At 62.8% G+C, this 114,352-nt stretch carries 100 protein-coding genes and 2 pseudogenes (1 of these 102 cut by a window edge); 49 read left to right on the forward strand and 53 right to left on the reverse strand.

Going from position 1 to position 114,352, the window contains the following annotated elements; translation table 11 throughout:
• Positions 1-171: 171 nt before the first annotated feature.
• On the reverse strand, positions 172-1,077 hold the full coding sequence (locus tag ACIP1G_RS03670) for a LysR family transcriptional regulator (protein WP_400733840.1): 906 nt from the start codon (positions 1,075-1,077) through the stop codon (positions 172-174).
• 152 nt (positions 1,078-1,229) lie between these two features.
• Positions 1,230-1,415, reverse strand: coding sequence for a hypothetical protein (locus tag ACIP1G_RS03675; protein WP_400733842.1), 186 nt, complete (start codon positions 1,413-1,415; stop codon positions 1,230-1,232).
• A 163-nt stretch (positions 1,416-1,578) separates the two neighbouring features.
• On the opposite strand from ACIP1G_RS03675, the gene ACIP1G_RS03680 reads away from it, so the two are divergent.
• Complete coding sequence (locus ACIP1G_RS03680; protein WP_400733844.1) at positions 1,579-1,965, forward strand: VOC family protein; 387 nt, start codon at positions 1,579-1,581, stop codon at positions 1,963-1,965.
• A 41-nt stretch (positions 1,966-2,006) separates the two neighbouring features.
• The gene (locus ACIP1G_RS03685) at positions 2,007-2,576 is read left to right on the forward strand and encodes a hypothetical protein (RefSeq protein ID WP_400733847.1); all 570 of its coding nucleotides are present in this window, start codon (positions 2,007-2,009) and stop codon (positions 2,574-2,576) included.
• 112 nt (positions 2,577-2,688) lie between these two features.
• Here ACIP1G_RS03685 and ACIP1G_RS03690 read toward each other — a convergent pair whose 3' ends face one another.
• Positions 2,689-4,368, reverse strand: coding sequence for an MFS transporter (locus tag ACIP1G_RS03690; RefSeq protein ID WP_400733848.1), 1,680 nt, complete (start codon positions 4,366-4,368; stop codon positions 2,689-2,691).
• Between the two features lie 193 nt (positions 4,369-4,561).
• On the opposite strand from ACIP1G_RS03690, the gene ACIP1G_RS03695 reads away from it, so the two are divergent.
• The gene (locus ACIP1G_RS03695; protein WP_400733851.1) at positions 4,562-5,248 is read left to right on the forward strand and encodes a helix-turn-helix domain-containing protein; all 687 of its coding nucleotides are present in this window, start codon (positions 4,562-4,564) and stop codon (positions 5,246-5,248) included.
• Here ACIP1G_RS03695 and ACIP1G_RS03700 read toward each other — a convergent pair.
• The 5 genes from ACIP1G_RS03700 to ACIP1G_RS03720 all read right to left on the reverse strand — a co-directional run bounded on the left by ACIP1G_RS03700 (position 5,231) and on the right by ACIP1G_RS03720 (position 11,418).
• On the reverse strand, positions 5,231-6,112 hold the full coding sequence (locus ACIP1G_RS03700) for a sterol desaturase family protein (RefSeq protein ID WP_400733852.1): 882 nt from the start codon (positions 6,110-6,112) through the stop codon (positions 5,231-5,233). The genes ACIP1G_RS03695 and ACIP1G_RS03700 overlap by 18 nt on opposite strands.
• Before the next feature lie 238 nt (positions 6,113-6,350).
• A complete protein-coding gene (locus ACIP1G_RS03705; protein WP_400733854.1) occupies positions 6,351-7,130 on the reverse strand; it encodes an alpha/beta fold hydrolase in 780 nt (259 codons plus the stop codon).
• Positions 7,127-7,552, reverse strand: coding sequence for a VOC family protein (locus tag ACIP1G_RS03710; protein WP_400733857.1), 426 nt, complete (start codon positions 7,550-7,552; stop codon positions 7,127-7,129). Before ACIP1G_RS03710 ends, ACIP1G_RS03705 begins: the two co-directional genes overlap by 4 nt.
• Before the next feature lie 236 nt (positions 7,553-7,788).
• Entirely contained in the window at positions 7,789-8,715 is a 927-nt protein-coding gene (locus ACIP1G_RS03715) for an alpha/beta fold hydrolase (protein WP_400733860.1), read from the reverse strand.
• Between the two features lie 186 nt (positions 8,716-8,901).
• Entirely contained in the window at positions 8,902-11,418 is a 2,517-nt protein-coding gene (locus ACIP1G_RS03720) for a UvrD-helicase domain-containing protein (protein WP_400733863.1), read from the reverse strand.
• 175 nt (positions 11,419-11,593) lie between these two features.
• On the opposite strand from ACIP1G_RS03720, the gene ACIP1G_RS03725 reads away from it, so the two are divergent.
• Positions 11,594-12,292 (forward strand): pirin family protein, encoded by a 699-nt coding sequence (locus ACIP1G_RS03725; protein ID WP_400733865.1) that lies wholly within the window; start codon positions 11,594-11,596, stop codon positions 12,290-12,292.
• Between the two features lie 166 nt (positions 12,293-12,458).
• On the opposite strand, the gene ACIP1G_RS03730 is transcribed toward ACIP1G_RS03725, so the two are convergent.
• The 7 genes from ACIP1G_RS03730 to ACIP1G_RS03760 all read right to left on the reverse strand — a co-directional run bounded on the left by ACIP1G_RS03730 (position 12,459) and on the right by ACIP1G_RS03760 (position 18,070).
• Positions 12,459-13,358 (reverse strand): transporter, encoded by a 900-nt coding sequence (locus ACIP1G_RS03730; RefSeq protein ID WP_400733868.1) that lies wholly within the window; start codon positions 13,356-13,358, stop codon positions 12,459-12,461.
• A 76-nt stretch (positions 13,359-13,434) separates the two neighbouring features.
• Entirely contained in the window at positions 13,435-14,496 is a 1,062-nt protein-coding gene (locus tag ACIP1G_RS03735) for an NADH:ubiquinone reductase (Na(+)-transporting) subunit F (RefSeq protein WP_400733871.1), read from the reverse strand.
• Between the two features lie 11 nt (positions 14,497-14,507).
• Entirely contained in the window at positions 14,508-14,867 is a 360-nt protein-coding gene (locus ACIP1G_RS03740) for a phenol hydroxylase subunit P4 (protein WP_400733874.1), read from the reverse strand.
• An 82-nt stretch (positions 14,868-14,949) separates the two neighbouring features.
• The gene (locus ACIP1G_RS03745) at positions 14,950-16,464 is read right to left on the reverse strand and encodes an aromatic/alkene/methane monooxygenase hydroxylase/oxygenase subunit alpha (protein ID WP_400733875.1); all 1,515 of its coding nucleotides are present in this window, start codon (positions 16,462-16,464) and stop codon (positions 14,950-14,952) included.
• 31 nt (positions 16,465-16,495) lie between these two features.
• Positions 16,496-16,765: an MmoB/DmpM family protein gene (locus tag ACIP1G_RS03750; protein ID WP_019097310.1), complete on the reverse strand. Its 270-nt coding sequence runs from the start codon at positions 16,763-16,765 to the stop codon at positions 16,496-16,498.
• Positions 16,762-17,757 (reverse strand): aromatic/alkene monooxygenase hydroxylase subunit beta, encoded by a 996-nt coding sequence (locus tag ACIP1G_RS03755; RefSeq protein ID WP_400733879.1) that lies wholly within the window; start codon positions 17,755-17,757, stop codon positions 16,762-16,764. Before ACIP1G_RS03755 ends, ACIP1G_RS03750 begins: the two co-directional genes overlap by 4 nt.
• Positions 17,758-17,812: 55 nt before the next feature.
• Positions 17,813-18,070: a phenol hydroxylase subunit gene (locus ACIP1G_RS03760; protein ID WP_400733882.1), complete on the reverse strand. Its 258-nt coding sequence runs from the start codon at positions 18,068-18,070 to the stop codon at positions 17,813-17,815.
• Positions 18,071-18,444: 374 nt separating this feature from the next.
• On the opposite strand from ACIP1G_RS03760, the gene ACIP1G_RS03765 reads away from it, so the two are divergent.
• The 5 genes from ACIP1G_RS03765 to ACIP1G_RS03785 all read left to right on the forward strand — a co-directional run bounded on the left by ACIP1G_RS03765 (position 18,445) and on the right by ACIP1G_RS03785 (position 25,442).
• A complete protein-coding gene (locus ACIP1G_RS03765) occupies positions 18,445-20,133 on the forward strand; it encodes a sigma 54-interacting transcriptional regulator (protein WP_400733885.1) in 1,689 nt (562 codons plus the stop codon).
• 167 nt (positions 20,134-20,300) lie between these two features.
• Positions 20,301-21,200 carry a catechol 1,2-dioxygenase gene (gene catA / locus ACIP1G_RS03770; RefSeq protein WP_400733888.1) on the forward strand — a complete coding sequence of 300 codons (900 nt, stop codon included), beginning with the start codon at positions 20,301-20,303 and terminating at the stop codon, positions 21,198-21,200.
• A 227-nt stretch (positions 21,201-21,427) separates the two neighbouring features.
• A complete protein-coding gene (locus ACIP1G_RS03775; RefSeq protein WP_400733891.1) occupies positions 21,428-21,958 on the forward strand; it encodes a sigma-70 family RNA polymerase sigma factor in 531 nt (176 codons plus the stop codon).
• Positions 21,955-22,908, forward strand: a complete 954-nt coding sequence (locus ACIP1G_RS03780; protein WP_400733894.1) for a FecR domain-containing protein — start codon at positions 21,955-21,957, stop codon at positions 22,906-22,908. The genes ACIP1G_RS03775 and ACIP1G_RS03780 overlap by 4 nt, the downstream gene beginning before the upstream one ends.
• A gap of 83 nt (positions 22,909-22,991) precedes the next feature.
• Complete coding sequence (locus ACIP1G_RS03785; protein WP_400733897.1) at positions 22,992-25,442, forward strand: TonB-dependent siderophore receptor; 2,451 nt, start codon at positions 22,992-22,994, stop codon at positions 25,440-25,442.
• A gap of 33 nt (positions 25,443-25,475) precedes the next feature.
• On the opposite strand, the pseudogene ACIP1G_RS03790 reads toward ACIP1G_RS03785, so the two are convergent.
• From ACIP1G_RS03790 to ACIP1G_RS03810, 5 genes and pseudogenes are all read right to left on the reverse strand, one after another.
• Positions 25,476-25,562 (reverse strand): annotated as a pseudogene (locus ACIP1G_RS03790) (hypothetical protein); the annotation flags it as partial.
• 284 nt (positions 25,563-25,846) lie between these two features.
• The gene (locus ACIP1G_RS03795) at positions 25,847-27,697 is read right to left on the reverse strand and encodes a DUF3857 domain-containing transglutaminase family protein (protein ID WP_400733900.1); all 1,851 of its coding nucleotides are present in this window, start codon (positions 27,695-27,697) and stop codon (positions 25,847-25,849) included.
• A 70-nt stretch (positions 27,698-27,767) separates the two neighbouring features.
• Positions 27,768-28,262 carry an isochorismatase family cysteine hydrolase gene (locus ACIP1G_RS03800; RefSeq protein ID WP_400733903.1) on the reverse strand — a complete coding sequence of 165 codons (495 nt, stop codon included), beginning with the start codon at positions 28,260-28,262 and terminating at the stop codon, positions 27,768-27,770.
• Positions 28,263-28,330: 68 nt separating this feature from the next.
• Positions 28,331-29,563, reverse strand: coding sequence for a type II toxin-antitoxin system HipA family toxin (locus ACIP1G_RS03805; RefSeq protein WP_400733905.1), 1,233 nt, complete (start codon positions 29,561-29,563; stop codon positions 28,331-28,333).
• Complete coding sequence (locus ACIP1G_RS03810; RefSeq protein WP_400733908.1) at positions 29,547-29,801, reverse strand: helix-turn-helix domain-containing protein; 255 nt, start codon at positions 29,799-29,801, stop codon at positions 29,547-29,549. The genes ACIP1G_RS03805 and ACIP1G_RS03810 overlap by 17 nt, the downstream gene beginning before the upstream one ends.
• 341 nt (positions 29,802-30,142) lie before the next feature.
• Here ACIP1G_RS03810 and ACIP1G_RS03815 point away from each other — a divergent pair, with 341 nt between their 5' ends.
• From ACIP1G_RS03815 to ACIP1G_RS03875, 13 genes are all read left to right on the forward strand, one after another.
• The gene (locus ACIP1G_RS03815; RefSeq protein ID WP_400733910.1) at positions 30,143-30,919 is read left to right on the forward strand and encodes an ABC transporter substrate-binding protein; all 777 of its coding nucleotides are present in this window, start codon (positions 30,143-30,145) and stop codon (positions 30,917-30,919) included.
• A 25-nt stretch (positions 30,920-30,944) separates the two neighbouring features.
• Positions 30,945-31,634 carry an ABC transporter permease gene (locus ACIP1G_RS03820; RefSeq protein WP_400733913.1) on the forward strand — a complete coding sequence of 230 codons (690 nt, stop codon included), beginning with the start codon at positions 30,945-30,947 and terminating at the stop codon, positions 31,632-31,634.
• A 16-nt stretch (positions 31,635-31,650) separates the two neighbouring features.
• Positions 31,651-32,346, forward strand: coding sequence for an ABC transporter permease (locus ACIP1G_RS03825; protein WP_400733916.1), 696 nt, complete (start codon positions 31,651-31,653; stop codon positions 32,344-32,346).
• 9 nt (positions 32,347-32,355) lie between these two features.
• Positions 32,356-33,468, forward strand: coding sequence for a succinylglutamate desuccinylase/aspartoacylase family protein (locus ACIP1G_RS03830; RefSeq protein WP_400733919.1), 1,113 nt, complete (start codon positions 32,356-32,358; stop codon positions 33,466-33,468).
• Positions 33,469-33,487: 19 nt separating this feature from the next.
• Positions 33,488-34,252, forward strand: a complete 765-nt coding sequence (locus ACIP1G_RS03835; RefSeq protein ID WP_400733921.1) for an ABC transporter ATP-binding protein — start codon at positions 33,488-33,490, stop codon at positions 34,250-34,252.
• Positions 34,253-34,329: 77 nt separating this feature from the next.
• Positions 34,330-35,235, forward strand: a complete 906-nt coding sequence (locus ACIP1G_RS03840; protein WP_400733923.1) for a MurR/RpiR family transcriptional regulator — start codon at positions 34,330-34,332, stop codon at positions 35,233-35,235.
• Between the two features lie 362 nt (positions 35,236-35,597).
• Positions 35,598-36,932: a dicarboxylate/amino acid:cation symporter gene (locus ACIP1G_RS03845; RefSeq protein WP_400733926.1), complete on the forward strand. Its 1,335-nt coding sequence runs from the start codon at positions 35,598-35,600 to the stop codon at positions 36,930-36,932.
• Between the two features lie 65 nt (positions 36,933-36,997).
• Positions 36,998-37,897 carry a L(+)-tartrate dehydratase subunit alpha gene (gene ttdA / locus ACIP1G_RS03850; RefSeq protein ID WP_400734505.1) on the forward strand — a complete coding sequence of 300 codons (900 nt, stop codon included), beginning with the start codon at positions 36,998-37,000 and terminating at the stop codon, positions 37,895-37,897.
• Positions 37,898-37,905: 8 nt separating this feature from the next.
• Positions 37,906-38,514 (forward strand): L(+)-tartrate dehydratase subunit beta, encoded by a 609-nt coding sequence (gene ttdB / locus ACIP1G_RS03855; RefSeq protein WP_400734507.1) that lies wholly within the window; start codon positions 37,906-37,908, stop codon positions 38,512-38,514.
• Positions 38,515-38,871: 357 nt separating this feature from the next.
• Positions 38,872-39,390 carry a sigma-70 family RNA polymerase sigma factor gene (locus ACIP1G_RS03860; protein WP_400733928.1) on the forward strand — a complete coding sequence of 173 codons (519 nt, stop codon included), beginning with the start codon at positions 38,872-38,874 and terminating at the stop codon, positions 39,388-39,390.
• Complete coding sequence (locus tag ACIP1G_RS03865) at positions 39,387-40,355, forward strand: FecR domain-containing protein (protein WP_400733931.1); 969 nt, start codon at positions 39,387-39,389, stop codon at positions 40,353-40,355. The genes ACIP1G_RS03860 and ACIP1G_RS03865 overlap by 4 nt, the downstream gene beginning before the upstream one ends.
• Before the next feature lie 96 nt (positions 40,356-40,451).
• Positions 40,452-42,869, forward strand: coding sequence for a TonB-dependent siderophore receptor (locus tag ACIP1G_RS03870; protein WP_400733933.1), 2,418 nt, complete (start codon positions 40,452-40,454; stop codon positions 42,867-42,869).
• Between the two features lie 53 nt (positions 42,870-42,922).
• A complete protein-coding gene (locus ACIP1G_RS03875; protein ID WP_400733936.1) occupies positions 42,923-43,219 on the forward strand; it encodes a chorismate mutase in 297 nt (98 codons plus the stop codon).
• A 111-nt stretch (positions 43,220-43,330) separates the two neighbouring features.
• Here the strand turns inward: ACIP1G_RS03875 and ACIP1G_RS03880 are convergent, their stop codons facing one another.
• Together ACIP1G_RS03880 and ACIP1G_RS03885 are read right to left on the reverse strand one after the other, a co-directional pair.
• Positions 43,331-43,957 (reverse strand): LysE family translocator, encoded by a 627-nt coding sequence (locus tag ACIP1G_RS03880; protein ID WP_400733939.1) that lies wholly within the window; start codon positions 43,955-43,957, stop codon positions 43,331-43,333.
• 161 nt (positions 43,958-44,118) lie between these two features.
• Entirely contained in the window at positions 44,119-54,885 is a 10,767-nt protein-coding gene (locus ACIP1G_RS03885) for a peroxidase family protein (RefSeq protein WP_400733942.1), read from the reverse strand.
• Between the two features lie 546 nt (positions 54,886-55,431).
• Here ACIP1G_RS03885 and ACIP1G_RS03890 point away from each other — a divergent pair.
• From ACIP1G_RS03890 to ACIP1G_RS03905, 4 genes are all read left to right on the forward strand, one after another.
• Complete coding sequence (locus ACIP1G_RS03890; RefSeq protein ID WP_400733944.1) at positions 55,432-57,168, forward strand: type I secretion system permease/ATPase; 1,737 nt, start codon at positions 55,432-55,434, stop codon at positions 57,166-57,168.
• A 6-nt stretch (positions 57,169-57,174) separates the two neighbouring features.
• The gene (locus ACIP1G_RS03895) at positions 57,175-58,515 is read left to right on the forward strand and encodes an HlyD family type I secretion periplasmic adaptor subunit (RefSeq protein WP_400733947.1); all 1,341 of its coding nucleotides are present in this window, start codon (positions 57,175-57,177) and stop codon (positions 58,513-58,515) included.
• Position 58,516: 1 nt separating this feature from the next.
• Positions 58,517-59,845 carry a TolC family outer membrane protein gene (locus tag ACIP1G_RS03900; RefSeq protein ID WP_400733950.1) on the forward strand — a complete coding sequence of 443 codons (1,329 nt, stop codon included), beginning with the start codon at positions 58,517-58,519 and terminating at the stop codon, positions 59,843-59,845.
• 561 nt (positions 59,846-60,406) lie between these two features.
• A complete protein-coding gene (locus ACIP1G_RS03905; RefSeq protein ID WP_400734508.1) occupies positions 60,407-61,075 on the forward strand; it encodes a class I SAM-dependent methyltransferase in 669 nt (222 codons plus the stop codon).
• Between the two features lie 146 nt (positions 61,076-61,221).
• Here the strand turns inward: ACIP1G_RS03905 and quiC are convergent, their stop codons facing one another.
• Positions 61,222-63,129: a 3-dehydroshikimate dehydratase QuiC gene (gene quiC / locus ACIP1G_RS03910; RefSeq protein ID WP_400733953.1), complete on the reverse strand. Its 1,908-nt coding sequence runs from the start codon at positions 63,127-63,129 to the stop codon at positions 61,222-61,224.
• Between the two features lie 287 nt (positions 63,130-63,416).
• Here quiC and ACIP1G_RS03915 point away from each other — a divergent pair, with 287 nt between their 5' ends.
• Complete coding sequence (locus tag ACIP1G_RS03915; protein ID WP_400733955.1) at positions 63,417-64,790, forward strand: MFS transporter; 1,374 nt, start codon at positions 63,417-63,419, stop codon at positions 64,788-64,790.
• 139 nt (positions 64,791-64,929) lie between these two features.
• Here ACIP1G_RS03915 and ACIP1G_RS03920 read toward each other — a convergent pair whose 3' ends face one another.
• From ACIP1G_RS03920 to ACIP1G_RS03940, 5 genes are all read right to left on the reverse strand, one after another.
• Positions 64,930-66,342: a DOPA decarboxylase gene (locus tag ACIP1G_RS03920; protein WP_400733958.1), complete on the reverse strand. Its 1,413-nt coding sequence runs from the start codon at positions 66,340-66,342 to the stop codon at positions 64,930-64,932.
• A gap of 203 nt (positions 66,343-66,545) precedes the next feature.
• On the reverse strand, positions 66,546-67,490 hold the full coding sequence (locus ACIP1G_RS03925; protein ID WP_400733961.1) for a LysR family transcriptional regulator: 945 nt from the start codon (positions 67,488-67,490) through the stop codon (positions 66,546-66,548).
• Between the two features lie 152 nt (positions 67,491-67,642).
• Positions 67,643-68,353 (reverse strand): YebC/PmpR family DNA-binding transcriptional regulator, encoded by a 711-nt coding sequence (locus ACIP1G_RS03930; protein WP_400733963.1) that lies wholly within the window; start codon positions 68,351-68,353, stop codon positions 67,643-67,645.
• Between the two features lie 97 nt (positions 68,354-68,450).
• Entirely contained in the window at positions 68,451-69,842 is a 1,392-nt protein-coding gene (locus ACIP1G_RS03935; RefSeq protein ID WP_400733966.1) for an FAD-dependent oxidoreductase, read from the reverse strand.
• 14 nt (positions 69,843-69,856) lie between these two features.
• Positions 69,857-71,173 (reverse strand): MFS transporter, encoded by a 1,317-nt coding sequence (locus ACIP1G_RS03940; protein ID WP_400733970.1) that lies wholly within the window; start codon positions 71,171-71,173, stop codon positions 69,857-69,859.
• A gap of 243 nt (positions 71,174-71,416) precedes the next feature.
• Between ACIP1G_RS03940 and ACIP1G_RS03945 the strand changes: the two genes are divergently transcribed.
• Together ACIP1G_RS03945 and ACIP1G_RS03950 are read left to right on the forward strand one after the other, a co-directional pair.
• Positions 71,417-72,286 (forward strand): LysR substrate-binding domain-containing protein, encoded by an 870-nt coding sequence (locus tag ACIP1G_RS03945; RefSeq protein ID WP_346646511.1) that lies wholly within the window; start codon positions 71,417-71,419, stop codon positions 72,284-72,286.
• 139 nt (positions 72,287-72,425) lie between these two features.
• Positions 72,426-72,797: a DUF2784 domain-containing protein gene (locus ACIP1G_RS03950; RefSeq protein WP_400733974.1), complete on the forward strand. Its 372-nt coding sequence runs from the start codon at positions 72,426-72,428 to the stop codon at positions 72,795-72,797.
• Here ACIP1G_RS03950 and tam read toward each other — a convergent pair.
• Positions 72,787-73,563 carry a trans-aconitate 2-methyltransferase gene (gene tam / locus ACIP1G_RS03955; protein ID WP_400733977.1) on the reverse strand — a complete coding sequence of 259 codons (777 nt, stop codon included), beginning with the start codon at positions 73,561-73,563 and terminating at the stop codon, positions 72,787-72,789. The two genes, ACIP1G_RS03950 and tam, sit on opposite strands and share 11 nt — an antisense overlap.
• A gap of 181 nt (positions 73,564-73,744) precedes the next feature.
• On the opposite strand from tam, the gene ACIP1G_RS03960 reads away from it, so the two are divergent.
• Positions 73,745-73,924, forward strand: coding sequence for a hypothetical protein (locus ACIP1G_RS03960; RefSeq protein WP_400734510.1), 180 nt, complete (start codon positions 73,745-73,747; stop codon positions 73,922-73,924).
• 3 nt (positions 73,925-73,927) lie between these two features.
• Here the strand turns inward: ACIP1G_RS03960 and ACIP1G_RS03965 are convergent, their stop codons facing one another.
• Positions 73,928-75,340 carry an amino acid permease gene (locus ACIP1G_RS03965; RefSeq protein WP_012271690.1) on the reverse strand — a complete coding sequence of 471 codons (1,413 nt, stop codon included), beginning with the start codon at positions 75,338-75,340 and terminating at the stop codon, positions 73,928-73,930.
• A 325-nt stretch (positions 75,341-75,665) separates the two neighbouring features.
• On the opposite strand from ACIP1G_RS03965, the gene ACIP1G_RS03970 reads away from it, so the two are divergent.
• From ACIP1G_RS03970 to ACIP1G_RS03985, 4 genes are all read left to right on the forward strand, one after another.
• On the forward strand, positions 75,666-77,090 hold the full coding sequence (locus ACIP1G_RS03970) for a PLP-dependent aminotransferase family protein (protein WP_400733980.1): 1,425 nt from the start codon (positions 75,666-75,668) through the stop codon (positions 77,088-77,090).
• An 844-nt stretch (positions 77,091-77,934) separates the two neighbouring features.
• On the forward strand, positions 77,935-78,258 hold the full coding sequence (locus ACIP1G_RS03975) for a hypothetical protein (RefSeq protein WP_400733983.1): 324 nt from the start codon (positions 77,935-77,937) through the stop codon (positions 78,256-78,258).
• 170 nt (positions 78,259-78,428) lie between these two features.
• Positions 78,429-79,682: an S-type pyocin domain-containing protein gene (locus tag ACIP1G_RS03980; RefSeq protein ID WP_400733985.1), complete on the forward strand. Its 1,254-nt coding sequence runs from the start codon at positions 78,429-78,431 to the stop codon at positions 79,680-79,682.
• Entirely contained in the window at positions 79,682-79,960 is a 279-nt protein-coding gene (locus tag ACIP1G_RS03985) for a hypothetical protein (protein WP_400733988.1), read from the forward strand. The genes ACIP1G_RS03980 and ACIP1G_RS03985 overlap by 1 nt, the downstream gene beginning before the upstream one ends.
• 536 nt (positions 79,961-80,496) lie before the next feature.
• Here ACIP1G_RS03985 and ACIP1G_RS03990 read toward each other — a convergent pair.
• From ACIP1G_RS03990 to ACIP1G_RS04000, 3 genes are read right to left on the reverse strand one after another with little or no spacing between them, the layout of a single operon-like run.
• On the reverse strand, positions 80,497-81,519 hold the full coding sequence (locus tag ACIP1G_RS03990) for a histone deacetylase family protein (protein ID WP_400733991.1): 1,023 nt from the start codon (positions 81,517-81,519) through the stop codon (positions 80,497-80,499).
• Positions 81,519-82,760, reverse strand: a complete 1,242-nt coding sequence (locus tag ACIP1G_RS03995; RefSeq protein WP_400733994.1) for a Zn-dependent hydrolase — start codon at positions 82,758-82,760, stop codon at positions 81,519-81,521. The genes ACIP1G_RS03990 and ACIP1G_RS03995 overlap by 1 nt, the downstream gene beginning before the upstream one ends.
• A gap of 30 nt (positions 82,761-82,790) precedes the next feature.
• Positions 82,791-84,095 carry an MFS transporter gene (locus ACIP1G_RS04000; protein ID WP_400733995.1) on the reverse strand — a complete coding sequence of 435 codons (1,305 nt, stop codon included), beginning with the start codon at positions 84,093-84,095 and terminating at the stop codon, positions 82,791-82,793.
• A gap of 272 nt (positions 84,096-84,367) precedes the next feature.
• Here ACIP1G_RS04000 and ACIP1G_RS04005 point away from each other — a divergent pair, with 272 nt between their 5' ends.
• Positions 84,368-85,276 (forward strand): LysR family transcriptional regulator, encoded by a 909-nt coding sequence (locus tag ACIP1G_RS04005; protein WP_400733998.1) that lies wholly within the window; start codon positions 84,368-84,370, stop codon positions 85,274-85,276.
• 107 nt (positions 85,277-85,383) lie between these two features.
• The gene (locus ACIP1G_RS04010) at positions 85,384-86,262 is read left to right on the forward strand and encodes an RHS repeat-associated core domain-containing protein (protein ID WP_400734001.1); all 879 of its coding nucleotides are present in this window, start codon (positions 85,384-85,386) and stop codon (positions 86,260-86,262) included.
• Positions 86,263-86,376: 114 nt separating this feature from the next.
• Here ACIP1G_RS04010 and ACIP1G_RS04015 read toward each other — a convergent pair whose 3' ends face one another.
• The 5 genes from ACIP1G_RS04015 to ACIP1G_RS04035 form a co-directional block, all read right to left on the reverse strand.
• Positions 86,377-86,658, reverse strand: coding sequence for a type II toxin-antitoxin system RelE/ParE family toxin (locus ACIP1G_RS04015; RefSeq protein WP_400734004.1), 282 nt, complete (start codon positions 86,656-86,658; stop codon positions 86,377-86,379).
• Positions 86,648-86,893: a type II toxin-antitoxin system Phd/YefM family antitoxin gene (locus tag ACIP1G_RS04020; RefSeq protein WP_400734007.1), complete on the reverse strand. Its 246-nt coding sequence runs from the start codon at positions 86,891-86,893 to the stop codon at positions 86,648-86,650. The genes ACIP1G_RS04015 and ACIP1G_RS04020 overlap by 11 nt, the downstream gene beginning before the upstream one ends.
• 250 nt (positions 86,894-87,143) lie before the next feature.
• Entirely contained in the window at positions 87,144-88,250 is a 1,107-nt protein-coding gene (locus tag ACIP1G_RS04025; RefSeq protein ID WP_400734010.1) for an alkene reductase, read from the reverse strand.
• 30 nt (positions 88,251-88,280) lie between these two features.
• Positions 88,281-89,474, reverse strand: a complete 1,194-nt coding sequence (locus tag ACIP1G_RS04030; protein WP_400734013.1) for an MFS transporter — start codon at positions 89,472-89,474, stop codon at positions 88,281-88,283.
• Between the two features lie 249 nt (positions 89,475-89,723).
• On the reverse strand, positions 89,724-90,734 hold the full coding sequence (locus ACIP1G_RS04035; protein ID WP_400734016.1) for an aldo/keto reductase: 1,011 nt from the start codon (positions 90,732-90,734) through the stop codon (positions 89,724-89,726).
• A gap of 118 nt (positions 90,735-90,852) precedes the next feature.
• On the opposite strand from ACIP1G_RS04035, the gene ACIP1G_RS04040 reads away from it, so the two are divergent.
• The 5 genes from ACIP1G_RS04040 (at position 90,853) to ACIP1G_RS04060 (ending at position 95,222) form a co-directional block, all read left to right on the forward strand.
• Entirely contained in the window at positions 90,853-91,776 is a 924-nt protein-coding gene (locus tag ACIP1G_RS04040) for a LysR family transcriptional regulator (RefSeq protein ID WP_400734019.1), read from the forward strand.
• Positions 91,777-91,862: 86 nt separating this feature from the next.
• Positions 91,863-92,660 (forward strand): SDR family NAD(P)-dependent oxidoreductase, encoded by a 798-nt coding sequence (locus ACIP1G_RS04045; RefSeq protein WP_400734022.1) that lies wholly within the window; start codon positions 91,863-91,865, stop codon positions 92,658-92,660.
• 21 nt (positions 92,661-92,681) lie between these two features.
• The gene (locus tag ACIP1G_RS04050) at positions 92,682-93,089 is read left to right on the forward strand and encodes an SRPBCC family protein (protein ID WP_400734025.1); all 408 of its coding nucleotides are present in this window, start codon (positions 92,682-92,684) and stop codon (positions 93,087-93,089) included.
• 556 nt (positions 93,090-93,645) lie between these two features.
• Entirely contained in the window at positions 93,646-94,188 is a 543-nt protein-coding gene (locus ACIP1G_RS04055) for a WYL domain-containing protein (RefSeq protein ID WP_400734028.1), read from the forward strand.
• A 98-nt stretch (positions 94,189-94,286) separates the two neighbouring features.
• Positions 94,287-95,222, forward strand: coding sequence for a cyclase family protein (locus tag ACIP1G_RS04060; RefSeq protein ID WP_400734031.1), 936 nt, complete (start codon positions 94,287-94,289; stop codon positions 95,220-95,222).
• Between the two features lie 139 nt (positions 95,223-95,361).
• Here ACIP1G_RS04060 and ACIP1G_RS04065 read toward each other — a convergent pair whose 3' ends face one another.
• The 3 genes from ACIP1G_RS04065 to ACIP1G_RS04075 are packed head-to-tail and all read right to left on the reverse strand — an operon-like array spanning position 95,362 to position 97,671.
• On the reverse strand, positions 95,362-96,138 hold the full coding sequence (locus tag ACIP1G_RS04065) for an SDR family oxidoreductase (protein WP_400734033.1): 777 nt from the start codon (positions 96,136-96,138) through the stop codon (positions 95,362-95,364).
• A gap of 33 nt (positions 96,139-96,171) precedes the next feature.
• Positions 96,172-96,486: an NIPSNAP family protein gene (locus ACIP1G_RS04070; protein WP_400734035.1), complete on the reverse strand. Its 315-nt coding sequence runs from the start codon at positions 96,484-96,486 to the stop codon at positions 96,172-96,174.
• Between the two features lie 21 nt (positions 96,487-96,507).
• Entirely contained in the window at positions 96,508-97,671 is a 1,164-nt protein-coding gene (locus tag ACIP1G_RS04075) for an iron-containing alcohol dehydrogenase (protein ID WP_400734037.1), read from the reverse strand.
• A gap of 266 nt (positions 97,672-97,937) precedes the next feature.
• On the opposite strand from ACIP1G_RS04075, the gene ACIP1G_RS04080 reads away from it, so the two are divergent.
• Positions 97,938-99,242, forward strand: coding sequence for an MFS transporter (locus ACIP1G_RS04080; RefSeq protein WP_400734039.1), 1,305 nt, complete (start codon positions 97,938-97,940; stop codon positions 99,240-99,242).
• 190 nt (positions 99,243-99,432) lie between these two features.
• On the opposite strand, the gene ACIP1G_RS04085 is transcribed toward ACIP1G_RS04080, so the two are convergent.
• A complete protein-coding gene (locus ACIP1G_RS04085) occupies positions 99,433-100,353 on the reverse strand; it encodes a LysR family transcriptional regulator (protein ID WP_400734041.1) in 921 nt (306 codons plus the stop codon).
• A gap of 313 nt (positions 100,354-100,666) precedes the next feature.
• On the opposite strand from ACIP1G_RS04085, the gene ACIP1G_RS04090 reads away from it, so the two are divergent.
• Positions 100,667-101,155 (forward strand): REP-associated tyrosine transposase, encoded by a 489-nt coding sequence (locus ACIP1G_RS04090; RefSeq protein ID WP_400734044.1) that lies wholly within the window; start codon positions 100,667-100,669, stop codon positions 101,153-101,155.
• Between the two features lie 84 nt (positions 101,156-101,239).
• Here ACIP1G_RS04090 and ACIP1G_RS04095 read toward each other — a convergent pair whose 3' ends face one another.
• A complete protein-coding gene (locus ACIP1G_RS04095; protein WP_400734045.1) occupies positions 101,240-101,977 on the reverse strand; it encodes a hypothetical protein in 738 nt (245 codons plus the stop codon).
• 79 nt (positions 101,978-102,056) lie between these two features.
• Positions 102,057-102,359 (reverse strand): DUF3077 domain-containing protein, encoded by a 303-nt coding sequence (locus ACIP1G_RS04100; RefSeq protein WP_400734047.1) that lies wholly within the window; start codon positions 102,357-102,359, stop codon positions 102,057-102,059.
• A 197-nt stretch (positions 102,360-102,556) separates the two neighbouring features.
• On the opposite strand from ACIP1G_RS04100, the gene ACIP1G_RS04105 reads away from it, so the two are divergent.
• Complete coding sequence (locus ACIP1G_RS04105; RefSeq protein ID WP_400734050.1) at positions 102,557-103,180, forward strand: glutathione S-transferase family protein; 624 nt, start codon at positions 102,557-102,559, stop codon at positions 103,178-103,180.
• 51 nt (positions 103,181-103,231) lie between these two features.
• On the opposite strand, the gene ACIP1G_RS04110 is transcribed toward ACIP1G_RS04105, so the two are convergent.
• The gene (locus ACIP1G_RS04110) at positions 103,232-104,407 is read right to left on the reverse strand and encodes an MFS transporter (protein WP_400734052.1); all 1,176 of its coding nucleotides are present in this window, start codon (positions 104,405-104,407) and stop codon (positions 103,232-103,234) included.
• Positions 104,408-104,501: 94 nt separating this feature from the next.
• Here ACIP1G_RS04110 and ACIP1G_RS04115 point away from each other — a divergent pair, with 94 nt between their 5' ends.
• Positions 104,502-105,413, forward strand: coding sequence for a LysR family transcriptional regulator (locus ACIP1G_RS04115; protein WP_400734055.1), 912 nt, complete (start codon positions 104,502-104,504; stop codon positions 105,411-105,413).
• A gap of 105 nt (positions 105,414-105,518) precedes the next feature.
• Here ACIP1G_RS04115 and ACIP1G_RS04120 read toward each other — a convergent pair whose 3' ends face one another.
• The 4 genes from ACIP1G_RS04120 to ACIP1G_RS04135 all read right to left on the reverse strand — a co-directional run bounded on the left by ACIP1G_RS04120 (position 105,519) and on the right by ACIP1G_RS04135 (position 108,913).
• Positions 105,519-106,055: a hypothetical protein gene (locus ACIP1G_RS04120; protein WP_400734512.1), complete on the reverse strand. Its 537-nt coding sequence runs from the start codon at positions 106,053-106,055 to the stop codon at positions 105,519-105,521.
• Positions 106,056-106,791: 736 nt separating this feature from the next.
• Positions 106,792-107,415: a hypothetical protein gene (locus ACIP1G_RS04125; RefSeq protein ID WP_400734057.1), complete on the reverse strand. Its 624-nt coding sequence runs from the start codon at positions 107,413-107,415 to the stop codon at positions 106,792-106,794.
• Positions 107,416-107,431: 16 nt separating this feature from the next.
• Entirely contained in the window at positions 107,432-107,953 is a 522-nt protein-coding gene (locus ACIP1G_RS04130) for a hypothetical protein (protein ID WP_400734059.1), read from the reverse strand.
• Positions 107,954-108,034: 81 nt separating this feature from the next.
• Complete coding sequence (locus tag ACIP1G_RS04135; protein ID WP_400734061.1) at positions 108,035-108,913, reverse strand: helix-turn-helix transcriptional regulator; 879 nt, start codon at positions 108,911-108,913, stop codon at positions 108,035-108,037.
• Between the two features lie 361 nt (positions 108,914-109,274).
• Between ACIP1G_RS04135 and ACIP1G_RS04140 the strand changes: the two genes are divergently transcribed.
• The 3 genes from ACIP1G_RS04140 to ACIP1G_RS04150 all read left to right on the forward strand — a co-directional run bounded on the left by ACIP1G_RS04140 (position 109,275) and on the right by ACIP1G_RS04150 (position 110,923).
• Positions 109,275-109,520, forward strand: a complete 246-nt coding sequence (locus ACIP1G_RS04140) for a hypothetical protein (protein WP_400734063.1) — start codon at positions 109,275-109,277, stop codon at positions 109,518-109,520.
• Positions 109,521-109,579: 59 nt separating this feature from the next.
• Positions 109,580-110,593, forward strand: a complete 1,014-nt coding sequence (locus tag ACIP1G_RS04145) for a 5'-nucleotidase (RefSeq protein WP_400734065.1) — start codon at positions 109,580-109,582, stop codon at positions 110,591-110,593.
• Positions 110,594-110,686: 93 nt separating this feature from the next.
• The gene (locus tag ACIP1G_RS04150) at positions 110,687-110,923 is read left to right on the forward strand and encodes a hypothetical protein (RefSeq protein ID WP_400734067.1); all 237 of its coding nucleotides are present in this window, start codon (positions 110,687-110,689) and stop codon (positions 110,921-110,923) included.
• A gap of 338 nt (positions 110,924-111,261) precedes the next feature.
• Here ACIP1G_RS04150 and ACIP1G_RS04155 read toward each other — a convergent pair whose 3' ends face one another.
• Both ACIP1G_RS04155 and ACIP1G_RS04160 read right to left on the reverse strand, forming a co-directional pair.
• Positions 111,262-111,735 (reverse strand): copper chaperone PCu(A)C, encoded by a 474-nt coding sequence (locus ACIP1G_RS04155; protein WP_400734069.1) that lies wholly within the window; start codon positions 111,733-111,735, stop codon positions 111,262-111,264.
• Positions 111,736-111,750: 15 nt separating this feature from the next.
• A pseudogene (locus tag ACIP1G_RS04160) lies at positions 111,751-112,050 on the reverse strand (electron transporter SenC); the annotation flags it as partial.
• Between the two features lie 447 nt (positions 112,051-112,497).
• Between ACIP1G_RS04160 and ACIP1G_RS04165 the strand changes: the two are divergent.
• A complete protein-coding gene (locus tag ACIP1G_RS04165; RefSeq protein WP_400734071.1) occupies positions 112,498-113,772 on the forward strand; it encodes a flavohemoglobin expression-modulating QEGLA motif protein in 1,275 nt (424 codons plus the stop codon).
• Positions 113,773-113,935: 163 nt separating this feature from the next.
• On the opposite strand, the gene ACIP1G_RS04170 is transcribed toward ACIP1G_RS04165, so the two are convergent.
• Together ACIP1G_RS04170 and ACIP1G_RS04175 are read right to left on the reverse strand one after the other, a co-directional pair.
• Complete coding sequence (locus tag ACIP1G_RS04170; RefSeq protein ID WP_400734074.1) at positions 113,936-114,103, reverse strand: hypothetical protein; 168 nt, start codon at positions 114,101-114,103, stop codon at positions 113,936-113,938.
• Positions 114,104-114,317: 214 nt separating this feature from the next.
• On the reverse strand, positions 114,318-114,352 hold the final stretch of the coding sequence (locus ACIP1G_RS04175; protein WP_400734077.1) for a DUF262 domain-containing protein. The gene runs 1,930 nt beyond the window's last position; only the last 35 of its 1,965 coding nucleotides appear in the window; the start codon falls outside the window, past its right edge; the stop codon is at positions 114,318-114,320.

The following is a 114,352-nucleotide window of genomic DNA, read 5'->3' on the forward strand; positions in this document are numbered from 1 at the left end:
CTGGCCTGAGAGGTATCTCTCGGTTATCTGAAAGTCTCAGTCAGAGATCAGCGCTGGCGGGCTGAACTCTGATTTTGAGTTTTCACACAGCCTGTGTAGGAGCAGCCCATCGCGACACAAGGCCGCTCCTCCAGGTTTTGTGCATGCCTTGAATGCGATGCAGGCCAGACTTCAGAACTTCGCCAGTTCTTCCCGGCAAAACTCCACGAACAACTGCGCCGGTTTGGTCAGTTGCACCCGCTTCAGCCACGCCGCGGCCAGCCCCGACAGTGCCACCGGCTCGGCTATGTCCAGCATGACCAGGCGCTGGCCGTCGTAGGTGTATTCCGAGTGCGGGCGCGTCACCAGCAACGAGAAGCCGAAACCCTGCCCAACCATGCCGCGCACCATCTCGATCGACGGCGAGCTGAAGACGATGTTCGGCGTCAGGCCCATTTCGTTGAACAGGCTGACGAAGTAGGTACGGCTGGGGGCCACATCCAGCAGGATCATCTGCTCCGGGCACAGGTCGCGCAGCGACACCTGGGCCTGGCCGGCAAAGCGGTGGTTCTCTGGCAGCAGCACATAGGGCTTTTGCGGCGGCATCAGCGGCTCGGCCTCGATGGTGCCATCCAGGTCGTGGTCGTAGAGAAAGGCGAGGTCGAAGGTGCCGGCGGTCAGACCCTGGATCAGCTCCTGCTGCTCGCCGTCGCGCAAGCGGATATCCACGCCCGGGTAGCGCTGGCGAAAGCCGGCGATCAAGCGCGGCAGGTACAGCGGTGCCACGGTTTCGAAACAGCCGATGTCGATCTGCCCGGCCACGGTATCGTTGTCGGCCAGGGCGTTCTGTTCGAACTCATGGGCCATTTGCAGCAGCGACTTGGTCTTGGCATAGAAACGCTTGCCGCTGGGCGTCAGCGACACGCCCTGGGCGTGGTGGCGGATGAACAGCTGCACACCGAAGCTTTCTTCCAGGCTTTTGATGGCCGTGGAAATGGACGGCTGGGCGATGTACAGCTGACGAGAAGCCTCGGCAACGCTGCCGGCCTCCACCGTAGTAACGAAGTACTTGAGTTGTCGCAAGGTATAGGCAGCCACGGGTACCTCTTTGACGCCGGCCTGGGCGCTCAGGGATCATGCCTGTCACTTTACCCTTGGCAGCCGAAAGGTGGGGGCTGGGTAATGAAGGATTTACCTATGGCTTGAGCAGGTTTTTTGTGGGGAGGCGTCTTGCGCCGCCTCCCCTCGGCTCACTCGAACAGTACATTAGCCATCACGCAATTTTCACCTACCAGCTTGTACCCTGGCTCGCATGGCATTCCCGCTACAGGGCCCACACCGCGCTTACGCCTGGAAAGTATCACCTGCGGTTTTACATTCTCCAGCTGATCCGGTTCGGTGGTCTCTGGCTGTTCATTCGTGGGTTGTTCTTGCATGGTATTCACTCCTGGTTTGAATTGGCTTGCCCGGAGCACGTTAATGCCGGCGCTTCCAACAACCCATTCGGAAACACCACCACCGCGGGCAGCAGCCCACTGGTCAAATATGCCCGAACGTCTTTACTGATAGTCATCGGCCCCAGGCATACGGTGTGCGCTTATGAAGATCGTGGTCACCAGCATCCTCGTCGACGACCAGGCCAAGGCCCTGGCGTTCTACCACTATGTACTCGGCTTCGAACCCAAGCACGATATCCCCATGGGCCGGCACCGCTGGTTGACCCTGACATCGCCCAGCGACCCCAATGGCGTCGAACTGCTGCTGGAGCCGGACGCGCACCCGGCGGCCAAGGTGTACAAGGCCGCGCTCAAACAGGACGGCATTCCCGCCACCTCGTTCGGCGTGCGTGACATCCAGGCCGAATACACCCGGCTGTGCGCGGCAGGTGTGCAGTTCACCCAACCACCTACCGACATGGGACCGGTCACGGTAGCGGTGTTCGATGACACCTGCGGCAACCTGATCCAGATCGTCCAAAAACATTAGCCGCTCGCCATTACCCCCACGCGCAACAACAAGGAAAACAAATGCGCCACGAATTCAGCGAAGTGCTCAACGACCTGGTCGACTACTTTTTGCTCGGCGATATCCAGTTGCTGGAACGCTTCAAGCAGGATCATGAATTGCCCGACGACCTGGCCTACGCGTTCACCCATGACGACAGCGGCGACCAGGCCGTGCGCGACGGCATCGTGCTGCCGCTGGCCGGGGTCGATAACCTGCCCTACCGTATTCTGTTCACCCTGGATAACCACACCCCGGCCCTGCGCGAGCCCGGCAGCCGCCTGAAGCACCGGCGCAATGGCTATGTGCTGCGGGTCGAGCACGGGGCACTGATGCTGTACACCTGGCGCATCCTGCAGCACTTCACGCCCAAGACGCTGGGTGACCTGCTGGCGCGCTACCAGGTGCCGGGGCGGCCGATCATCGAGCTGGACAATGGCTGGTATGACGTGGAAGTGCTGGCGGGTGCGCTGGTGCGTGACGGGTTGTACGAGCCGGCGTTCGAGTTTGTGTTGAAGAAGCGCTGGAGCCGGGGTGAGGCTGCGGGGGTGGATACTGGGTATGCCTTTGGGCTGCGTGGGTATTTTGATTGATGGGTTGCCTGTGCCGGCCTATTCGCGGGTAAACCCGCTCCTACAACGGGCAGCGATCCCGTTGTAGGAGCGGGTTTACCCGCGAATAGGCCGGCACAGGCAACCTCAACCCTCAGGTGTGATTGATATCCCGGTCCTTGGTCTCCGGCAGGAAGAAAATCCCAAGCACCGCCGTCATCACCGCAATCACGATCGGGTACCACAAGCCGTAGTAGATATCCCCGGTCGCCGCCACCATGGCAAACGCCACGGTCGGCAGGAAGCCGCCGAACCAGCCATTACCGATGTGGTAAGGCAATGACATCGAGGTGTAGCGGATACGCGCGGGGAACAGCTCCACCAGCCAGGCGGCAATCGGGCCGTAGACCATGGTCACGTAGATCACCAGGATGGTCAGCAGCAACAGCACCATCGGGTAGTGGATCTTCGCCGGGTCGGCCTTTTCCGGGTAGCCCGCTTCTTTCAATGCACCGCCCAAGGTTGCGGTAAAGGCGTCGTTCTGCGCCTTGAAGTCCGCCGCCGCCAGGCTGCTGCCGTCAAAGCTCGGCAGCACCCGCTCACCGATACGGATCTGCGTGACGCTGCCGGGTTCGGCCGCTTCGTTGGTATAGGGGATGGCGCGCTTGGCCAGCAGGCTCTTGGCGATGTCGCACGAGCTGGTGAATTTGGCCTTGCCCACCGGGTCGAACTGGAACGCGCACTGGCCAGGATCGGCCACCACCACTACCGGGTTTTGCTCCTGGGCGACGAACACGTCCGGGTTGCCGTACTCGGTCAGCGCCTTGAAGATCGGGAAGTAGGTCAGCGCAGCGATGATGCAGCCAGCCATGACGATCTTCTTGCGGCCAATGCGGTCGGACAGGCTGCCGAAGAAGATGAAGAACGGCGTGCCGATCAGCAATGACCCGGCAATCAGCAGGTTGGCGGTCTGCGGCTCGATCTTGAGCATCTGCAACAGGAAGAACAGCGCATAGAACTGCCCGGTGTACCACACCACCGCCTGCCCGGCGGTACCGCCCAGCAGCGACATGATCACCACCTTGAGGTTGTCCCAGCGCGCGAACGACTCGGTCAGCGGCGCCTTCGACGCCTTGCCCTCGGCCTTCATCTTCATGAACACCGGCGACTCGTTGAGCTGCAGGCGGATGTACACCGAAATTGCCAGCAGCAGGATCGACAGCAGGAACGGCACCCGCCAGCCCCAGGTCTCGAACACCTCGGTGCCCATGGCCGTGCGGCAGGCCATGATCACCAGCAGCGAAAGGAACAGGCCCAAGGTTGCCGTGGTCTGGATCCAGGCGGTGAAGAAACCGCGCCGGCCTTTCGGTGCATGTTCGGCCACGTAGGTGGCCGCGCCGCCGTACTCGCCACCCAGCGCCAGGCCCTGCAGCAGGCGCAAGGTGATCAGGATGATCGGTGCTGCCACGCCGATCGATGCATAGCTCGGCAGCAGGCCCACTACCGCAGTGGACAAGCCCATGATGATGATGGTGATGAGAAAGGTATGCTTGCGCCCGATCATGTCGCCCAGGCGGCCGAACACGATGGCGCCGAACGGCCGCACGGCAAAGCCGGCGGCAAAGGCCAACAAGGCGAAGATGAACGAGGTGGTTTCATTGACCCCGGCAAAGAAGTGCTTGGCGATGATCGCCGCCAGTGAGCCGTACAGGTAGAAGTCGTACCATTCGAATACCGTACCCAGGGACGAGGCAAAGATGACCTTGCGCTCCTCCTTGGTGATACCGCGTTGGGGCGCGCTACTGCCCGTGGATGCGCTGTCGAGAACCGCCATGGGTTGCCTCCGTCATGTCATCATGCAGGCCGGAGCACCTCACACCCATTTCACCGTCGCACCCAGGCCCTAGGGCTTGCTTTGGTTGCGCGAAGCACGACGAGGCGGGCCGCCTCGAATCGCAGCAAGGTAACTGAAGCATAATCGGCTTTGCCGGGATATCCACTGGCTGGGACACAGGCAAGAGGGCTGTATGAACGACGAGGTCTCACAGGGCTGGCGGGGTGACATCTGGCTGGCTGACGACCACTGCCTGCTGCTAGCTACGCTGGGCAGCACCGACAGCCACGTGCACTATGCGCATCAGGTGCTGATAGGCCTCGATGCCGATGTCGAGGTGCTGCTGGGCGAACAGCGTTACCGCGGCCCGCAGGTGTTGATCCCGTCGCGGCAGCCCCATGCCATTCTCAGCCACGGCGCGCCCTGCCTTACCCTGTTCGCCGAACCGCTGGCATTCGACCTGGCAGACCTCGCCCTGGCCTGCGAACAAGCCGGCAACAGCCCAGCGCAACTGGCCGAGCGACTGCGGCACTGGCCACGCCGCCGGCTCGACCCTCGCCTGGTGAAAGCACTTGAGCGTATCCGCTCGCTGGGCGAACAGGCCTTGCCAGCCCATGAGCTAGCCAGTACTGCGGCGCTGTCGATCAGCCAGCTGGAACGCCTGTTCAGCGACAAGCTGCTGCTGTCGGTGCGGCGCCTGGTGCTGTGGCAGCGCCTGCGCGTAGCCTTGCAACTGGCGCTGGATGGTGCCAGCCTGACCGAAGCCGCCCTGGCAGCAGGGTTTGCCGACTCGGCGCACTTCACGCGCAGCGTCCGCCGACAGTTTGGCTTGAGCCCCGGCAGCGCCTTGCGCCAGCTGCGCCTACGCACGCTCGGCTAGTGCCTGGCGCAATGCCGTCGGCAGCGTGGCAGGCCGGTGTGCGCCGCCGTTTACCCAAGGTTCCTGCAATTGCGCCACATAGGCCTGCGGGTAGTCGGGCCGGTCACCTATGCCCATGTCATCGTCCGCCAGTGCATAGCCAGGCAGGTGCAGCGCCGTGCCCAGCAAGCGGTCCCACACCGGGAAGAACAACGCGAAGTTGACGTCGCCGGTGGTGCCGTACTTCAGGTGGTGCAAGCGATGCACCGGTGCCCAGGCAAACACATGGCGCAAGCCGCCGATACGCATGTCCACATTGCTGTGCTGCAGCAACAGCTGGATCGACACACTGAACGCCAGCAGTGATGCCACCTCGACGGGCAAACCGAGCAGCAGCAACGGCAAGGTGCCGCCCAGGGTTTCAAGCAGTTGGTGCACGGGGTGCTTCATCAAGCCATTGAAGCCGTACAGGCGGGTGACGCTGTGGTGTACTGCATGCAACCGCCACAGCAATGGGCTGCGGTGGCTGGCGTAATGCACCAAGGTGATGCCCAGGTCGGCCATGGCGATGGCAAGCAGCAATTGCAGGGCCAGCGGCCAGTGCCCAGGCCACAGGCCGGTTGCCGGCAGCCAGCTGGCCAGCAACGGGATGGCTGCCACACTGCTGATGGTCAGGCACTCGTTGACCAGGGCATGGCACAAGTCGCGCCGGCCCTCGCCTTGGCTTCGGTTCCAGGCGACCTTGTAGGGGATGAGCCGTTCGCAGGTGAACGACAGCAGCACCGCGCTGGCCAGCAGCGGCAACAGCCATAGCGGGCTTACTGCCAGCGACAGTGCGGCGCTGATGAATCCAAAGAAGAACAGTGGGGCGTAGAGGGTGCGCATGGGCGACTCCAGGTAGACAGGAGCCGCCAGTGTTGGCGCAAGTGCCACATCGGCGCTTGAACGAACGGCGCATGAATGCGGGACGCGCTCCCCGTGTAGGAGCGGCCTTGTGTCGCGAAAGGGCCGCAAAGCGGCCCCGGCAATTTTGAGATGTTGCGAAGATCCCGGGGGCGCTTCGCCCCCCTTTCGCGACACAAGGCCGCTCCTACAGGGGGACCGCGTACAGTCAGAGAAACCTTTACTGCAGGAACTGCAGCACTTCTGCCAGCACCTGCTCGGCCTGCTCCCGGTGCGGCACATGCCCACAGCCTTGCAGCAAGCGCACCCTGCCCGGCCCGCCCGCCAGCGCCTGCAGCCGCTCGGGGTGCGCCGGCGAGCCGAACTCGTCGTTATCGCCATGCAGGCTCAACAGCGGGCAGCGCACCTGCGCCAACACGATATCCAGGTTCCAGCCGGCAAAATCCTCGGCCAACCAGTTGTCCACCCAGGCACGCAATACCCATTCGGCCTTGCTGCCGTGGTAACGCTGCAGCCGTTGCAACTGCCCCGGCTCGGCAAACTGCAGGTTGGCTGCGCGAATGCCCTCAAGGGTACGCGCTTCGACAAACGCCTGTGCCGACTCGGTGATCAGCCCCACACACTGGTTGGCGAACGCCGCCGCGCAGGCCACGGCCATGCCGCCGCCAACGCTGTGGCCGAAAATAATGAAATCGCCAAGGCCAAAATACTCGCGCAGCGCCGTGAACCCCTGCTGCGCCTCGTCCTCGACAAAGCCCAGGCGTAATACACCCGGGTGTGCGTCGGAACGGCCAAAGCCCAGGCGGTCGTAGGCGATTACTCGGTGCCCGGTGGTTTGCGCCAACTGCTGCGGAAAGTCGCGCCACAAGGCAACACAACCCAACGAATCATGCAGCAGGACGATGGGCGCCCCCTGCGCCTGTGGCGGCGCCCATTCCTGGGCGAACAGTTTGCCTTGCGCGGTATTGATCCAGTGCTCGTGGCTGTGCAGCTTGCTCATGGCGCCCCCACGGCAGGTACCGGCCCTTTGAGCTCGACCTGGTTGCCATCCGGGTCGTAGCAGTACAGCGACAGCCCTTCGCCTTCGGCGCCATAGCGCTTCTCGGCGGGTTCCACCGTCACCCCCGCAGCTTGCAGGTAGGCGGTCAATGCCGCTTCATCAAAGGGCTCGATGCGCAGGCAGAAATGATGCAGGTTGCGCCCTTCGGCCCCCGGTGCCGCACCACCGGGCTGGCCCAGCGGGCCGTCCAGGGTTACCAGGTCGATCATCGCCGTGCCTGTAGCCAGATGAACCATGCCCAGGTCTTCACGCACACGGCTGACCGTGCAGCCGAGCAGCTCGGTGTAGAAGGCGATGCTGCGCGGCAGGTCACTGACCCGCAGGACGAGGTGGTCGATATGCTTGATGGCGAACGGTCGCATGCCGGGGCTCCTTGTGGTCTGGCATTTTGGTAGAAAACGGCGTTCGCAAGCGATCCGCATACCCTGTGGGAGCGGGTTCACCCGCGAAGAATCCAACGCGGTGCATGGCACCGGCTGCGCCGGTGTTCGCGGCTAAAGCCGCTCCTACATCGATTGCGCAAGCAAATGGATTTTCAGCACGGCCGTTGTTCCCGCAGCCACCATAGCCCAGACGTGCATGGCCTGACCAGAATCAGCTACTCGTTCACCATCCGTTGCAGCACGCGCCCTTCATGGCGGGCCAGGATGCGCAGCAATTGATCGACCAGCGCCCGGTCTGGTGCATCCAGGTGGAAGTGGTGCCCGCCGGGGTGCCAGGAGATCTTCGCCTGGCTGGGCAAGGCCGCCTGGCGCCGGGTAAAGGCCTCGCCGGTAAATGCTCCCTGGCGACCGAACAGCAGGTACAGCGGGCAATAGACTTGGCTGAGCAGGTCGCAGGCTTCGCGTTCGGTCAGCGGCATGGGCTCGGGCAGCACCAGGCGCGGGTCGTGGCGCCAGCAGTAACCATCGCCCAGCTGCAGCAGGTCGCGCAGCGCCAGCAGCCGTGCCGCACTTTCCGACAGTTCGGTGTCCAGGCGCTCGCGGCGTTGCACCAAGGCTGTGTCGAGGTCATCGAAGCGGCCGACGTCCGGCTCGGCAAAGCCCGGCAACTGGCTACGTTGCACCATGCGTTTGAGCCGGTAGGCCCGCGCCAGGTGCTGCACGCGGTCGTCCTCGGCCACCGTGAACGGTGCGCCCATGCCGTCGAGGAAGGTCATGCTGGCGATACCGCTGGTCATGGCCGCCAGCAATGACGCCACCCCGGTGCCCATGCCGTGGGCCAGTACATGAAACTGCCCAAGGCCCAGGCTGTCGGCCACCGCCAGCATATCCTCGGCATGTTCCCACAGGTAATAGCCACTGTCGTGGCGGCGATGGTCGGAACGGCCGTGGCCAACCAGGTCGGGGGCGACCACGAAGCAGCCGTCGAGCATGGGTGCCAGGCGTTCGAAAGAGGCGGCATTGTCCAGCCAGCCATGCAGGGCCAGCACCGGGATGCCGTCTTGCGGCCCCCAGCAACGCACGGCAATTTCAATGCCGTTGAGGTCTAGCAGGTGATCCTTGGGTGTCGATGAAGAACGCATGGGTACGCTTCCTGACTTGAAGCCTGGTACGACCACACCAGGCCAGATACGCCGCCGGCCCCTTCGAATCCTGTCGCCAGCGACAACCCTTGCGCCGGGCCGCGCAGGGCTCCGACACGCTACCTTGGCGCAAGGCCAGGTACCCCACTGGCCCATCACCGACCGTGACTTAACCGTCACCGACCCTTACTGGCCGCGCAGGTCTTCGAAGAAGGCCTGCCGGCCATCCACCTGGCTCGAAGCCCGCGGGGCCGCCGCCGCGTCGCCGTTGGCCGCCTCCACATGCCAGTAGCAGTGCTGCACCGCACGGGTCACCGCCACGTAGGCCAGGCGCTGTACTTCTTCCTTCTGCGCTGTATCGAACGGCTGGGCATCACCGGCCTTGCCCAAACCGGCCTGGCGATACACTTGGTTCTTGTACGGCGAGCTGGTCAGGTACTGGCAGTCGCCCAGCATGAACACCGCGTCGGCCTGCAAGCCCTTGGCACTGTGATAGGTCAGCTGGCGCAGCCGGCGCTGCTCGGCCGGCAGGGCTGCCTCGGCGTGCAGCACGCTTTGCAGGTGCTCGTTCATCAACGCCCGGTCGCCGCCCTTGCGGTACAGCATCATCACCGTCTCGCCGCGCTGGTAGTGCTCGATCAGCGTTTCACCCAGGGCGGCTTCGTCACGGTCGAACACCTTGACCGGCGTGGCCGGCAATTCGGCCGCCGGGCCACTGGCGCGGGCTTTCTTGCCGGTAATTGCCGGGGTGCCCTTGACCAGGTGCTCGGCGGCGTCGATCACCTGCTGCTGGCAACGGTAGTTGTCGACCAGCATCACCCGCGTATTGGCCGGCGACGGGAAGGCCTTGGTGAACTCCATGAAGTACTTGGGCGAACTGCCGCGCCAGCCGTAGATCGACTGCCAGTCATCGCCCACGCACAGCAGCGACGAATGCTGGGCATGGCGCCCGGTGTGCATCGCCGGGCCACGCCGGCGGATTTCGGCGAGGCTGGCGCGCAGCCAGCTGACGATCTGCGGCGAGACGTCCTGGAATTCGTCGATCATCAGGTGCGCCAAGGGCCGCAACAACGGGTCGGGCAGCAGTTGCAGGTTTTCCGGGTTGTTCTCGCCGAACAGGGCAAACATGCGGTTGTAGCTCATCACCGGCGGCGACTGGTCCAGCAGGTGCGCCTCCAGGGCTTTCCAGTACAGGGCCAAGGCCTCGAAGAACAGCGCGTCGCTGTCACCAGGCGGGAAGCTCATCGCCGCCACGGCGGTGTTCACGTCCAGGCCGAGGTTCTCGATGAAGTTGGCTGCGCTGACGAAGGCATCCAGCAACGGCGCTGGGGCCAGTTCGCCCTTTATCTTGTATTCAAAGCCGGGGCCGGCCACAGCATCACCGGCCAGCGAGGCCGCCAGGCGCCGGGCCATGGCGTAGTTGTCGAGCCAGATCAGCGGCCTGTCGCAGAACGCTTGCAGCAATGTGCGCTTTACCGCCCATTCGGCGCGCACCGCCAGCTTGGCGCCGGGGCGCTGGTACTGCGCGCTCTCCGCCGGGTCGAAGCCCAGCACCACCAATGGCCCTTCACCCGTCAGCCGACCATGCACATGGAAGCGGCTGCCACGGATCTCGACCGTTTCGCGGCACGGCTCGATGCCCTTGATTGGCCAGGCGCCAGCGGCGAACCACAGGTCTTCGATCACGTCGCACAGTTCTTCGTCGCGCTGGGCGGCCAGCTGGGTCACCTGCGCGCGCTTCTGCACGTCGGGGTTGTTCGGGTCCAGTGGTTTAAGTTGCAAGGCTTCGCTGCGCAGCAGGCCGACCAGCTCGGCGAAGCGCGGGCTCTCGCCTAGCACGCTGCTGTAGCACTGGTTCAGCTGTTGGCGCTGGGCATCGTTCAGGCGCAGGTCGAACGGGTTGCTGTCGGCCTCGGCCTCACGCCCGGCAGGCATCTCGTTGCCCAGTGTTTCGAACGAGCGCACCTGGTCAAACCCCGGCAAGCTGCGCACCAACGGCAGAATGCGCGAATGGAAGGTACGCACCAGCTCGCGGGCCTGCACCGGTTGCAGGTTGATCTGCCACAGGGCAAACACTTGCAGCAGGCGCTTGATGAAGTCCTTGCGCGACTCGCGGGTGAAGGTAACCACAGTCATCGCGTCCAGCTCGTAGCCCAGGTAATGGCGCAGCAGCAAGATGCGCAGTACCAGCGACGTCGACTTGCCCGCCCCGGCCCCAGCCACCACGCAGGTGGACGGCGTGTCGCTGAAAATCAGCTTCCACTGCGCGGCACTGGGCTGCGCCTCGGCGGGCAGGCGCTGGGCGACATCGGCCTTGAAGCGCTTCTTCAGCTCAGCCGTCAACGGCAGGCGCCAGTCATCGAACAGCTTGTCGTCCTGGCCCGGTACAGCGGCAGTGTCGGGGCGGGTATCGCGGATCACCAGCACCTGGCGCCCGGCCTCATAGCCCTCCACCCGCCCGCGCTCAAAGCCGTCACGCAGCCCATCGGCGTGGCCACTGCGCTGGCCGGTGGCGTGGCCCAGGAACCAGGAATCGCGGTGCTGCGCTTGCAGACGGGTCAGGCCACGCCCCAATAGGCGCGCGGCCAGGCGGCGAAACCAGGGCAGTTGGGCGGGTGGGGTAAGGTCGGCGGGGGCCTGGGGTTGCTCGTGGGCCACGGTCACTCCGTTGAAAAACAAAATCAGCGGGCATGTTCGCCGCATCGACAAAAAATCGCCAGCGAATGCTTGCAGATCAGTGGATTAGGCGATGAAACGGATAAAAACTTGCATCCTTATACATCCAATAATTAGATTGTTTTAAGCCGATATTTACGCTTATTTTCGATGTTTCTTTCGCGCATCATGGCGTCATTCCACTGATTCAAGGAGCACGACCATGCTGCAACTGCGACCGTTCGAAAGCCTCGGCCACGCCAACCACGGCTGGCTCGATGCCCACCACCATTTCTCGTTTGCCGAATACTACGACCCGGCGCGCATGCACTGGGGCAACCTGCGGGTCTGGAACGACGACCTGATCGCTGCTGGCAGCGGCTTCCCGCCGCACCCGCACCGCGACATGGAAATCATCACCTATGTACGTGAAGGGGCAATTACCCACCAGGACAGCCTGGGCAACAAAGGCCGCACCGAAGCGGGTGATGTGCAGGTAATGAGCGCCGGTACCGGCATCGTGCACAGCGAGTACAACCTGGAAGACGTCGATACCCGTATCTTCCAGATCTGGATCGTGCCGGAGCGTACCGGTGAAGCACCGCAGTGGGGTACCCGGCCGTTCCCCAAAGGCGAGCGTGGCGAAGGCTTCGTGACCTTGGCCAGCGGCCGTGCCGGCGATGAAGACAGCCTGCAGATCCGCACCAATGCGCGGTTGGTGGCTGCCACCTTGCGGGCTGGTGAAACCGCCGAATACCGCTTCGATGCCGCACGCCGGGGCTACCTGGTGCCGGCCAAGGGGTTGGTGGAAGTCAACGGGTTGCGGGCCAAGGCGCGTGATGGTGTGGCGATCGAGCAGGAAGAAGTGTTGCGGGTGACCGCCATCGAGGACAGCGAGATCGTGCTGGTGGATGTGGCCTGATCACCGTTGGCCTTGATAGCGCGCAACACGTGTAGGAGCGGCCTTGCGTCGCGATCGGGCCGCACAGCGGCCCCTCGATTTCAGCCATGCTGCTGATATTGCTGGGGCCGCTTTGCGGCCCGATCGCGACACAAGGCCGCTCCTACAAGGGCGTTGCCCTCGTGATCTAGAAGGGCAAGGTCAGCTTCAGCCAGTAGGCATCGCCCTGGGCGCGGTTGCGCACTTCGGTTTCCTTCGACCACTTCGCCGTCACGAACCAACCACCCTTGCCGCTGTACTTGATCGACGGGCCGATGGCAAAGCTGCGGCCTTTGTTGTCTTCGATACGCTCGCCATCCTGATTGTCGTCGGTGGTCTGCCGGTAGTAGTACCCCCCTACCCCCAACACCCAGCCATTGCCCAACCCCCACCCCACGGCATAGTCCACATGAAACTCCTGACCCGAGCGGTAATCGGTGGCCGGGTTGCGCCGGTTGAAGTCGTACATCACCTTGGCATCCAGGTTAAGCCCGGTCGGGTCGACGTAGCTCATTGCATACACAGGCTCGAACACCCAGTAATTGCGCCCGGGGTTGGCCAGGTCGTTCTTGTCGTAGCGGCCCGTGGGGGCAATCATGTCGAAGGCCAGGATGCTGTGGAACTTGTCGCTATGGTGAAAGCCCAGCGCCGGGCCGAAGATCACGTCACCCAGGCCGCTGTTGTGCTGCGACTGGCCATTGAGCGAAACCTTGACGTCCACCAACGGCACGATCGCATGCAGCGCCAGGCTGCCGCCCAGCAGCGTGTAGTCACTCACCCAGATAAAGCGCGGCACGATGGCATTGGCGCGCACGCGGAAGTCCACCGGCAGCTTGCGCCCGTCGTTACCGCGCAGGTTGTCGGCCTCGTAGTGGTTGACGAACAGCTGGCCATAGAAGCCCGGCGGCGGCATGGCGCCAGACATGTAGTTCTCGGCACCCAATGGGTACGAGGTGCCGCCCCCTTCAGTGGCATGGGACAGGTTGGCAGCGCCGAACAACGAGGCGCACACGGCAAGGCGAAGCAGGTTCGCTAGGGTCGGGGTCATCGGGTCAACCTTTGTTGTTGTTATCGGTCGGGTGCACGCCGGCCCCCCGCGTTCGGGGCGCCGGGTTCGAATGTGCTCAGATGCGCTTGAACAGGGCCGAACGCTGGCCTTCGTCAGCACCATCAGCGGCGCTGTAGAAACGCTCCATGAAGATGTCGCGCTCAAACAGGCGGCCCTGCATCAGGCAGGTGATGGCTGCATCGATCATGGGTGGCGGGCCGCACAGGTAGGCTTTGTGGCCGTTGAAGCGGCCATCGAAATACTGCCTCGCCGCGTCGTGCACATAACCGCGCACGCCTTGCCACTGCGCATCCTCGGCGGCCTGGCTGAGGGCCGGCACGTAGCTGAAATTGGCATGCCGGGCGGCCAGCGCTTCGAACAGCTCACGGTTGTACAACTCGGCACGGGTGCGGGCGCCCTGGAACAGGGTGATGCGCCGGGTGTCGCCACGCGCCAGCAGGTCGAGGATCATCGACTGCGGGCTGGACAGCCCCGAGCCACCGGCGATGAAGATCAAGTCGCCCGGCTGCGAGCAGCGCACGAAGAACTGCCCGTATGGGCCGGACAGCTCCAGCGCATCGCCGACCTTGAGCTGCTGATGGATATGCCCGGTGGCCACGCCGCCTTCCACCAGGCGCACGTGCAGTTCCACCTCGTCGGCCTGCTGTGGCGGGTTGGCCAGGGAGAACGCGCGGGTGCCTTCAATGCCCGGCAGCTGCAGGTTGACGTATTGCCCGGCCTGAAAGGCCATTGGCCGGTCGAGCTTGAGGTGCACGCCGCGAATGGTCGGCGACAGCTGCACCAGTTGGGTGACCACGGCACGGTAGTCCTGCACCGGCAGGCCGGCGAAGTCCGGGTCGACATCGATGTCGGCCTCGATCACCAGGTCGCTCTGCGGGATGGCGCAGCAGGCCAGCACCTTGCCTTCGTCACGCTCCATGTCCATCAGGGCGAACGACGAAGCAGCGCCGAGGTCGACCTCACCGTCCAGCACCTGGCACTTGCAGGTGGCGCAGGTACCGTGGCCGCAGGCAAACGGCAGCCACACGCCCTGGCGCAAGGCGGCCTCAAGAATGGTCTGGCCCTCCTCCACTTCAATCTGTTCGCCGGTGGGTTCGATGGTGACTTGATAGCTCATGGCGGCATTCCTCAGTTGTGGCTGCCGCCCAGGCCTTCAAGGCCAGGGGTGTGCAGGTGCAGCAGGCTTTTGTGGGCAACACCATTGGCGGCCAGGCCACCGGCCAGGTCGGGCGTGAACGGCTGCTCGTCCAGGCGCCAGCGCGCGGCGGCGAAGTCGACCTGGGCGGCATCCGGGTGCAGGGCAATCGCCGGTTTGACCACCTGCTCGATGAAGGCGGCAAAGGGTAGCGCCGGGTCCACCGGCAGGGTGAACGGGGCGCAGAACAGCAAGTGGTTTTCCCAGCACAGGTACACCAGCTGGGCGCCGTGGAAGTTGGCCTGGCGGTCCAGGGGCTGGGCGGTATAGGTGCCAATGGCGGTCACGGGCATGGCAATGTTCCTCTTGTTCTTGTAAAAGGCAGGGCGCAGCGATAGCGCCCTGCCTGATGCTGCAGCGGGATGGCTTATCGACTCAGACGGCCTTGCGTTCGGCGCCCTGCATCGCTTGCCAGCGTTGCTGCTCGGGTGAGCCCTGGTACTCGAAGTTGTCCTGCCCGGGGGTGATGTTGTAGTAATCGCGCACCACCGCCTCGACATCGGCGCCACCACAGTTGCCCTGCAGGATCTGGTGCACCGGCAGCCAGGCCTGCACGTACTTTTCCGGTTCGAAGGCGAAGATGTCGCAGCAACCATCGGAGCAGAAGTGGTAGCGCTCGCCCTCATGCACCAGGCTGCGGTGGCTCAGTTGCGTGGGCGCATCCGGCTCGGTGAAGGCCAGCGGGATCTGGCAGATCTGGCACAGCATCGGCAGCGTCGGGTTGTAGAAGCGCTCGCCGCGTGCCTGCAGCTCGCGCCAGTGCTCGTAGCGTGGCCGGTAGTAACGGTCGAAGGTGTCCGGGTACTTGGCCGACAGCCAGTCCAGCTCCTCGTCGGTGGGGATCCAGGTGTGGAAGTTGGTGGCCTGGCTGTACTGGTAGAAGATCGACCAGGCCTGGTGGCTGATGTGTTCCTTGCCGATGGTGGTCTGCTCGACGTACTTGGGCGGGCGAATGCCGTAGCGTTCCAGGTCCTTGAACAGTGCACCGCCGGCCTGTTCGAAGTACACCTCCCAGGCCTCGGCCCAGGACATCACTTTGTTCGGCAGCATGTAGTCCATCATCATCCCGACCAGGGTCAGCAGCCGGTAGCCGCGCCAGAACCACTTGTCGATCCAGCGCTGCACGATCGGCACGTTGTCCTCGTGCTGCTCCAGCAGGAACTTGATCACCTCCAGGCCCAGGGTCATGTGCCGGGCCTCGTCGGACTGCGCAGAGAAGCCGAAGGTGACCGTGGCCATGTCGCCATTGAACGCAGCGCCGGACATGAACGGCACGAACAGCAGGTTGGTCAGCACGTACTCGAACGAGAACGAAATGGCGGTAAGGAACTCGAACGGGCCCGCCGTGCGTGCATCTTCGAAGAACGACTTGGGCACCGACAGGAACCACACCCGGTCGTGCATGTGGGCAAAGTCATGCAGGCCGTTGAAGTGCTTGTTGTAGTGGCTCATGGCGTGCACCTGGGTCTGCACGTGGCGCAGCTCGTCGATGGCCTGCATCTGGCAGGCTACCCGTGCACCGGCGCCACCAAAGTGCCGGCCAACCCGGGCAAAGCCCTGGTAGGCCTGGTACTCCAGAGGCGTGACACCGCTCAGGAACAGCTTCAGGGCGTTGACGTAGCGGGCGTCGGAGATGTTCTGGTGGCCGTTGTTCTGGGCAAACGCATCGAAGATGGCGTACAGCTTCTTCTCTTTTTCGGCCTGGTATTTCCAGTAGGCATCCATGGTCAGGCGGAACGGGTCTTCCCACTTGTCCCAGTCGGTGATCTTGATGCCTTCGAACCGCTCGTAGGGGTAGATATCGTCCTTGCTCTGGTAGCTTGGCTCCCAGCCCAAGTCGCGGGTCAGGCAGCGGTACTTGTCTTTCTGGTTGAGGCGTTTGGCGGCCATGGTGGTCTCCGGGTTCTTGTCGTTATGCGGATCAGTTCCAGTGCAGGGCAAAGCAGTCTTCGTCTTCCTCGACGTTGCCGCCGAGGGTGATCACGTCGATCAGCATTTCCTGCACGTCCCATTCACGGCCGATTTTTTCTTCCACCGTGGCGCGGTGGATTTCCAGGCGCCCTTCGGCCTGCACGCGGATCATCGCCGGCTGGTGCTGCACCTGGGCGTGCGGGTTGTCCTGGGTGATGGCCTCGACGATGTAGCGGGCGCTGTCGTTGTCCTGGAAGGCGATGTAGACGAGGGAAGTCATGCGGCGTCTCCACTGAGGCCGAGTTTTTTCAGGCGGGCGCCAAAGGCACTGTCGATGGAGTCCAGCGCTGCGCGGCCAGGGCCGGCTTCGGCCAGCGGCAGCAGCGCTTGCACGGCGCGGCCGCGCCATTGGCTTACCCAGCCCTCGATCAGCTGGCGGTTATGCGGGCTTTCGGCGACGGCGGTCTTGACCAGGGCATCGACCCAACGCTGGCTCTCGGCGAACCACAGGCGCATGAACTCGGTGAGCATGCCCAGCTGCCCTGCCCCGGCGGCCACCAGCTGCGCATCGAAGTGCTCGAACAACAGCGGGTACAGCAGGCCGTCGCTGACCAGGTTCTGCGCCAGGCTCAGCTCGAACCAGTCGCGCAGCACCAGGCTGTCCTCAACGTAGCGGCGCAGCCCTTGCCAGGCCGGCTCGTCCAGCCAGCGCTGCTTGGCCTCGGCCAGCAATGCCAGGCCGTCGTCCTCCAGCAGCAGGCCGATGCGTGACAGGTACTGGGCAATGGCCAGGCGGTCCATGGCATGGAACATGTGCATCTGGGTGACGCTGGTGCCAAAGGCATCGGCGGCAATGCCGCTGTTGTTCATGTTGGCGCCCAGCTCGGCGTGGCGCAGCGGCAGTAGCAGGCGCGCAACCAGGGCACGGGTTTGCGCTGGCAGGCTGGCCAGCAGCTCACGCTTTTCGCAGAAGGCAAAGCTGTGCTCGGCGTTTTCCTGCATGCGTGCCCGGGCCTGCACGTAGGTGCCGTAGTAGTACTGGCGCGGGTCGCTGACGGCATACCAGTCGGCCATCTGCACGGCAGTGCGGCTGGGGTCGTTGAGCAGGTTGTCGGGCTGCCACAGCGGGCGGTAGTGGAAGTTGCTGGCGGCCTCGATGTCGAAGCTGGCTTCCTGGTAGCGGCTGGCCGGCTTGTCACCGAAACGCCGGCGTATGTGGCTGAAGGTCTGGCGGATCGGCTCGACCGTGGCCGTCTTGATTTCGATACTCATGCAAGGCGTCCTGTACTTGTTGTTGTGGGGAGGCAATGCGCCGGTTATCGGCGCTTCATTCGTCCTGGTCGCGGCCTTCGCCGTAGCGCCACTTCTGCATGTCGGTGTCGACGGCAGCAGCCATCGCGGCATCCATGTGGCGCACCCGGTTGCTGGTGCAGAAGCTGGCAAAGGCGCTGCGCGGCAGGACCAGTTCGACGAACAGGTCCGGGTAACCGATGGCAAAGTCGAACTCGACAAAGGCCGCGTCCGGCTCGCTGCGTACACGGACGTAGCGCGGCATCTGCTCGAAGGAAGGGGTGGCTGGGCTCATGCGCTGGTGCTCCGGTTGGACGTGCCAAGGGCTAGAGCAACGGCTGTGCCAGGCGCTTTTCAATTGCTTACAATCGCCGACAAGTCATTGTTTTCAATAGGTTTTATATTTTTAGAGCGTTGCTCAGGCGTGGCGTTGCGAACGCGCCGCTGTCTGCCCGTTTGATCATTTGCTCAATCGCAGCGGAGCACTTCGAGCAAATGACCAAGGTGGCCAGCGATTGACTTTTGCGCGGGATTCAGGCGGTTTAGAAAAGAGAACGACCCGGGCCTTGCCTGCACACCGCGGTCGTTTCGGCGTGCCCAGTAAACCCGCCTTGCCTGAGCGGGTGCGCGCCGATTCCCCATACAACTACAAGCAAGGGGCGCAAGCGAATGATTACCCAGTACAGGGCGCCGGAACCTGCACCGGCGCTGAAGGACCTGACCGAACGGGTACGGTTCGAAGGCACCGAAGGCAAGATCTGGCTGGACGAGCAGCGCATGCTGCTGTTGCAGGCCGCGACCATGGCCAGCATGCGCCGCGAACTGATCGAAATGCTCGGGGTGGAGCGGGCCAAGGGCTTTTTCCTGCGCCTGGGCTACCAGTCGGGGCTGAAAGATGCCGAGCTTGCGCGCAAGCTGCGGCCCAACGGCAACCCGGTGGAGATGTTCTTCATCGGCCCGCAACTGCACTCGCTCAAGGGCATGGTCAAGGTGCGCCCGCTGCAGCTGGAAATCGACCTGGACAACGGCCACTTCTACGCCGACATCGAATGGCAAGACTCCTTCGAAGTGGAAAACTGCCAGTCCGAAGGCCTGCATTCCGAGCAGCCGGTGTGCTGGATGCTGCTCGGTTACGCAATCAGCTACAGCTCGTTCTTTCTCGGCCGCCAGGTGCTGTACAAAGAGGTCAGCTGCCGCGGCTGCGGTGGCAGCGAATGCCGCATCATCGGCAAGCCGGTCGAGCAATGGGACGATGCCGAGGCCTTCCTGCGCTACTTCCAGAGCGACCCGGTGATCGACGAGCTGCAATCGCTGCAGGTGCAGGTGGCCAACCTGCGCCAGCGCCTGCAGTACGAGTCGGGGCAGTTCTACGGCATCGGCCAGTCGGCGGTGTACCGGCGCTGCTGTGCGCTCACCGACAAGGTTGCACCGGGCAAGGCTTCGGTACTGCTTTTGGGTGAAACCGGGGTGGGCAAGGAGGTAATCGCCCGCAGCCTGCACCTGCGCAGCGAGCGCGCCGGGGCGGCGTTCGTGGCGCTGAACTGCGCGACCATCCCGCCGGACTTGATCGAAGCCGAGCTGTTCGGTGTCGAGAAAGGTGCATACACCGGCGCCCAGCAGGCGCGCATGGGCCGCTTCGAACGGGCCAATGGCGGCACCTTGTTCCTCGACGAAATCGTCGAGCTTACCCCACGCGCCCAGGCCAGCCTGCTGCGCGTGCTGCAGGAGGGCGAACTGGAACGGGTGGGCGACAGCCGCACGCGGCCGGTGGATGTACGGGTGATCGCTGCCACCCACGAAAACCTGGAACAGGCTGTCAAGGACGGGCGTTTCCGTGCCGACCTGTTCTACCGGCTGAACGTGTTCCCGGTGCATATTCCGGCGCTGCGCGAGCGCCGCGAAGACATCCCGCTGCTGATCGAGCACTTCCTCGGCCGCTTGCACCAGAGCTACGGCAAGAAAACCCGTGGCCTCAGCGACCGCGCCCTGCAGGTGTGCCTGCAGTACGACTGGCCGGGCAACATCCGCGAGCTGGAAAACCTCATGGAGCGTGGCGTGATCATCACCGACGAGAACCAGAGCATTGGCCTCGACGCACTGTTCCCGCATGCCCCGCCGGCCACCGACAGCATCGGCCTGGGCAGCGATGGCCGGCTGGTAGCGGCCAGTGACCAGGCAGCGCCTGGCTGGGTGGCGCAGATTCTCGACAGCGGCACCGGCCTGGATACCGTCGAAGAGGCGCTGATGCAGGCGGCCATGCAGCGCTGTGGGCAGAACGTTTCCGAGGCCGCGCGCCTGCTCGGCATGACCCGCCCTGCCCTTGCCTACAGACTGAAGAAGGCCCCCGACAAGCCTTGAGCATTTGCGCAATGGCGCTGGCGCGGGTTGATCAAATGATCAAGCGTGCGCCAGTTGCCGCGGGCCTTAAAAACACCAAGGCTTTTGATATCAACGGCTTGCGAACATGGCATCGCAATTGCTCAAGGCTTTGCACCGCAATAACAACAACGACCGGTGAGGCGACCATGACTCTAGCGATTTCCCATTCCCCCGAGGTCCAGGCCTTCTTCGCGAAGGCGGCAGGCATTGGCAACGATCAGGGCAACCCACGCCTGAAACAGATCGTGCTGCGCATCCTGCAGGACAGCGCCAAGCTGATCGAGGACCTGGCCATCAGCGACGACGAATTCTGGCAGGCGGTCGACTACCTCAACCGCCTGGGCAGCCGCAACGAAGCCGGCCTGCTGATGGCGGGGCTTGGCCTGGAGCACTTCCTCGACCTGCTCAGCGATGCCCGCGACAGCCAGGCCGGGCACAGCGGTGGCACCCCACGCACGATCGAAGGCCCGCTGTACGTGGCCGGCGCACCACTGTGCGAAGGCGAGGCACGATTGGACGACGGCCGCGACCCGGGCCAGCCGATGCTGCTCGAAGGCCAGGTGCTGGGCCTGGATGGCAAGCCGCTGGCCGGGGCCATCGTCGACGTGTGGCACGCCAATACCCAGGGCCTGTATTCCTACTTCGATTCCAGCCAGTCGGAATACAACCTGCGCCGGCGTATCCGCACGGATGCCCAGGGCCGCTATCGCGCCCGCAGCATCGTCCCCAGCGGTTATGGCTGCCCGGCCGATGGCCCGACCCAGGCTTGCCTGGACCAGCTTGGCCGCCATGGTCAGCGGCCAGCGCATATCCACTTTTTCATCAGCGCACCGGGGTACCGCCACCTGACCACACAGATCAACCTGGCGGGGGATGCGTATTTGTGGGATGACTTTGCCCATGCCACCCGCGATGGGTTGGTGGGTGAAGTGGAGCAGCTTGCAGGTGCAGTGGCGCGGGTGGTGTTCGACTTCTGCCTGCAACCGGCTGCCAGTGCCGATGATGAACAGCGCAGCCAGCGGCCGCGGGCCTTGCAAGCGGGTTGAGATAGTTGGGGCTGTGCGTACCCTGTAGGAGCGGGTTTACCCGCGAAGAATTCAATGCTGTGCTTGGCACCGGCTGCGCCGGTGTTCGCGGGTAAACCCGCTCCTACATGGCCCCTGCCAAGTCAATGAGTTATGTGCAGTTTTAAAAGAGCTGCGATTGCAAACCCTGAAATACTTTGCATAAAATGCGAACCATTAACATTTGCGAATATTTTCAGGCGGCATGGATGAGCACCCCGGATATAGCCTTCACCTCTCAAGTCAGCCAGCTATACCGGGCCCAGAGCAAATGGCTGCATAACTGGCTGAGACCACGGGTGAACTGCAACCACCTGGCCGCCGACCTCGTGCAGGATGTGTTCGTGCGGGTGATGTCTGCCGCCGACGCTGCCGTCAAGCTTGAGGCCGTGCGCGAACCCAAAGGCTACCTGGCAACCATCGCACGCCGCCTGATGATCGACCACCTGCGCCGCGTGCACCTGGAACGGGCCTGGCTGCAGGTGCTCGCCGAGCAGCCGGAAGCACTGGATATCTCCCCTGAACAACGCTTGGCCCTGCTGCAAACCTTGTTCGAACTGGACGCCATGCTGGCCTCGCTCGGGCCCAAGGTGCGTGAGGCATTCCTGCTTTCGCAGATTGATGGCATGCCTTACAAACACATCGCCACCCAGCTGGGTATCTCCGAAGTCAGCGTGCGCCGCTACGTAGCCAAAGCAGCTGAACATTGCATGCTCTACAGCCTTGGCCACGACCAGTGAACGCCAACCTGAATACCGAGCAACTGGCTTCGTTGCGCCAGGCCGCGCACTGGTTCAGCCAGCTCAACAGCGGTGAGGTGCAGGCCAGTGATTATTCTGCCTGGCAGCTTTGGCTGAATGCGGCCCCCGTCAATGCCTGGGCCTGGCAGCAGGCCGAACGCCTGCAAACACGCATGGCAGCAAGCGAGAGCCCGGCTTCGGCACGCGTGCTGACGCTGGCAGCGCATGGCCGGCATGCCAGCCGGCGGCGGGTGGTCAAGGCCGGCCTGGTGCTTCTGGGCGGCGGCGCCCTGGGCATGGGTGGCTACCGGGAAATCAAACAGTCACCGCTGCTGGCAGATGTGCGTACCGGGGTGGGCGAACAGCGTTCGCTGGTGCTGAACAATGGCACTGCGCTGATGCTCAATACTGCGTCTGCGCTGGATGTAGATGACCGGCGCGACGCACCATGGCTGCGCTTGCGCCAAGGTGAGCTCATGGTCACTGTGCCAGCGCGCCAGACCTGCAGGGTCATTACCGGAAATGGCACGATCGACGCGGGCGAAAGCCGCTTTGCCGTGCGGTTGCTCGATGGCAGCAGCAGCCTTGAAGTATTTGGCCAGCAAGCACAGGTGACCCTGGCTTCTGGCCAAACCCTGCAGGTCAACAGCGGCCAACGCTGCCAGTTCAATGACCAGGGCTTCTCCTCGCTGGAAACCAACGCGCTGGCAGCTGACGCCTGGGGCCGGGGCTTGCTGATCGCCAATGACCAGCGCCTTGACCAGTTCATCAGCAACCTCTCACGCTACCGGCCGGGCTGGCTGCGCTGCGCACCTTCCGTGGCGGCGCTGCGCATCAGCGGCACCTACAGGCTCAACGATACCGACCAGATTCTACGGGCCCTGGCCACATCCCTGCCGGTGCAAGTACAGCGCCGTACCCGCTTCTGGGTAACGATCACCGCAGCGTAATAATTACCCGACACCTGATCACTTTGGCGCGGCTTATCCGACTCATAGGTAACCCGACACTTACCTATCAGAGAAACGCGAAGATGACCCGCCGCTTCAACCCCAGGCCATTCACCGCGCCAGGCCTGCGCACTTGCCTGATGCTGGCCGCCCTGCTCGGTGGGCCTGGCGCTGTCTGCGCCAGCCAAGCCCATGATTACCACCTGCCGCAAGGCGACCTGGGCGAAGTGCTGACGCAGTTCGCCGCAGAGTCCGGCATTGTGCTGTCGTTCGACACCCAGCTGACGCGCGGTAAACGTTCGCCGGCGCTCGACGGGCGCTATGACATCGACCAGGCCTTGCAGATACTGCTGAGCGGCACAGGGCTGCAGGCCACTCGCGAGAGCGACGGGCGCTATTCCTTGCTGTTGGCCACAGGCCAGGGTGACGTGGTGGAATTGGCCCCCAGCCGCATCGATGGCCTGGGGTTGGGTAATGTCACAGAGGGCACCGGCGCCTACACCACCGGTGGTTCGACTACGGCAACCAAGTTGCCACTGACCCTGCGTGAAACACCGCAGTCGGTCAGCATCATTACCCGCCAGGTGATCGACGACCACGGCTCGCAAGACATCGGTGACGTACTGCGCAATACGCCCGGGGTTTCGGTGCAGGCCTATGACAGTGAACGCATGGAGTATTCCGCGCGCGGTTTTGCCATTACCAACTATCAGTACGATGGCATCAACACCATCTATGACGGGGTGTACGATGAGGGCGTGACCCACGTCGACATGGCCGCCTACGACCGCATCGAAGTGATCAAGGGTGCCACCGGCCTGATGACCGGCTCCGGCGACCCGTCTGCCACGGTAAACCTGGTACGCAAGAAGCCCACCCAGGCGTTCAAGGCATCGATCACCGCCAGCGCAGGCTCATGGGACAACTACCGCACTGAAGGCGATATCTCCGGCGCGCTCAACAACACGGGTAGCGTGCGCGGCCGGCTGGTGGGTGCCTACCAGGACCGCAAGTCGTACCTGGACCACTACAAGCAGAAAAAGGACGTTTACTACGGCATTCTCGAAGCCGACCTGACGCCCGACACCCTGCTGACCTTCGGCATCGACAACCAGGCCACCACCCCGCGCGGGTCGACCTGGACCGGTAACCCGACGTACTTCTCCGACGGCAGCCGCACCGACTTTTCGCGCTCGCACAACCCCGGGGCAGACTGGAGCCGACGGGACTTCCAGTCCACCACCTACTTCACTTCGCTGGAACAAACCCTGGCCAACAACTGGAAGGCCAAACTCAGCCTCAACCACATGATCAGCGACCATGACACACGCCTGGCGTCTGCCAGCGGTGGCAACCCGCACCCGGTCACCGGCGAGGGCATGTTCCTGTACTGGGGGCGCTGGGAAGGCCACCGCGTGCAAAACACGGCAGACTTGAATGTGTCCGGCCCGTTCACCCTGTTCGGCCGTGAGAACGACCTGGTGGCAGGTTTCATGACTTCGCATTCGCGGCAGACCGGCGATACCTATGACGGCAGCGCGTTTGCCATGGTGCCGGGCTCGATCTTCGACTGGAACGGTAAAATCCCGGAGCAGAACTTCCCGAAGAACGGTGACTACACCACCATGCAAAGCCAGAACGGCGCCTACGTGGCGACCCGCCTGCGGCCGACCGACAACCTGTCGGTCATTCTCGGCACCCGGGTCAGCACCTTCAAGTACAACGACGACCAAGACTTCTACCCAACGTCTTCGCTGAGTGACACCCACGCCAGCTACAAGGAGCACGGGGTGGTCACGCCCTACGCGGGCGTGGTCTATGACCTGGACGATACCTACTCGGTGTATGCCAGCTACACCTCGATCTACCAGCCGCAAGTGTACAAGGACATCAATGGCGCGACCCTCGCGCCCGTTGAAGGCGACGGCTATGAAGCGGGGCTGAAGGCGGCCTACTTCGATGGCCGGCTGAACGCCACCCTGGCGTTCTTCCGCATCGAGCAAGACAACGTCGCTTCCAACATCGGCACCAACCCGGTGACCAACGAAGGCATTTACAAGGCCATCGACGGCGCCACCACCAAGGGCGTCGAGCTGGAACTGGCCGGCGAACTGGCGCCCGGCTGGAACGTCACTGCCGGCTACACCTATGCCCGTACCCGTGACGCCGACGACCAGCGCATTTTCGGCTACCCCTTGGCAACCACCAAGCCTGAACACGTGGTGCGTCTGTTCAATACCTACCGCCTGCCGGGCGCATTCGACCAGGTTACCGTGGGCGGAGGGCTGAGGTGGCAAAGCGGCTTCTACGGCAACATCTACAGCCCGGTCGCCAACGACTACACACGCATCAAGCAAGGTGGCTACACCCTTGTCGACCTGATGGCCCGCTACCAGTATGACGAGCACCTGAGCTTCACGCTCAATGCCAACAACGTGTTCGACAAGGTCTACCTGACCGGGCTGGGCAACTTCGACACCACCTACTATGGCGAGCCACGTAACCTGATGCTCACGACCCGCTGGGACTTCTGACAGGGCGGTAAATCAGCGCCCGGCCTGCCGCATCTACCAATCCTGGCTCAGTGGATGCGGCCCCGGCAGGCTGGGGAACAGCGGCAGTACCTCTTCTGCCAGCTCCTGGATGATGTCTGCCGGGTTTACCCGCGAAGCAGGCAACGCGGTGCATGGCACCGGCTACGCCGGTGTTCGCGGCTAAAGCCGCTCCTACAAGGACCGCGTGATACTTGAGATCTGCGCTGTCCCTGTGGGAGCGGGCTTGCCCGCGAAGCAGGCAACGCTGTGCATGGCACCGGCTGCGCCGGTGTTCGCGGCTAAAGCCGCTCCTACAAGGACCGCGCAATGCTTGAGATCTGCGCTGTACCTGTGGGAGCTGGCTTGCCTGCGATGGGCTGCGTAGCAGCCCCAGTAACGAGCGGTTAGCCCGCCTGCACGATTATCTGGCTCTGCAGGTCGCGGATCATCGCCTCCAGCACCGGTTTCATCGCAGTGAAATCCTCGGGCGAGCAGACCACGTTCGGCCGGCTGAACTTGAAGCGTCGCTCCACCACCACCGCATTACCGTCCTGCGTATATCGCGCACTGTAGTCGACGTCACCGTCATGCAGCTTCACTGGTTTGGGGATCGCCAGCACGTTGACCTGGGCCGGGAACTCGAAGCGCGACGTCTCCACTGTATCGTTGGAAATGCACACGAAACTCTGCGTGCGCTCCTTCTCCATGGCGAAGCTGTACACGTTCTGCGAAATGCCGCCCGCCAGGCTGCTGAGGGTCACCACCCCTACCGGCCCGGGCAGGTTGACCAGGTTTTCGGTGCGCCCGTCCACGCTGCTGACGAAGTCGCCATTACTTGCGGGTGGCTTGATCGTGAACGAGCCACTGCCACGCTGCCCGTAGGCAGCCAAGACCTTCTCGACCAACCTGTCGCGGTCTGCCGGCTTCATCAGTTTCACGCCAAAGCGGCTCACCTCGCTCGCCCAGCCTTTCACGGTCGCAACGTTGCTGAAGTCGGCGGCGCCATCCACCTTGACCTTGAACAGCAAGTCGCTGGATACCTGGTTCAGCTGCATCGCCGGGGTTTGCCCGAACTCGCCGGTGGCCGTCAGCAACACCCGCTTGTTGAGCACGGCCAATGGCAAATAACCCGCGGCAATCGATGGGTCGGTGGAATCCAGGTACAGGTTCAGGCTCGGCACATAGGTGATCACATGGTTCAGCACCCCCAGGGTCGGCACCTTGGGGAACACGTAGGCATTGCCCAGGTTGAGCAGCGCTGGCGTGCTCTTGATACCTGCCGCGCTCAACAGCGCTTCCAGCAACGCGACATGGTCCTTGCAGTCACCGTAACGGTTGTCCAGCACGGTTTGCGCGGCATGCGGCACCACCCCGCCAGCGCCGACGTACACCGCGACATAGCGGATGTTCTCGCGCACCCAGTCACTGAGGGTCAGGGCCTTTTCCCGCGCGGTGGGCAAACCGGCCGTCAGGCGCTGGGCCAACTCGGTGATCTGCGGGGTGACTTCGACCGTGGCCCTGGCCTGGTAGGCCTGGGCGAATGCCTTGAAGCCGGAGAAAGTCGAGACTGCCAGGTAATGGCCATAATCCAGGTACGACACCGCTCCCGTCTCGATCCGCGCCCGCGCGGCCGGTACGTAGTCCCAGCGATACACGGTGCGCCCTTGCCCGGTGGCTGGCGGCACGGCCTTGAAACCTCGGGCATCGGCCTGCAGCGGCATGCCCTCGGGCAGGTCGTAAGTCAGCGAGAACTGCCCGACCGGGTGGAATTCCGGCACGGTGATGTCCTCGAACTGCCCGGGGAACAGCGGCGTAAAGCGCTTACGCTGGTAGCGCAGCACCAGCCGGTCACCTACCGCCACCTCCGGGAAGATGACCACCTTGTTCACCGAATCCTGGAACATCGGCGCCTGCGCCGAGGCCTGCTCCTGCTGCTCCTTGATGTGCGCAGCGTCCACCGGCACTTTGCGCCCATCGGGCTTTTGCGTGTAGGCCTCCAGCACGTCCAGCGTTTCCAGCGAACGGTTGTAGCTGACCGGGCGCTGGGCATTGGCCTTGATGGCGCGCTCTTCGTTGATCAGCAGCACGCTGTCAACGTCGACGCTGAAGTTACCATCCCTCTGCACCACGAACGTCTGCTCGATCTTTTCCAGGGTGACGGACCGGTCGGTGCCGTCGGTGAAGGCGTGGGCAAGGCCACACCAGGTCATAGTTGCAGGCAGCAGAACAGCTGCCAGGCGTGGCATTTTCAACATGGAGATCCTTCTCGATCAGCGGACTACAATCGACAATGATACGCATTGGCGCCGCTTGATGGCAAAGTGATTACATGCGCGAACCTTGCCCGGCCAGTTCGGCCAGCACCTCGGACGAGGTAGTGACCTGGCGGAAGTGATGCTGCCACAGCTCGATCCCCAGCTTGCCAGACCGGTCCAGCGAAGACCCCACCGTCATGTCTGTGACCAGGGTGGGCATCAGCCCCGCATCGAACAGAGCAAAGCCGGCGGCCAGCACACAGGTCTCGGTTTGCAGCCCACACACCAGCACCCGCTCCACGCCCAGTTGGCGAATGTACTCGATCGCCTCGGCGCTCTGCCCGTAGCCATGCTTGACGAACACCTGGTCGGCTTCGACCAGGCTCTCGTCCTCCGCCGCCGGGTGCCAGCCGAGCTGGCGCTCGAACGGCGTGACCTGTTCATCGTGCAGCTCGACCGAGGCGACGGTGGGGATGTTCGCCGACAACCGGCGCAGGCCATCGACCAGCCATTCGGGCGGGCTGAAAGTGGACTGGACATCGACGATGAGCAAAACCTGGCGCATGTGCGGCTTCCGGCATGGGCAAAAGGCGCTGAGTATAACGCGGGCCAGTGCCGTGGTCGCCCGGCACGCTAGGTCACAATACTTCTGGCCAGCCCCGCCGCCCATGCAGCGGCCATTTTCGTGCCCACTTCATCAAACGCTGGATGGCTGCGTCGGTAGTCCGACATTTCTGCCATTGCCTGCGTCATGCCAGCCTGCACCCTGCCCAGCAACTCATTGCAGCGAGCTTCAGTAAGGTTGCAGGCGGTACGCCCGAATTGCACCAGCAGCTTGCGCTTGGGCCAGGCTTTCGAGCCCCCCAGCAGCAGCCCCATGATGTCGTGGCTGCTGTACACCGTCGTTGTCACCAGGTCATACGCAGGCGCGAGCCAGATGTCTGCGTCTTCGGCGCAATGCTCATAGAGCAGGCCGAAGTTCTTCAAATGCGCATCACCGTTCTGAATGCCCGCGCACAAAGCTACCAAGGTGAAAAAGTCTTCCAGGGCGCGTGGTACTCGGCCGGGCGTGACATACAGCTTGATTAATTGCGCACAGCCTTGGTAGCTGCCGTCGTACTTCTTGCCTGTGCCCCACCCCGACAGCACGCACATGTCCTCAAACCCGAGGTAGGCGTTATCGCTGATGTCAAAGCGCTGAACCACCAGAAACCTGCCCTGCTGGCTGAGCTGGAATTCAGGCACTGCAAGGCCACAATGCAACGCCGCCCGCATGCAGAAAAATTCGTTGGCCGCCAACTGCGGGAAGTCTGCTTCGTTGAATGCCTTCACCAGGTGCGTGGCACCGCGGTGGGTAAGCCGGTCAACAGCATGGGCGGTAGCATCGACATCCCGCACCAGTACCTTGGGCTGAACGCCCGATACGCCGGAGTACGTCGCATAGGTGCCCAACAACTTGGCGAACAGTCCTTCAGCACCGTCGTGAACCAACAGGTTGGACAGCGTTATCCCCGGCATCGGGTCGTCACCTGCCTGCTGGGCGATGCTGATTCGACCAAGCTGGTGGGGACCGACAATACCCAGCAACGCGAAATCGTCAAACCCGCGTACCGACTTGCTGAAGCGTCGCATGAGTTCTTCTTTCAGGTGCCCTTCAGGAAGGTTCATCTCGAACAAGGGGTGTATCCCATACTCCCACTTGTAGCTCTCCAGCCGCGTCGGCATGGTCAACGAAACGGCTTGGGCTTCGTCAGCTGCCGGGTCGTAGGTAAAGACTGTGTCACGCGGGTTCTCGTCACTGCGTCCCAACGTGCCGACAGTGCTGCCGCCTGCGCCGATGTACAGGCGATCATTCGACCTGATCATGGATACCCCCGGCTTTCAGCTCATCCAATGTCCTGCGTCGGCGCCTGGGCGTAGCGGTCAGTTCATAGCCCAGGCCCTCCAGGATCGCGGCAACCTTGCGAATGCCCACTTCGGGAATCGAGTTGTTTTCGATCCCCGAAATGGTTGCTCGGCTCATGCCGTGACGTTGCGCAAGCTGGGCCTGAGAAAGCCCGGCGTCTTTACGCAGTCTCTTGATCAACGCGCCTAAATCGTTCATATACCGATGCACCATATACAATGCATATTTTGTAAAAACCACACAAATGCATCGTATTTGATTCAAAAAAGGCTGTACAGCTGTTTCTCGATGGGCTGCGTAATGACAGCAAGGTCCCTCAGGCGACTACCAATCGTAAGTCATCTCCACCGCCGCCACCCGCTCCTGCCCGTAGTAGCAGCCAAACGCGTAGTTACAGTCCGACACGTACCGCCCATCGCACTGACACAATAATTTTCATAGGCATTGATTTGTGAAATTAAAAATGTCATTTTCTTCTTGCCGCGCTGCTTCGCACACAGCATCAGCCGGCACCCGCCCTACCCACCGGAGTCAACAATATGAACAAGACCGGACTTCTAGGCGCATTGGCACTCTGTGCCTGCAGCGCATTGGCCCAGGCTGACCAGGACAGCCTGCGCATCGGCATCGAAGCGGCGTACCCGCCCTTCTCCTACCGCACCCCCGAAGGCGAGATTGCAGGCTTTGACTACGACATCGGCAATGCCCTGTGCGCGCAGATGAAGGTCAGATGCCAGTGGGTGGTCCAGGAATTCGATGGGATGATTCCGTCATTGAAGGTGCGCAAAATTGACGCCGTGCTGTCGTCAATGTCGATTACCGAAGACCGGCTCAAGTCAGTCGACTTCACCGACAAGTACTACCACACCCCCGGCAAGTTCACGATGAAGGCCGGCAGCCAGATCAGCGACCCGGCACAAGACCTCAAAGGCAAGAAGCTCGGCGTGCAGCGTGCCTCCACCTATGACCGCTTTGCGACCGAGCAGCTGGAAAGTGCAGGCGTCGAAGTGGTGCGCTACGCCTCCCAGAATGAAGCCTTCCTCGACCTGGTCGCGGGCCGGCTGGATGCCACCCTCGCCGACATCGTCAATACCGAAGAGAGCTTCATCAAGACGCCCGCCGGCCAAGGCTTTGCACTGGTCGGCCCGGACATCAGCGACCCACGCTACTTCGGCCGCGGTGCGGGGATTGCCGTGCGCAAGGGCGACAGCGCCAACCTCGCGCGGTTGAACGCCGCCATTGCCGCCATCCGCGCCGACGGCACTTACCAGCAAGTGCAGAGCAAGTATTTCCCGTTCGATATCTACGGCCAGTAACCCCCGCCTGACGAGGACTTTCATCATGCTTCACGGCTACGGATCGAGCATTCTCGATGGCGCGTGGTTAACCATCAGCCTGGCCCTGATGGCGATGGCCCTGGCCATCAGCCTCGGCCTGATCGGCGCCGCCTGCCGGTTATCACCCCTGCGATGGCTGGCGGCACTGGGCGAAACCTACACCACTGTGGTGCGCGGCATTCCTGACCTGGTGCTGATCCTGCTGGTGTTCTATGGCGGCCAGGACTTGGTCAATCGCCTGGCGTTGGCGCTGGGCTACGAGCAGTACATCGACATCAACCCGTTCATCGCCGGGGTCTGCACCATGGGCTTCATTTTTGGCGCCTATCTCTCGGAGACCTTTCGCGGGGCCTTTCTGGCCATTCCCAAAGGCCAGGCCGAGGCCGGTGCCGCGTACGGCATGGGCAGCCTGCAGGTGTTCTGGCGTATCAGCGTGCCGCAACTGGTGCGCCTGGTGCTGCCGGGCTTTACCAACAACTGGCTGGTACTGACCAAGTCCACCGCTCTGATTTCCGTGATCGGCCTGCAGGACATGATGTTCAAAGCCAAGAACGCAGCGGATGCCACCCATGAACCGTTCACATTTTTCCTTACCGTGGCAGGGCTCTACCTGCTGCTGACCAGCCTGTCGCTGTTGCTGCTACGCAACGTGGAAAAACGCTACTCATTCGGCATCAAAGCCGCCGAACTGTGAAAGGAAGGTCTGCATCATGCTTGACTACCAACTGATCTGGCAGAGCCTGCCGCTGTACCTCAGTGGCATTGCGCTAACCCTGAAAGTGTTACTGATTTCGCTGGCCTGCGGCCTGGCCCTGGCGATACCGCTGGCGTTGATGCGCGTTTCGCGCGCCTGCCTGCTGCGCTACCCGGCCTGGCTCTACACCTATGTCATTCGCGGCACGCCGATGCTGGTGCAGTTGTTTCTGGTGTATTACGGCCTGGCTCAGTTCGAGCTTGTGCGCCAGAGCCCGCTGTGGCCGTACCTGTCCAGCGCAACCTTCTGCACCTGCCTGGCGTTTGCCATCAACACCAGCGCCTACAGCGCCGAGTTGCTGGCCGGCAGCTTGCGTGCCACGCCAAGGGGTGAAGTCGAAGCCGCACGTGCCATGGGCATGTCGCGCCTGGCCCTGTACCGGCGCATCCTGCTGCCGTCGGCCCTGCGCCGATCGCTGCCGCAATACAGCAACGAAGTGCTGATGATGCTGCAAACCACCAGCCTGGCTTCGATCGTCACCCTGGTCGATATCACCGGCGCGGCAAAAACCTTCAACGCCCGTTATTACCTGCCGTTCGAGGCATTCATTACCGCGGGGCTGATCTACCTGGCCCTGACCTTCCTGCTGGTACGCCTGTTCAAGGTGGCCGAGCGCCGCTGGCTGAGCCACCTGGCCCCACGCAAGCACTGAGGAGCACCCATGCAGCAAATCGACCATATCCTGCCGTGGAGTGCCTGCGGTAGCCAACGCACCCTGAGCGTGTTTCGCTTCGGCAACGGCCCGCGCAAGGCCTATATCCAGGCCTCGCTACACGCTGACGAACTGCCAGGCATGCGCGTGGCGGTAGCACTGAAGGCCCGCCTGGCCGAGCTGGAAGCCCAAGGGCGGCTTACAGGCGTGATAGAACTGGTGCCCTTGGCCAACCCGATCGGTATCGGCCAGATGTTCCAGGCCACCCACCAGGGCCGTTTCGAGTTCAACAGCGGCAAGAACTTCAACCGCGACTTCCCGGCACTGACCGACGCGCTGGTCAATCGCCTGGAGGGCCAGCTGGGCGAGGACGGCGACGCCAACGTGGCCACCATTCGCAGCGCCATGCGCGACATTCTTGGCGAACTGCCTGCTGCGCAATCGGAGCTCGATGGCCTTCGCCGGCTGCTGCTGCAGCATGCGTGTGATGCCGACGTGGTGCTGGACCTGCACTGTGATTTCGAGTCGGTGATGCTGCTTTATGCACTGCCGCAAAACTGGCCCCGCTTGCGCTCGCTGGCAGCACGCCTGGGTGCTGAAGCGGCGTTGCTTGCCGAGGACGCCGGTGGCAATGCGTTCGACGAGGCCTGTGCATTGCCGTGGGTGAAACTGCCCGAGCATTTTGCCCAAGCGAACATCCCGTTGGCCTGCATCGCCACCACCATCGAACTGCGTGGCATGGCCGATACCGAGCGCGAACAGTGCCAGGCCGATGCAGAGCACATGCTTGCCTACCTGGCCGACCAGGGCTTTGTCAGCGGCCCATGGCCAGCGGCACCCACGCATTGCTGCCAGGCCACGCCGTTCGCCGGCGCCCAGTACGCCTATGCCGAACACCCCGGGGTAGTCAGCTATCTGCAACCCCTGGGTGCGCAGGTTCGAACCGGCGACCCACTGTTCGAAGTCATCGACCCGCTCAGTGACCGCCACAGCGTGGTCCGGGCCACCACCGACGGCATTCTGTATGCCCGCGAGCGCCTTCGTTTCGCCCAACCGGGCCTGTGGCTGGCAAAAGTCGCTGGCAGCCTGCCCATTCGCCACGGTCGCTTGTTCAGCGACTGACACCAACGAGTATCCAACGATGAACAAACTGGAAATTCAGGACCTGCACAAAAGCTACGGCAACCATCAGGTACTCAAGGGCGTTTCGCTGCAGGCCAAGGCGGGCGATGTGATCAGCATCATCGGCTCAAGCGGCTCGGGCAAAAGCACCTTTTTGCGCTGTATCAACCTGCTTGAGCAACCCAGTGCCGGGCAAATCATGGTCAATGGCGAACAACTGAAGTTGCGCACCTGCCCACGCGACGGGCTGCGGGCCGCCGACCCGAGCCAGCTGCAGCGCCTGCGTTCACGGCTGAGCATGGTGTTCCAGCATTTCAATCTCTGGTCGCACATGAGCGCCCTGGCCAACGTCATGGAAGCCCCGGTGCATGTGCTAGGCATGGCGCACAAGGATGCCCGTGAGAAAGCCGAGCACTACTTGCACAAGGTTGGCGTCAGCCATCGCCGTGACGCGTATCCGGCACACATGTCGGGAGGCGAGCAGCAACGCGTGGCGATCGCCCGGGCCCTGGCCATGGAGCCGGAGGTCATGCTGTTCGATGAGCCGACTTCGGCACTTGACCCGGAGCTGGTCGGCGAGGTCCTGAAGGTCATGCAGCAGCTTGCCCAGGAGGGCCGAACCATGGTGGTGGTTACCCACGAAATGGGCTTCGCCCGCGAGGTTTCCAACCAGGTCATGTTCCTGCACCAAGGGGTCGCGCTGGAGCGTGGCGACCCGCGGGAGGTGCTGGCGCGGCCGCAGTCCGAGCGCTTGCAGCAATTTCTTGCCGGCAGCCTCAAGTAAGCACCGTGGCGCCCCGGCTGTTGCCGGGGAAGCCTTGGGATACACTAGGGCCACTCATTCAGGGAGCCTTGAGCCGGATGCCGAGCAATTCGAAAGACACCACCGTGTACGCCTCGCCAGTCATGCGCAAGCTGTCGCAGAGCCTGCCCGACCTGCCGCCTTCGTTGCGCAAGGTGGCAGACTACATCCTGCGTCACCCGCTGAAGGCAGCCACCCTGACCATCGAAGACATGGCCCAAGCCACCGGCACCTCGCCAGCGGCCGTCAATCGCCTGGCCAAGGCCCTGCAACTGGGCGGCTACAGCGGCATGAAAGCCGAGCTGGTGACGACCTTGCAGCAAATGGTCTCGCCCGTGGACAAACTGCGCAACGAACTGGCCCAGCGGCCCGGTGGCGATTTTGGTCTGCATGAGCAGATCCAGAGCGCCAGCAGCAACCTGGCCAGGGCCGCCAGCAACAACCAGGCCGATGCGTTCGAAGCCTTCGTCAGCAACCTGATCGCGGCGCGCAAGGTGTACGTGCTGGGTTTCGGCAACAGTGTCTACATGGCCGGCCTCGCGGCCTCGACGTTGGTGCCGTTCTGCAAGGACACCTGTGCCATCAGCATGGAGGGCGGCAACGAGAATGCCGCCTACCGCCTGGCGGCGATTACCGAGCAGGACGTCCTGCTGGCAATTGCCCTGCCCCGCTACTCCCAGGACACCCTGCAACTGTCGCGCTTTGCCCGCGAGCGCAACGCCACCGTGCTGGCGATTACCGACTCGCCCGCCTCACCGCTCACAGCCATCGCTCACCATGTGTTGTTCGCGCCTGCCGATCACCCTGTGCTTACCAGCTCCAATATTGCCGTGCTGGCGCTTATTGAAGGGCTGGTAGCTGGCGCCATGGCGCGCAACAAGGAAGCGGTGAAGCTGGCGACAGAGCTGACAGAAAGCGTGATGTCCTACTTGCATGTGCCCAGCGGCAAGTTGGCGAGAAAGTAGGCTCTTGTAGGAGCGGGTTTACCCGCGAAGAATTCAACGCGGTGCATGGCACCGGCTGCGCCGGTGTTCGCGGGTAAACCCGCTCCTACAAGCGAACACCGGCGCAGCCGTGCCATCCACCGCAGCCCCTGCTTCGCGGGCAAGACCGCTCTTCAATTGCGGCCTCATAATTAACTTGAGGGAAACAATGAGTTGAATTTCATTGTATTACCCCATTTCTGAAAAACCTTTACCTTTTGCCCTGCGTGATTAACCACAAAAACGCTGGGCTCTTCGGCTATCAAGCCAGGTGTGACCTGCACCCCCATGATTAGCCCGGCCGCCAGATAAATCCGACTCACAACAATAATTCGGAGACGGCAATGGCCAAGCGATTGTTCGGCAAGCTTTACGTACAGGTATTGATCGGCGTAACCCTCGGGGTGCTGATCGGGGTGTTCTGGCCACAGGTTGGCGCTGACCTGAAACCCATCGGTGACGCCTTCATCAAACTGATCAAGATGGTCTTCGCCCCCATCATCTTCGCCACGGTGGTGCTGGGCATCGCCAAGATGGAAAACATGAAGGAACTCGGCCGCGTGGGCGTGCGGGCGCTGATCTACTTCGAAGTGCTGTCCACCTTTGCCCTGGTGCTGGGGCTGGTGGTGGTCAATATCGTGCAGCCCGGCCAGGGCATGAACGTCGACCCTGCCACCCTGGATGCCAAGAGCATCGCCACTTACACCGCCGCCGCAGCCAGCAACAGCGGTGGTTTCATCGACTTCATGCTGCATGTGATACCCGGCAGCGTGACCGACGCTTTTGCCAAGAACGAAATCCTGCCAATCCTGCTGTTCAGCACCCTGTTCGGCATCGCCCTGTCGCACCTGGGCCCACGCGGCAAACCAATGGTGGATGTGCTGGAAGCATTCTCCCACGGCATGTTCTTCATCGTTGGCATGATCATGCGCGTGGCCCCGCTGGCCGCCTGTGGGGCCATGGCCTTCACCGTCGGCAAGTACGGCCTGGGCTCGATCGTGTCGCTGGGCAAGCTGATGGCGACCATGTACCTGACCTGCTTCCTGTTCGTGGTGATCGTGCTGGGCAGCATTGCCCGGCTGTGCGGCTTCAACCTGTGGAAGTTTCTCAAATACCTGAAGGAGGAACTGTTCACCGTGCTGGGCACCAGCTCGTCCGAGTCGGTGGTGCCGCAGCTGATGAACAAGCTGGAGAAGGTGGGCGTGTCCAAGCCGGTGGTCGGGCTGGTGATCCCTTCGGGCCTGACCTTCAACCCGGACGGCCAGTGCATCTACTACACCATGGCCGCCATTTTCATCGCCCAGGCCACCAACACGCCGTTGACCCTCATGGACCAACTGATCGTGCTGGGTGTGCTGCTGCTCACCTCCAAAGGCTCCGCAGGCGTGACCGGCTCGGGCTTTATCACCCTGGCCGCGACCCTGGCGACCATGGACAACATCCCGGTGGCCGGCATGGTGCTGCTGCTGGGCGTGGACCGCTTCATGTCCGAAGCCCGCGCCATCACCAACACCATCGGCAATGCCGTCGGCACCCTGGCTATCGCCAACTGGGTAGGTGCGCTGGATAAGCAGCACATGACCCAGGTGCTCAACGGCCAGGCACCTGTAGAGCAACCAGAACCAGGCCTGCCGCACCCTGCCCTTGCACGCGTAGAAGCCGGCACACCGGCACCCTGACCCCCGTCAAGAAGCAGCAAAAACAACCCGCCTTGTGATGCACTGAGGAAATAACCGTGGATACCATCAATAAAGAAGCAGCCGTCGCGTCGCTGACCGACGTGTTGGCCAAGTTCACCGCCTACATCGGCAAACGCCTGCCCAAAGACGTGAAGGCAAAGACCGCCAAATTGCGCGCGGCCGAAACCAACCCGCTGGCCATCGCCGTGTACGACTCGATGGCCGACAACCAGGAATACGCCGACAAGCTCAACCGCCCCAGCTGCCAGGACACCGGCGTGATCCAGTACTTCATTGCTGCCGGTGCGCGCTTCCCGCTGTTGGGCGAAATGGAAGGCATCCTCGAAAACGCCACCAAGGAAGCCACCATCCACGGCCCGCTGCGCCACAACGCGGTGGAAACCTTCATCGAGAAGAACACCGGCACCAACACCGGCTCGAAAATCCCGTGGCTGGACTGGGAAATCATCCCCGACGCCGACTACGCCATCGTCGACGTGTACATGGCCGGTGGCGGCTGCACCTTGCCGGGTTCGGCCAAGGTACTGATGCCGGGCCAGGGCTATGAAGGGGTGACCGAGTTCGTCTTCGATGTCATCACCTCTCGCGGTGTCAATGCCTGCCCGCCGTTGCTGGTAGGGGTTGGGGTATCGACCTCGGTAGAGACCGCGGCACGCCTGTCGAAGAAGGCCATCCTGCGTGAAGTGGACTCCAGCCACCCCAACGAAAGCGCGGCGATGATGGAGAAGCTGCTGGAAGAAGGCCTCAACGAAATCGGCATTGGCCCGCAGGGCCTGACCGGCAACAGCAGCGTGATGGGGGTGAACATCGAGTCTTCGGCGCGCCACCCCTCGACCATTGGTGTTGCCGTTTCCACCGGCTGCTGGGCGCACCGCCGCGGCAAGATCCGTATCAATGCCGACCTGAGCTATGACATCCTCTCCCACGAAGGTGTGACCCTGTGAACAGTCCTGTGAAAAAGATCATCAGCACCCCCATCAGCGACGAAGACCTGGCCAGCCTCAACGTGGGCGATGTGGTCTACCTTACCGGCCAACTGGTGACCTGCCGTGACGTCGCCCACCGCCGGCTCATCGAGCTGGGCCGCGAGCTGCCGGTGGACCTGCGTGGCGGCGCGATTTTCCACGCCGGCCCTATCGTCAAGAAGAAGGACGATGGCAGCTTCGAGATGGTCTCCATTGGCCCGACCACCAGCATGCGCATGGAAAAGTTCGAAAAGCAGTTCATTGAACAGACCGGTGTGAAGCTGATTGTCGGCAAGGGCGGCATGGGCCCGGAAACCACCACCGGCTGCCTGGAGAACAAGGCCGTGCATGCGGTATTCCCAGGCGGTTGCGCGGTGCTGGCGGCGACCCAGGTAGAAGAGATCGAACGCGCCGAATGGCAAGACCTGGGCATGCCGGAGACCTTGTGGGTGAACCGCGTGCGTGAGTTCGGCCCGCTGATCATCTCCATCGATACCAAGGGCAACAACCTGTTCGAGCAGAACAAGGCGCGCTTCAATGAGCGCAAAGGGGCGGTGATCGAGAAGATCAACAGCCAGGTGCGGTTCATCAAATAACCGAACCCTACGCGGTCCTTTGTAGGAGCGGCCTTGTGTCGCGATAGGGCCGCAAGGCGGCCCCGGCAATCCATGAGTTGACGCTGAAATCCTGGGGCCGCCGCGCGGCCCTGTCGCGACACAAGGCCGCTCCTACAAGGACCGTGTAGCGGCTCATGCCTTTTTCCGCTCGCCAATCTTCTCCAGCCGCGCGGATTACCTTCAGGCTTTCAGTACGTACGCGATCGAGCGCCGCTCAAACGCATTCGCGAACCGCTGAAAACCATCGCATGACCCTTGTTTCGCTCCCGCGACTAACACCATAATGATAAATATTCCTATTTAAGTACCGCTTCGGATCGAATGAAAAAGCCCTGCATGGATGCACACGCCCAGGTCGATGGCCTTTACCGTGACCACCACCGCTGGCTGCGCAACTGGCTGCAACCGCGGCTCAGCTGCCAGCACCTGGCCACCGACATGGTTCAGGATGTATTCGTGCGTATCCTCACGGCGGAGAATGCCGCCGAACGCCTGCAAGCCGTTCGCGAACCCAAGGGCTACCTGGCCACCATCGCCCGCAGGCTGATGATCGACCACTTCCGCCGCGCGCGCATGGAGCGGGCCTGGCTGCAGACCCTGGCCGAACAGCCCGAGGCGCTGGATATCTCTGAAGAGGACCGCGCCGTACTGCTGGAAACCCTGTGCGAACTGGACACCATGCTGGCCGGCCTGGGGCTGGAAGTGCGCCGGGCGTTCTTGCTGTCGCAACTGGAAGGCATGGCGTACAAGGCCATCGCAGAGCAACTGGGCATCTCGCTGTCCACGGTCAACCGGCATATGGCCAAGGCGCTGCACCACTGCCTGCTGTTCAACCTCGAAGCAGGCCTGCAATGAGCGTGACTGACCCCAGGCAGCGCGCAGCACTGGAGCAGGCGGTGCAGTGGTACACCCTGCTGCAGAGCGGCTCGGCCGGGCCGCAGGACCACCTCGGCTGGCAACAGTGGCTGCAACAGAACACGGCCAATCAGTGGGCCTGGCAGCAGATCGAGCGCCTGCAGCAACGCCTGCAAGGCGTGCCCGCTGCAGTGGCCGGGCGCACGCTGGACCTGGCCGGCCAGGCCCGGCACAACAGCCGGCGCAGCGTGCTCAAGGGCGTGGCATTGATGCTCGGTGGCAGCAGCCTGGGCTGGCTGGGTGTCGAGCAGTTCGAAAATGGCGCCTGGCTAGCCGACTATCACACCAAGGTGGGCCAGCGCCTGCCCGTTGCCCTGGCCGATGGCGGCCAGCTGATGCTCAACACCGACAGCGCTGCGGATGTGCGCTATGACGCGCAACAGCGGCTGATCCATTTGCGTCGCGGTGAGGTGATGGTCACGACCGCAGGCGATCCGGCGGGCCGGCCGTTCTTCGTGCAGACCGCGCATGGTCGGGTGCAGGCCCTGGGCACGCGGTTTTCGGTGCACCTGCTGGATGCGCAGACGCAGGTGGCGGTGTTCGAGCATCAGGTGCGCATCACCCCTTTGCACGGTGCACCGCTGCTGCTGCAACCCGGGCAGTACACCCGCTTCTCTGCGGCGGGTGCAGCACCGGTACGGCAACTGGCTGACGAACAGGATGCCTGGACCCAGGGCCTGCTGGTGGCCAATGAGCAGCGGCTGGACACGCTGCTCACCGAACTGGGCCGTTACCGCAGCGGCTGGTTACGCTGCGACCCGGCGGTAGCAGGGTTGCGGGTAAGCGGCACCTTCCCGGTAGACAACAGCGACAAGGCCCTGCGCGCGATCACCAGCGTGTTGCCGGTAAGCATCGTACGGCGTACCCGCTACTGGGTGACGGTCAGCGCGTTGCCAGGTGCATGACAACTTTTTTGCGTAGCGATGAGATTTCTTCTCTTTCTCATCCGACTCAGGGGTAACGGGTGCATGACCCGCTTGCCAACATAAGAGAAGCCCTCCATGAAAACGCATCATCCGCTCCGCCCGCTGGCGGCCGGTATCCGCAATGCCCTGCTGGTGTCGGCGCTGCTCGCTGCCACCCCTGCCCTGGCTGAAACCACGCCCCGTGAGTACCACATTGGCCAGGGCGACCTGGGCCAGGCGCTGACCCGCTTCGCCACCCAGGCCGGCATTGTGCTGTCGTTCGACCCGGCCGCCACCCAAGGCCGCAAGTCGCCGGGCCTGGAGGGCGTGTACGGGGTGGACGAAGGCTTGCGGGCGCTGTTGTCGGGCAGTGGCCTGCGGGTAGTGCGCGAAAACGACGAGCGCTGGTTCATCCTTCCGGCAGGTGAGGAAAGCGGGGCCATGGAGCTGTCGGCAACGCATGTGAACAGTGTCGGGCTGGGCGCTACCACCGAAGGCACCGGGTCGTACACCACTGGAGTGACCAGCACGGCGACCAAGATGAACCTGTCAATCCGTGAGACGCCGCAGAGCATCAGTGTGGTTACCCGCCAGCAGATGGACGACCAGCACCTGGCTAGCATCACCGATGTGCTCAAACAGAACCCGGGCATCACCATGTCCCAGGACGGCGGCGAGCGCTTTCACATCTATTCGCGTGGTTCCGAAATCAGCACCTACCAACTCGACGGCGTCAACACCGTCCAGGAATACCTGACCCGCAACATGCCCAGCACGCTGATGGACATGGCCATCTTCGACCGTGTGGAGATCGTGCGCGGGGCTACGGGCCTGATGACCGGTGCAGGGGAACCGAATGGGGTGGTCAACATGGTGCGCAAGCGCCCCACACGCGATTTCCAGTCCTACATACAGGCTGGCGTCGGCTCCTGGGACTACTACCGCACCGAGGCCGACGTTTCCGGCCCGCTGGTCGAAGGTGGCAAGCTGCGCGGTCGGCTGGTGGCCGCCAAGCAGAACAATCACAGCTTCATGGACTGGTACAGCCAGGACCGTGACCTGTTGTACGGCGTGCTTGAAGCAGACTTTACCGACACCACCACCGCTCGCCTGGGGGTGGACTACCAGACCTACAACGCCAACGGCGCCCCCGGCGTACCGCTGTTCTACAAAAACGGCCAGCCGACCGACTTTTCCCGCTCGACCAGCAGTGGCCCGCGCTGGATGTATGAAGACTACACGACCAAAAACTACGCCTTTGGCCTGGACCAGGAGCTTGCCAACGGCTGGCAATTGAAACTGGCGGCCAACTACATGGACGTTGATCGCGACTCGCTGTCAGCGTTCTATCGCACCGGTGCCGGGGTGGCGACCCTCGAGCAGGCTACCGGCCAGGCCACCCTCGACCTGCTGGAAGTCGAGGCGCATCAGGTGCAGCGCGGCATGAACATTACCTTGCAGGGCCCGTTCGAGCTGCTAGGGCAATCCCATGACCTGATCGTAGGTTTCGATTACCTTGATTACCGCAACAACCACCTGACCGGGTCGGCGGGATCGCCAACGTTCAACTTCTTCACCTGGGGCAACCGCATACCGCAGCCAGGCAGCTACACCCCTGTACTGGATTACGACGTCAACATCCGTCAGACCGGCTACTTCGCTGCCACCCGCCTCAACTTTACCGATGACCTGCACCTGATTCTGGGCGCGCGGACCACCGACTACACCTACGACGCCCACCAAGTCTCGCTGCCCAGTGGTTTCGACAGGCCGTCCAACCTGCAGGAGACGGGTGAAGTCGTACCCTACATGGGGCTGATCTATGACCTGACTGCCGATCAATCGCTGTACGCCAGTTACACCGATATCTTCAAGCCGCAGACCGCCAGGGACCGGACCGGCAAGGTGTTGGACCCGGTCACCGGCAACAACTACGAAATGGGTTGGAAAGGTGAGTTCTACGAAGGCCGGCTCAACGCCAGCGCGGCAATCTACCTGATCAAACGGGACAACTTTGCCGAAGAAGACACTGGCTTTACCATTCCTGGTGAGCCGAACTCAACGGCATCACGCGCGGTAAGCGGCGCCGAGACCAAGGGTATTGATCTGGAGCTTTCCGGAGAGGTGGCCAATGGCTGGAACGTGCATACCGGGTACAGCCATTCACGTACGGAGAACGCCCAAGGCGGCCGCCTGACACCGCAACTGCCGCTGGATACATTCCGGCTGTGGTCAACCTATCGCTTGCCGGGTGAGTGGCAGCGCCTGACCGTTGGCGGTGGTGTGAACTGGAACTCCAAGCAGTCACTGGTCACCACACGCAGCACACGTATCACTCAGGAAGACTATGCCGTGGCAAGCTTGATGGCGCGTTACAAGCTCAGCGAAAACCTGGCCGCCACTGTCAACGTCGAAAACCTCTTCGACAAGAAATACTACGCCGGCCTGGCGGGCAACTATGGCCACTACGGGGCGCCGAGGAACGCCACGTTGAACCTGCGTTACGACTTCTGAAACAGCTGATGTGCTGTGCTACTGTCCTGCATCACCCTCAAGGAGCTCTACACATGGACGTACGCTGCACATCGATTGAAGAAGTTCGCGCGCGCATCGATCACATCGACCAACACCTGGTCGCCCTGCTCGCCCAGCGCGGTCAGCTGGTGACCCAGGCGGCGGCCTTCAAAAAAACCACCGATGACGTGCGCGCGCCTGCGCGGGTCGAGCAGGTGATTGCCAAGGTGCGCGGGATTGCCGGGGAAACCGGGGCTTCGCCGGAGGTGGTGGAGCGGGTGTATCGGGCGATGATCGCGGCGTTTATCGACGAAGAGTTGCAGGTGCATGCGGGGTTGACCGGCAAGTAAGCCGGGGGCCGCTTTGCGGCCCATCGCGACACAAGGCCGCTCCTACAGGAATTACGCGATCCCCTGTAGGAGCGGCCTTGTGTCGCGATGGGCTGCAAAGCAGCCCCAATGTCACTTCTGCCCTAGCGCCGCAATCGACACACCCGAAGCCACAAACGTGGCCCCTGCCCCGAGGTTCAGGCCATTCACCAGCCTGGGCCGCGAACGCAGGAAGCCAGTCAGCACCGTGGCAAACACCCCCATCAGGGCAAACCCGATGGCCGTCAGCAACGCAAACCACACCCCATATACCAGCATCTGCACGGTCACCGAGCCGCGCTGCGGGTCGACGAACTGCGGGATGAAGGCCAGCACGAACAGCCCCGGCTTGGGGTTGAGTGCCGCTGACAGGAAGCCAGTAAGGAAAATGCTCGACAACGGCTGCCGCGCCGCCGGCTGGAAGCTGAACAGGTTGCGGCTGCGCAGCACCTTGATGCCCAGCCAGACCAGGTAGCACGCGCCCACCAGCTTGACCACCAGGAACGCCAGCGCCGAGGTCTGCATCAGCAGGGTCAGGCCCATGGCAGCTGCGCCGACGTGGAACAGAATGCCGGCACCGGAAGAGAACCCCGAGGCAATCGCGGCGGCCTTGCCCTGGCTCAGGCCACGGCCGATGGCCAGCAGGTTATCGGGGCCCGGGGCCAGTACCAGCAGCACGCAGGCCAAGGTGTACATCAGCCAGGTATCGAGGGGAAACATGTGGCGACTCCTTTCGCGAGTGAATGGGGCCGCTTTGCGGCCCATCGAGACACAAGGCCGCTCCTACAGGAATTACGCGATCCCCTGTAGGAGCGGCCTTGTGTCGCGATGGGCTGCGCAGCAGCCCCTGCATTTCAAGCAACAGCTTATCCCTCAGGCCCTCAACCCGCCAGGATGAAGTCCGCTGCGGTCACCGTGGTTGCATCCGCCACCCCCACCAGGCGGATGGAGTCGGTAGCGCCGATGCTGACCAGCGTATCCGCGCCAACATCGGCGATGGTCACGCTGGCGGCAAAGGTGGCCGCGGTGATGTTGAGGGCGGTGATATCCAGCCGGTCCTGGCCACCCGCCGCAATGGCGTCGAAGTTGATGATCAGGTCGTTGCCGAAGCCGGCCGCGAACTGGAACACATCGTTGCCGTCTGTGGCCATCATGGTGTCGTTGCCGGCACCACCCAGCACCGTGTCATTGCCTGCCGCACCGTTGATGAAGTCATTGCCGGCGCCGCCGAGCAAGGTGTCGTTGCCAACATCACCAAACAGCGTGTCGTTGCCATCGCCGCCCTGCAGGGTGTCGTTGCCGTTGCCACCGTCCAGGCTGTCATCGCCAGCACCACCGTTCAGCGTGTCGTTACCGGCATCCCCCAGCAGCGTGTCGTTGCCGTCACCGCCATCCAGGCTGTCATCACCGCCGCCACCACTCAGGCGGTCGGCACCCAGGCCGCCGAACAGCTGGTCGTTACCGGCATCGCCGTTGAGGGTGTCGTTGCCCGCATTGCCATTGAGTGTGTCATTGCCGCCGTCACCATTGAGCGTGTCGTTGCCCGCCGCGCCGTTGATGATGTTGGCCAGGCCGTTACCGGTAGCGGTGAAGTTGCCCGCCCCGGTATAGGTCAGGTTTTCGACGTTGTTGGCCATGGTGTAGCTGGCCAGCGTGGTACGCACCAGGTCCGTGCCTGCTCCAGTAGCCTCGACCACCACATCCCCGGCGTCATCCACCACGTAGGTGTCGTCGCCGACGCCACCCACCAGGCGGTCGGCCCCTGCACCGCCATTGAGCACGTCGTTGGCGGCGCCACCGGTGATGGTGTTGGCCAACGCGTTACCGGTACCGGTGAAGGCGCTGCTGCCGGTGTAGGTCAGGTTCTCGACGTTGGCGCCCAGGGTGTAGCTTGCCAGGCTGGTCTGCACCAGGTCGGTACCGCCGTTCAGTGCTTCGGTTACCGTGTCACCGACGTTGTCGACCACGAAGGTATCGTTGCCTGTACCACCGATCATGGTATCCGCGCCAAGCCCACCGTTGAGGGTGTCGTTGCCGTCCTCGCCATTGAGCAGGTCTGGGTCGTCACCGCCATTGAGGATGTCGTTGCCGACACCACCGAACAACTGGTCGGAGCCGCCCAGGCCATTGAGCGTGTCGTTGCCGCCCAGGCCCGAGATGACGTCGTTACCTGCACCACCGGTCAGGGTGTTGGCACCGTTGGTACCGGTCAACACCACGCCTGCCGGCACGGTCACCGCTGCGGTGGCCGCCGAAGTCAGCGACTCCAGGGTGCCGAAGCCGTCGGTGTAACGCACGATCACCCGCAGCTGCTGGTTACCCTGGGCAAAGCCGGGGGTGAAGGTGGCGGCGGTAGCACCGGCGATGTTGGCGAAGGTACCGCCAGTGCCCTGTTGCCACTGGAAGCTGAAGGCGCCCAGGCCGTCCAGGTCGGCGATGCCGCCGGTGAGTGCGGTCAGCGTTTGGCCTTGGTCTGGCGTGGTGTCGCTGATCAGCACGGCACCGGTCGGTGCATCGTTGACGTTGGCCACCGGGTCGAGGATGTCGGAGGCGACGCTTTCCTGCACGCCAAAGTCATCCACGTAGCTGACCACCACCCGCATGTTCTGCCCCACTTGCGCCTGGGTCAGGACAAAGGTGCTGCTGATGGCGCCAGCAATGTTGACCCAACCCACCCCCCGGTTGGATTGCCACTGGAAGGTGAACTGCGGGTTGCTCAGGCCATCGGCATCGACGATGGTCGCCGGGTTGGCGGTGAGCGTCTGGTTCTGCACCAGCAGCCCGGTTACGGCCGGCCCGGCACTCGGCGCGCTGTTCGCCGACGAGTCGACGATTTCCAGCGTGCCTTTGGCGTCCTGGTACACCCCACGTACGCGGATGCTCAGGCCAGCCACATCGTCTGTCACCCGGTAGGTGCTGCCGATTGCCCGCGAGACTTCGCCTGCGGCGACGAAGGTGATGTCTTCGTACACCCCGGAGCCCGGCAGGCGCTCGACCTGCCAGTAGTAGGCCATCGGACCATTGACGGCACCGCTGGCATTGGCCGCGCTGGCGTTGTCGGCATCGTGCACCGCCAGGTTGGTTACTTTCAGCAGCTGGCCGCTGACCGGTGTGTCGTCACGCACGCCGCTGGCAGCGTCGAGGATCACCAGGTGGCCCGACGGGCCTGCGTTGGCCGCGGTACCCACGCCGGAGGCTATCGAGGTGTCGGAGAACTGCAGGCGCTCGATACCGGTCAGGTGGTCGACGCCATCACGCCCGGCCACCCGGTCGGTAACCGTCACCGAGTTGCCATCGACCACCACGTCGTAGTCGGTGGCCACCCCCGAGAACAGCGCCGTGTCGTAGTTGTCGGTGCCGTTGAGGATCTCGCGGATGATCACCAGCTGGCCCGGGTTGTAGGTGCCATTGAGCATGAACGGCACCATCGGCTCCATGCTGTTGAAGCTGGCGATTTCCGGGCCGGTGCCATCGTGGTTGGCGCGGACGCTGATGCGCACGTTCAGCCACTTGTCACCGTCGAGAATATCGTCACCGCCGCGGCCTTCGAGCAGGTCGCTGCCGCTGCCGCCGAGGATGATGTTGCCGCCGTCGTAGAACGTGGCCCCAGCGGCCAGCAGACTGGACAGGCCATTGATCAGGCTGATGTTGGTCAGCACGCTGCCTGTCGCGCCAGCAGTAGGCAGTGAAGTGGCGTCTTCGTTGTCACCGCGCAGGAAGTCGCCATGCGCCGAACCCGACAGGCCTTCCATGATGTCGAAGCGCACCAGCGCCGAAGCGCCTGAGCCCGGTACCGGTGGCACATCGAAGAAGCGGTCGCTGTAGTCGATGGTCACGCCCTGGGCCAGGTCCTTGAAGGTTGCCCAGTCGTAGCCCGAGCCACCGATGTAGCGGTCGCCAAAGCCCAGGCTGCCGACCATGATGTCGTCGCCGCCTTCACCGTTGAACTTGTCGTTCTCGTTGCCGCCGATGAACACGTCGTTGCCAATGACCGGGTCGTTGCCGAGTGGGTCGAAGTTGTCGCCAGGCGCACCGTCCGAGGTGCCCTTCTCGATCCAGTCGTCACCTTCGTTGCCCATGTCCTGCTCGTTGGCCTTGCTGCCCAGGATAAAGTCATTGCCCTGGCCGCCAATGGCTTCGGAGGCATCCTCACCGGTGACGATGAAGTCGTTGCCGAAGCCGCCGATGATCAGGTTGATGCCATTACCGCCGTGCAGCACGTCGTTGCCGTCGCCGCCCTGGATGTTGTCGTCACCACCCATGTCGCTGATGATGTCGTCGCCGGCACCACCACGCAGCTGGTCGTTGCCGTCGCCACCTTCGATGCGGTCGTTGCCGGCATCGCCCCAGACCGTGTCGTCACCTTCGCTGGACACCAGGATGTCGTCGCCGTTGGTACCACCCAGCACGATATGCTCGGCACCGGCATAGCGGATGTAGTTGCTGTCCGGGCCAACCGTCAGCGGGCTGTCGCGGAACACCACCTGCTCGCCGTTTTCACCCAGCGGGTCGGCATTGCCCAGGCCGTCGTTGTACTGCTTGCTCTTGTCCAGTTCCAGGTAGAAGCCCGGGTCGGAGAACACCAGGCCCGGCAAGTGCGTGGCCGAAGTGTTGGCCATGATCAGCTTGGCGAACGAGTTGCTTTCCAGCTCGGCGTTCATCGACAGGCCGGCGGTGCGCTCCAGGTAGTAGAAGCGGTCGCCGTCCTGCAGTTTCTCCATCTGGTTCTCGAACACGAAGTTGAAGGTGGTGCCGAGCATGCCGCCGAACGGGGTTTTCTCTTCGGCCAGGCCGCCGATCCACAGGTCGATGGCATCGACACCGGTGATGGTCACACCCTTCAGGTCATCGGCAGTGCCCAGTGCGCCATCCTTGCCGGCCAGGGTCATGTTCGCCCAGTCGCCGCTGCTGTTGAGGAAGTCCAGCCGATCGGTTGGCGCACCATCGCCGCCGAACACCAGGGCCATGGCTGCAGCGCGTTTTTCCAGCAGCGTGGTGGCTTCGGTGATGGTGCTGTGGGTGCCATAGGCCGCAATGAAGTTGATGAGCGACTCCGGATGCTTCAGGTGCTGCACCAGGTCGACCCAGCTGGTGTAAGGCTTGAGCTGGGTATCGCCGGTTTGCCCGTAGATGTCGCGGCGCAAGGCGTTCAGCGAGGGGATACCGACGTCGCGGCCACGGGCGATGTTGATGGCCGGCAGGTCCAGCGGCAGGCCGAGCAGGTTGTTGCGCAGCGCCTCGGTGACGAACTCGTCGATTTCGTTACCGGCCTGGCGGGTGACCCCGCGCACGATGGCGCTGGTCGCGTCCTCGGGGGTGACGCCGCTGGCGGCATAGGCCAGCGGGTTGAGGAACGCCGCGATCAGCCCCAGTTGCTGCTCGGGGTTGGCGCTTGCCGGGTCCTTGATGACGTTGAAGTCGATGTCGAAGCGGTCGACGGTCTCGGTCAGCATCGAGTGGCCGAAGCGGTACACGGTGTGGGCGAATTCGGCCACGATCGAGGCATCGAGGTCGACGTCATACACCTGGGTCGGGGCGAAGAACAGGTCGACCCGTGGTTGCACGGTACGGGCGAACTCTTCGAACACCAGGTGCTGGTACTGCATTTCGGTGCCGAACTTGGCGGCCTGGAACAGGCGCTCGCCGTTCCACACCAGGGCATTGACCTCGGTCGGGGTGGTTGGCAATGCCGTTACCGGGTTGAGCAGCCATTCGTTGAGGAAGGCCAGGTCGTTCGAATCGAGCACAGTGTCCATGGTCTGTGCCACCAGCCGGTTGTGCTCGGAGTGGAAGATCGCATGCACGGCGGTCAGGCCGATGTTCTCGTTGACCCGGCCATCACCGGCAATGTAGTGCGCGTCGAGCAGCTCGTTGTCGTAGTTCAGGTTGGCACCGGTGTTCGGGTTGACGTCCACCGGGTTGCCAACGAGATTATCCGCATCGGGTGCCAGCACCCCACCACTGAACACCGGCACTGCATTGTGGGCGATATCAGCGAGGAACTGGTGGCCGGTGCGCACCGCGTTGGCCAGGTTGATCGGCGCCAACGGGTTGCCTTCTACCTGTTGGTCATCGGCAGTACCGGCGATACCGTCTACACCCTTCATCACCACCATCGGGTAGCCATGCGGCCCCTTGATGAAGTTGCCATAGGCATCGGTGGCCAGCAGCGGCACGTTGTCGACGTCGGCATCGGTCAGGTTGATGCCGAGCAGGTCGCGGGCCTGTGCCTTGACCACCTTCCAGGTGGCCATGCCGCCGATTTCGTGGTCATCAGCAGTGCCGAACTTGCCATCGGCGCCCAGGTCGCGGTTGGTAATCAGCCGGCCAGTGGCAACCGGGCCATTGTCGGTCATCACGTAGGCGCGCAGGAACACCTGGTGCGAAGGGTGCGAGCTGTAGGTCTGGTTCTGGTCCACGAACGGGGTGGTGGTGTTGGTATGCTCGTGAATATCGTCGGCGTTGCCGAGGATGCCATCAGGCCCAGGCAGGTTGGTGGCACGGGTCACAACCATGAAGTTGGTCGGGGCACCTTCCTTGTACAGGGGGTCGTCCGGCTTCAGCGGGATGTACACCGTACCCGAGCCACCCTTGGTGACCAGGTCCAGGCCATGGTCGAAGAACTGCCCGAAGAAAGTCATCCAGGCGTTGAACGGCGCGGACAGCCCGGCATCGGCAGCGGTGTTCTCGAACAGGTACACATCGTGGTCGTCATTGGTGCCGAACTTGCCGTCCAGGCCAGGGCTGGCAACGATGCGCACGCCATCCTTGAGCACGTCGTCGTTGCCTTGCGCACCGAAGTCCAGCTGGCCGTTCAGGCCTGGGTCATAGGCGTTGGCATAGGCCGCCGGGTTGTTCGAGGTCTGGTCAACGATCAGGTTACTGATGGTACGCGGTTGCGAGTCGAACACCGCGCCGCTGGTTTGCTGGTACGAAGAGCCGGGGACGGCTGGCGAGCCAGGGCCGAAGAAGCCGGCACCCACGCCTTCGGCCTGGTTGAACACCGGGTCGGTCAGGCGCGGGAACACGTTGTCGGCAGCACCGTACTGGGTGTGGTTGTTGCCGTTGAGGTTCATCAGGTTGTTGTTCGAACCATCCACCGCCCGCAGGCCCAGTGGCGCACGGATGTTGGGGATCAGCGAGAGGATGTCCTGCCCATGTGCATCGGCCTCGGCGATCTTGATCTGCGCCAGGATGAAGTTGAGGTCGGAGCGCACCATGTGCAGGCCGGCACCACCATCAGCGGCATCCACCACCGGCACGGCCGGCGTCGGCACCACGGGCGCGCCTGGCTGCACCAGGCCGGTAGGCTGGGAGAACAGCACTTCGGTGGTGCCATGGGCGTCCTGGTAGATGGCCTTGACCCGCAAGTTCAGGCCGGCCAGGTCTGGCGACACCTTGAACGAGGTGCCGTCGGCACTCTGGAACGCCAGGTCGCCGGCAGGCAGCAGGATGATGTCCTCAAACACACCACTGCCCGGGTTGGCCTCGAACTGCCAGTAGTACGACACCGAGCTGTTGGCCAACGTACCCAGCGGGTTGCCGGTGCCAATGTTGTCGGCATCACGTACGCCCGCCACGCTCACCGTCAGCATATCGCCCACGGTAACCGCGCCACCCACGCCACCCGTCACGGTCGGGCTGCCGGTGGGCTGCGCGTTCACGCCTTCCAGCAGCACCAGCTGGCTGTCGGCGAACTGCAAACGTTCGATGTGCAGCAGTGTATCAACGCCGTCGCGGCCGGCCACACTGTCGGTCACGGTCCAGACATCGTCGGACGTGATGACCGTGCCCCGGTTGTCACGGGTGACGGTGTACTCGCTCTGCACGCCCGAGAATATCGCGGTATCGAAGGCCGCCCCACCGGTCGAGATACCATTGAGGATTTCCCGCACAGCCTTGAGCTGGCCAGGGTTGTAGGTGCGGTCAAGCATGTACGGGATCATGTCGACCATGCTGTCGAAGCTGTTGATCTCGGGGCCAGTGTGGTCAACGTCATCGGCGGCATACACCGCGATGCGCACGTTGAGCCACTTGTCACCGTCGATCAGGTCGTCGCCGCCTCGGCCCTCGATCAGGTCGCTGCCATCGCCGCCCAGCAGGATGTTGCCGGTAGCAAAGCCAGTGGTCGGTAACCCGGCGGCTTCCAGGAAGTCGCGCAGGCCATGGATCAAATCGACGTTGGTCAACGCACTGCCGGTGGTGCCGCCGTGGTTGAGGATGGTCACGGCATCGACATCATCGCCCTTGAGCACGTCGGCGTAATGCGAGCCGGACACGCCCTCGACCTCGGCGAAGCGGTCGAGGATGGAAGCCGGCGAGGCGCCGACCGGGTTGAACACGCCGGTGTTCTGGTTCGGCGCATTGCCATGGGGCTGGGCCAGGGCGGCCAGGCTCAGGTCGACGGTGACACCGACCTTGTCATTCTTGTAGGTCACCCAGTCGAACCCGGACATGCCGTCCATCTTGTCCTGGGCATCACTGCCGACAAAGATGTCGTCGCCGCCCTCGCCGATCATTTCATCAAAGCCGCCGCCACCGACGAAGATGTCGTTGCCGACCACTTCGTCACCCAGCAACGGCGCAAAGTTGTCGCCGGGCGCACCGTCCTGGGTGCCCTTCTCGATCCAGTCGTCGCCTTCGTTGCCGGTCGGCGGCAGGTTGGTCTTGGCGCCGAGGATGAAGTCGTCACCCTGGCCGCCGAAGGTGGTGCTGATGTCTTCGGTGGTTATGATGAAGTCCTGGCCATCGCCGCCCAGGATCAGGTTGCCGGCCGCCAGCATGCTGCCGGCAACGATCACGTCGTTGCCGGCGTTGCCTTCCAGGCGGTTGTCGCCGAACGAGTCGGTGATGATGTCGTCGCCTGCGCCGCCCAGCACCGCATCGTTGCCGGCGCCGCCTTCGAGGCGGTCGTTGCCGGCGTCACCATAGACCGTGTCGTCACCATCACCGGAGATGATGATGTCGTTGCCGGAAGTACCGCCCAGCACCACATGGTCTTCGCCGGTGTAGTGCAGGTAGTTTTCGTCTGGCCCGACGGTATCGGGGTTGTCGCGGATCACCAGCGGCACCACTTCGACGCCGTTGATCATGATGCCGCCAGTCGGGTCGTCCCGGCCTTCAGCCCCCAGCCCGGTGAACTGGTTGGCCTGGTTCACCTCCAGGGTGTAGGTGGGCGTGAGGAACACCGTGTTGGACAGGTGAGTGACGTCGGAGTTGAGCATGATCAGCTTGGCGAAGGAGTTGTTCTCCAGCTCCGTGCCAAAGTTCATGCCCGCCGTGCGCGACAAGTAGTAGAAACGGTCGCCGTTCTGCAGCGCTTCCAGCTGGGTTTCGAAGACGAAGTTGAAGCTGGAGCCGAGCATGCCGCCAAACGGCATCTTCTTCTCGGCCAGGCCGCCGACCCAGAAATCGATGGCATCGACGCCGGTAATGGTCACGCCGGCATTGTTGGCCCAGTTGTCGGTGCCGTTGAGGAACGCCAAGCGGTCAGACGGCGCGCCATCGCCGCCGAATACCAAGGCAAAGGCAGCGGCGCGCTTGGCCGCTTCGGTAGTGGCCCCGGTGATGGTCGAGTGCGTGCCGTAGGCGGCGATGAAGTTCACCAGCGATGCCGGGTGCTTGAGGTAATCGGCAAAATCGACCCAGCTGATGTACGGTTTGAGCTGGCTGTCGCCAGTCATGGCGTAGAACTCGCGGCGGGCTTCGTTCAGGCTGGGGATGCCGGTGTCGCGGCCACGGGCGATGTTCAGTGCGGGCAGGTCCAACGGCAGGCCGAGCAGGTTGTTGCGCAGCGCCTCGGTGACGAATTCGTCGATCTCGTTGCCCAGCTGGCGGGTCACGCCGCGGATAATCGCGCCAGCTGCTTCGTCTGCAGTGGCGCCGCTTTCGGCAAATGCCAGCGGGTTGAGGAAGGCGGCGATCAGGCCCAATTGCGGGTCGCCGTTTACCGTGTCGAAGTCAGTGTCGAAGCGGTCGACGGTTTCGGTCAGCATCGAGTGGCCGAAGCGGTACACCACGTGGGCGAACTCGGCGAGGATTGCCGGGTTGATCGAAGTATCGTAGCCGTTGGGTGCCAGGAACTCGTCGATCTGCGGCTGGATGGTGCGGGCGAACTCTTCGAACACCAGGTGCTGGTACTGCATTTCGGTGCCGAACTTGGCGGCCTGGAACAACCGCTCACCGTCCCAAACCAGCGCGGCAATGCCGGCGGCGGTGGTAGGGATGGCGGCCACATCGTCGATCAGCCATTCGTTGAGGAACGCCACGTCGCCCGCGGCCAGCAGGGTGTCCTTGGTCTGCTGCACCAGGCGGTTGTGCTCGGAGTGGAACACATGGTGCACGGCAGTCAGGCCGATGTTCTCGTTCACCCGGCCGTCGCCGGCGATGTAGTGGGCGTCGAGCAGTTCGTTGTCGTAGGTCAGGTTGCTGCCGCCAGGCCCCGGCGGCTGTGCATTGCCAATCAGGGTGTCGCCGTCAGGGCGCAGCTCACCACCGACGATCACCGGCGCGGCACTGTGGGCAATGTCGTCGAGGAAACCATGCCCGGTGCTTACGGCATTGGCCAGGCTGATGGGCGCGGCGCGGTTGCCTTCGACCAGCTGGGTGACGTCGTCGGCGGTGCCGGCGATGCCGTCCAGGCCATTGTTCACACGCATCACCACCTGCGGCATGCCGTTGGGCCCACGCAGGAAGTTGCCATAGGGGTCGGTGGCCAGCAGCGGCACGCTGTGCACGTCGGCGTCGGTCAGGTTGATACCGAGCAGGTCGCGGGCCTGGGCCTTGACCACCGCCCAGGTGGCCATGCCGCCGTTCTCGCTGTTGCCATCGTCACTGGTGCCGAACTTGCCATCGGCGCCCAGGTCGCGGTTGGTGATCAGCCGCCCGGTGGCCACCGGGTCGCCGGCGGCGTTGAGCATGTACTCACGCAGGAATACCTGGTGCGAGGGGTGCGAGCTGTAGGTCTGGCTCTGGTCGACGAACGGCGAGGTGGTGTTGGTCTGGCCATCGTCGGCAGTGCCTACCACGCCATCGGCACCGGCGGTACGCACGGCCCGTGGCAGCACCATGAAGTTGGTCTGGCTGTTGGCGTTGTACAGCGGGTCGTCGGGGCGCAGCGGGATGAACACGATGTCGGTGCTGCTTTTGGTGACCAGGTCCAGGCCGTGGTCGAAGAACTGGCCGAAGAAGGTCATCCAGGCGTTGAAGCCGGCGGTCAGGCCCACGTCTGGCGAGACGTTGGGGATGAAGAACACTGGCTTGTCATCAGCGGTGCCGAACACCCCGTCGATGCCCGGGCTCATCACCGGGGCGGCGCCGCCGTTGGCCTCGACTGCCGCCGGATTGTTCTGCGTCTGGTCGACGATCAGGTTGCTGATGGTGCGCGGCTGCGAGTCGGTGACCATGCCGGTGCCAACATAGTTGGCCCGGTAGGAGGCATCGAGCAGGCGCAGGAACGCGTTGTCGGCAGCGCCGAACTCGCTTTGCCCGGCGACCAGGTTGTTGAAGCTACCGTCCACAGTGCGCAGGCCGAAAGGTACCTGGCCGTTGGGCAGCAGGTCGATCAGGCTGGTACCAGCGGAGTGGGCTTCGGCGATGAAGATCTGCTTGAGGATGAATTCCAAATCCGACTTGCTGAAATTGGCCATTTTCAATTGCCCTCGATCTGTCGGGAGAAATCACAGGGCAGCAGGGTCCTTCCCGCGCCCAGTCAGGGTTGACTTGCGCAGTTTCTGTTCAGGGGTTCAGGGGACAGCTGGGCGGTCTCGTCTTGGCGCCACTGACCTCATTGCCGGCAAGCCGGCTCCCACGGGTACGGCGGTAACCTTGTTAACGGTGCGATACAGTTGTGTAACGCACATGCATCGCCCCCAGCTCGCACAGGGTCCGAATACATCAGACTAAAGTCGCAGGACAAAACCTTGTCAATATCCCGTCAAAAAAAACGTCTCGCGATGATAATGCGTTGCAACTAGCTGTTTTTCTGGCACTTATGAAAAGTTCAAAGATTTTATAGAGCGAAAAGATATTACCGAATGTTTCGTTGCAACCTACGCTGCTGCATGTGGGAGCAACGCAGCGTTTTGGACCATTCGCCTATAGAGCGACCCGTCTGCGAGCCGACCAGAAGCCACAACTACCGCTGTACGGGGCGCCGCAACGGCTTCCCCGATTTGTGAAAAGGGAGGCCCCCGATGCACAAGCCGCCACGCACTCGTTCCGAGCTGGCCGACGCGTTGTTTCGCCTGCGCCGCAGCTTCTACGCCCTGGCCGCCTTCAGCGGCGTGATAAACGTCATGATGTTGACGCCAGCCGTTTATATGCTGCAGGTGTATGACCGTGCCCTGGTCAGCCGTAACGTCACTACTTTGACCATGCTCACCCTGTTGGTGGTCGGGCTGTTCCTGCTGATGTCGGCCCTGGAAATGGTCCGCACCCGTGTGCTGATCCGGGTTGGCAACTGCCTGGACATGGACCTCAACCGGCGCATCTTCAGTGCCGCTTTCGAGCGCAACCTGAGCCGTGCCGGCGGCAACCCGGCACAGGCACTGCAGGACTTGGCGCAGGTCCGCCAGTTCGTCACCGGCAACGGCCTGTTCGCCTTCTTCGATGCCCCCTGGACGCCGATCTACCTGCTGGTCTGCTACCTGATTCACCCTTTGCTCGGGCTGGTCACGATGATCGGCTCGCTGATCCTGGTGGGGCTGGCCTACCTCACCGAAAAGGCCACGCAAAAGCCCTTGGCCGAAGCCAACCAGGCGGCCCTGTCTTCAGCCAGCTATGCCAACAACAACCTGCGCAACGCCGAAGTCATCGAGGCCATGGGCATGCTGCCGTCAATCGGCAAGCGCTGGTACCAGGGCCACCTGCGCATCCTGCAGATGCAGACCCTGGCCTCTGACCGCGCTGCGTTGATCAGCAGCACCGGGCGCTTCGTGCGCATCACCTTGCAGTCGCTGATACTCGGTACCGGCGCGCTGCTGGCAATCGAAGGCAAGATCACCCCCGGCATGATGATCGCCTGCTCGATCCTTACCGGCCGCGCCCTGGGCCCGGTGGAACAGGTAATTGCCTCGTGGAAGCAACTGCTGGGCTGCCGTTTGGCCTGGGGCCGGCTCAACGACCTGCTGCAGGACTACCCGCAGCGGCCGCCGAGCATGTCGCTGCAGCGGCCACTGGGCATGCTGGCCGTGGAAAACGTGATCGCCGGTGCCCCCGGTACCAGTACCACCATCCTGCGCGGGGTGAGCTTCAGCCTGGTGCCAGGGGAAACCCTGGGCGTCATCGGCCCTTCGGCCTCGGGCAAGTCCACCCTCGCCCGCCTGCTGGTAGGCGTGTGGCCGACTCAGGCCGGCAAAGTGCGTCTGGACGGTGCCGACATCTTTACCTGGAACAAAAGCGAACTGGGCCCATGGATCGGCTACCTGCCGCAGGACGTGGAGCTGTTCGAAGGCAGCATCGCCGAAAACATCGCGCGCTTTGCCGAAGTGGACAGCGAGGCGGTAATCCGCGCCGCCCGCAGCAGCGGCGTGCACGACATGATCCTGCGCTTCCCGCAGGGCTACGACACACGCCTGGCCGCCGACGGCAGCCCGCTGTCGGGCGGCCAGAAGCAGCGCATCGCCCTGGCCCGTGCGCTGTATGGCGAGCCGAACCTGGTGGTGCTGGACGAGCCCAACGCCAACCTCGACGACGTGGGTGAAAAAGCCCTGGTCGATGCACTGGTCGAGCTCAAGGCCCGCAGCGCCACGGTGGTGCTGATTTCGCACCGGCCCAACGTGCTGGGCACGGTCGACAAGGTGTTGATGCTGCGCGACGGCGGCGTGCACATGCTCGGCAGCCGCGACGAAGTGTTCACTGCGCTGCGCAAGGCTAGCGTGATACCCGGTGGCGCCGCAGCGCCGTTGGCTTCGGTAAAAGTACGGGAGTAACCGATCATGCAGATGAGCCAACACACCGAATTGATTCGCGCCGAGGCGAACAACCAGATCGACCTGGACGTGGGCCGGCCGGCCCGCTGGGGCGTGTGGTTGGTGATTGCCGGCTTTGGCGGTTTCCTGCTGTGGTCGTGCCTGGCGCCACTGGACGCCGGCGTGGTAGCCACTGGCACCGTCAAGGTCACCAGCAACCGCAAGGCGGTACAACACCTGACCGGCGGCACGGTCGAGGCGATCCTGGTGCGCGAAGGCGATGTGGTGAAAAAAGGCCAGGAGGTGGTACGCCTCGACGCCCTGCGTGCAGTGGCCGAACAAGGCGCGCTCAGTGCCCAGTACATCGTCAGCAAGACCGTGGAAAACCGCCTGGAAGCAGAGCGCGATGACCGCGACACGATCACCTTCGACCCGGCCCTGCTCGAACACTACGGCAATGACCCACGCCTGCTGGCGGCCATGGACCTGCAACAGCGCTTGCTGGAAACCCGCCGCGCGGGCCTGGCCGGGGAGCTGAGCATCCTTGAGGAAAACCTCACCGCCTCGGCGGTGCAGCTCAAAGGCCTGCAGCAAGTTTACGGCGCCCGCGCCTCGCAAATCGGCTTCCTCAACCAGGAGCTGCAAGGCACCCGGTTGCTGGCCGCCGAAGGCTATGTACCGCGCAACCGCCTGCTGGAGCTGGAACGCAACAATGCCGACTTGTCCGCCGGCCAGGCCGAAAACCTCAACAACATTGCCCGGGCACGCAGCCAGGCCACCGAAATCAAGCTGCGCATGCTGCAGCGCCAGCATGACTACCTGAAGGAAGTGGAGTCGCAACTGACCGACACCGCCAAGGAAAACACCACCCTGGCCGACCGCCTGCGCGCGCTGGACTACGAAGTGACCCATACCGTCATCCGCTCGCCGATCGACGGCATGGTCCAGGCCCTGAGCATCGCCACGGTCGGCGGCATCATCCAGCCTGGTGCAAAGATCATGGAGGTGGTGCCGCTCGACGAGCCACTGCAGGTCGACGCGATGATCCCGGTGCAAGCCATCGACAAGATGGTCCCGGGCCTGGCCGTGGACCTCGCTTTCCCGGCCTTCAACCACGCGCAGACGCCGAACATTCCGGGGCGGGTCAAGACCATCTCCGCCGATCGCCTGCTCGACGAAGAAAGCAAGCAACCGTTCTACCTGGCCCAGGTGGAAGTGACCCCGGCCGGCATGGGCTTGCTGGGCAGCAACCACATCCGCCCCGGCATGCCCGCCACCGTTACCATCAAGACCGGCGAGCGCAACCTGCTCAGCTACCTGCTCAAACCGATGCTCGAACGCGTAGACGCCGCGTTCAAGGAGCAATGACATGAAACGCCCGTGCCTGATGTTGTGCCTGCTGGGGTTATCTGTACAGGCCAGTGCCATGGACCTGAAACAAGCCTGGGACCTGTTGCAGTACCAGGGCCCGATCTACCGCGCTGCGGTGCACGAAAAACAAGCCGGCGGCGAGAACCGCGCCATCGGCCAGGCCGGCCTGTTGCCGCAGATCAACGCTGCGGCGTACTTCAACAGGGTCAATGGCAGCCAGCGCCAGAATGGCCAGGACAACGACCTGGACTATGACTCCAAGGGCGCCAACGTGCGCCTGCGCCAGCCGCTGTTCAACAAGCAGAAAATGGCCGAGTACCACCAGGGCCAGCAACGTGCCGACTACAGCGTGGCGGTGTTCGACGCCAAGAGCCAGGACGCGGCGGTGCGCCTGGCCGACGCCTACTTCGACGTGCTGCTGGCCAGCGAGACCATCACGTTGGCCAAGGCCAAGCTGAACGCCTTTGAAGAGCAACTGGCCTCCGCGAAACGGCGCAAGGAGCTGGGCGCCGGCACCATCACCGACATCGACGAGTCCGTGGCCCGCCGCGACCTGGCCGACGCCGACCTGATCGAAGCCCAGGACAACCTGGTCAACGCCCGGCGCAAGCTGGAGGAATACATTGGTGAAACCCCGCAGTCGCTGACCACCTTGCAGCCGGGCTTCAACACACCGCCGCTGATGCCGGGCAACCTGCAGGACTGGCTGGTGAAAGCCCAGGCCGACAGCCCGCTGATTCATGCGCGCCGGTACAACTACGAGCTGGCCGAAGAAGAAGTGAAACGCGCCCGTGCCGGGCATTACCCAACCCTGGATTTCGTGGCGGGCTACACGGCCGGCAGCAGCCAGTCGATTTCCGAACTGAACCAGCGCAACCACTACAGCTCGATCGGGCTGGAGCTGAACATCCCGCTGTACAGCGGTGGCAGCACCAGCGCCCTGACCCGCCAGGCCAGCGCCAACAGCTCCAAGGCCCTGGATGAGCTAGACGCCACGCGCCAGGAAGTGATTTCCGGCACTACCCGCGAGTACCGAGGCGTGCAGAGTGGTGCCTTGCGCATTCATGCCCTGGAAAAGGCCGTGGCGTCGAACGAACGCTCGCTGACCTCGACCCGCAAGGGCTTCAAGGAGGGCGGTACCAGCACCAACTCGGATGTGCTCAATGCCGAAGAGTTGCTGTATGACGCCCGCCACGACCTGTTCGAGGCGAAGTTGAACTACCTGATGTCGCGGCTGCGCCTGGCCTCGTCGGTGGGCAGCCTGGGGGATGACGATATCGAGCAGATCAACGATTACCTGGGGCCGGAGCTGATGGTGAGCAATTGAAGGCCTTCGCGATCCCTGTGTAGGAGCGGCTTTAGCCGCGAACACCGGCAACGCCGGTGCCATCCACCGCGCTGGGTTCTTCGCGGGTAAACCCGCTCCTACATCGCGAACACCGGCAACGCCGGTGCCATCCACCGCGTCGCCTGTTTCGCGGGCATGCCCTAATGCCAGTCAGTTAAGCGGTAAGGGCCGACGGGGGCTTGCCTTGGGATTTAGGTTGCCTGTTGGATCGAGCGCCGCAGGTGTTCGCCGATGTATTTTCAGCGCCTAGGAGATCGAGCGCCGCCCGCGCGGCGCTTCGCGGCTAAAGCCGCTCCTACGTTTGTTTCGGGCCAGTCCATCCTGTGCCGGGCGCGCGCGACCGCCTTGTTTGTACGACGCGATATCGAGGCGTGCGCCAAGGGGGTCGCGCGCGAATCCCACTGGAATAATTGGCCCGATACAGATGCGGGAGCAGCCTTGTGCTGCGAAGAGGCCCGCACGGCTGAAGGAAATCTGTCTGCCATACTGGCCTCTTCGCAGCGCAAGGCTGCTCCTACAGAGGGTGGTGAAGCAATGACCATGCGCAACCCCGAAGACGCGTTGCTCGACAGCTGGCAGCACAACGCCCAGGCCTGGATTGAGGCTGTGCGCAGCGCCAGCATCGAGAGCCGCCGCCAGGTAACCGACCAGGCCATGCTGCTGGCCATCCTTGGGCGTCAGCCTGAACGGGTGCTCGACCTGGGTTGTGGCGAGGGATGGTTGCTGCGCGCGCTGGGCGACCGGGGTATCGAGGCCGTAGGCGTCGATGGTGACAGGTCGCTGGTAGAGGCCGCACGTGCTGCGGGGCCTGCCGAGGTGCACCTGGCCAGTTATGCGCAGTTGGCGGATGCGCAAGTGTATGTGGGTAAAGACTATGACCTGATCTGCGCCAATTTCGCACTGTTGCATCAGGACATCATCCCGCTGTTGGCGGCGATGAACGCGTTGCTGGTGCCCGGTGGTGCACTGGTGATCCAGACCCTGCACCCGTGGAGTGTGGCGGGTGGGGATTACCAGGATGGCTGGCGGGAGGAGTCGTTTGCCGGGTTCGCCGGGGACTGGCAGGTGATGCCGTGGTATTTCCGCACCTTGGCCAGCTGGCTGAACGCGCTGGACATGGCGGGGTTGCGGCTGGTCAGCTTGCAGGAGCCGCAGCATCCGCAGAGTGCGGTGCCGCAGTCGTTGTTGCTAGTGGCTGAGCGCCACTGAAGCCTACGCGGTCGATGTAGGAGCGGCCTTGTGCCGCGAAGGGGCGCACAGCGCCCCCAAATTTTCAGCCTCACATCACGAATGGCTGGGGCTGCTTTGCAGCCCATTCGCGGCACAAGGCCGCTCCTACACCGAGCGCGTCGGGCTCAGAGCACCGGCTTGCGCGCCGCGCCGCTGCGGGCCTTGGCCATGGCCGCCAGGCGCACCGCGACGTTGGCCGCGCCGTAACCGGCATAACCACCCTTGCGCTGGATGATTTCGAAGAAGAAGCGCTCCTCGAACGGTTCGGTGTACACGTGGAACAGCTCGCCACCCTGGGCATCGCGGTCGTACAGCACGTTGTAGTACGCCAGTTCGCTGAGGAACTCGTCGTCGAAATCGAAGCGCGCTGCCAGGTCGTCGTAGTAGTTAAGCGGGATCTCCAACAGCGGCACCCCGGCCAACTTGGCCCGTGCTACTTCGCGGAAGATGTCATCACAATCGAAGGCGATGTGGTGCACACCAGATCCGCGGTAGCTGGACAGCGCATGGGCGATGGCGGTGTTGCGGTTTTCCGAGATGTTCAGTGGCAGGCGCAAGGTGCCGCACTGGCTGCGCAGGGCGCGGCTCTTGACCAGGCCATACGGGTCGGGCAGCACCACTTCGTCGTCGGCGGCGAAGTCGAACAGGCTCTTGTAGAACAGCACCCAGCTGTCCAGCGACTCGGCCGGCAGGGCCAGGGCCATGTGGTCGATACGGCGCAGGCCGCCGGTGGCGGTGGCGTTCTTGTCCAGGCTGAAGTCGGTGTCGTACAAGGTCTGGCCGGCAGTGCCCTGCTCCACCAGGTACAGCAGGCTGCCATCCGGCGCACGCACCGCCGGCACTTCGCACTCGTTGGGGCCGACCAGGCCGCGGAACGGCTGGCCACGGTAGGCGGTGGCGCGCTTCAGCGCGGCTTGCTGGTCCTTGACCCGCAGCGCGGTGGCGCACAGCGACGGGCCATGGGCCTCGAAGAAGTTGTGGCCGAAGGAATACGGTTCGGCGTTCAGCACAATGTTGATATCGCCCTGGCGCAGCAACTGCACTTCTTTGCTGCGGTGCTTGCCGGCTTCGGCAAAGCCCAGGCGCTTCAACCAGCTGCCCAGGCGCGCACCGACGGCTTCGTCGACCGCAAACTCAAGGAACTCCACGCCGTCATAGGTACTGGCCGCTGGCGGGGTGAACAGCACGCCAGGTTCGATCGGCGTGTTTTCCTGCTCCAGGCGCAGGCGGGTCTGCTCTTCAAGGTACAGCAGCGAACGCAGGCCATCGGCGGCATTCTGCCGGGGTGGCGCGGCGCGGAAGCCGTCATTGAAGACTTCCAGCGACAGCGGGCCACGGTAGCCAGTGGCAAGGATCGGCGCGAGGAAACCGGCCATGTCCATTTCACCCTGCCCCGGGAAGCAGCGGAAGTGGCGGCTCCACTCCAGCACATCCATGGCCAGGATCGGTGCGTCGGCCATTTGCACGAAGAAGATCTTGTCGCCGGGAATGTCGCGGATCGCGCTCGGGTCGCCCTTCAGCGACAGGGTGTGGAAGCTGTCGAGGATCACCCCGAGGGCCGGGTGGTCGGCCTGGCGTACCAGGTTCCACACTTGCTGGTAGGTGTTGACGTGGCGGCCCCAGGCCAGCGCTTCGTAGCCAATGCGCAGGCCACGCTTGCCGGCATGCTCGCCCAGCAGGCGCAGGTCGTCGACCAGCAGTTGTTCATCGCCCAGGGCATCGGCCTGGACGTTGCTGCACACCAGCACCAGGTCGGTGCCCAGCTCCTGCATCAGGTCGAACTTGCGCTCGGCGCGGTCGAGGTTTTTCTGCAGGCGGTCGCGGCGGCAGCCTTCAAAGTCGCGGAACGGCTGGAACAGGGTGATGGCAATACCCAGGTCAGCGCACATCTGGCGCACCTGGCGCGGGCTGCCGGCGTAATAGAGCAGGTCGTTTTCGAAGATCTCGACGCCGTCAAAACCGGCGGCGGCGATGGCTTCGAGCTTTTCCGGCAGTGTGCCGCTCAAGGACACGGTAGCGATCGAACGCTGCATGGCGGGAGTTCCTTGTTGTTAGAGGATTACGGTGCCAGTCAGGTAAAAAACCACTGTCACAGTTTATGGCACGATCGATTATTCGCAGGTAAAGTCGTCGCTTCAATCTCTTTGTACGGAATGGTTAGTTTTGCGTTCGATTATCGCACAAAACCCGTTTTAGCGAATTGCCAGTCCGCTGGCCCGTGGTCAACATGAACCACAGACGCAGGCACACCGACCGTTGCCTCCTGCCCCTGAAACCTATGGCGGAACCTGCGCAAACAACAATAACAACGGAGACAACCATGGCTCACTCCAGCTCCCAAGCCAAGAAAGCGACCGCCAGTGGATGGATAGGCTCGGCCCTCGAGTACTACGACTTCTTCATCTACGCCCAGGCCGCCGCGCTGATTTTCCCGCAGATCTTCTTCCCCAACACCGACCCGAAAATGGCCATCATTGCCTCGCTGGCCACCTACGGCGTGGGTTACCTGGCGCGCCCGGTCGGTGCCTTCGTGCTCGGCCACTGGGGTGACACCCGCGGCCGCAAGAACGTACTGCTGCTGTGCATGTTCCTGATGGGCCTGTCGACCATGGCCGTGGGCCTGCTGCCTACCTACCACGACATCGGCTTCCTCGCGCCGGCCTTGCTGGTGGTTCTGCGCCTGATCCAGGGCTTTGCCGTGGCCGGGGAAATCTCCGGTGCCAGTTCGATGATCATGGAGCACGCGCCGTTCGGCCGAAGGGGCTACTACGCCAGCTTCACCCTGCAAGGCGTGCAGGCCGGCCAGGTCATGGCGGCGGCGGTGTTCTTGCCACTGGCCTACTTCATGCCTAGCGAAGCGTTCAACGACTGGGGCTGGCGCATTCCGTTCCTGATGAGCGCCATCGTGCTGATTGCCGGCTTCATCATCCGTAAGGAAGTGCACGAAACCCCGGCATTCGTGAAGGAAGAGAAACAGGACAAAGTGGCCAAGTCGCCGATCAGCGAAGCCTTCCGTCACAGCTGGAAGCACATGGTGCTGGTGATGTTCATGGCACTGATGAACGTGATCCCGGTGGTGGCCACCATCTTTGGTGCGGCCTACGCGGTGCAGCCGGCCTATGGCATCGGCTTCGACAAGAGCGTGTACCTGTGGATCCCGGTGGTTGGCAACATCGTCGCAGTGCTGGTGATTCCGTTTGTCGGCAACCTGTCGGACAAGATCGGCCGTCGCCCGACCATGATCGCTGGCTGCCTGGGCTCTGGCCTGCTGGCCTTCGTCTACCTGTATGCGATCAGCATCCAGAACGTACCGCTGGCCTTCGCCGCTTCGATCGTGATGTGGGGCATGGTCTACCAGGGCTACAACGCGGTGTTCCCAAGCTTCTACCCAGAGCTGTTCCACACCCGCTACCGCGTTTCGGCCATGGCCATTGCGCAGAACGTCGGCACCATGCTGACCGCCATGCTGCCGGCGCTGTTTGCCCTGGTTGCCCCGCCCGGCTCGGAAAACATCCCGCTGGTGATTGGTGGGCTGGCGTTCTTCATCACCTGCGTGTGCGCCCTGGCGGCCTACATTGCCCCGGAAACCCATCGCCTGGCGATGGAAGACCTGGGCAACCCGGAGGCCAAGCCGATGGAGAAGGAAGCCTATGAGGCTAGCCGTAAAGGTAGCTTTCAGGCGGTGAGCCACTGATAGATTGCAAGGGGCTGCTCTGCAGCCCTTTCGCGACACAAGGCCGCTCCTACAGGGGTCCGCGCACGCCCGCGCCGACGCGATCCCCTGTAGGAGCGGCCTTGTGTCGCGATAGGGCCGCAAAGCGGCCCCGGCAATTTCAGCCCTTGACCACTTCTTGCAAGCGCTGCCAGAGCCGCTCCACATCCCCCCGCTCAGTCGGCAATGCCCCGATCGACACCCGCACCATCCACCGCCCATCCAGCGTCGCCGGCGTCACATACGCAGCCCCGGAAGCATTAAGCCGCTCGGCCCAGCCCTTGGTATGCGCATCCAGCGCCTCCCCTTCCAGCCCCGCCGGCCGATGGCGAATGCACAAGGTCTGCAACTGCACCGGCGCCAGCACTTCCCACTCTTGCGCCGCCCCAACCTGCCCCGCCAACCACTGGGCATTGTCCAGGTCACGCCGCAGCCGCGCCTGCAACGCTTCAACCCCCTCGCTACGCAACATGAACCACAGCTTCAACGCACGGAACCGGCGGCCCAGCGGGATGCCCCAGTCACGCAGGCTCTTCACCTCGCCATCCACTGCCGATTGCAGGTAGCTGGGGTTGGTGCTCATTACCCGGATCAGGTGCTGCGGGTCGCGCACGTAGTAAATGGAGCAATCGAAGGCCACACCCAACCACTTGTGCGCGTTGACCACTACCGAATCGGCCAGCTCGATGCCATCCCACATCCAGCGGCATTCCGGCAGGATCATTGCCGAACCGGCCATGGCCGAGTCCACATGCAGCCACAGGCCATGGGCCTGGGCAATCTCGCCGACCGGGCGCAGCGGGTCGAGGGCGGTGGTGGTGGTGGTGCCGGTGGTGGCCACTACGGCGCAGGGCTGGTTGCCGGCGGCCAGGTCTTGCTCTATGGCCGCCTGCAACGCCTCTGGGCGTAGGGCGTAACGTTCGTCGGTGGGGATCAGGCGAATGTTGTCGCGACCAAAACCGGCCAGCAGCGCGGCCTTGTCCACCGAACTGTGGGCGTGGGCGCTGACATACACGATCAACGGCTTGGCCTCGGCCTGCAGGCCGCCGCGTACCAGGGCGTAGTCGGTGGCGCGTTCACGGGCGCTGATCAGTGCCACCAGGGTGCTGGTCGAGGCAGTGTCCTGGATCACCCCGCTCCACTGGCCAGACAAGCCAAGCAGCTGGCGCAGCCAGTCGAGGGTGGTTTCTTCCAGCTCGCTCAGCGCCGGGCTGGATTGCCACGACAGGCCCAGTACGCCCAGACCGGTGCTGAGGAAGTCACCCAGTACCGAGGACAGGGTACCGTTGGAGGGGAAATAGCCGTAGAAGTCCGGGTGCTGCCAGTGGGACAGGCCGGGCATGACCAGCTGGTTGACGTCGTCGAGGATGGCCTCGAAGGGTTCGCCTTGCTGGGGGGCCTGTTCGGGCAAGGCAGCCTTGAGGTAGCCGGGCTCGACCTGGGCCATGACCGGGCGTTCGCCGACGGTTTGGCGGTAGTCGGCGATCAGGTCGATCAGCTGGTGGCCGTATTGGCGGAATTGTTCGGGGGTCACGCTGGCTCTCCTGGGGGTTATTCATTGCCTGGGCCGGCCTCTTCGCGGGTGAACCCGCTCCTACAAGGGATACCGCCGCACCTGAGAGCGGTGCAATCCTTTGTAGGAGCGGGTTCACCCGCGAAGAGGCCAGTACAGACAACACAATGCCCTCAGTCTAGGCACCTATACCAAACCGAATAACCCCACTTCGCGCATAGCTGCTATGGCAAACCCGCATGCCCACCCTGCACGCCAAACTGCGACTGGCGCCACAACTCGAATACCCGGTTGCGCAACCAGCGGTGCTCGGCCGAGGCCTGCAGGCGCTGGTGCCACACCACCCAGTAGCGCTGGCTGTGGTCGATGAAACCCAACGGCCGCCAGGCCAGCTCATGCAGGCGGCACAGCTGCCGGGCTATGTGCTCGGGCACCGTGGCCACGGCCTGGCTGTTGGCAATTACCTGAACGGTGGCGGAGAAGAACGGCACTTCCAGGCTGACCCGCCGCTGCAGGCCCTGGGCGCGCAGGTGGCGGTCGATGAAGCTGTCCTTGTCGCCACCGCCGGAGATACGCACATGCTTGTGCGCCAGGTAGTCGGCCTGGCTCAACGCGGCGTGGGCCGCAAGCGGGTGGTCGTGGCGCATCAGGCACACCGCGCGGTCCTCACCCAGCAGGCGACCGTGCAGGTTGGGCGGCGACTCGTCGAACAAGGTAGTGGCCAAGTCGATCTCGCCGCTGGCCAACAAGGCGTACTGGCCGGCCTGCCAGGTGCGGTATTCCAGCGATACGCCCGGTGCTTCACGCTCCAGTGCCGCGACCAGCAGCGGCAGCATGTGCTCGGCCACGTAATCCGAGGCTGCCAGGCAGAAGCGCCGCTCGCAGCGCGCCGGGTCGAACACGGCGGGCTGGCGCAGGGCGTGCAGTTCTTCCAGGACTTGGCGCAACGGTTCGACCAGGGCTTCGGCGTGTTCGCTGAGCACGTAGCCACGGCCCTGGCGCACCAGCAACGGGTCGTCAAAGGCCTCGCGCAGGTGTGCCAGCTGGCGGCTCAGCGCTGACTGGCTGACGCCCAGGCGCTCGGCGGCGTGGCTGAGGTTTTTCAGCTGCAGCAGGTGGTCGAGGGTGCGCAGGTGGGCGAGGCTGAGGGAGGCGAAGGTGGGGTTCATTGGGTTCGGCTCCGGACCGCTGCGAGGGCTTCGCCCTCGTTTCGCGACGCAAGGCCGCTCCTACAGGGACCGCATCTGCCCATGGCTTGCGCGGTCCTTGTAGGAGCGGCCTTGCGCCGCGAAGGGCCGCAAAGCGGCCCCAATTACACAGATCAGTCAGTCAGACCAACATACACGTTCTGCACATCATCGTTCTCGTCGATCGCCTCGAGGAACGCTTCCACCTCAGCCAGCGCTTCAGCACTCAGGCTAGCTGCGCTCACCGGGTTCTTCGGGGTGTAACCGATCTTCGCCGAGGTCACGGTGAAGCCCTGCTCCGGCAGTGCCTTCTGCACGGCGTCCAGGTCGGTAGTGTCGGTGATAAACAGGGTCGAGCCCTCTTCTTCACCTTCTTCGAAGTCCTGAGCACCAGCTTCGATCGCGGCCATTTCCGGGTCTGCGTCGCCTTCCGGGCTGGCTTCGATCAGGCCGACGTGGTTGAAGTCCCAGGTCACCGAGCCGCTGGCGCCCAGCTGGCCCTTGCGGAACAGCACGCGGATTTGCGCAACGGTACGGTTGACGTTGTCGGTGAGGCACTCGACGATCAGTGGCACCTGGTGCGGGGCGAAGCCTTCATAGCTGACGGCATGGTACTGCACGGCCTCGCCGTCCAGGCCAGCGCCTTTCTTGATCGCACGCTCCAGGGTCTCGCGGGTCATCGACGCTTTCTTGGCCTGGACGATGGCCAGGCGCAGGCGCGGGTTCATGTCCGGGTCGGCGCCAGATTTGGCAGCAATCTGAATTTCCTTGGCCAGCTTGCCCATGACCTTGCCTTTGGCATTGGCCGCGGTTTCTCTATGTTTGGCTTTCCACTGTGCGCCCATGTCGACTCTCTTGTTTCAGCGGCCGGTTCAGGAAGCGACCGGCCAAAAGTGGGTGCAGTTTATACGCCCTCGGGCATGGGATCGACAAGAAATCTCGTCAGCCTTTATCGGCTTTGCCTGCCGCAGCAGCAAACCGCGCCAACCGCACATCCAGCCGCCGCGGGCGCAAGCCGTGGTCCTCGGCGCGCTCCTTGCGGCGGATGGCATTGCGCACCATCAGCGAGCCCAGATAGCGGATTGGCTCGGGCGGGAACAGCCCCAGCGGCCCTTTGACCAGCGGCGAACGGGTCCAAGGGTTGTCCAGCCCCAGTGCCAGCGACGAAAGAATCTGCCCGCCCATGTGGCACGGCCCCACGCCGCTACCGGAGTAGCCAAAGCCGTAGAACACGTTGCCCTGCCCGTCCAGCTTGCCAAAGAACGGCAAACCGGTCACCGAGCGGTCCGACGGCCCGTTCCAGCTGGCGGCCAGCGGCACCTCGGCCAGCGCCGGGAAGAACCCGCCCAGGCTTTCGCGCAGCAATGGCCGGTACGGTGATGGCTGGTCGAACACGGGCAGCATGCGCCCGCCATAAGCAAAAGTATTACCGCCCTTGCCGAACATCAGCCGGCCATCGGACGTGTTGTGGTAGTAGTGCACGAAGATCCGCGAGTCGAGCACGCTGATGCCGCTGTCCAGGCCAATCTGGCGCAGCAGCTCGGGGCACGGCTCGGTAATCACCATATCGCTGGAGACAATCGCCACGCTGCGCTCGAACTGCGGGAAGGCCCGCGCCATCCAGGCATTGAGGCCCAACACCACGCGGTCGGCGCGCACGCTACCGTTGGCCGTGCGCACCTGCACCGGGGCGCCGTGCTCAAGGCCGGTCATGGCAGTGCCCTCAAAGATGCGCACGCCGCGCTGCAAGGCCACCCGGCGCAGCCCGCGCACCAGCTTGCCCGGCTGCACCGTGGCGGCGGCCGGCGAGAACCAGCCCTCCAGGTGCAGCGCCGAACCTGCCAGGCGCTGCACCTGTTCCAGCGGCAGGCGGCGGAACGAATTGATGCCCCTGTGCTCCAGCGCGGCGATCACCGCGTCGGTGGCACCGACCTGTGCCGCGTTGGTAGCGGTGTACAGCGTGCCGTCCAGGCGATAATCGCAGTCGATGCCATTGGCCGCGCAAAACGCGCCGATTTCACCGATGCTGCGCTCCGACTCACGCACCAGGCGTACCGCCTCGGCCACCCCGAACAAGCGCTCGAGGGTGAAATACTTGGCCGACCAGGACAACGCGCAGCCACCATTGCGGCCACTGGCACCGGCGCCACAGATGTCGGCCTCGATCAGCACCACATCCAGGGCCGGGACCGCCTCCTTGAGCATCAGTGCCGTCCACAGGCCGGTATAGCCGCCGCCAACGATGCACACATCGCAGCGGGCATCGCCTTGCAGCGGCGGGCACACCGCCTCCTGTGCCGAAGCCAGGGCCTGTTGCAGCCAGAAGGGTCTCATTCGCTTGCTTTCCTTTAGGTACGCAGTGGCTTGATTGCCATGCTGGTGTTCGGTGCCACGTCGGTGCTTTGCGCGCTGCTGGCCGGGCGGCTGTTCCAGTGCGGCAGCAGTACCAGCGCCGAGAACAGTGCGCAGCCGGCGAACACGATGAACACCGTGACGCCGTCGAAGTAGCCCGGCAGCAAACCGCCCAGTACCGCGCCCACCGAGCCACAGCCGTTGACGAAGCCTGCTGCTGTGGCGCCGGCCTTGGCGGTGCCGAAGTCGATGGCCGCAGCGCCACTGATCATCGAGTCCGGCCCGTACAGGGTCAGGCCCATGACGAACAGCAGGGCCACTACCAGCATCACGTTGCCGGTGTGCATGGCCGCCATGAAGGCCGCCAGGGTCACGGTCAGCAGCACCAGGCTGATCACGCAGGCCGGCATGCGCCGGGCACCGAACAGCTTGTCGGAGGCCAGGCCAATCATGATTGGCCCCAGCAGCCCGGCCAGTTCGAAGGCGGTGGGGATGATCGCTGCGCCAACCTTGCCCACCGAGGGCATCTGCTCGAAGACGATCACCGGCCCCCACAGCAGGATGGCGTAGCGCGCCGGCTTGAGCAGGAAGTACGCCAGGCCCAGGGTCAACACCGTGCGGTTGCGCAGAATCTCCTTCAGCGGTGCCCACACGCTGCACAGGTCGCCGGCCGGGGCCATGCTCTGCGGTTCGGGCTCCACTGCCGGCAGGCCAACATCCTCAGGCTTGTTGCGCTGCAGGAAGAAGAACAGCACGGCCACCAGCGCCACCACTGCGGCACTGGAGAAGAACGCCGCATGCCAGGTGCCGACCAGGGTGTAGGCCCACCAGCCAGCGAACGGCGAAGCCACCAGGCCGCCAAAGGCATAGCAGGAACTCCACAGGCCCAACACCCGCCCGCGCTGCGAGGCCGGGAAGAAGCTGCCGATGTTCTTGCACAAGCCGGCCCAGCCGGTGGATTGCGCCAGGCCCTGCACCAGCATGCAGGTAGCGAAGATCGGGAAGGTGGCGTAACTGCCCATCACCACCGCCGCCACTGCAGAAATCAACAAACCGCCAAGCACCACCACGCGCGGGCCAAAGCGGTCGGCAAGCATGCCCCAGGTGAACTGGCCCACGGCGTAGGCAGCCAGGTAGATGGCGTCGAGGTTGGCCATGGCGGCCTTGTCGAGCATGAAGCTTGGGTCTTCGGCGATGCCCAGCTTGGCCACCGAGAAGGCTTTGCGGGTGAAGTAGAAGGCGGCGTAAGCCAGCCAGGTGATGGCGAAAATCTGCATGCGCCAACGTTTGAACGCGGCTAGGGATTGATTCATGTAAGTCTGACCTCTTGCTTGAGTGTGCCGGCAGAATGTGAAGAAACGCCTGTCTTGTTCTTGTGTTACGCACAGCGATGACGAGGCTGTCATCGGGTCAGATGGCTCCGTGTGGGCGCCATGGCCCTGGCGGCATTCGTGGTGCCAGCGTCGGGCTGACATGCATGGAAACAGTTGCGGAAAAATAAATAAAATCGATTTATCGTATTACTAACATAAGCCCAGCTTGTTACTGAGGTCGTCATGTCGGTTTCCCACGCACAACTCAAGGCGTTCCATGCCGTGGCCGTGCACGGCAGCTTTACCCGCGCGGCAGAAAAGCTGTTTCTGACCCAGCCTGCGGTGTCGGACCAGGTGCGCAAACTGGAGGAGCGCTTCGGCGTACTGCTGTTCCACCGCAACAAGCGCTCGGTGCAGCTCACCGACCTGGGCGAGCGCCTGCTGGGCATCAGCCAGCGCCTGTTCGCTTGCGAGGCCGAGGCCCATGACCTGCTGCAGGATTCGCGAGCCCTGCACACTGGCAGCCTGGTGCTGGCGGTGGATGCGCCGGTGCATGTGCTGCCGCAGATTGCCCGTTTCTGCCAGCGCTACCCGGGCATTCAGGTAAAGATCGAGACTGGCAACACCGATGAATCGCTGGCCCGGCTCTTCAGCTACCAGGCTGACCTGGCCCTGTTGGGCCGGGACGTTGACGATGAACGCCTGCATTGCCTGCCGCTGCGCCGCGACCCGATGGTGGCGTTCGTTTCCCACCAGCACCCGTGGGCCAGCCGTGGCTCGATCAACCTGGCCGACCTGGACGACATGCCGCTGGTGCTGCGCGAACCCGGTTCGGTGACGCGGCAGACCCTGGAAGAAGAAATGCAACGAGCCGGGCTGCGGATTCGCCCGGCAATCCAGGTGGAAGGCCGCGAGGCGGCGCGTGAGGCAGTGGTGGTGGGGATTGGCGTGGGGGTGGTGTCGGCGGCGGAGTTTGGCGCCGATGCGCGGGTGTGTGCGTTGCCGATTGTCGATTGCCAGCGGCACTTGACCGAGACCTTGGTGTGTTTGAGCGAGCAGCGTACGCGGCGGGTGGTGGCGACCTTTTTGCAGATGGTTGAGGAAGGGTTGTAAGCCTGCACTGGCCTATTCGCGGGTGAACCCGCTCCTACAAGGGTTATGCATTCCATTGTAGGAGCGGGTTTACCCGCGAAGAGGCCAGTACAGGCAACCCAACTATGCTGGGATAACCTCCCCTCCCGGCACTCAACCCATGCTCTACCGCCTTGCCGCCGACACCCTGGTCCTGCTGCATCTGGCCTTCATCGTGCTGGTGCTGTTCGGCGGCCTGCTGGTGTTGCGCTGGCGCCCTGCCCTGCTGCTGCACCTGCCTGCCCTGGCCTGGGGCCTGGCGGTGGAGTGCCTGCACCTGGACTGCCCGCTCACCACCTGGGAAAACCGCATGCGCAGCGCCGCCGGTGGCGCCGGCTACCACGGCGGCTTCGTCGAGCACTACATCTGGCCGCTGATCTACCCCGCCGGCCTAACCCCACATATCCAGCTACTGCTGGGTAGCTTCGTGCTGCTGTTCAACCTCGGCATCTACAGCTACGTGGCCTGGCGCTGGCGCCACCCTAGCGGGTAGCGATCACGAACAACCGCGGGAACGGCAACAGCACCCTGCCATCGGTGGCCGGTGGGTAGTCACGCTGCATGGCCTGCAGGTACATCTGCAGGAAGCCGGCCTGCTCCTGCTCGTCGAGCCTGGCCAGGTATGGCCGCAACGCCGAACCCTTGAACCATTCCACCACCGCCTCGGCGCCACCGGCCAAGGGGTGGTGGTAGGTGGTGCGCCACACATCCACCCGTGCACACAGTGGGCTGAGCAGGTCGTAGTAGAACGCCGCGCCGTGTCGCGGCGGCAGCTGGAAATCGGCGAACTTCGCCGCCCAGGGGCCTTGGCCGGCGATTTCGCGTAACTGGCGGTGAGCGGGTTCGTCGAGGTTGTCCGGCGTCTGCACGGCCAGGCTGGCGCCCTCGCTCAGCTGGCGCACCAGGTGCGGGTAAAGCGTGGCGTGGTCGGGCACCCATTGCAGCGAGGCATTGGCCAGGATCAGGTCCTGCGGTTCTGGGGCGGACCAACCGCTGATGTCAGCAATGACCGTGCGCACCCGGGGGATGCACAGCCGCTTGCGCTCGCGGGCCTTGGCAATCATGTCGGGGTCGCTGTCCAGCGCCGTCACCTGGGCGTCGGGGTAGCGTTGCAGCAGCACTTCGGTGGAGTTGCCGGGGCCGCAGCCCAGATCGGTGGCGTGGCGCACCGGGCGTGGCGGGATGGCGGCGAGCAGGTCGCGCACGGCGCGGGTGCGTTCATCTTCGAACAGGGAATACTGGGTGGCGGACCAGGCCATGTGGGGCTCCTTTTGGCGGGCAGTGTGTTCAGCATATGCCATCTGTCGGCTGCGCGGGCCCTATCGCCGGCAAGCCACCCACAGGATCACCACAATGGCTGGGCCACCTGGTCTCCTGTGGGAGCTGGCTTGCCGGCGATTGGGCCGGAACTGACCACCTATGCTTGAAGTCAGTCCATGTATGCGCACCCCCATGAAAACCTACATCGCCCTCGCCATCCTGGCCCTGATCGCCGCCGCCGCCCTGCTCGGCTCACCGTGGATGAACCAACGCTTCCACATGCCCGCCGAAAAATCCCAGGCCCAACAACGCGAAACGGCCGGCTCCCCAAGGGAGCCGGCCGTTTCCAGACGCGAGTAACGCTTAGTGCTGCTTGCTGCCAGAGCGGATCTGGTGCACCACACCCATCGCCACCACGATTGCCGCAGCGATACCGGTGGAGATGACAAGGATCTGGTAGTCAGGCATGAAGGCCATGGTCACCAGGGCCGCCACGATGAACGCGATTACCAGGTAGGTCAGCCACGGGAACAGCCACATCTTCAGGCGCACTTCCTTGCCTTCGGCGATCAGCTTGCGGCGCATGCGCAGCTGCGAGAAGGCAATCACCAGGTACACCAGCAAGGCGATCATGCCGGTGGTGTTCATCAGGGTATCCAGCACGTCTTTCGGGCGCAGGGTTTCGCTGAAGTTGATCAGCGCACACACCACGGCCACGGCGCACGAGCCCATGATCGCGTAAACCGGTACACCGGTGCCGGCACGGGTGATCTTGAAGAACGACGGCGCGTCGCCACGCTGGGCCAGGGAGAACAGCATGCGCGAAGCGGTGTAGTGGCCCGAGATCAGGCAGCTGCTCACCGAGGTCAGCACCACGAAGTTCATCAGCAGCTCGGCATACGGCACGCCCAGCAGTTCCAGGGTGCGGCGGTAGGCGCCATAGCCGGAAACGCCCAGGTGCGGGTCGTTCCACGGTACCAGGCAGACGATCAGGAAGATCGAGCCGACGTAGAACAGGCACACACGCCATACCACCGAGTTGGTCGCCTTGACGATCTGCGCGGCCGGGTCCTTGGCTTCGGAAGCAGCGATGGTGACGATCTCGGCGCCGAGGAAGGCGAACATCACCCCAAGCAAGGCCCCGATCACGGTGGTGATGCCATTGGGCATGAAGCCTTCGGCGGTGAGGTGGCTGATGCCACGCACTTCACCGAACTGCCACACGTTCATCACCGCAGCGGTACACACGATCAGGAAGCAGACGATCGCGATCACCTTGATCAAGGCGAACCAGAATTCGAACTCACCGTAGTGCTTGACGTTGAAGAAGTTGACGGTGATCAGCAACAGGGTCGTGGCCAGCACGAACACGTTGACGCTCACATCGGGGAAGAAACCATGCAGGATCTTGCCCGCCACATAAGCTTCCCAAGCCATGAGGATGACCCAGTACCACCAGTACAGCCAGCCGATGGTGAAACCGGCCCAACGGCCAATGGCGCGGTCGGCATAGGTGGAGAACGAGCCGGTGTCTGGCGAGGAAGTCGCCATTTCACCCAGCATGCGCATGATCAGCACCACCAGGATGCCGCCTGCCAGGTAGGCCAGGACAGCGGCTGGGCCGGCGCTGTGGATCACGCTGCCGGAACCGACGAACAAGGCGCCGCCAATAACCCCGGCGATCGACATCATCGTCAGGTGGCGCGACTTCAGCGAGGCACTGAGCTTGCTCTCGTGCCCGCTTTTCGCGGTGGTGGTTGTGGATGTTGCGTCCATCAGTTGTGTACCCCGTGCTTCTTTTTATCCAAGGAAAACTGTGAAACCCCGATGGCTGGCGGTTTCACCTGTACATCAGTGCTAATGCGGGCAGGATGGTGTGAACAAACACACGCAGGCCCTCCATGGCGGCCTGCTGACGCGCCCGAAGGTTTGCCCTTCGAACGAACTGAACATGCTTTATGTGGCGATATCTGACACCTAATGTAAAAATGTCCGACGCAGAGAGCCATGCACAGTGGCATGAATCTCGCACTGCACTGTACAGGTCGCCCATGCAATACACCCCGCAAATGCCTGGCGATACGCACCCTGAAGGCCCCTAATGTTCGAATTACATCCAGACTCCTCGACCCCGTTGGTCAACCAGATCATCGACGGGCTACGCGAGGCGATCGACAACCAGACCCTCAAGCCAGGCGCCAAGGTCCCGTCGATCCGTGCCTTTGCCGCGAGCTATTCGGTGAGCACCTTCACCGTGGTCGAGGCCTACGACCGCCTGGTCGCCCAGGGCCTGCTGGTAAGCCGGGGCAATGCGGGGTTCTTCGTCAACCGGGCGGCGGGCGAACTGCTGGAGCAGCACAACGCCGAGGCCGACACCACCCGGCCAACGTTCAACTCCGAGTGGTACCTGCAGCAGATTTTCGAAATCCGCCAATTGCCGTTCAAGCCGGGCTGCGGCTGGCTGCCCAACGACTGGATGTACGAAGAAGGCCTGCGCCGCGGCCTGCGCCAGGTGGCTGGCAGCCCGCTGGAGCTGTCGGGCTACGGCGACCCCATGGGTTTGCTGGAGCTGCGTGCGCTGACCGCGCAGAACCTGCAACAGGAACTGTCGATCGTCGCCAACCCGGCGCAACTGATGCTGACCCATGGCGCCAGCCAGGCCCTGGACCTGGCGGCACGTACTCTGGTGCGCCCGGGTGATGTGGTGCTGGTGGACGACCCGGGTTACCCGAACCTGATGAGTATTCTGCGCACCCAGGGCGCGACCTTGGTCGGCGTGCCGCGTACCCCGGCCGGCTATGACTTGAACCAGCTGGAGCAGCTGCTGACTCATCACCGGCCAACTGCGTTTTTCACCCAGCCGCACCTGCATAGCCCGACCTGTTCGCGCACCCCGCTGCCGCAGCTGCACCGCTTGCTGCAACTGGCCAGCCAGCACGGCTTCCGCCTGGTGGAGAACAACCTGTACGCCGACATGGTCGCCGAGCCGCAACCCTGCCTGGCCAGCCTCGATCACCTGCAGCAGGTGGTGTACGTGGGCAGCTACTCGAAGAGCATTTCACCGAACGTGCGGGTCGGCTACATGCTGGCCAACCCCGAGCTGATGCAGAAGCTGCTGCACCTGAAGATGCGCTCGGGCCTGACCACCTCGCAAGTGATGGAACGCGTGGTGTATGCCGCGATCATCGACGGCCGCTGGCGCAAGCACCTCAAGCGCCTGCGCCAGCGGCTGGCCGAGGCGCATCAGGAAGTTGGCCGGCATCTGCATCGATTAGGCTTCGAACTGTTCATCGAATCGGACGAAGGCATGTACATCTGGACCCGCCACCCGGCGATCCCGGACAGCGCGGCGTTGCTGGATGATGCGCTGGAGAAAGGCATCATGCTCGGGCCTGGGCAGTTGTTCATGGTCGATGCCAAGGCGACCGGGTGGATGCGGTTCAATGTGGCGTTCAGTACGGATCCTGCGATGTGGGAGTTGTTGGAGAAGGTGTTGGTGAAGCATGTGCGGCGGGGTGGGAGGTAGGGGGTCAGGTGTTTGTGGCGGGGTGTTTGTCGGGAGATTTTCAGCGGCTGTGAGACCGAGCGCCGCCCGCGCGGCGCTTCGCGGGGCAAGCCCGCTCCCACTGTCTGTTTCGGGCCAGTCATTCCTGTAAGGTCACCTCTGTCCGCCTTGTTTGTTCCATTCGATATCGAAGGGGACACATTTGATCCCTATCCAATCTCCAGCCAGACACCCAGGCCGCACGCGCGAAGGGCACAGGAATAACTGGCCCGAAACAGATGTGGGAGCGGCCTTGTGCCGCGAAGCGCCGCGCGGGCGGCGCTCGATCTCATAAGCGCTGAAGATGTTGTGGCATGCACCTGTTAGCCCTCACACCCTCCTGAGGCATGCATTTGTTAGCCCTGACACCCTCTTGAGGCATGCACCTATCAGCCTCGATATCTTACTGCCGCCCTGCACATCAACTAGGCCTAGGGCGTGCAGTCGGCGTTAAACCGGGAGATTCTCTGGCACTTGCAGTCCGTGCAGAGGATTGCCCAAGGGATGGCGCCGGATGTGAATATCCTGGTTCCAGCAGCCTACGCCTACCACCGGTAGCTGCACACTCCATCCGCTGTCTCCGTCACCTTTTCCAGAACCCTCAGGGATACTTCAGCCAACGAATGCCTGTAACAAAAACTGGATGTCTACTCCCTTGATCCAACAGCTCAATCCCTCTTCTTACGCCCACCAGCCACCGGCATCTACGCTTTCTATTTCAAGTATCGCGCGTGCCACTCGATAGCAGTGAATCTATTCCATCTGCCGCACTTCTTGCGAAAGCCCCAACGTCTAATACCTCAAGGCTTCTTCAAGGGAAATAGACGTGACCTCACGCAGAATACTAACAAGCCAGGAACTGCAAGAAATATACTCAGCCGCGCCTTTTACATATAATTTTGAGGACATCCTTTCATGGGACAGCCCATTCACACTGCCTATAACGCCACCGAGCATAATTAAAACACCGGACAAAGAGCTTATAGAAAATGCTACCTCCATTGCACAACAGGTGATGCATGACATTGAGGCCACTACACCTCTAGGAACGCCTGGCTTAGAGGAGCACTTAGCCAAACATTACTCAGTCATCGAACGGGCTCATCCTGAAAAGCTACATGAACTTTACAAAAAAAACAACACCTCCTGACCCTGTACGAAAAAATATCAAGAAAAGCAGGCCGCTACACCGATTTACACATAGGGATCCACATTTATTCTTCTGGCGACTATCCGATTCAATACTTCGAGGAAATCGCATACCAGTCCACCCTAGAACCTGCAAACTTCTACATTGCCGAACACCAACTCTACATTTTAATGATCAGCACAACCGCCGCCCAGATTGAAACAATCCTGAAGCGCTGCCTTCAAAAAATTCGAAGCGAATATAAAGAAGCCGATGCGAACTCACAACAGGCGTTAAAAGACAACCTCTCACTAAAACCCAGCACTGAAACAATCATCTTAAACTTGGGCACCGCAATACAGTTAAGTACAACCCAAGTCGCGATACCTGCAAAATCGGGCAGCCCTAGCGGCTTTGAGATCACACTAAGCAACAATATACGAAAACTAAAACAATTGAGCGGTATCGTAGCAGCAAAGACTTTCAGAGTAGGAATTGGTGCACTCTTTTACCCCTCAGAGTTAGGGAACTCTGACTTACACCATGATTCCGCGCTCAGCATGCCTGCTGGACTATTAATACCGGACTTGCCTGACGACATTCATCAAGTCGCTCTTAGGCATGGGACACTTGAGTCTCCGTTCCGAATCCATGCTTACCTTGACACCTATACGCTTTTGAAAGATGCAAACACCACAGTGGGCAAAAGTGAAATACCTGTACGCCCATTGGTAACCGATCAATCAGGCAGAAGTTACACATCAATTCCGTCAAGTAAATTTCCGATTAGACTCAGCTTCCCTATTCACACCTCAGATGGAGCCGTAACTACTACGCCTAGCAATCCAGTACAACCTAATCCGTATGAGGGTGTCAATCTCGACAGTGCAGCATGGACCGAAGCGACACCACTCCCTGCCCATGAGCTACCCAACTATAAAGACTGCATCTATTGCTTCCCGCCAGAATCCGGCCTACCACCACTGTACGTAGTTTTCAATTCTCCCTATCCCGGTGCGACAACCATAGGGACTTACAGCGGGCGCCCTTATAACCCAGACAAAGCGGGTGGACCTATCGAGAAACTGGATTGGCGAGAGGCTAGGATCACGGCGACCGGTGTCGAACTGGTTAAGCTACACATAAGTCGCTTCACATCCTCTGATGCAAATAAGATCATGATCAATAGGCTCGAAAAAATCCTACAGGGTGAAATACAAGCATCCGACATCGACAAGCGATTTTTCACGCACGAAATAAGGGAGCTTGAGCGCTTCCGTGCCCTTGGCATTGCTGATAAAATTTTGCCAACTGATCGTGGCGAGGCATGGAACAACACGCATGCAGCTACTTTAGAAGACTACCAGCTTGGCTCAGAGGCCGAATTACTGTACACGACAGAAGCGCTGGAAGCAGACCTGAAACAGCTTGAGCGGGAATATTGATGAATACCATTCGCGATGTAATTCAAAACGAAACTCCTACTGACGTAATTCTATTTATCACAAGAGGCACTGGCGTTTCCCACCCGCAGATAGATAGGCTCTACACTCAAAGCAATTGGATTCATCTCGGCGATTGCAATGGCCTCCTGAATCTGATTAAAAAGATGATAGATGAGGGTCTTATTAAGGAAGAGGGTGGTGGGTATGTGAAAGGCCCAAAATGGACGGCACCTAAATTCATGCTTGAACAAAAATATACGTTCAATAATGCTTCATAGGGATTAGCCCTTGATCGCGCCGGCAGCCGCGTCGGAGCTGCCGGCCCGCTAAGTTGCAGGCGGTAAGCGGTGAGCCAGGAGATTGTCGGGCGCTTGCAGTCTGTGCAGGGGATTGCCCAAGGGACGGCGCAGGGTGTGCAGACACTGGCGTCCAGCAGCCGGCGGTTGCCGCCTATTGCTACCCGGCTGGATGCGCTGGGGCGCACATTTCACCCTTATAGACCGCGCTGGCCTCTTCGCGGGCATGCCCGCTCCCACAGAACTGCACATAACTCATTGAATTAGCAGGGACACTGTGGGAGCAGCTTTAGCCGCGAACACCGGCGTAGCCGGTGCCGTGCACCCCGTTAGATTCTCGCGGCTAAAGCCGCTCCCACAGGGTATGCGGACCGCTTACGAACTCAGTTATCTGCGCGACAGCGCAGCCCAAAGGGCTAGGCGATCTCCCGCAGGTTTGAATCCGGCGCGGTCGCTGTAGGAGCGGGCTTGCCCGCGAAGAGGCCGGTAACCGCACTACCGCTGCAGGCGCCATGCACTCACCGCCAGTCAGCCTTGTCAGCAAAAAACGCCTGCGCATTCGCCTCCAGGCTTTCCAGGTGATACCCCCCCTCCTGCACAATCAGGCAGGGCAAACGCAACGCCCGAATCCGCTCACCCAACGCGGCAAATCCCTCAGTGGTGACCGCTACCTTGCTCTGCGGGTCCAGTTCGTAGATATCGAACCCCAACGACAACACCAGCACCTCTGCCCCAAAGTCCTTCACCGCAGCCAGCGCAATGTCCAGTTGCCCCATGAAGTCCGCTTCGCTAGCCCCATGCGCCATCGGCAGGTTGAGGTTGTACCCCTCCCCCTCACCCCTGCCACGCTCATCCTCGAACCCGGCGACACCTGGGTAGAAGTTGGTCGGGTCGCCATGCACCGACACATACAGCACATCCCGGCGATCGTAAAAGATCTCCTGAATCCCCTGCCCGTGGTGCATGTCGGTATCGAGGATAGCCACGCGGCTGTAGCGGCTGCGCAGGGCCTGGGCGGCCACGGCGGCGTTGTTGATGTAGCAGAACCCACCTGCCGCATCGAACCGCGCATGATGCCCCGGTGGCCGGCACAGGGCATAGGCCGCCGGCTCGCCATCGAGAATGGCCTTGGCCCCGGCCACCGCGCTCTGCGCCGACCAATAGGCCGAGTGCCAGGTGCGCTCACCTACCGGGCAGCTGCCGTCGGCCAGGTAACGCCCAGCTTGGGCGAGAATGCCGCGCAGGGCGTTGGGCTCGCGCACGAAGATGTTCGACATGACCTCATCGCCCCAATCCTCGGGCACTTCCTTCCAGCGCGCATGGGCTTCTTCGAGAAACGCCAGGTAAGCTTCGCCATGCACCGCCTTGAGCGGTTCCAGGCCGGCGTCGCCTGGCTGGCGGATGTCAAAGCCAAGGTCCTTGGCCGCCTGCAACAGGCGCTGGGCGCGTTCGGGGACTTCCTGCGGGGTGCGCATGGCGCCGCGCGAGTAGTAGCTGCGTGGGTGGTGCAGCAGTTGTTCGGGGTGGAAGTAGCAACGCATCAGGCTTCTCCTTGGTCGACCCGGCCGGCGCGGGCCAGCACGGCATTCAGCAGCACATCGACGCCTTGGCGGGCATCCTCGGGCAGTACGTCTTCGGCTTCGTTGTGGCTCAGGCCGCCAACGCAGGGGATGAACACCATCGCGGTCGGACAGTAGCGGGCCAAGAGGATAGCGTCATGGCCGGCGCCGCTGACGATACTTTGCTGGGCATAACCAAGAGCATCCACCGCTTGCTGCACGGCGGCCACGCAGTCGGCGTCGAACGGGGTGGCCGGGCTGACCCAGTGGCGTTCGATGCGTACCTGCAGGCCGCGCTGGCTGGCGATGGCTTGCAGCTTCAGGGTCAGGTCACGCTCCATCGCCTCGATGGCTTCGTCACGGTGGTGGCGCAGGTCGACGGTGAATTGCAGCTGGCCCGGGATGGTGTTGCGCGATGACTTGGCGATGGACAGCTCGCCTACGGTGGTCAGCCCTTCGGGGGCGAAATCCGCCGCCAGTTGCTCGACCGCCTGGATCATCCGCGCCGCGCCATACAGGGCATCCTTGCGCAGCGGCATCGGCGTGGTGCCCGCGTGCGCCGCCATGCCTTCGACCGTCACATCCAGCCAGCGGATGGCCTGGCCGCCACTGACCACGCCGATGGCCTTGGCGTTGTCTTCAAGGATCGGGCCTTGTTCGATATGTGCTTCGAAGTAGGCATCCACCTGACCACCCAATGGGCGCTGGCCGGCGTAACCGGTACGTTGCAGCTCATCGGCAACGCTGATGCCATCGGCGTCGCGGATGGCTAGCGCCTCGGCCAGCGCAAGGCTGCCGGTGAACACTGCCGAGCCGAACATGGCCGGGGTGAAGCGCGCGCCCTCCTCGTTGGTCCACACAGCTATTTCCAGCGGCTTGCGGGTCTGGATGTTCAGCTCGTTGAGGCGGCGCACCACTTCAAGCCCAGCCAGCACGCCGTAGACGCCATCGAAACGGCCGCCTTCAGGCTGGGTATCGAGGTGGCTACCGATCATTACCGGGGCGGCACCCGGGTCACTGCCAGGGCGCCGGGCGAACAGGTTGCCGATGGCATCCACGGTCAGCGTCAGGCCGGCTTCGCGGCACCAGTGGCTGAACAGTTCACGGCCGGCCTTGTCCTCGTCGCTGAGGGCCAGGCGGCAGCTGCCGCCGCGGGCGGTGGCGCCAATTTCGGCCATGGCCGTCAGGCTCGCCCACAGGCGTTCGCCATTGCTTTTCAACATGTGCGGGTACTCCAGAATAAATCGGTTCGATCAGGCCAGCTCAAGCTGCTGGCTACGGGCGTACTGGCGCGCCAGGGCAAGCACGCAGAGCAGCGAGATGGTGGCGATCAGGGTGTAGAACACTGCCATAGGCCACCATTGCCCGGTGAAGGCGTGGGCCAGCCAGGTGCCGATCAGCGGGGTCAGGCCGCCGGCGATGGCGCCGCAAATCTGGTAGGCCAGGGAAATGGCGGTGTAGCGCACGCGGGTTTCGAACATGCCGCTGACGTAGCCGGCGATCACCGCGTAGAACGAGGCCATGCAGGCTGCCGCCAGGGCGATGCCGAGCACAATCAATGGGCCCTGGCCCGAGCTGACCAGCACGAACATCGGGTAAGGCGAGGCCATCGCCAGCAGTGCGACCAAGGCCAGGAAGCGGGTGGCGCCGATCTTTTCCGACAACCAGGCGGCCAGCGGCTGCACGCAGAACTGGATCATCGCCACGAAGAACAGGCACTCCAGGATCAGCGAGCGCTCCAGATGCAGCTGCTGGGTGGTGTAGCTGATCATGAAGGTATTGGTGAAGTAGACCCCGGCAATGCCCAGGGTGTTGGCGCCGATGCACAGCAGCAGCGGGCGCCAGGCGGTGCGCAGCACTTCGAACACCGGTGCCTGCTCCTTGCGCCGGGCCTTTTCCGCCTGCTCGCGGCTGGCGATGAATTCGGGTGACTCATTCACCCCCAGGCGAATTGCCAGGCCTACCAGCAGCAGCAAGGCGCTGGCCAGGAACGGCACACGCCAGCCCCAGCTCATCAGGTCCTCTTCTGGCAGGCGGGTGACCGCACCGAAGGCCAGCAGCGACAGGATCAGGCCCGCCGGGCTGCCCAGCTGGGCGAACGAGGCGAAGAAGTTGCGCCGGCCCTTGGGCGCATGCTCGCCAGCCATCAGCACCGCCCCGCCCCACTCGCCGCCCACCGCGATGCCCTGGACGATGCGCAGCAAAATCAGCAGCACCGGCGCGGTGGCGCCGATCTGTGCGTAGGTCGGCAACAGGCCGATGCATACGGTAACGATGCCCATCATCAGCAGGGTGATGACCAGCGACTTCTTGCGGCCGATACGGTCACCCACATGGCCGAAGACGATGCCACCCAATGGCCGGGCGAAGAAGCCCACGGCGAAGGTGCCAAAGGCGGCCATGGTGCTGAACAGGCTGTCGTCGGAGGGGAAGAACAGCGCGCCGAACACCAGGGCGGCAGCGGTGGCGTAGATGTAGAAGTCGTACCATTCGATCATGGTGCCGATGAACGCGGCGGCGGCGGCACGGCGCGGCTGGGGGGGAGCGGTAGGCTTCATGGGGGCTCCATTGCTTGTTGTTCTGGCAGGAGTTGACGGGGTCACGGTGGCGCTCTGTTGGCGCTCGGCCTGTTGGTTCGGTGCTGGCTTCTTCGCGGGTGAACCCGCCCCCACAGAGGTTGTGCGATCCCTGTAGGAGCGGGTTTACCCGCGAAGAAGCCAACACCTACTCTTCAGGCCTCATGGATGCGATTTATCGGCCCAGCCCTATGATTAGTCAATTTTCTATTTATTATTCGAACTATTAGCCACGCTTATCATCGAGCCCAGCCATGTCCGACCGCCTGCTTAACGACCGCCTCGACTGGAACCTGCTGCGCACCTTCCGGGTCATTGGCCAGGAGCTGTCCATCAGCCGCGCCGCCGCCCGCCTGCACCTCACCCAGCCGGCAGTAAGCCAGGCACTCAAGCGCCTGGAAGAACAGCTCGGCCGCCAGCTCATCGCCCGCCGCGGGCCGCGCTTCGTGCTGACGGAAATGGGCGAGCAGCTGTTCCAGCTCGCCGGCGAGATGTACGGGCAGATGTCGCAGATTGGCGGCTTGCTGGAGCAACCGGCGGACGAACTGGTGGGCAAGGTGCGCCTGCTGATGATCAGCCGCATCGTCAGCGAACGCTTCGACGACTTCCTCGCCGACTTCCACCGCCAGCACCCGCGTGTCGAGCTGGAAATCGACGTGATGCGCAGCTCCGACATCGTCGCCGCCCTGCAAGAGAAAACCGCCACGGCCGGCCTCAGCCTCAACCGGCGGGCACAGCCACGGCTGGAGCAACGGCTATTCCTGCGCCAGCGCTATGCGTTTTTCTGTGGCAAGCACCATGCCCTGTTCGGCCAGGCCGAGGGCGACTTGCAGCGGGAGAATTTCGTCAGTTTCACCAGCGACCAGATTGGCGGCATGCTGTCGCCACTGACCATTTTCCGTGACCAACAAGGATTTGCCGGGCGGATCGTGGCGTCATCGCCAAGCCTTGAGGAAGTACGCCGGCTGGTGATTGCCGGGTTTGGCATTGGCTGCCTGCCCGAGCATGTGGTGGCGCCGGATGTTGCAGCAGGGTTGCTGTGGAAGTTGCCGCCGCAGGAAGGGATTGCCGATGTGGATATTCACCTGTTGTGGAACAGGGAGCAGCGCTTCAGTCGGGCGGAAGAGGTGTTTATCGAGGCGTTGCAGCAGAGCCTTGATTAGCGGAATTGCGCAATGCCTCCTGGTATTTTTGACAGTAGCGTTCACAGCTTGAATCCGATAAACCACTCCATACCTAGCTGAACAACCGGTGAGTGGAGGGGCTTTGAATGCGGTACTTATACAATAATGACGAACTGGCCACTGCATTAGAAGAACACAGTTCAATCTCGATTATAAGGTCCAACAACCATGCACTGTCTATTTATAAAAAATCGGGCAACGAACATACAGAACTACTAGCGCGCGACGTAAAGGGCACGACACTGTCGCTGTTGATCGTAGCGCGCAAGACACCAATAGCATTCAGCCCATGGGGCTACTGCCCATCAGCTGGAGGCATGCTTGCGGGATTCAAAGGGGAACACTGTGACCCCATTACCATATGTTACTTGCTAGGTAATGGCTATCGCAGTTTTAGCCCATTGCTCATGAGGTTTACATCTCCTGACTCAGTGAGCCCGTTTGGTGCTGGCGGTGTCAATAGCTATGCGTACCTCTCGGGGGATCCTGTAAATGCATCTGACCCCACAGGGCATGTGCGGGGCAAGGTACTGCTGAGGGAGAACAATTTGGGGGTGTTTACGTCCAAAAAACGGTTCTGGCAAAAGAAAGTTCTCAATATTTATGCCCACGGCGAAAACTCAATGGTAGCCGGAATGGACGTGAATACTCTCTACGACCACCTGTCCGCCAAGCAGATCAACTTTGATAGATACAGGAAGATACATATTATCGCTTGCCACTCTGGAGAAGCCGGACTGAGTGAACACCTATCGTTCGCCGAACACTTCTCGAACAAAACCCAGAAACCCGTAAAAGCCTACATCGGAACCGTAAGCACGGTCCCAAAACCACAACAAGACAATCGATACACAAAGGTAAAAATCTTACGAAAGAACATTTATCAAACGCAAAATTTCAACTATACCCCCATTACATTTCAACCAATTACTGAGCAAGGCATAAACATTCGAAATAAAAGTTAATCCAACTGCAAGTCGACCATTCAAGGAGGTGGCTAAGGTTGCACAGCAGTTATGGCACGAAGATCAAGAAACCAGTGGAAATCAGGGAAGCGTGCGGCGTTTGGATGATAGCGTTTAGCGCTTCCGAGCAGATCGATAAACCTCGCTACGCTCGCGCTTTCCAACTGATACGACCACTACAACGATGCGCTCGTCCTCGACGCGATAGACCAGGCGATACCCAGAAGCCTTGAGCTTGATCTTGTAGTGGTTCGGCAGGTCACGCAGCGCATCGGCCTGCACCTTGGGAGATTGCAGACGCTCCGCAAGTTTTTTCTTGATCTGTTCGCGCACGGTGTGACCTAGCTTGCCCCACTCCTTCAGCGCCGAAGGCAGGAACTCGAGCTTATAGGTCATCCAGAGACACCGGTACGCCTTTTTCCCCCAGCCTGGACTTGGCCAGTTCGCTCAGTTCGAGATCTTCCAGGCGCTCCATCATGGCCTCGTACAGCTCGGCGGGCACCATGTACCCCATCACACGGTTGTGGTTGAGCACGGCGACAGGCATGCCCGCAGCACCGGTCATTACGGCGGATGGGTTCTTTTTCAGTTCCGACACGCTTACGGCCACGGCAGCGAAGATGCGTTGCATGTTTTCGCCCTCAAATAAGGACCATATTTTGGTCCAATTGCAGGACACAAACAAGCTATCAGTCATTGCGGTGTTGCAGGCGAGCGTCGCTTGAAAGCTTTGTGCGGTCATTGTAGGAGCGGCCTTGTGTCGCGATAGGGCCGCAAAGCGGCCCCGGCATGGTCAGTGGCGAAGCTGCAATCGAGGGGCCGCTGCGCAGCCCTATCGCGACACAAGGCCGCTCCTACAGGGGACCGCGCAATTTCCGGTATCAGGCAGTTGCCATGGCCGGGTAATCGGTCAGGCCATGGGCATCGCCGCCAAACAGCGTGGCCCGTTCGTGGTCGGCCAGCGGTGCATGCAGCTTCAACCGCGCTGGCAAGTCCGGGTTGGCCACGAATGGCCGGCCAAAGCCGATCAGGTCTGCCCAGCCCTCCTCCAGCGCCTGCCGCGCACGTTCGCCGGTGTACTTGCCGGCATACACCATCACCCCTGGGAACACCGCCCGCAGCTGTTGCTTGAAGTCCCTCGGCATGTCCGGCGCATCGTCCCAGTCGGCTTCGGCAATGTGCAGGTAGCCAATGCCGATTTCGCCCAGGCGTTTGGCGGCTGCGGTGTAGGTGGTGACGGGGTCGTCATCGACACAGCCATTGAGCGTGGTCAACGGTGCCAGGCGTACACCTACGCTCTGGGCATCACCGGTGCCATCGACCAGCGCACGGGTCACTTCGTCGAGGAAACGCAGGCGGTTCTGCAGCGCGCCACCGTAGCGGTCGGTGCGGTTGTTGGCACCAGAGTCGAGGAACTGGTTGACCAGGTAGCCGTTGGCTGCGTGCAGTTCGACACCGTCAAAACCGGCCGCCATGGCATTGCGTGCGGCCTGGCGGTATTGCTCGATGATTTCGGCGATTTCCGCTTCGCTCAATGCACGCGGCTTGGAGGCCTGGACAAAACCCGGGGTGCCGTCGGCATTGTCGATGAACACATTCACCCCTTCGGCCTGCATAGCCGAAGACGATACCGGCGCCTGGCCGCCGAGCAGGCTGCTGTGGCTGAGGCGGCCGACATGCCAGAGCTGGGCGAAGATGCGCCCGCCGGCGGCATGCACCGCATCGGTGACCAGACGCCAGCCATCGACTTGCGCCTGGGTGTGAATGCCCGGGGTGCGCGCGTAGCCCTTGCCCAGCGGCGCGATCCAGGTGCCTTCGCTGACGATCAGCCCGGCACTGGCGCGCTGCGCGTAGTACTCGGCCATCAACGCAGTCGGTACGTCGCCAGGCTGGGCGGCGCGTGAGCGGGTCATCGGCGGCATCAGCACGCGGTTGGGCAGGTTCAGGGCACCGAGTTGCAGCGGTTGGAACAGCGGATCATGAGTCATGGCGTATATCTCCGTAAGTCGAATCAGGGGTCAGGCACTGCTGACGACAGGTTGTGGCTGGGCCGGTACGCGGCGGTCGAGGCGGCCGCTGTAAAGGGTCAGGGCCAGGGCGCCGAGGGTGACCAGCGCGGCGATCCAGGGCGTGTGGCCAAGGCCGAGCTGCTGTACCACCTGGGCACCACCCCAGGAGCCACCGGCCACACCGAGGTTGAAGGCCGCAATGTTGAAGCCGGCGGCCACGTCGACAGCATCCGGGGCAACTTTTTCCGCTTGCTGTACCACGTACACCTGGAGGCCCGGCACGTTACCGAAGGCCACTGCGCCCCAGGCCAATACGGTCACCACTACCAGCACCGGGTGCGGCGCGGTGAAGGTCAGCGCCAGCAGCACCACGGCCAGCAGCAGGAAGATGATCGACAGTGCCTTGACCGGGCCTTTGCGGTCGGCCAGGCGGCCACCCCAGATGTTGCCCAGGGCAACCGAGACGCCGTAGGCGAGCAGCACCAGAGCGACGCTGTTGGCACCGAAGCCGGCGATGTCCTGCAGGATCGGCGCAAGGAAGGTGAAGGCGATCAGCGAGCCGCCGTAACCCACTGCGGTCATGGCATACACCAGCAGCAGGCGCGGTTGCAGCATGACCCGCAGCTGGCGCAACAGCGGTGCCGGCTGGCTGTGCTGGACGCCTTTAGGCACGAACAGCAGTGCGCCGAGCAGCGCCACCAGGCCAAAGGCCGCCACCACCAGGAAGGTCACGCGCCAGCCGAAGTGCTGGCCGATGAAGGTGCCCAGCGGGATGCCGGTGACGAAGGCCACGGTCATGCCGCTGAACATGGTGGCGATGGCGCTGGCGGCTTTTTCTTTCGGCACCAGGCTGGTGGCGATGATCGAACCGACCGAGAAGAACACGCCGTGGGCCAGGCCGGTGAGGATGCGCGCCATGATCAGCGATTCATAACTGGGTGCCTGCCAGGCCACCAGGTTACCGGCGGTAAACAGGGCCATCAGGCCGACCAGCAACAGCTTGCGCGGTACGCGGCCGGTCATGGCGGTGAGCAGCGGCGCGCCGATGGCGACGCTGAGGGCATAGAGGCTGACCAGCAGGCCGGCCGAAGGCAGAGTGACGGCCAGGTCGTTGGCGATGGTCGGGATAAGGCCGACGATCACAAACTCCGTGGTGCCGATGGCGAAGGCCGCCAGGGTCAGGGCTAACAGGGCTAGAGGCATTTGAGAATCACCTGTGGAAGGTTGGGATGGGTGAATTCTCGGGGAATGTGGGGGTGGGAAAAAGATAAGGCAGGGATAATCAGTTTTGACTTGAAGACAAAGGTAGTGGCCAGGCTGTTGCGCATGGACCACGCTTTTTTGTTGCCTGGGCGGCCGTATTCGCGGGTGAACCCGCTCCTACAAGGCACGCGGTCGTTGTAGGAGCGGCTTCACCCGCGAAGGAGGGCAAAGCCCTCCCCTTACACACTGTTAAACCGCAGGCACCGGCGCATGCTGTGCAATCATCCCCAGCTCCCGCAGCTCGGCCCAGAACGCCGCCGGAATCACCGCATTGAACGCCGCCAGGTCCTGGTCGGCATGCAGCGGCCGGGTCGCCCCAGGGATCACTGCCGCCACCGCCGGATGCGCCAGCGAAAACTGCAGCGCCGCCGCCTTGATATCCACACCATGACGCGCCGCCACTTCATTCAGGCGCTGTACACGGGCACGGATCTCAGGGCTGGCCTTCTGGTACTCGTAGTGGTCACCACCGGCAATCACACCCGAGTTGTACGGGCCGCCGACAACAATGCCGAGCCCTTGCGCCAGCGCACCCGGCATTACCCGCTGCAGCGCACGCTCGTGGTCCAGCAGGCTGTAGCGCCCCGCCAGCAGGAAGCCGTCCGGGCGTGCCTGTTCCAGGTCCAGGGTCAGTTCGATCGGTTCGACGCGGTTCACCCCCAGGCCCCAGGCCTTGATCACGCCTTCTTCACGCAGGCGGGTCAGCACACGGAAGGCACCGGTGCGGGCAATCTCGAACTGGCTCAGCCATTCATCGCCGTAGAAGTCCTGGGCGATGTCGTGGATCCAGACAATGTCCAGGTAGTCAGTGCCCATGCGCTTGAGGGTGTCTTCGATCGAGCGCAGGGTGGCATCGGCGCTGTAGTCGTTGACGATGCGGTTACGGTTGCCGTGCTCGAACAAGCCGCTCTTCTCACCCAGCTCGCGGGCCGCCGGGTCTTCCAGTTCGTCGAGTATGACGCGGCCCACCTTGCTGCTCAGTACGTATTCACTGCGAGGGTGCTGGGCCAGGGCCTTGCCCAGGCGGATTTCCGACAGGCCGGCACCGTAGAACGGCGCAGTGTCGAAGTAGCGCACGCCGTTGTTCCAGGCAGCGTCCACCGAGCCTTGCACTTCGGCGTCCGGCACGTTGCGGAACATGTTGCCCAGTGGCGCGGTACCAAAGCCCAGGGGGTTGGCGATCAGGTCTTTCAAGCTCATGGAATGTCTCCAGTAAAGGTGTGTAAGGTCATCAACCGACGACGTGAGCACATCCTAGGCTGGCCAATACGAGACCGTCCAAGTCATAATTCGTCACAGTTAAGTCCCTGGAGGTCTCATGCAAGATCTACGTCAGTTGCGCTACTTCGTGGCCGTCGCCGAATGCGAGAACGTCGGCCGGGCCGCCGAGCAGCTGCATATTTCCCAATCTCCCCTCAGCCGGCAGATCGCCCAGCTGGAGGACAACCTTGGCCTGGCCCTGTTCGAACGGCGCAACCAGCGCCTGTACCTGACCAGAGACGGGCGCACCTTCCTGGCCGAGGCGCGGGGCCTGCTCAAGCATGCCGAGCGCCTGGAATCACTGGGCAAGCGGCTGGGCCGTGGCGAGGAAGGCGGGCTGTGCATCGGTTACGTCAACCACGCCATCCATGCCGGCGTGCTGCCTGGCGCGGTGCGGGCCATTCGTGGCGAGCGGCCGAACATTCACATTGCGCTGTACAACATGACCCCCAACGAGCAGTTCGAAGGCCTGCGCCAACGCAGCCTGGACATTGCCCTGGTGTGCGAACCGCCGCCAAAGAACGACCCCGACCTGCGCGGCCAGCCGGTGCTGCACGACCCGATGCTGCTGGCCATCCCGGCCGCGCACCCACTGGCCAGCAAGGCCGAACTGACCCCCGCCGACCTGCATGAGCAGGAATGGATCATCACCGGTGGCCAGCCCGACCAGGTGAACAAGCGCGACGACTTCATTGCCCGCTGCGGCGATGCAGGCTTTACCCCGCGCTTGTCGCTGGAGGCCACCGACCCGCTGAGTGTGCTTGGCCTGGTGTCCGCCGGCCTGGGCCTGGCCATGGTGCAAAGCAGCCTATCGGCCAGCGCCGGGCCGACCGTTGTGCTGCGCCAGCTGGACTGGTTCCAGCCCAGCGTGCAGTTGTGGGCGACCTGGCACCAGGTGGACCTGCGGCCAATCGTAGGCATCTTCCGCGAGCGGGTGCTGGCATTGGCAGAAGAAGGGCTTGATAAGTCCACGCAGGTCTGAACTCAGTCGAAGTACGTCTTTTACAGTCTTAAAGCGCTTCACTAGGATGGCTCCCATCGATGCAACTCACCCACAGGACCCATTCCATGAACATCGACCTCGGCGGACGCACCGCCATCATTAGCGGCTCGACCGGCGGTATTGGTCTGGCCATCGCCCGCGGCCTGGCCCGCGCCAACGCCGACGTGGTCATTGCCGGCCGCAGCCAGAAGTCGCTGGATACCGCCTTGGCCGAACTGCGCGAGCAAGGCGGCCGTGGGCAGATCCACGGCGTGGTTGCCGACCTGGGCACCGCCGCCGGTGCCGAAACTCTGTTCGCCGCCCACCCACGGGCCGACATCCTGGTCAACAACCTGGGCATCTACGATGACGTCGACTTCTTCGATGTGGCCGACAGCGAGTGGACGCGCTTCTACGACACCAACGTGCTGAGCGGCGTGCGCCTGGCCCGCCACTATGCCCCCGGCATGGTCGACAAAGGCTGGGGGCGGATCCTGTTCATTTCTTCGGAATCGGGCATTGCCATCCCTGCCGACATGATCAACTACGGCGTCACCAAGGCCGCCAACCTGGCCGTGTCGCATGGCCTGGCCAAGCGCCTGGCCGGCACCGGGGTCACGGTGAACGCGGTGCTGCCTGGCCCGACCCTGACCGACGGCGTGGCCGCCCTGGTGGCCGATGCGGCCCAGGCGTCCGGGCGCAGCATTCGTGAAGAAGCCGACAACTTCGTGCGTACCGCGCGGCCGAGTTCGATCATCCAGCGCGCCGCCGATGTCGACGAAGTCGCGCACCTGGCGGTGTACCTCGCCTCCCCTTACTCCTCCGCCACCACCGGCGCGGCCCTGCGGGTCGACGGCGGTGTGGTCGACAGCCTGGCTATCTGAATTCAACTGGAGAATTACCTCATGGCAACTGCCTACGCTTCCCTGCAAACCAACCACAGCCCTGAACACGTATGGGCGCTGATCGGCGGCTTCGACAGCCTGCCCGACTGGCTGCCATTCATCCCCGAGAGCATTTCCAGCGAAGGCGGCCGCGTGCGCTCGCTGAAAGACCCGGACGGCAACAGCATCGTCGAACGCCTGGTGGCGTTTGATGAGAAGCAGCGCAGCTACAGCTACGCGATTCTGATCAGCCCGTTCCCGGTGACGGGTTACCTGTCGACCCTGCGGGTCAAGGCCGACGGCCAGGGCAGCCTGGTGGAATGGTTCGGTGAGTTCACCCCGGTTGGGGTCAGCGATGCCGAGGTCCAGGCGCTGTTCAAGGGCATCTATGAGGGTGGCCTGGAAGCTCTGGCGAAGACCTTGGGTTGAGTGAATAGGGGCTGCTGTGCGGCCCCGCTTTTTTGCCTGCCCTGATAAAGCATCTCGGCTGAGAGGGGCTTGCCACAACATGTTCAGCGCCTGTGAGATCGAGCGCCGCCCGCGCGGCGCTTCGCAGCACAAGGCTGCTCCTACATCTGTTTCGGGCCAGTCACGCCTGTGAGGTCACCGCTGTCCACCTTGTTTGTTCCATTCAATATTGAAGGGAGCGCCGTTGCTTTTCATCGTTCTCCAGCCATGCACCCAGGGGGCGCGCGCCTCTGGCACAGGAATAACTGGCCCGAAACAGATGTAGGAGCAGCCTTGTGCTGCGAAGCGCCGCGCGGGCGGCGCTCGATCTGTGCATCAACATGAATCCCAAGCCATGCACCTGAAAGCCCTCACTCCGCACCACCACACCGACTGGCAACAGCAGTTGCAAGGTGACACGCCCAGCCTGAAGGGCATCCGCGAAAACTTGGATCCCATTCGGTGACAAGGTATGCTGGCCAATAGCTAAACGCCACCACCCTGGCAGGCTTTGTACCTGCCTTCAAGGACGAGCCCTTTGCCCAGCAACCCTACCCGCCACACCATCGCCCGCCAGTGGCAGTTGCTCAAGCTGCTGCCCGGCCGCCACCCAGGAATGAGCTCCACCCAGTTGCAGGCCGCCCTGACAACCGTGGGCCATTCCACCAGCAAACGCACCGTTGAACGCGACCTGGTCGAGCTTGCGGCGCTGTTCCCGCTGCAGTGCAACAGCAAAGGCATGCCCTATGGCTGGTACTGGCAACCAGGCCTGAGCCTGGGCGAAGCACAGCAACTGCAACCTGACGTGCTCACGCCCCCGGAACAGGTTGAACTGCGCGCCTGGGTCGATGACGGGCTGGCCCGGCGCCTGCAAGTGCAGCCGCTGGCCACGGACATGCAACTGACAGCACACCCGGCCGGCGGCGCCACGCTGGAGGCCACCGTCGACGACAACCGGGCGCTGATGGGCTGGCTGCTGTCCCAGGCCGGTTCTATCCGCGTGCAGGCCCCGCAGGCGCTGCGCGTGGCCATGCTCGAACAGCTGCGCCAGAGCCTGGCGCTGCACGACGGCGGTTGTTGACCGGCAGGCAAAAGTCATTGTCCCCCGGGCCGCTTTTTCCCGCAGGCGGCCCTGCGCAAAATTCGCTCCTGACAACGCGACACTTTCAGGAGTACACGATGAAACGCTTCAAACCCCTGCTGCTCGCCGCCGCCCTGGCAGCCACTGCCCAGGCCACCCTGGCCGCCGACTGGCAGACCTCGCCCTACGGCAAGCAGGATGAAATCGGCGCCGCCAACCTGCTCACCCCGGACGTGGTCAAGCAGGCCGTCGGCCTGGTCAAGACCGGCAAGACCTACCCGCTGGCAGTGCCGGTGAGCAAAGACCTGCCGGCCTTCCGCCACCGCAGCTTCCACTTGTACAACATCCAGCCCGGCGAGCAGGCCGGCCAGACCCTGGGCCGCAACAAGTTCAGCTTCAACGATGAACTGGTCAACGGCTGGACCGGCGTCGGCACCCAGCTCAACGGCATCGGTCACATCGGCATCGACAACGTCTACTACAACGGCAACAAGGCTGCCGACTTCGTCACCGTCGAAGGCGTGACCAAGCTGGGCGTGGAGAAAGTCCCGCCAATGGTCACCCGTGGTGTGGTATTGGACATGACCGCCTACTATGGCAAGACTATCGTCCCGGGCGGCACGGCCTTCAGCGTCGCGGACATCAAGGCCGTACTGAAGCAGCAGGGCATTACCCTGCGCAAGGGTGATGTGGTGCTGTTCAACACCGGTTGGCTGGAGCTGATCGGCAAGGACAACCAGCAGTTCCTCGCCACCGAACCGGGCATCGACCTGCCGGCGGCCGAGTGGTTGGCGGACCAGGGTATCGTTGCCTTTGGTGGTGACACCTGGGCATCCGAGGTGTACCCGAACCCGACCGGTGAAGAGTTCCCGGTCAACCAGTTCATGCTGGCCAAGCGCGGCATCTACAACCTGGAGCTGATCGACACCCGTGCGCTGGTGAAGGACAAGGCGTTCGAGTTCCTGTTCGTGCTGGGGCAGCCGCTGTACAAGGGTTCGACCCAGGTGAACATCAACCCGGTGGCGATTTACTGACTATCAGTGGCATTGAGCACTGACCTGTAGGAGCAGCCTTGTGCTGCGAAGAGGCCGGTATGCCTTACAGATTTCTGCAAGTCATACCGGCCTCTTCGCAGCACAAGGCTGCTCCTACAAGGGGGTAGCGTTCGGGCCGTTAGAAGGTACCCGGATACGCCCCACCATCGATCAGCAAATTCTGCCCGGTGATGTACCCGGCATGGGCACTGCACAGGAACGCGCAATACGCCCCGAACTCCCCTGCTTCGCCAAAGCGTGCCGCCGGGATGGCCTTGCGCCGCGCCTGGGCAGTGGCCTCCACATCACCACCCGCCGCCTTCAACGTCTTTTGCAGGCGCGCGGTGTCGAACGCCCCGGGCAGCAAGTTGTTCAGCGTCACATTGCTGCCCGCCAGGCGCTGCTGCCGGGCCAGGCCGGCGATAAAGCCAGTCAGGCCACTGCGTGCACCGTTGGACAAACCCAAAATGTCGATCGGCGCCTTCACCGCACCGGAGGTAATGTTCACCACTCGCCCGAAACCACGCGCGGCCATGCCATCGACCACCGCCTTGATCAGCTCGATGGGGGTGAGCATGTTGGCGTCCAGCGCCTTCAGCCAGTCTTCACGCCCCCAGTCACGGAAGTCTCCCGGTGACGGGCCCCCGGCATTGTTGACCAGGATATCCACCTGCGGGCAGGCCGCCAGCAGTGCCTGGCGCACCTCGGCGTCGGCGACATCACCGGCCACGGTGCGCACTTCGATACCTGGGCAGGCTGCGCGCAACTCGGCGGCGGTCTGCTCCAGGGTGGCCTGGGTGCGGGCATTGATGACCAGGTTCACGCCTTCTTTGCCCAGCGCTTCGGCGCAGCCTTTGCCCAGGCCCTGGCTGGCCGCGCAGACGATGGCCCAACGGCCGGTAATGCCTAGATCCATAGGGTTGCTCCTTGATGCAATGCAATTGCAGGGTTACTGAATCGGCGAAAACGCAGCGGGCATCAACAGCTTCGATTCCATCCGCACCAGCATCGGGAATGCCACAGGGATGAAGCGCTCCAGCCAGTCTGCATCGCGGTACAGGGCGGCGCGGCGCTCGATGCGCTGGTCAAGGCTCTCGTAGGCCCAGATGTGCACCACCTGGTTCAATTCGCCAATCTCGGTGTACCACCAGCCCACCAGCTTGGCGTAGCGCGAGATCACCGGCAAGCCTTCCTTTTCGAAGTGCTCCAGGTATTGCTTCATCTTGCCGATGTGCAGGGTGTAGGTACGCATTTCATAAAACATGGTCGTGGTTCCGCTACAGGTTCAGAGGTTGCCGTGGTAGGCGTCGGTGATCAGGCACTCGACATCGCGCGCCGTGGTCAGGCGTGGGTTGACCAGTACATTGCCGCTGCGCATCGAGTCGCTGACCATCTGCGGCAGGTACTCCAGGTCCACGCCCAGTTCACGGATAGTCGCGGGGATGCCGATGGCCTGGTTCAGCGCCACCACAGCGTCCACGGTGCGCGCTGCGGCCTGCTCCAGGCTGAGCCCGGCAACATCGGCGCCCAGGGCGATGGCGATGTCGCGGAAACGCTCCGGGCAGGCCGGCAGGTTGAACCTGATCACGTACGGCAACAGGGCGGCGTTGGCGATGCCATGGGGGATGTTGAACACCCCGCCGAAGGTGTGCGAAATGGCGTGTACGTTGCCCAGTTTGGATTGCGAGAACGCCACCCCGGCCAGGAACGAGCCCAGCAGCATTTGCTCGCGGGCGGCCATGTCGGTGCCCACGAAGTAAGTCTTTTCCAGGCTGCCGGCGATCATGCGAATGGCTTGCAGGGCCATGGCCTGGCTGATCGGGTTGGCCTGGCGCGACACGTACGACTCGATGGCATGGGTCAGCGCATCCATGCCGGTGGCGGCGGTGATGGCCGCTGGCAGTTTCAGGGTCAGTGCCGGGTCGAGGATGGCCAGGCGCGGGAACAGCCGTGGGCTGACGATGACTGTCTTGAACAGCGTGCGCTTGTTGGTGAACACGGTCGACGCCGTGCATTCGCTACCGGTACCGGACGTAGTCGGGATGGCGAAGATCGGCAGCGGCGGCTGGGTCAGTTTGTCGTAGCCCTCGTAGTCGAGGATGTTGCCGGGGTTGGTGGCCATCGCAGCCACGCCCTTGGCGGTGTCGATACTGCTGCCGCCGCCTACGCCGATCACGGCGGTGCAGCCGCGCTGTTTCAGCAGCGCCACGGCGGCATCCAGTACGTCGGTGCTGGGGTTGGCTTCAACGGCCGAGAACAGCTGATAGTCGATGCCCGCCTGCTCTAGCGAGGTGAAGAAGCCGGCAAGGATGCCGGCGTCGATCAGGCCTTGGTCGGTGACCACCAGCAGGGGGCCATCAACGTGTGGCTCAAGCAGCGCACCGGCCTGGTCGGCCAGGCCCGCGCCGCATTTGGCAATGGTGGGGAAATGGAACTGGAATTGGCTCATGAGGGGTCCTCAGGCAACTGCGTTGTTCTTGTTCTGCCCACCGAGACACTGGCGGGCCGTGCCTGGGCAATCTAGAGCGCAGGCCAGGGCCGCCGATAATGAAAAGAGCTGATCCGCCAATAACCGCCGCTTATCCCCTGGCCGGGCAATAAGCAGGCGTTATTGGCGGATCAGCTCTTTTCATTACCCACCCCGCCGCCAGCGCTCCAACAATCGGCCTGCATAGCCCCTACGCCTCCCGATAATCACAACAACGAGCACCTGCGATGAAGACCACACCCTCCCCGGCCGCCCTGGCGCTGCCCGACGCGGCCCCGATGACCACGGTGCGCTGGCGCATCTTCCTGATCCTGTTGCTGCTGACTGCAATCAACTACATCGACCGTGCCTCGCTGTCGGTGGCGCTGCCGCTGATCGCCCCCGAATTCAACCTGACACCGGCGATGGAGGGGCTGATGCTCAGTGCCTTCTTCTGGTCTTATGCGTTGATGCAGATCCCTGGTGGCATGTTGCTGGACCGCTTTCATACCCGCGGCATCATTGGCGCAGCCACGGTGGCCTGGGGGCTGTTCCAGGCGCTGGGGGCAGCCTCGCACAACTGGCTGGTGCTACTGCTGACGCGCATTGGGCTGGGCGTGGCAGAATCACCGATCATGCCTGCCGGGGCCAAGCTCAATGGCGCCTGGCTGACGCCCAACGAGCGCGGCCGTGGTGCGGTGCTGGTGGATGGCGGCGCGCCGCTGGGCAGTGCCCTGGGGGCGATTCTGATTTCCGGTTTGATCGCCTGGCTGGGTTCGTGGCGCCTGGCATTCGTGGTGGCCGGGGTCGGTACCGTGCTGGCCGGGATCCTGGCGTACAAGTACATCCGCAACCACCCCGCCGAGCACCCTGGGGTGAACGAGGCCGAGCTGCGTCACATCACCGATGGCAACGCCAGCGCCCATGCCGCAGCGGCCAAGGCCAGCCTGCCGCTGCGCGAGCTGCTGAAAGACCGTTCGATCTTTGCCATGTTCGCCGGCTACAGCTGCATCCTGGCAGTGTTCTATGGCCTGCTGACCTGGATGCCCAGCTACCTGCACAAGGCTCATGGCCTGAACATCTCGGCCATGGGCGGGGCAACCTTCCTGATCTTCATGTGCGGGTTTGTCGGTGAACTGATCGGTGGCTGGATCGGTGACCGCTGGCGCGCCAGCGGGGCCTCGCCGAACCTGGTGATGCGTTCGATGTTCAGCGGTTCGGCGCTGGTGGCGGCCGTGTGCATCCTGGCGGCGGCCTACGTGGGCGAAACCGTTGCAGTGATCAGCCTGCTGTGCGTGGCGATGTTCTTCATCCGCTGGTGCGGGATGTACTGGTGCCTGCCAGCGATCATCGGTGGGCCGTCGCGCACCGGGGTGCTGGGTGGCACGATGAACTTCTGCGGCAACATGGCCGGGGTGCTGGTGCCGATCGTGATCGGGCTGATCGTGCAGTTCACCGGGGATTACTTCTATGCGCTGATCTTCTTTGTGGTGGCGGCGGTGTTGATTGCAGTGTTTTCCAGCCTCATCGACTACCGCGAGCGGCGGTTCTGAGGCTGAGTCGGTCGGGGCTGCGGTGCAGCCCATCGCCGGCAAGCCAGCTCCCACAGGGACACCACAGGTGCTGATGTCTGTGCAGTAACTGTGGGAGCAGCTTCAGCCGCGAACACCGGCAAAGCCGGTGCCATCCACCGCGTTGCCTGCTTCGCGGCTAAAGCCGCTCCTACAGGGGCCGCAACAGTTTTCAACCAGCCGTCAGCTCTTCCACCAACAACCGCGCCGCCGGTGACAACGGCGCGGCTACCCGGTGGACGATGCCGAACGGCTCGCTCAGCGCCCGCAACTGCACCGCCAGCGACACCAGCAACCCGCGCTGCTCGGCAAAGGCCGCCACTGCGCTGGGGATGACCGCCACCAATGTCGGGTCATCTTCCAGCAGCATGAAAGTGGCGAAGGTGGAGAAGGTTTCCAGCGGATAGCGCGGCACTTCCACCCCTGCCTCGCTCAACTCACGCTCCAGCGCCTGGCGCATGGGCATGTTGGCCGGGTAGACCACCCAGCGGTACTGGCTCAGGTCGCCCACCCCCAGCGCCGCTGCCCCAGCCAGCGGGTGCTGCGGGTGCGCAACCACCGCAAGCGGCTCCTGTGCCAGTTCGACAAAGGCATAGTCTGCGGCGTTGCGGCCCAACCCAGGTCGGCAAATGGCCAGGTCGAGCCGCCCCTCATCGAGCTGGGCCAGCAGGTTGGCGCTGGTATTCTCGGCAATTTCCACCGCCAGCTGCGGCTGTTTGCGGCGCAAGCGCCCGAGGGCGCCGACCAGCGCCGGCATGGCCCCCATGATGCTGCCCACCGCCAGCCGCCCGCCCTGGCCCTGGACAATGCCCAGCACCTCTTCGCGCAAATGCCCCAGGTCGCTGTGGATCAACCGCGCATAGCGCACCACACAACGGCCCACGTCATTGGCCACCAGGCCGCTGGGCAGGCGCTGGAACAGCGGCACGCCGAGCACCTCCTCCACCTCGCGCAAGGCCTTGGTCGCCCCAGGCTGGGAAATGGCCATGGCCTCAGCCGCCTTGTGCAGGGAACCGCAGCGGTCCAGCTCGATCAGCAGGCGCAACTGGCGCAGGCGCAGGCGAGAGAAAATGGAGTCCAGGGAAGGGATCATCAGGCAGGCTCGGCACAGGTCTTGTAATGCCGAGCACTATAGAGGGTCGTTAACGGTCGATTGTTGAGTTTGCGGCAAATGACCTTTGCCCTAGCAACACGCATGCTCGCTTTTCGTGTAGGAGCAGCCTTGTGCTGCGAAGAGGCCGGTACAGACGCAACAGGTGTTTTGCTCACACCGGCCCCTTCGCAGCACAAGGCTGCTCCTACAGAAACGTGTACGGCTGTTAAATGGGGTAATGATCTGCCGGCACCGTAAACAGCTGCGGTCTCTATTATTGGTATTCACAACGAATGGATGCGAGGAACACAACATGGAACGTGCCGAAGCAAACCTGCTTCGCCGGGGGCGTTTTTCCGAGCCTGGCAGATTGTATTTGCTGACAACTGTCACTCACCAACGCTGTCCGTTGTTTCGGGACCTGCGTGCAGCGCGCTTGGTCATCAGGGAGATGAGGCAGTCCGAACGTTTTGACGCTTGTCGCTCTCTTGCCTGGGTACTGATGCCTGATCATTTACATTGGCTGATAGCGTTAAACGCCACCACATTGAGCAGCCTCATGCGGCAATTCAAATCGCGCTCTGGCACAGCGTTGTGCAAAGCGGGCATAAGCCTGGGTCAGGTCTGGCAGCGCGGTTATCATGACCGCGCACTGCGTAAGGAGGATGATGTGCGCAAGGTAGCCCGGTACATCATTGCCAACCCTTTGCGGGCGGGCCTGGCAAGACAGATTGGTGATTATCCGCACTGGGACGCAATTTGGCTCACATCAGATTCTGAAAGCCTGCACAATGCCCTGTAGGAGCAGCCTTGTGCTGCGAAGAGGCCGGTACAGACGCAACAGGTGTATCGCTCACACCGGCCCCTTCGCAGCACAAGGCTGCTCCTACAGGTGAGGCGTTCGCCGCAGGTTACCGCGCGCCAGGCAGGCATACCCCAGGCCCAACACGCTGACCGCCAGTACACCCAGCAGCAGCATCAGTTCACGGCTATAACGGGCTACCAAGGCCGGGAACCCAGTGAACTCGCGGTACACCTGCACATCGGCAACACCATCGGCATGGCTGATGCTGACCCCACCCTGGCGGATCTGTGAGTAATCCGCATCGAAATACACCCACACCTTGCAGGCGCCGCCCGGTTCGATGGCGGGGATATCCACCTGCGCGGCGGGGGTTTCCAGCAGGGTGTCGTTGCCAGCGGCGTCGCGCACCTGCACCAGGCCCTTGGCGGGCAGGCGGATGCTTACCTGGCGCACCGGCGCATCACCGCTGTTGCGCAAATCGATGAGCAGACCGGTACGGTGGTCGACCAGCCCGGCCTCGAACGGCTTGGCGAACAGCTGGGCATACGGCGCCTGGGCCATTTCGATCAACCGCTCGACCTGGTCTTCGCTCAGCCCGCCCTGGCCGATACGGTTGATACGCCCCTGCAATTGCTCGTACTTGAGCTGCTCGCTGGCCTTGCTGATGCGCTCGCTGAACTGGCTGGGATAGGTGAGGTAGGCATAGGTCAGTGTCGCCTCCAGGCGCGGGCTGCCCCTGAACATCGCGTAAGCGGCCATCAAGACCATCAGGCCTATCAGCACGGCTACGAGAAGCCTCCCCACCTTGTCCCTGCTCAATGCGAACTTCCTTCTGTCGTGATACAGACCATTCAAACGGCCCAAGGGTGCCAAGTTCGCGGCCTCCAGGCAAGCATGACTAAGGCTTGCCCTCGCCCTCCCGTGCCTGGCGCATCTGCAACAACTGGCCGTCGATCAGAGCCTTGGCCATGCCTGCCAGGTAGAACGTGGCCTTCATCATCACCTTGCGGTCGCTGGGCCTGTCGATGGCCTTGCGGGTGATTTCGGTGATGCAGCCCATGATGCTCGAGGCTTCCATCAGTGAAGTGCGCATTGCCAGCTGCGGTTTCATTTGTACCAGTTCGGCATCGGCGTTGCCAAAGCGGCTAGCTGCGGGCACGACATTGAGCTTGCTGCTGTTTTTCGGGGTGTCGTTTTCCATGTCCATTCCTCGGGGTTAGGAGCGTGCCGAGACTAGGGCGCTGCCTGCCTCACCACAATGCCCTAGGAGGTGGAAAGGGTTACTTTCGGAAATGGACTACAAGAAGCCTACAAAGGGACGCGCTGCTTCCGATCTGGCTCTTGACCGCTACCCGGCGGTGGCGGACGATCAAGCTCCCCCACACCAGGACAAACACAATGCTACGGATACTGGGCAGAGCCTCTTCCATCAACGTGCGGAAAGTCCTGTGGGCCTGCGCCGAGTTCGAGGTGGCGTTCGAGCGCGAAGACTGGGGCTCGGGCTTCCAGCCCACCGACAGCGCCGAATTCCTCGCGCTGAACCCCAACGCCATGGTCCCGGTGATCCAGGATGGCGACTTTACCCTGTGGGAGTCCAACAGCATTATCCGCTACCTGGCTAACCGCTACGGCGCTACGGCGTTCTACCCCGGCGAAGCCCAGGCGCGGGCCAGGATCGACCAGTGGATCGACTGGCAGGCTTCTGACCTCAACCGCTCCTGGAGCTACGCATTCATGTCGCTGGTCAGGCATTCACCCGCCCACCAGGACCCACAGGCGCTCGCCGCCGGTTGCGCAGACTGGTCGCGCTACATGCACATCCTCGACCGCCAGTTGGCCAGCACCGGTGCGTATGTGGCTGGCAGCCAGTTCACCCTGGCCGACATCCCCATCGGCCTGTCGGTCAACCGCTGGTTCGAAACACCGTTCGAGCACCCGCACCTGCCGGCTGTGCGGGACTACTATGAGCGGCTGAGCGAACGCCCGGCCTACCACCTGCATGGCCGTAACGGTACGCCGTGACAGCAGGTTATTCCTGCAAGATTTTGGGGCTGCCTTGCAGCCCCCAACATCTCAGACCACTGCCTGATGCCCCGCCACCGCAGCACGTCCTCGCCAGGCAAACAGCAGCACCATCACCAGCCCCAGCGCCGCCATCGCCGCGCCCGCCAGGGAAATCGCCGGGTAACCCAACCCCGCATTGATCACCGCCCCACCCAGCGCCGCGCCAATTGCATTACCCAGGTTGAACGCGCCAATATTCACCGCCGCCGCCAGGTTCGGCGCATCCTTGGCCGCTTCCATCACCCGCATCTGCAGTGGTGGCACCAAGGCGAAGCTGGCCGCGCCCCAGACCAGGATTGCCAACGCCGTCGGCAGCGGCCAGTCCAGCACCAGCGGGAACACCAGCAGCACGGCAATCAGCACGGCCAGTGACAGGATCAGGGTGCGATCGATCGAGCGGTCTGCCGCCTTGCCGCCCCACACGTTGCCCAAGGTCAGGCCGACACCGAACAACACCAGCATGGCGGTCACGAAAGTGGTGGACGCCGCGGCCTCGCTTTGCAGGATCGGCGCAATGTAGGTAAACACCGTGAACATCGCGCTGGAACCCACCACAGTCAGCAGCAACGCCGCCAGCACCGGCCCACGGCCCAGCACGCGAATCTCGGCCATGGCGCCGTCGCCTTTGGGTGACGGCACATTGGGCAGCGCATACCAGAGCGTGGTCATCGCTATCAGGCCAAGCCCGGCGATGCCCCAGAACGCTGTGCGCCAGCCCAGCATTTCACCAAACCAGGTCGCCAGCGGCACCCCGCCGATGGTGGCCAGGGTCAAGCCCATGAACATGGCGGCAACGGCCCCCGCGCGTTTCTCGGGCGGCACCAAGCTGGCCGCGACGATTGAGCCGATGCCAAAGAATGCGCCGTGATTGAGTGAAGTGACCACGCGAGCCACCAGTAAGCTGGCGTAGTCGCTGGCCACGGCCGACATCAGGTTGCCCAGGGTGAAAATGGCCATCAGCCCGATCAGCAGGTAACGCCGCGGGATCTTCACCGTGGCCAGGGTCATCAGCGGTGCGCCGATCAGCACACCGATGGCATAGGCACTGACCAGCAGCCCGGCAGCGGGGATGGAAACGCCAAGGTCGGTGGCAATACTGGGCAACATGCCCATGGGGGCGAACTCGGTGACACCGATGCCGAAGGCACCGATGGCGAGTGCGACAAGAGGTGGGTTGATACGCATGGCAAGCTCCTTATCTATGCCGCAAATGCTACGATCCGTTTCAAAAGCGCACTAGACTGCATTTTTGCGAACCACCTTTGCTAATGAGGCACAAATGGACTTCAGTGGAAGATCCGGAGAGATGGAGATTTTTGCCAGGGTGGCGCAAGAAGGCAGCCTGTCTGCCGCCGCCCGGGCACTGGGCCTGACGCCTTCGGCGGTCAGCCGCATCATCGCGCGCACCGAACAGCGCCTGGGCACCCGCCTGCTGCTGCGCACCACTCGGGCAATCACCCTCACCCCCGAAGGTGAGGCGTACCTGCGCGGTGCGCGGCGCGTGCTGGCCGATATGCTTGAAGTGGAAGAGGCCATCACCGACCAGGGCGTGCCACGCGGGCGCTTGCGGGTCAGCGCTGCCTTGGGCCATGCCCGGCTGACCGTGGTGCCGCTGCTGGCCGCGTTCAGCGCGCGTTACCCGCAGGTGCTGGTAGACCTTAGCCTCAGCGACGAAGTGGCTGACATTCTCGGCGGCCAGGCCGACGTGGCATTGCGCTTTGGCCGGCTGCCGGACAGCTCGCTCAGTGCCCGCCCCATAGGCGAAACCGGCCAGGTGGTGGTTGCCTCGCCTGAATACCTGCAACGCTGCGGTACGCCACAGGTGCCGGAAGACCTGGCCCGGCACAACTGCCTGCGCTTCAACTTCCGCCGCGCAGCACCCGACTGGCCGTTCCGCCGCGACGGGCAGGTGTTTTCGTTGAAGGTGAGCGGAAACATCGAATGCAGCAGCGGCGAAGCCCTGGCGCAGTTGGCCAGGCTAGGTGCCGGCGTGGCGCGCATCGGCACCTTCACCGTGGCTGATGACTTGGCTAGCGGGCGCTTGGTGCCGTTGCTGGAGGCGTACAACCCTGACGACCGCGAGCCGATTCATGCGGTGTTCGTGGGTGGCCCGGCGATGCCGGCGCGGGTGCGGGTGTTTGTGGATTTTCTGGTGGAGCAATTGTCTGGCAGCCGGCGCAAGCTCTTGTAGGCGCGGGCTTGCCCTAATGCCAGTCAGTCAAGAAGCGCCAAGCTGTTCGCCGTGATTCTCGCAGCACCTATGCGATCGAGCGCCGCGCGGCGCGCACCTGACCGCTTAACCGAGCAGGTTCAACCCCAGCGTAAATACAGCCACCGCCAAGGCCACCAGCGACACGGCATTACGCTCCAGATACGTTGCCCACCCGGGCGGCGGTTGCACTTCGCATTCACGCTGGCGCTCAACCAGGCTGGCCAGACGCTCTTCTACACTGTCGACACGCTGAGCCTGGGTGCTGGTCGCCAGCGCGAGTTTCTTCAGCGCCGTGGTCACAGTGGTAGACAGGCTCTCCCGCGCCAGGTTGCTGGCGGCCAATTGCTGCTTCAGCACTTCGGCTTGCCCGTCCTGGGCAACCAGCTTCTGCTGGTGCTGCTCAAGGCCTTTGCGAATCGCCCCTTCCTTCTGCACCCGGGCCAGGGTGCTGGCCAGCAGTTTCTGGTTCTGTGCCTCGATACTGGTGTGCAGCGCAGTCAGCTCGGCTTCCTGTTGGCCTTGTACACAGGCCAGGCGCCCTACTTCCTGGTTGCAGTAGGCATAGCCGTCGGACAGCGCCAGCAACTCGTCGAGCTGCTGCTTGAGTTCGCACAGCACCATCAACGTGTCCTCCTGGTCACCCTCCAACGGCGAGGCACCTGCCTGCAGGGATTCGATTTCGCTCACCAGCGCATCGCTGAAGTCGCGCAGAACCCTGTTATCGGGAGTGGCGGCCAGAGTTTCCTGACCGACTTGCAGAAGGCCCGCTGAAGTGGCGTTGCCTTGGGTATGTTGCTTGTTGCGAAAGCCGGCGACCAGCTTGCGATTGGTGTTCTCGATCACCCTCTCCACGAGCAGCTTCGCGAGCGGAGTCAAGGTCCTGTGTTCGTATGGCTGGTTCATCAATCCCTATCCGGATACAGCGGTCTAGGACGGAAGCTATCAAAATGGCATCACTGGATCCACTGATGACTGAGGGAATTGAGTGGTTGATCAGGTATTGGGACACGGCGCAGCGGCAAGCTCGCCAGGCCCCTAAGCCAACTGATACTCCTTCAGGTAGTCACTTAGCGCGTACTCGGCCCTTGAGGCTGCCCTGCATCAGGCTCCTCGCCAGCCTCCTTCCCGGGGGCACGGGCAAGTTCTGCGAGCATGGCCAGCAGTTCATCCACATCGACTTCTTCGCCTATTAGCCGCGCACGGTACAGGCAGGTTCCGTGCCGACCAAGAATGAGTATTCGTACAGGTAAACTTTTCAACCACGTGCCGTTACCCGGCCCGGCCATCTAGTGATGTGATGCCCAGGTTGGGTTGATTGAAACGTGCAGCGGGGTATTACGCGGCCTACGGCGCCTGATCAATTAGTTGTCACATGTGAGTGCGCATCGAGTAACGCCTGAACCCGTTCAATTGCCATAGGCTCCGGCACGCGGCCAGCTTTCACCAAGGCTGCAAGGCTTTGCGCCTTCCCTGCATCCAGTGCAGCACAAGCAACAGCCTGGGCCATCAGGGCTTCCAGGGCCGTGGCATCGCTCTGTTGCCCTGCCGCTTGCAGCCCTTCGAGTTGGGCCGAGAGCAGCGCGGTGTAGCGCTCACGCACCACATCCTGCTTGCTGCCAGAGCGCACCAGTTTTACCAGGCCATAACCAGCCATACCCGCCAGGGCTGCAGTGCCAACTACCCAGCCGACAGGTGTGGTGGTCACAAACACACCGCCCAGCGCGCCCGCCAGCGTGGTAGACCCCAGTAGCGTAGTAGCGCCTGCGGCAGTGGCAACGGTGCCAGCCGCCGCCGCACCGGCCGCCACGCTGCCAGCGACGACTGCCCCTTCACTCACGATGCCAACCCTGTCACGCCCCTGAAGCTGCTCGACCGCATTGGCCAATTTGCTGGCAGTGTCATCGCTTACGGCTTGCTGTGGCTGAACAGACGGCTTGCTGCGGCCCAGGCGTTGCCTGGCGAGCGTGATGAGCTTTTTCATGTGCAGTCCCTGTCAGTCAGGCTGGCGTGAGGTATTGGGTGACAGCCAGGAAGATGTTGCGCAGCAATTCGTAGAATTTGTTGGCCAGGCCCTGGACCGCGACCAGCGGGTCAGAGGTGAGGTTACCGGTGCTCTCGAACGCAGCCCCTACACCGGCCCCATAGAGCATCGACAACTTCCCTACCAACGGCGCCAGGATTACCCCAAACAATGGGATGCTGCCGCAAAGCGAGGTTACGGCAGCCCCCAGCGCGATGCCGACGGTGATCGCCGGGTGTGCGCGCAGAAACGCAAAAATCTGCGAGACGACAATCTTGCCGATGGCGACAACCTCGCCAGCAATGTTCTGCACAGCCGACCAGATACCCTCCAGGCGGGTCATGATTTCGGCAGGGATCCCTCGGTTCAAGCCCTCGACCATCAACGTGTCAAAACGATCACGATCGTACTCGGCATTCAGTAGCGTCAGTTCCAGCGCGCCCTGTTCTTTACTCATCAGATCCATATCTGCCTGTGCCCCTTCTTCATGCATGACCATGCCCAGACGACTTTTCCAATGATGGCAATTTGCCGGAAACTATGCTGTCAAGCAAACAGCAAAGCAGCACCACGGCAAAACTCAATCGAGATTCAGCCAAGGCCTCAGCTCGGCCCGGTTGGCCAGCACCAGCTGCTGCGCTTCGGGCCTTGCATCATGCACATTAGGGTTCACCCCAAAGCGCTTTACCACATACTTCACCAACGCCTGTGAGCTCCCCACCACCAACTGCCCCTCAGCCATGCCGAAGTCCACCTCGATGATCGCCCGCTGCGCCGGCGTCAGTCGCTCATCGGGCTTGAAGATCACATCGACCTGCGTGTTCCATTCCACATCCTGCTCGATGCCGTTTTCCGTCTCCCCATCATGCAAGTCCGGCACACCGCGCAAGCGGCTGAGCACGAAGTCCCTGTACATGCGGTTTTTCTCGCAATATGCCCGCACATGCCAGCGCATGCCGGTATACACCAGCGTGTGCGGGGCGATGGTGCGCCCTTCCGGCTCAGGGCTGTTGAAGGACACGTACTCGATGTCCAGGCGCCGCTTTTCGCGACACGCCTTGAGCAGCGGCCGCAGGACTTCGGGTTTGACCGAGCGGTCCGGGACCTTCAGCACCTCGGTATGGGCATAGGCCAGGGCCAGGCCTTCGATATGCGGGGCGCGCTCGTTGTTCTGGTTGAGCAAGTCCAGATAGGCGCTGGCACTGTCGTCGATGAACAGCGGCTTGAACTGCCGGGTTGGCACGTAGCCCTTGATCTGCTTGTCGTAGACCAGGTTTTTCGACGCATAGTCATTGATGTAGGTGTTGATGTCCTTCGATGCCTGCTGGCGGCTGATTCCGAAGCTCTGGATCAAATGATTGGTGGTCAGCCGGCCTTCCCACCAGACCACCGTCTCGATCAACCGATAGCGCAGGGCCAGGTCCCAGCGGGTTTGCTCCATGCGTTGTGTACGTTTCATGTCGGTTCCTGAAGGGAGCAGCGCTGTGTGCCCCGGCAAATGACGTGTCGCCAGATCTTACATGTCTGTATTCTGAAAGTTCAAGGTGGGCACGATATGTAAAGAAACCAGGCATATTACTACTTAAGCCCACGGGGTTCCGCCAGGTACGCTGTGATAGCAACAAGGCCGCATCAACAGCGGCGTCACCAGCTAAACATGATGTCAATTAGCCTTCTATGAATGTCAGAATGAGCGCAGTCGAGCCTTGATGAACCTGCGCCATTGCTTTACCTGTACAAGTCTCCAATATCGACATGTAGTGTAAATAGACATATCTTCTGGCTTACCGGCAAACAGCCACCATTCAAGGAAGCACGCCATGGAAGCTCTGCAAATCGCTGTGTTGGGCATCAGCGGCATCACCCTGCTGCTGGTATGCCTGCAATATGCTCGACAGGGCGAGATGTGGGACCTGCTGCAACGCGACCATGAACTGGAACGCAGCGCACGTATCCACAAGCAGGAGAACAACGAGCTGCGCTCTGCCCTGCGCGCCGAACGCGAGCATGTGAGCCAGTTGCAGCGCCAGGTTAAGCTGCTGCTCGGGCTGGTACCGGAGGCCTGAGGGCATTCGTCATCGCGCACGCGTACACTTGCTTGCAGCACAGGTTCAGGAGTTCGTTCATGCCCTACCCTATCGAACAGAAACTGGTCATCGGCGTTGCCTCGAGTGCGCTGTTTGACCTTACCGTCTCGGACGACATCTATCAGACCCAGGGCGTCGAGGCTTACCGCCAGCACCAGCAGCAGAACCTGGACGAGCCGTTCCCCAAGGGTGTGGCGTTCCCGTTCATTCGCCGCTTCCTCAGCATCAACCAGGCTTTCCCCGATCAGCTGCCGGTGGAGGTTGTGCTGCTGTCGCGCAATTCGCCGGAAACCGGCTTGCGCGTGTTTCGTTCGATCAACCATTACCAGCTGGATATCACCCGCGCAGCATTCATGTCGGGCCGCTCGCCCTACGAGTACATCCCGGCGTTCAATGCCTCACTGTTTCTCAGTGCCAATGAGGAAGATGTGCAGAAAGCCATCGATGCCGACTACCCGGCTGGGCGGGTGCTGCCGACGCGCATTTATGATGACGAGATCGACACCGAGCTGCGGGTAGCCTTCGACTTTGATGGCGTAATTGCCGATGACGAAGCAGAGCGCGTGTACAAGCGTGACGACAACCTGGATGACTTTCAGGAACACGAACGCGTGCACAAAGGCGTCCCGCATTCGCCAGGGCCATTGGCGGACCTGTATCGCAAGCTTTCGCTGATTCGCACGCTCGAAGACCGCAAGCTGGCCGAGTGCCCGGCGTACAAACGGATTCTGCGAATCGCGATTGTGACAGCGCGCAATGCGCCTTCGCATGAACGGGTGGTGACGACATTGAAGGACTGGGGCGTGTCGCCGGATGAGTGCTTCTTTCTGGGCGGGATGGAGAAGCCCAGGGTGCTGTCGATCCTCAAGCCGCATGTGTTTTTTGATGACCAGCGCAGCCATTTGCAGTCGCCGGCGGGGGATTTGCCAATGGTGCATGTGCCGTTTGGGGTGGCGAACAGGATACGTCCAGCGCCCCCTGCGCTTACAGGCGCCGGCAAGGCGCAGGGTCCCCTGCAAGTCAGTGCATCATCGTCCGAGGCATGCGAGTGACACGACGCGTCACTGATTCGTCTCGATGAGTCATATTGTTGCCTTCCTGCAATCAGGCTAATAATTAGTTATCTGCCTGGGGAGGCGCGAAACATGCAACCAAGATTCGTTATCGTTCCAGCTGTGCCTGTTGAAGGCGAGTCCTTCCGCATTGGTAACCGGTTCTACGCCGCCACCACTTCGGGGGGCTTCGACATCTACGACAATCAAGAAAAACAACGGTTGAAGCGTGCTTTCATCAACAGGTCGGACGCTGCGGCTGCGTGCGTGAAGATGAATGCAGAGTCACGTAATCCAGAAGAACAATTCCCCTTGCTGCGTACCGACTGAGGCTGTGGGAGCGGCGGTGCGACGATCCGACTTGTCCCGTGAACACCGGCAACGCCGGTGCCATCCACCGCGCTGGGTTCTTCGCGGGTGAACCCGCTCCTACGGGGCTCACGCTGTACCTGTGATTACCCGGTTCCGGGTGTGCCCGCGCCCACGAGTGGGTCAGACGATGAGTTTTAAAAACACCAAAGTCGCCCCCATATCCAGGACCAGCACAGCAGCTACAACGAAGACCATGTAATAGCAGTCATCCTGAGTCATCTCTGCGTTCTCCGCATGATCAATGTATCAGGGTCAAAGCAATCTCCGTTCCAACCCCATGCTGGCCCAGCTGGCTGTCAGTGAACGTGGCCGGTAGCGTGGCTTGCCTGTGCTTCGGTCGGCAGGACGCGAACCTGCACTTCAACCTTGCCGGCCTTCTCGAACTCCAGCGTCAGCGCAAACTGCTCACCCGCTTTCAATGGGGCCTCCATCCCGGACAACATCACCTGGTTGGCGCCGGGTTGGAACGTCACCTCGGTATGGGAAGGAATGTCCATGGCAGCCACATGCGTCATGTTCATCAGGCCATCGCTGACGCCCTGGGCATGCAGCTTGCTGACTTGGGCACGAGGGCTGCTGACTGCGATCAGTCGATCGCCCTCTTCCCCGTGATTGGTCACACTGAAGTAGGCCGAGCCAGCCGGCAGGCCAGCCGGCAGTTCTCGTGACCATGGGTGGCTGACCAGCAACTCGCCGACCGTGTATTCATTGGCGAAACTCAATGGGCTGCAGGCGAAGAGAACAGAAAAAGCCATGAGACGGGCAATCATGGGTGCACTCCTTTGTCAGTTGCTTGTTTGCGCGTTGTTGATCGGCGCGAGCGGCTGCAAGCGCTCGGCTTGCTCATCCAGGTAGGTCAGCAAGGCCGCAATCTCGACGTCGCCCAAACGCAGGTTGGGCATGGCCAAGCGGTTGTATTGTTCGTATAGCTGCATGGCCAAAGGGTCCTTTTCTGCCAACATGACGTTAGGCTCCTTGATCCAGCGGGTAAGCCAGGCCGGGTCCCGTTGCCGTGTCACCCCCAGCAAGTCCGGGCCGATGCTGCGCACCCCGGCGTGCTCGGTATCGCCGAGTGTGTGGCCCGAGTCTGGATGCCCCAGGCTCACGACCGAGAGCGGCAGGTCGCCATCCGGGTCGCTGTCGTTGGCCAATACCTTGAGTGTGATTGAGATCGAGCGCCGCCCGCGCGGCGCTTCGCAGCACAAGGCTGCTCCTACATCTGTTTCGGGCCAGTCACGCCTGTGAGGTCACCGCTGTCCGCCTTGTTTGTTCCATTCGATATCGAAGGGGGCGCAGTTGCCCTTCATCGATCTCCAGCCATGCACCAAGGCTTCCACCCACCTGGCACAGGAATAATTGGCCCGAAACAAATGTAGGAGCAGCCTTGTGCTGCGAAGCGCCGCGCGGGCGGCGCTCGATCTGTGCATCACCACAAACCGCAAGACATACACTTGGCCTGTTGCCATGTCGTCGAACAGGCTCGGCGCCATCTATGCTGTTGCAATGAAAGCTGGTCTCTCAGGGACTGCCCTATGGCTGCCTCGCTGTCCGAACTCGATTACGCCCTGCCCGGCCTGGCTCGCAAGATCCGCGTGCTTGAGGCACTGGCCTGGCCGGACGGCGTCGAACAGCAATTCCTGACGCATTGGCGTGCCGGGAAGGCGCAGTTGCCCAAGGTGGCGCTGCAACCGCGCGACCACAGCGCCGACATTGCCGCGCTGGAGGCGTTTATCGGGCAGTGCGATCCGGGGCACCCGGCTGGGCACTTCCTGGCCACAACAGCACATAGTTATGCCACTGCCGGGCGCATGCTGGGGGCGATCGGCACGCCCGCATTCACGCGCTATTCGTCAGCGCTGTACCGCCGCCCGGACTTTTTCTACCCAAGGCAGAAACTGACCATGCTCGACGCGGCTGGCTTCTTCCTCAAGACCACCGACGCCCTGCTCGGCGGCGAGCAGATTCCGCCGAGCGAGGCCGACATCCCGGCCGAAGATTTCGCCGCCTGGATGCAACCAGAGCTCGACAGCTTTTTCGGTGCTGGCCGTATCAGGACCGTGCTGGACCCGGCATTGGCTTCGAAGGCGATCGCCGGAAGCAGCCGTATCCGCCTGCGGGCCAGTGCCCTGTTCAGCGAACTGGACAAGCAGCAACTGCTGCAGCACGAGGCCTTCGTGCATGTCGCCACGGCACAGAACGGCGCCAACCAGCCCAACCTCAAGTGCCTGGGCCTCGGCGCGCCGCGCACCACCCAGACCCAGGAGGGCATTGCCACGCTGGCCGAGCTGTTCACCGGCAGCATGGACATCAACCGCTTGCGCCGTATTGCCCTGCGCGTGCTCGGGGTACAGCAGGCACTGGAAGGCGCGGATTTCATCCAGGTGTTCGAAGGCTTTCTAAAGGCGGGTCAATCACCGGAAGAGTCGTTCCGTTCCACCCAACGGATTTTCCGCGGTGCCGACCTGCGTGGCGGCTCGGCCTTCACCAAGGACGCAGCCTATCTGACTGGTTTGCTGGGCGTGCATACCTTGCTGCGCGTGGCGATCCGTGACAACCGCGCGGAACTGGTAGGCCATCTGTTCGCAGGGCGCCTGAGCCTGGCCGACACCGTGCGCCTTGCGCCGCTGTTCGAGGCTGGCTGGCTGCAAGCTCCAACCTATGTACCCGCCTGGGCCAGCGACATGCGCCGGCTGGCCGCCAACCTGGCCTTCTCGGCCTTCATTGCCCAGATCAGGCTGGAAGCGCTCGACCTGCAGATGTTCATGGCCTTTGCTGATGAGCACGAAGTGGATTCCAGTGCTCTGTAGGAGCGGCTTCAGCCGGGAAGAATTCAACACTGTGCATGGCACCGGCTGCGCCGGTGTTCGCGGCTAAAGCCGCTCCTACAAGCGACTTGCCAAATCCGTAGCGCCTCGTACCGGATGCGCTGTTGCAGCCCGGCCGGGGCAGGCGTTCCATCGCGGCGTCAGCTTAGCGAGGGCCGCCGCCCTGATGGCCACCAAAGCCACCGCCACTGCCGCCGCCGTGGCCACCACCATGACCACCGCCACCACCCGGCGGCATGAACATCCAGCAACCCGACAAGGCAGATACCAACGCCGCAACCAGGGCTGCGCGGAAAAGGTGTTTCGACTTCATTGCAACACTCCACAAGGCTAGATCTGCTGCCCACCGTTGGCCGGTTCGGCAGCGGGCGGATTCTAGAGCTGCGGTGTGATGGCATAGGGAAACTTTGCATATCTTTACAGTCAGCCCAGGTGCAATGGAGCAGGAGCCAACCAGTACGCAAGTATGCCCCTCAACCCAGTGTTGCGTTCTCGACCATCACAGCCCCAGCCCCCTTCATCTCGATTCACGCGCCGTAGTGAACCTCGACAAGAGCCAGCA

The organism is Pseudomonas sp. NPDC089392, from assembly GCF_044749595.1.
GTDB lineage: Bacteria > Pseudomonadota > Gammaproteobacteria > Pseudomonadales > Pseudomonadaceae > Aquipseudomonas.

Excerpts from the sequence above, each read along its gene's own strand:
- ACIP1G_RS03675 (WP_400733842.1), bottom strand. The coding sequence starts at position 1,415 with ATGCAAGAACAACCCACGAATGAACAGCCAGAGACCACCGAACCGGAT.
- ACIP1G_RS03680 (WP_400733844.1), top strand. The coding sequence starts at position 1,579 with ATGAAGATCGTGGTCACCAGCATCCTCGTCGACGACCAGGCCAAGGCC.
- ACIP1G_RS03685 (WP_400733847.1), top strand. The coding sequence starts at position 2,007 with ATGCGCCACGAATTCAGCGAAGTGCTCAACGACCTGGTCGACTACTTT.
- ACIP1G_RS03690 (WP_400733848.1), bottom strand. The coding sequence starts at position 4,368 with ATGGCGGTTCTCGACAGCGCATCCACGGGCAGTAGCGCGCCCCAACGC.
- ACIP1G_RS03695 (WP_400733851.1), top strand. The coding sequence starts at position 4,562 with ATGAACGACGAGGTCTCACAGGGCTGGCGGGGTGACATCTGGCTGGCT.
- ACIP1G_RS03700 (WP_400733852.1), bottom strand. The coding sequence starts at position 6,112 with ATGCGCACCCTCTACGCCCCACTGTTCTTCTTTGGATTCATCAGCGCC.
- ACIP1G_RS03705 (WP_400733854.1), bottom strand. The coding sequence starts at position 7,130 with ATGAGCAAGCTGCACAGCCACGAGCACTGGATCAATACCGCGCAAGGC.
- ACIP1G_RS03710 (WP_400733857.1), bottom strand. The coding sequence starts at position 7,552 with ATGCGACCGTTCGCCATCAAGCATATCGACCACCTCGTCCTGCGGGTC.
- ACIP1G_RS03715 (WP_400733860.1), bottom strand. The coding sequence starts at position 8,715 with ATGCGTTCTTCATCGACACCCAAGGATCACCTGCTAGACCTCAACGGC.
- ACIP1G_RS03720 (WP_400733863.1), bottom strand. The coding sequence starts at position 11,418 with ATGCGGCGAACATGCCCGCTGATTTTGTTTTTCAACGGAGTGACCGTG.
- ACIP1G_RS03725 (WP_400733865.1), top strand. The coding sequence starts at position 11,594 with ATGCTGCAACTGCGACCGTTCGAAAGCCTCGGCCACGCCAACCACGGC.
- ACIP1G_RS03730 (WP_400733868.1), bottom strand. The coding sequence starts at position 13,358 with ATGACCCCGACCCTAGCGAACCTGCTTCGCCTTGCCGTGTGCGCCTCG.
- ACIP1G_RS03735 (WP_400733871.1), bottom strand. The coding sequence starts at position 14,496 with ATGAGCTATCAAGTCACCATCGAACCCACCGGCGAACAGATTGAAGTG.
- ACIP1G_RS03740 (WP_400733874.1), bottom strand. The coding sequence starts at position 14,867 with ATGCCCGTGACCGCCATTGGCACCTATACCGCCCAGCCCCTGGACCGC.
- ACIP1G_RS03745 (WP_400733875.1), bottom strand. The coding sequence starts at position 16,464 with ATGGCCGCCAAACGCCTCAACCAGAAAGACAAGTACCGCTGCCTGACC.
- ACIP1G_RS03750 (WP_019097310.1), bottom strand. The coding sequence starts at position 16,765 with ATGACTTCCCTCGTCTACATCGCCTTCCAGGACAACGACAGCGCCCGC.
- ACIP1G_RS03755 (WP_400733879.1), bottom strand. The coding sequence starts at position 17,757 with ATGAGTATCGAAATCAAGACGGCCACGGTCGAGCCGATCCGCCAGACC.
- ACIP1G_RS03760 (WP_400733882.1), bottom strand. The coding sequence starts at position 18,070 with ATGAGCCCAGCCACCCCTTCCTTCGAGCAGATGCCGCGCTACGTCCGT.
- ACIP1G_RS03765 (WP_400733885.1), top strand. The coding sequence starts at position 18,445 with ATGATTACCCAGTACAGGGCGCCGGAACCTGCACCGGCGCTGAAGGAC.
- catA (WP_400733888.1), top strand. The coding sequence starts at position 20,301 with ATGACTCTAGCGATTTCCCATTCCCCCGAGGTCCAGGCCTTCTTCGCG.
- ACIP1G_RS03775 (WP_400733891.1), top strand. The coding sequence starts at position 21,428 with ATGAGCACCCCGGATATAGCCTTCACCTCTCAAGTCAGCCAGCTATAC.
- ACIP1G_RS03785 (WP_400733897.1), top strand. The coding sequence starts at position 22,992 with ATGACCCGCCGCTTCAACCCCAGGCCATTCACCGCGCCAGGCCTGCGC.
- ACIP1G_RS03795 (WP_400733900.1), bottom strand. The coding sequence starts at position 27,697 with ATGTTGAAAATGCCACGCCTGGCAGCTGTTCTGCTGCCTGCAACTATG.
- ACIP1G_RS03800 (WP_400733903.1), bottom strand. The coding sequence starts at position 28,262 with ATGCGCCAGGTTTTGCTCATCGTCGATGTCCAGTCCACTTTCAGCCCG.
- ACIP1G_RS03805 (WP_400733905.1), bottom strand. The coding sequence starts at position 29,563 with ATGATCAGGTCGAATGATCGCCTGTACATCGGCGCAGGCGGCAGCACT.
- ACIP1G_RS03810 (WP_400733908.1), bottom strand. The coding sequence starts at position 29,801 with ATGAACGATTTAGGCGCGTTGATCAAGAGACTGCGTAAAGACGCCGGG.
- ACIP1G_RS03815 (WP_400733910.1), top strand. The coding sequence starts at position 30,143 with ATGAACAAGACCGGACTTCTAGGCGCATTGGCACTCTGTGCCTGCAGC.
- ACIP1G_RS03820 (WP_400733913.1), top strand. The coding sequence starts at position 30,945 with ATGCTTCACGGCTACGGATCGAGCATTCTCGATGGCGCGTGGTTAACC.
- ACIP1G_RS03825 (WP_400733916.1), top strand. The coding sequence starts at position 31,651 with ATGCTTGACTACCAACTGATCTGGCAGAGCCTGCCGCTGTACCTCAGT.
- ACIP1G_RS03830 (WP_400733919.1), top strand. The coding sequence starts at position 32,356 with ATGCAGCAAATCGACCATATCCTGCCGTGGAGTGCCTGCGGTAGCCAA.
- ACIP1G_RS03835 (WP_400733921.1), top strand. The coding sequence starts at position 33,488 with ATGAACAAACTGGAAATTCAGGACCTGCACAAAAGCTACGGCAACCAT.
- ACIP1G_RS03840 (WP_400733923.1), top strand. The coding sequence starts at position 34,330 with ATGCCGAGCAATTCGAAAGACACCACCGTGTACGCCTCGCCAGTCATG.
- ACIP1G_RS03845 (WP_400733926.1), top strand. The coding sequence starts at position 35,598 with ATGGCCAAGCGATTGTTCGGCAAGCTTTACGTACAGGTATTGATCGGC.
- ACIP1G_RS03860 (WP_400733928.1), top strand. The coding sequence starts at position 38,872 with ATGGATGCACACGCCCAGGTCGATGGCCTTTACCGTGACCACCACCGC.
- ACIP1G_RS03865 (WP_400733931.1), top strand. The coding sequence starts at position 39,387 with ATGAGCGTGACTGACCCCAGGCAGCGCGCAGCACTGGAGCAGGCGGTG.
- ACIP1G_RS03870 (WP_400733933.1), top strand. The coding sequence starts at position 40,452 with ATGAAAACGCATCATCCGCTCCGCCCGCTGGCGGCCGGTATCCGCAAT.
- ACIP1G_RS03875 (WP_400733936.1), top strand. The coding sequence starts at position 42,923 with ATGGACGTACGCTGCACATCGATTGAAGAAGTTCGCGCGCGCATCGAT.
- ACIP1G_RS03880 (WP_400733939.1), bottom strand. The coding sequence starts at position 43,957 with ATGTTTCCCCTCGATACCTGGCTGATGTACACCTTGGCCTGCGTGCTG.
- ACIP1G_RS03885 (WP_400733942.1), bottom strand. The coding sequence starts at position 54,885 with ATGGCCAATTTCAGCAAGTCGGATTTGGAATTCATCCTCAAGCAGATC.
- ACIP1G_RS03890 (WP_400733944.1), top strand. The coding sequence starts at position 55,432 with ATGCACAAGCCGCCACGCACTCGTTCCGAGCTGGCCGACGCGTTGTTT.
- ACIP1G_RS03895 (WP_400733947.1), top strand. The coding sequence starts at position 57,175 with ATGCAGATGAGCCAACACACCGAATTGATTCGCGCCGAGGCGAACAAC.
- ACIP1G_RS03900 (WP_400733950.1), top strand. The coding sequence starts at position 58,517 with ATGAAACGCCCGTGCCTGATGTTGTGCCTGCTGGGGTTATCTGTACAG.
- ACIP1G_RS03905 (WP_400734508.1), top strand. The coding sequence starts at position 60,407 with ATGCGCAACCCCGAAGACGCGTTGCTCGACAGCTGGCAGCACAACGCC.
- quiC (WP_400733953.1), bottom strand. The coding sequence starts at position 63,129 with ATGCAGCGTTCGATCGCTACCGTGTCCTTGAGCGGCACACTGCCGGAA.
- ACIP1G_RS03915 (WP_400733955.1), top strand. The coding sequence starts at position 63,417 with ATGGCTCACTCCAGCTCCCAAGCCAAGAAAGCGACCGCCAGTGGATGG.
- ACIP1G_RS03925 (WP_400733961.1), bottom strand. The coding sequence starts at position 67,490 with ATGAACCCCACCTTCGCCTCCCTCAGCCTCGCCCACCTGCGCACCCTC.
- ACIP1G_RS03930 (WP_400733963.1), bottom strand. The coding sequence starts at position 68,353 with ATGGGCGCACAGTGGAAAGCCAAACATAGAGAAACCGCGGCCAATGCC.
- ACIP1G_RS03935 (WP_400733966.1), bottom strand. The coding sequence starts at position 69,842 with ATGAGACCCTTCTGGCTGCAACAGGCCCTGGCTTCGGCACAGGAGGCG.
- ACIP1G_RS03940 (WP_400733970.1), bottom strand. The coding sequence starts at position 71,173 with ATGAATCAATCCCTAGCCGCGTTCAAACGTTGGCGCATGCAGATTTTC.
- ACIP1G_RS03945 (WP_346646511.1), top strand. The coding sequence starts at position 71,417 with ATGTCGGTTTCCCACGCACAACTCAAGGCGTTCCATGCCGTGGCCGTG.
- ACIP1G_RS03950 (WP_400733974.1), top strand. The coding sequence starts at position 72,426 with ATGCTCTACCGCCTTGCCGCCGACACCCTGGTCCTGCTGCATCTGGCC.
- tam (WP_400733977.1), bottom strand. The coding sequence starts at position 73,563 with ATGGCCTGGTCCGCCACCCAGTATTCCCTGTTCGAAGATGAACGCACC.
- ACIP1G_RS03960 (WP_400734510.1), top strand. The coding sequence starts at position 73,745 with ATGCGCACCCCCATGAAAACCTACATCGCCCTCGCCATCCTGGCCCTG.
- ACIP1G_RS03965 (WP_012271690.1), bottom strand. The coding sequence starts at position 75,340 with ATGGACGCAACATCCACAACCACCACCGCGAAAAGCGGGCACGAGAGC.
- ACIP1G_RS03970 (WP_400733980.1), top strand. The coding sequence starts at position 75,666 with ATGTTCGAATTACATCCAGACTCCTCGACCCCGTTGGTCAACCAGATC.
- ACIP1G_RS03980 (WP_400733985.1), top strand. The coding sequence starts at position 78,429 with ATGATCAGCACAACCGCCGCCCAGATTGAAACAATCCTGAAGCGCTGC.
- ACIP1G_RS03985 (WP_400733988.1), top strand. The coding sequence starts at position 79,682 with ATGAATACCATTCGCGATGTAATTCAAAACGAAACTCCTACTGACGTA.
- ACIP1G_RS03990 (WP_400733991.1), bottom strand. The coding sequence starts at position 81,519 with ATGCGTTGCTACTTCCACCCCGAACAACTGCTGCACCACCCACGCAGC.
- ACIP1G_RS03995 (WP_400733994.1), bottom strand. The coding sequence starts at position 82,760 with ATGTTGAAAAGCAATGGCGAACGCCTGTGGGCGAGCCTGACGGCCATG.
- ACIP1G_RS04000 (WP_400733995.1), bottom strand. The coding sequence starts at position 84,095 with ATGAAGCCTACCGCTCCCCCCCAGCCGCGCCGTGCCGCCGCCGCCGCG.
- ACIP1G_RS04005 (WP_400733998.1), top strand. The coding sequence starts at position 84,368 with ATGTCCGACCGCCTGCTTAACGACCGCCTCGACTGGAACCTGCTGCGC.
- ACIP1G_RS04010 (WP_400734001.1), top strand. The coding sequence starts at position 85,384 with ATGCGGTACTTATACAATAATGACGAACTGGCCACTGCATTAGAAGAA.
- ACIP1G_RS04015 (WP_400734004.1), bottom strand. The coding sequence starts at position 86,658 with ATGACCTATAAGCTCGAGTTCCTGCCTTCGGCGCTGAAGGAGTGGGGC.
- ACIP1G_RS04020 (WP_400734007.1), bottom strand. The coding sequence starts at position 86,893 with ATGCAACGCATCTTCGCTGCCGTGGCCGTAAGCGTGTCGGAACTGAAA.
- ACIP1G_RS04025 (WP_400734010.1), bottom strand. The coding sequence starts at position 88,250 with ATGACTCATGATCCGCTGTTCCAACCGCTGCAACTCGGTGCCCTGAAC.
- ACIP1G_RS04030 (WP_400734013.1), bottom strand. The coding sequence starts at position 89,474 with ATGCCTCTAGCCCTGTTAGCCCTGACCCTGGCGGCCTTCGCCATCGGC.
- ACIP1G_RS04035 (WP_400734016.1), bottom strand. The coding sequence starts at position 90,734 with ATGAGCTTGAAAGACCTGATCGCCAACCCCCTGGGCTTTGGTACCGCG.
- ACIP1G_RS04040 (WP_400734019.1), top strand. The coding sequence starts at position 90,853 with ATGCAAGATCTACGTCAGTTGCGCTACTTCGTGGCCGTCGCCGAATGC.
- ACIP1G_RS04045 (WP_400734022.1), top strand. The coding sequence starts at position 91,863 with ATGAACATCGACCTCGGCGGACGCACCGCCATCATTAGCGGCTCGACC.
- ACIP1G_RS04050 (WP_400734025.1), top strand. The coding sequence starts at position 92,682 with ATGGCAACTGCCTACGCTTCCCTGCAAACCAACCACAGCCCTGAACAC.
- ACIP1G_RS04060 (WP_400734031.1), top strand. The coding sequence starts at position 94,287 with ATGAAACGCTTCAAACCCCTGCTGCTCGCCGCCGCCCTGGCAGCCACT.
- ACIP1G_RS04065 (WP_400734033.1), bottom strand. The coding sequence starts at position 96,138 with ATGGATCTAGGCATTACCGGCCGTTGGGCCATCGTCTGCGCGGCCAGC.
- ACIP1G_RS04070 (WP_400734035.1), bottom strand. The coding sequence starts at position 96,486 with ATGTTTTATGAAATGCGTACCTACACCCTGCACATCGGCAAGATGAAG.
- ACIP1G_RS04075 (WP_400734037.1), bottom strand. The coding sequence starts at position 97,671 with ATGAGCCAATTCCAGTTCCATTTCCCCACCATTGCCAAATGCGGCGCG.
- ACIP1G_RS04080 (WP_400734039.1), top strand. The coding sequence starts at position 97,938 with ATGAAGACCACACCCTCCCCGGCCGCCCTGGCGCTGCCCGACGCGGCC.
- ACIP1G_RS04085 (WP_400734041.1), bottom strand. The coding sequence starts at position 100,353 with ATGATCCCTTCCCTGGACTCCATTTTCTCTCGCCTGCGCCTGCGCCAG.
- ACIP1G_RS04090 (WP_400734044.1), top strand. The coding sequence starts at position 100,667 with ATGGAACGTGCCGAAGCAAACCTGCTTCGCCGGGGGCGTTTTTCCGAG.
- ACIP1G_RS04100 (WP_400734047.1), bottom strand. The coding sequence starts at position 102,359 with ATGGAAAACGACACCCCGAAAAACAGCAGCAAGCTCAATGTCGTGCCC.
- ACIP1G_RS04105 (WP_400734050.1), top strand. The coding sequence starts at position 102,557 with ATGCTACGGATACTGGGCAGAGCCTCTTCCATCAACGTGCGGAAAGTC.
- ACIP1G_RS04110 (WP_400734052.1), bottom strand. The coding sequence starts at position 104,407 with ATGCGTATCAACCCACCTCTTGTCGCACTCGCCATCGGTGCCTTCGGC.
- ACIP1G_RS04115 (WP_400734055.1), top strand. The coding sequence starts at position 104,502 with ATGGACTTCAGTGGAAGATCCGGAGAGATGGAGATTTTTGCCAGGGTG.
- ACIP1G_RS04120 (WP_400734512.1), bottom strand. The coding sequence starts at position 106,055 with ATGGTGCTGTGCGAACTCAAGCAGCAGCTCGACGAGTTGCTGGCGCTG.
- ACIP1G_RS04125 (WP_400734057.1), bottom strand. The coding sequence starts at position 107,415 with ATGAAAAAGCTCATCACGCTCGCCAGGCAACGCCTGGGCCGCAGCAAG.
- ACIP1G_RS04130 (WP_400734059.1), bottom strand. The coding sequence starts at position 107,953 with ATGGTCATGCATGAAGAAGGGGCACAGGCAGATATGGATCTGATGAGT.
- ACIP1G_RS04135 (WP_400734061.1), bottom strand. The coding sequence starts at position 108,913 with ATGAAACGTACACAACGCATGGAGCAAACCCGCTGGGACCTGGCCCTG.
- ACIP1G_RS04140 (WP_400734063.1), top strand. The coding sequence starts at position 109,275 with ATGGAAGCTCTGCAAATCGCTGTGTTGGGCATCAGCGGCATCACCCTG.
- ACIP1G_RS04145 (WP_400734065.1), top strand. The coding sequence starts at position 109,580 with ATGCCCTACCCTATCGAACAGAAACTGGTCATCGGCGTTGCCTCGAGT.
- ACIP1G_RS04150 (WP_400734067.1), top strand. The coding sequence starts at position 110,687 with ATGCAACCAAGATTCGTTATCGTTCCAGCTGTGCCTGTTGAAGGCGAG.
- ACIP1G_RS04155 (WP_400734069.1), bottom strand. The coding sequence starts at position 111,735 with ATGATTGCCCGTCTCATGGCTTTTTCTGTTCTCTTCGCCTGCAGCCCA.
- ACIP1G_RS04165 (WP_400734071.1), top strand. The coding sequence starts at position 112,498 with ATGGCTGCCTCGCTGTCCGAACTCGATTACGCCCTGCCCGGCCTGGCT.
- ACIP1G_RS04170 (WP_400734074.1), bottom strand. The coding sequence starts at position 114,103 with ATGAAGTCGAAACACCTTTTCCGCGCAGCCCTGGTTGCGGCGTTGGTA.